This window comes from Xanthomonas hortorum pv. cynarae (genome assembly GCF_002939985.1).
In the GTDB taxonomy this organism is placed as follows: domain Bacteria; phylum Pseudomonadota; class Gammaproteobacteria; order Xanthomonadales; family Xanthomonadaceae; genus Xanthomonas; species Xanthomonas hortorum_D.
Genome location: NZ_MDFM01000023.1, coordinates 1 through 85,638, shown reverse-complemented (window position 1 = coordinate 85,638; position 85,638 = coordinate 1). Strand labels below are relative to the sequence as shown.

Sequence of the window (85,638 nt, the reverse complement as noted above, 5' to 3'; positions counted from 1 at the left end):
ACTCCACTTGGCGGTGAAGTCGCTCAAGTCAGGTCGCCTGGGCCACTTCACAACCGTTGGTGTTGCGAATCGGAGTTGAAGCCGCCCGGCCTTTCCGGAAGTGATACTGCCACTGGCCGCACGCGAGCTCGGCGGCGATGAGGTGGTGACGCTGCTGGCGCTGCAGGAACAATTACTGACGCACTACGGATGGCGGCTTACGCTCTCGGATCTTGGGCTGCTGTGTGTCTGCCCGCTGTTGCTCGAGCGCACGCCCGATGCCGTGGCCACCGCGCTGGAGCGCGGGCAAGTGGTCGCCCGTGTGGTGCTGGACGCGCTGGTGACGCAGGCCGGCAGCCCGGCGGAGGTGGCCTCATGAAGCTCACCAGCGACATTGGGGCCTATTCCAAAGCCCGCGCAACCTCGCCTGCCCCCACACAGCCAACGCAGGCCGAGGAGGCCGCTGCAGCACCGCAGACGCGACCTCCAACCGGGCCGCTTGCGGGCTTACGTTCTCCGGGCCCGATGTTGCGTGGTAGTCGCGCAGCGTTTCCACGTCGCGCGACGACCGACGCAAGTCATGCCGAGTCCTCGCATGGCGCATCCCATCGCTCTGAGTCCTCGCAGTCGTCGCATTCTTCGGAGCTGACGGATGCAGCGTTTTACACTCCGCCGCTAAGCCCCGGGTCCTTGGTCAGCGATGTGTCGGACGCGCCTGCCGCGCCTGCCGTTGCAGCGACCTATGCGCAGCGCAGTGCGTCGACAGCCGCTGACTTGAAGGGGCAGATACGCGCACGCCTGGACAGACTGCCATTTGCAGCGCCGTCGGAGGAGCAGGAGGCGCTGCAGGCCGCGTATCTGGAATGGGCGGACGCGCGCGTGGATGAGCGCATCACTGCGTTCGGGCCGGATGCCGGATACCAGGTCGTCGGCGATATGAAGACGGCTGGCGCAAAGGCAGCGTGGCCGATCGCCTACGAGTGCCTCAACGCCTTCCTCATCACGGCGATGCGGAACCCGTTCGGTATAGCAGCGAGCGCCGCCTACGAAAGAACGCGCCCGCGCGGATCGGAGGCCGTGAGCACGGCGGCGCTTTTCGGTGCGGTGTCGGGATTGGCCTCGTATACCTGCCAGACCATGTTGATCCCGGCGATGGATCGGCGCGCGCGTGTCGCCAACTTGCCGCGGTTCAAGGCCATCGACCCCAAAATCCTGTTGCCCGATTCGCCGCCGGTATTATTGGAGATCACCGGCCAATGCAAGCGATTCACGCGCCCCGGCGAGGGCAACGCACCGACGCTCGCGGAGCTCAAGGCGCAGGCCTACGATCTGCGTGCAGGCATCGCCCACTGGCAATCGACATTGGACGACAAGTCCCTGGACACCTTGTTGCTCAAGCCGACAATCAATGCAGGATTCAATGCGGCGCGGCGAACCTCCGACGATCCGGATACGCTCACGCCAGCGGGCCAGCTGGGGTTGAGCGCACTCGCCATCGGCGGGGCAGGGGTCGTGCAGAAAGCCTTGCTTGAAACCGGCAAGGCAGTTGCGCGCACCGGCCAGATGAGCGTTCCCGATCTGCTGGGCGGACAACAGAGGTTGAATCTGTTTTCGCTGGCGTTGCCGGACAAGGCGCGTCGACCTGCGCAGTGGTCCGATGCCGTGCGATTCCCCCCGACCTATTTGCTGGAGACCGGTGAGGAAGCACTGGCTTTGGCCAGGCAGGCCTTCAAGACGACCAATGCAATGACAACTGCGGTGCGGGATGTGTTGGGCCGCCACGTGCTCGGCAATGTGTTGGCCAGTTTCGCTTCGCTCGGCGCCGGTCGCTTGATTGCTGCGCCGTTGCGTGGCGGTAACGCAAGCGGAGCCGTTGCGGGCGAAGCCGGCAACTCCACCGCCACGGTCGTGCAGCAGGCGGTGCAGACCCTGTTCAACGATACGGTCTGGAATGCGCTGAAGGCCAAGAACGGCGCCAACACCACCCAGGCGACGCGACTTGATCAGGAACGTGCCGTCACCGCAGCCAATCATCAACGCACCATCGCACGCACGCTTCAGGCGCTGGCCGAGCCCATCGACGAGGCGATCGCGCTGTTTTCGGCGCCGACACCGGCGCAGATTGCGCGCGCCCTGGAAGAGGGGGAGCGGCTTGCGCCTGCGCCGGGACCACAGGCGGGGAGGTTGCGCGAAGCCCTGGAAACATTGCGCGCGGAAATCGGCACGCAGTCCCCCTCGATTGCGACCATCGACACGGTGCGCGATGCGCTGCACGCCGGGCAGAAGGCGATGTTCAGCGGAGTGCCACGCAACGACCTGACCGCGACACTGGAAACCGGGTTAACGACGCTCAGGGACGCGTTGCACGAGAGCGAGAAACTGCGCCAGTGGGAAAGCGGCCGGCCGTGAGCGATCGATCGCGCGGGTGATCCGCTCGCGGATTCCACGCTGCAAGGACAGACGCAGTCGCCGTTGCGTCTGTCGCTTGCTGGTGCTCCCGGTGCCGGCCTAGCGCGTGGCTTACCTGCGAGCAGCGGGAGTGGGCGCTGCGGCGCGCGGCACCGCTTCGTACGCCGGCCATTGACCGACCGTGCGCATGGCCTCGGCGATGCGGTTGCGCTGGCGCTTGACGATGAAATCCACGCCACGCTCTTCGGTCAGTTTCGCCTTCTCGCGGACCAGCAGCAAGGTCGGCTCCCACACGTCGGGCTGCTGCAGCAACGCATCGAAGGCCGTGCGCTCGGCGAGTGCACGCGCGTGGTCACCCGCGTCCTGCGCCACCAGCGCAAGTGCCCGGTGTGCGTCCAGCAACGGCGCAGCGGCGCTGCGTAACGCCTCGTCGGCAAACAGTGCGGCCAGCGCGTTGCCATCGGCAAAACGCCTGGCCTGCTGCATGAAATGCTCCAGTTGCAGCTCTGCCAGCACCGGTTGCAAGGTCTGGTCGACATCGTTGCCCAGCTTGACCAGGCCGTAGTCGGCCCAGCGCTCCCACTGGGTGCGGACCAGGCGTTCGAACGCGGCGAATTGCGTGAAGTCGGTTGCGCGGTCGCTGCGGACCGGATCGATTTCGCCGCCGAACTGGAACAGCGTGCAGAACGCGGTGGCCACGACCGCGCTCACCTCGGCGACATAGCCGGCTTCGATTGCCGAGACCGTGGTGCTGGCAGCAGGCGTCGCCGATGTACCTTCGCGGCGCTGCTGGGCAACTGCCAGTTGTACGCCGGCCGTCAGGCGTGCGGCCGCTTCCACCCGGCGTGCGGCGGTGGCGTCGCAATACTGCGTAGTCATGTAGCCGGCTACGGTCGTCGACGTCCAGCCGAGGTCCTGGCGCGCTTTGACGCCGAGCCCGAGCGAGCCGCCCGCGCGGCGGCCGTGCGTATCGCCTGCGCGCAGGCCGGCGCTGACGCTGGCGCTGCATTCGGTTCCCTGGCTGACGCGTGCGGCTTGGTCGATCAGCCCGACGCTGGCCTCCGGATGCTCGGCCAGCAACGCATGCATCCAGTCCGCGCCGTGTGGCTGCTCTGGATGATCGGGTGATGCGCGGCGCACCAGATGCTCCAGCATGCGCAAAAACGCCTGCAACAGCGCCGGTTCGCGGCCCTTGCCCAGTCGGGGGATACGGATCTGCAGGCCATCTTCCACACCGACCTCGCGCCGATAGCGCCAGTCCACGGCGGCCGACACGCCGGCTGCCGCGTAGGCACCGTCCACAGCGATGCCATAGCCGGCAGTCAGGCCCGCACCGAGCTGGCGCTGCGTCGTGGATTGGCGACTGATCTGCAGGTATAGACCGGTACGTCCCATGTAGAACTCCAGCGAGGCATCGCGATTGCACTGCATGCTGGCGATCAGTCGCGCGCCCAGGCCGAACGCAGATCCTGCAACGGCAGCTGCCGCCGAAAGCGGTGCGAGATTGGCGCCCCAGGTCCGTTGGCAGGTCATCCGCCAGCGGTCGCGCCATTCCAGGTGCGAGAGCATGTCGCGCAGCAGGTCCAGCAATGCCTCGGGATGGGCCAGGGCCCCGGCACCGGTCTGCTTCGCCAACTGCAAGGTCTTGTCGATGGCGGTGTCGAAATGCGCCAGGCAGTCATCCGCATGTGCGAGCCACACTGCGGCCTGTGGCGAGGCCTCGCTCGGTTGCAGCTCGGCCGCTTGCTCTGCGTGCTCCGCCCGCACGGTAGACAGGCAGGTGCGCAACAGATCGAACGCGGCTGGCGCGGTGCAGCGGCCGCTTCGCACCTGCTCCCAGGCACGCCGCAATCCTTCCGGTGGCGCTGCCTGCACCGCTGCACCGCCCGGCATGCTGGATGCCTGTGCCTGATGGTGGTCGTGCAGCATCGCCGCACGTTCGGCGATGCGCGCCAGGGTGGCGGCATCGAAGACCATGCCGCTGCGGTCCACGTCCTCACCGACCCATTGCAGCAACTCGGCAGCCGCCTGCCAGTGCAACTCGGCCTGCGATGGCACACAGCCCTGCGGCCGGGCGGCGTGCAATGCGCCCAGGTAGCCGATCAAGGCAGCGCAGGCGTGTTCCAGGGTCAGGTTGGCGCGTCGACGCGGTGTCGGCAGTGCGGTAGCCGATGCGACCTCCAGCCCCTCCGACAAGGCATGCAGCGGATTGGGAGCGCTCGCGTGTGCGCCCCCAGGATGGGGCGAGGTGGCCGTGCGCACCGCCTCGCCGAATGCCTGCAGGTGGGCGTTTGCGCGCGCATACGCCGAGTCGGGAGCACGCGACTCGTAGCCGTTGCGCAGCGCATGGTAGGCCGCGCGTTCGTCGCTGCTGCAGGTCTGCAGCGCCTGCGCCGGGTCGGCCGCGTGCAGGGCACTCCCTGCCGCGCGCCGTGCACCGCTCAGCCAGCACCGCGTGGCGGCATCGTCCAGGGGCGTGGCGCGCAGCAGCGCATCGGCCCGTAATGCGATGCGCGCGATGTCCTGGCGGCCCGGGTCGGCGGCACGCTCGTGGCGTGCCTGGATCAACTGGCCAAGCACCTGGCGGCCGCGCGGCACGCGCGCCAGGGTCTCCAGCCAGCGCGTCGTCGCCGCCTCGATCGCTGCGCGAGGAATCCCGGCGTGCTCGCCCATCGTCGCGCCCTGTCGGGCATCGTGCTGTTGCGGATCGGCAGGGATCAGCGCGCTCCAGCTGCTGTTATGGACATGGTCGAAGGTGGCAAGCAGCAGCGCCGCCGCGTCAGCGCGGTTGTCGCCGAGCACACCGGCCACTGCCGAGCGCAGCGCGCCAAGCGCGATGGCCACGATGCCCGCTGCAGGCACCGCCTGGTCTCCGAAACGCGTTGTGGAGAGCCCGCTCGCCCATGTCGACAAGCGCTTGCGCAATGCGGTGGCCGCAGCGGCCTCGGTTGCGCTGGATGCGGTTTGCGCGATCTGCGCGGTAATCAGCGCGTCCGATGCGGTTCGAAGCGCCTGGCTGGCGCGCAGATCGTCGGCCGCTGCGGTGTCGACCTCCTGCGCGAGCGAGTGCGTCAGACCCGCCAGCGCCGGCAGCAGTGCACGCAGCTCGTCGGCGTGCGCAGCGGTCTCGAACAGGTCGCCAGCCACGATGTGCGCAGACTGCAGCGCCTGCGCCAGGGTGGTGTCGAGGCTGGCGGCACGCACTTGCAGGCACTGCAGCGAGGCCTGCTGTTTCTCGCGCAGGGCAGACAGATGGCGCGCGTGCTCGTGCAGCTTGCGGATGCGATCCAGCTCGGCTTCGTGCTTGAGCATGTCGCGCAGGCGCGGTCGACGATCGCTTGCCGCAGGCGCGGGCATGGCCGTCAGTTGGTCCAGTTGCTGCTGCAGCTGTTGCTCGGTGTGCGCCAGGCGCTCGCTGCAATCGGCGATGTGTTTGCGTAGTAGCGCGTTCCAGGTGGCCAGCACCTGTTGGCGTTTGCGGGTGTCGTTGGCACGGTCGGCCAGGCGCGGTGCGCGTCTGGCATGCAAGCCGGTGTCCTGCTCCAGGCGATCGAGATGCAGCTGCACCAGGCGCTGCAGCGCTGCGGCCTTGCGCACGGCGATCTGGGCATCGCTCAGCCGTTGCGAGGCGGAGAATGCCGCTGTCTGCAAGGGAGCCAGTGCGTGCCAGTCGCCCGGTTCCGATCGAGCGGGTGGTGCAGGCTGCGCAGACGTGCCCTGGTAGCGCAGCAGGCGCGTGTGGTCGGGAGTGGCCTGCCGGGCGATGCCCACCGCCGTGCCGGCGAGCCGGGCGAGCTTCTGCAACGACTTGCGCACGCCGCGCAGCCTGCCTGTCTCGCGCGGCGCAGGCGTGCCCTGTCCGGTGTCGGCAGCAGCTGCGGTGTAACGATGTACCCGTGCGGCCACATCCATTTCTGCAGCGCGTGCCTCGGACTCGGCCGCGGGCCCATCCAGTTGATGCAGTCGGTGATGGGCCTGCTTGTGCGGCGCCGGCGTGCCGGCATGCGCCTCGCCATGGCTGTTGCCAGGCAGCCCGAGTGTCACGGTGGCGGAGCGGATACGGGTCAAGGTCGATCTCTCGCGTGTGGCGGTTCGCGTCCGACTGTGCTCGCTGCTGCTGTAAAGCCGCACTGGGCGAGCGGCCCGTTTGCACATGGCAGCAGTGTCTGCTTACCGCGACGCAGTGCGTGCCGCGCAGGCGTCGCAGCGATGATGGTCGGTCTGCGGTCATCGCCTACGACGGCGGGCACTGACGCCCGGCAGATGCGGCAACCATGCATCTGCCGGGCGCGATCGACGCGCTGCGACGGTGCAGCGCGCGCGATCAGCCGCTGTAGGGCTTGTGGCCGATACGTGTCGCACCTATCGCCTGGGAAGCGTCCAGCACAATCGCCTCGTTGGGCGCATCGGTCTTCAGGTTTGCCAGCGTCACCGTCGCGCCGGGCGCGTCGGTCCGGAACACCGCTTCCTTGACCTGGTTGAACTCGCAATTCTCGACCTGAAGGTGCGAGTCGATATCGGCATGCCCACCGTTGGTGCGGAAGACCTTGCTGGCACCCTCGACGGTGTCGCCCGACATCACCACGTCGGCAGCGCCGTTGTCCTGCACGACCTTGTCTGCGGCGTTCTTGAACGTGCAATTGATGATCTCGACCTTCGGCCGGCCGACGACCTCGGGGCTGCAACCGGCAATCCCCGCATCGTGCTCACGGTTGCCCTGCCCATCGATGGTGACGGCATCCTCGCTGACATCCTCGTTGACGCAGTTGACCATCTTGCCGCTGGCCATGAAATGCACACCGTCGCCGCCGCCAGTCATGTGGACATTGCAGAGACTGCCGCCGTCCTCGACGATGAACAGCGGCTGCTGGTGCTCGTCCTGATCGCCTTTGCCCAGGCAAGGGCCGCCGACGTATAGCTGGTTCTTGCCGTCGAACACCTCGCCCTTGTGCACCACGATGGTCTTGTTCTGGATGCCGGCTGGCGCGGTGACGACCTTGCCGGGAGGCAGTGGCGCCTGCGTGCCGGTCGGGCCTGGCGTGCCGTGAGCACCGTCGGTGGGCGTGGGTGTGGGTGTCGCCGAGTGACCCGGGTTGGTGGGCGATGCGTCGTTGCCGGTTCCCGTTCCCGTTCCGGATGTGTTGCTGCCGTTGCCACCGTTGTTGCCATTGCCATTGCCATTGCCGGCACCACTGCCGCTGCCGTGTTGCCCGCCGGGGTTGGTGGAACACGGCGGGTTCGATGGCGGCATAGAGGGTGTCGGATTGAAGTTGGTCGGTTGCTGACCGTCACTGGATGGCTGATCCTGTGGCTGCATCATGTCGCTGAGCAGGCGTTGCATGCAGTACGCCAGCATGCTCATGATCACCGCGGTGAGGGCTTGCTGCTCCGAAGGGGAGAATGAGGACGGCTGTAAGCTCGCAGTGCTATGTGAGGGAATGGCGAGATTCATTGGCGAGTGTCCTTGCAAGAGATGAATGGCGGACGAAATCCTGCGGTGGGGAAATAACTGCGCGACAGCGCAGCGATGCGATACAGCGCAGCGGATGCGCAAGGCGCCGGCAGCGTGCTGCGCAGTCGTGCATGTCTGGCTAACACCATCGGCATGCAGGCAACGCCAAGCACCTCACGCGCGTAGCCACAGATAGTTTCCCGTTGCGATTCCTTCGAACATTTCGTCGTGTGCAATGAAGATGTTGTTGTTCCAGTAACGGCCATGCTCGGCGTAATGGGCGAGCAGATCGCAGATCCAGGCGCCGTCGACGTCGTCGTCCAGCGGAACGCGCACGACCAGCACGATTACGCCGGCATCGTTCAATCCGAGTTGCGCCTGGTCCTGCGCATATACCGACAGGTTGGCTTCCAGCAGCAGCCGGAAGACCGTCAGGGTGCGTCCCGCAGGAGCAAGGCCGTAGGAGATGCGTAGGTAAAGCGCTTCTTCTTCAGGCGCTTGCTGTGCGTCATCGTCGGTCTGGGCTGCAGGCATGTGCAGATAGACTTCAAACCCTTCCACCCAGAGCACGCGACTGCTAAGCACCGCCTGCACATCCGGCAGGTCCAGTGCTTCGCACATCTGCTGAACGATCGCTTCGAATCGGGCGCTGCTCATCTGTCTTACGACATGCGCAGGGCCATGCACCGGCCCTGCGTCATGTCATGGCCTATTACTGGCCAACCAGCTGCTTCGCGTTGTCGCCTGCCTTGCCGATGAATTTGTTGAGCGCCACGTTGAAGTCAAGTTCGTTCTTCTTCGCGGTCAGGTAGTTGTTCATGCGCTCCTGTTCTGCGGCATTTTTGCCAATGCCACCCATCAGACTATCAATCTGATTTTCCGAGGTCTGAGTGCTAGTGTGATTGTCAAATCTGCTTGAAAAGTCTGATCCAAGCAGATCCCCGCCCTGGCCGAATCGCGGCCCTATCGATTGTAAATCTGACATATAAATACTCCTTAGCTAAAGAGAAGTAACGTGGAGCGCTTGTCGGCGCGTTTTGCTTGACCAACGTGGCCAAGAAACTCGATGATCAAGGCATGCTGGCGATGTGCGCGACGATGTCGCGCGCAGCGTTGATGCCGTCGTGCAAGGCAGTGAAATCGTTGCGCGCAGCCTGATCGCTTGCGGCGGACCAGTGCACACGGAGTTGTTGCGCTGTCGCGTGCAGCGCTGCCTCAATGTTGCGCAGTCGCTCGCCGGAGACATCCAGCGCCTTGGTCTGCAAGATCTTGCTCATATCCTGGGTGACCGTGTCGGTCATGGCATCGAACATGGTGCGGTTCTCATGGCGCCGCTTGCTGCGGCAGGGAAGTCAGGTGCTTGGTGCCGTCCGGCGTCTCCACATAGTGCAGACCTTCGACCAACAGGGCGGCGTCGTAGTTGGCGGGCGTTTTCACAGAAGGGTCCTGCTGGGCGATGTCCACGTGCAGCTTGCGGATTTCCGGGCCCAGATCGCTGCGCAGATCGGCGATACGCCGGATCGCGCGCTCTGCGTTGTCGCTGCTGCCGGCAATGGAGAAAACGCCCTGGCCGTCGTAACGCACGCTCAGGTCGCGGTCGGCCAGGGTATCGCGCAGGGTTGCCAGTACCTCATCCACCACCACCACATCGACCGTGACCGCATGCTGATACCGATGCAGTTGCGCGCGCAGGCGTGCCGCATCCGCGCTGCTTGTCACCAGGCCCTCGACCCGCACGCGCGAGCCGACCTGCTCCACGCGCGCTTCGCGCAAGCCCAGCTGTTTGAGCACGAATCGCACCTGATTGAGCTGGTTGTCCTGGCTGCGCGGGGGAGCCGCATCGGAGAGGAAGGCCGGGAGCAGGGAGGGCAGCAGTGCCGCGGCGGCCAGCGCTAGCATGGCGCCCACCACTGCACGCAGTGCGTTGCGCCTGGACCTGCGTGGCGAAGGCGCTGCCGGCGTCGCGGCGGGCGACAGTAGCTGCTCCAGCAGCGCAACATCGTCCGGCCAATCGGCCGCAGCATCGCCGATGCAGAGCACCAACGGACCAAAGCGCACCGGATGCAGCGCAACAAACGCTGTCGTCGGCAACGCGTCGCTGCGATAACGCACTTGACCATCTGCATCCACCTCGATGATGAGCGAACAATCAGGCCAATCTTCAATCCGGATTTCGGCTTGGGGATCGGCGCCTAACGTATAGCTGCCTGGCTGCAAATCTAATCTTGCGCCGGCATGGATTCCCGTCAGCACGCGAAGTTGCATGATCATGCGCGAATCTCCTGAGCGGTCCCATCGTGGTGTTCAATCAATAGCGTGTTCAAACGCGTGATGGCACGCGCGCGATCCAGGCGTTTACGCGGTTTTTCTGCGTTGAGCAGCATCAACGGCAGCAGCAGATGGAAACTGCGCAGTGCAGGCGATGCATCCGGTTGCGCCGGCACCAGATCCAGCAGGCGCTTGCGCAAGGCCTGCAGGGTTTCGGCAGCTGCGCCTGCGCTGCCCGAGCGCAGATGCTCGCGCATCACCCTCCAGACCATGGTCGTCAACTGTGCTGCGGCAGGATGGGCGACACCGATCGCACGCAACTCAACCAGCGCAACGGCAAGCGCGTGTCGCCGGATCGTCTGGTCGGCGGCAGGGGTTGCCGCGTAGCGGTCGAGCACGTCCTGGACGCTGGCACGGACGCTGTCGTCTACCTGCGATGGCGCGGCGATCGGCCACGTACCGGCCTGCGGATCGCTGGCCTGTGCGTTGCCGCCCTCGCCGTGCTGATCATCCTGGCGTTGCCCCTGGCCCTGTGGCTGAGCGACTGCGATGCTGACCCGGCCGCGCAGCGCCGCGACGCGTGCCGCTTCGGCTTCTTCCAGTGCGGTGGCGTCGAGTTCGTCGTCCATGCCATCCAGCGAGCGCATGCCGCGTCGCCGCTTGCGCGGCGGGGCGGGGCGCAGACGGGGTGCATGATGTGCCGTGTCCTCCAGCGCCTGCACGCCAGCCTGCGGCGCATCGGCATGGTGGTGCGACGCGCCGGGCGTGCTCGGCAGCGATGGCGGCACAGCGCCTGGCGAAATGCGCCGGATCATGGAAAGGCCGCCTGCATCAGCGCCTGACCGAACTGCATGATTGCCGAGGCGCCCCAGGGCGCAGTGACCGCGATGGCAGCCACCACCACCACCAGCTTGAGCGCGAACGAGATCGAGGCATCCTGCAGCGACATCACTGCCTGGATGAAGGCGATCAGCAGCCCGGCCACTGCGGCCACGCCGACCACCGGCAACGACACCTTGAGGCACAGCAACAAGGCTTCGGAAGTGAATCGCACCAGATCGTCATGGTCCATGGCGTCACCGGTAACTCAGGACCAGGCCGTGGATCAGCATGGACCAGCCATCCAGCGCCACGAACAACAGCAGTTTGAACGGAATGGCCACGTTGGTCGGCGTCACCTGCGAAAGGCCCATCGCCATCAACGCATTGGCCACCACCAGATCGATCACGATGAAGACCAGATACAGCAGGAATCCGATGCGGAACGCCTCGGTCAGCTCGCTCAGCGTGAATGCCGGTGCCAGCACAAGAAGGTCGTCCGGCTTGAGCGTATCGGCCTTGTCCTTGGGCCAGATCTGCTGCGCCGAGCGAATGAAAAAGGCTTTCTCGCGCTCGCGGGTGTGCTTGAGCAGGAACTGCCGAAACGGTTCGCGGCAGGCATCGAGCAATACCACCACACGGCTGTTGTCGGCACCGGGACTGTAATTCTGCGCGGCCTTGAACGCTTCCATGCCCACCGGCGCCATCACAAAGCACGACACCAGCAACGCGACGCCGTTGAGCACCATGTTCGGCGGCACCTGCTGTACGCCGATGGCATTGCGCAGCAAGCCGAGCACGACCACGATCTTGGTGTAGGAGGTGACCACCATCGCTGCGAAGGGCAGCAGCCCCAGCATGATGACCACCAGCAGTAGCGAGCCGACATCAGGCATCTGCATGAGGGATCTCCGACATGCTTAGGATCTGCACGCCGAGATGTTCGCCTACCGCCAGCAGCCTACCGACGCCGATGGTCTGCCCGTAGACGACCAGGCGGATGTCGGCCTGATCCACCGGCACCGACAGTTCGAGGATCTGGCCGGGCTGCAGGCCCGACAGCACGGACAGAGACAGCGCAAGCTGGTCCACCTCCAGCTGTACGGGCAGTTCCAGTGCCGCCACATCGGTGGCGGGCGATGAGGAGTCGGACGCGGGCATATCGTGCTGCATGGTGGGGGCAGTCTCCAGAATCATCTGTTGCAGGGTCAGGCGTACCGGAGCGCGCAACACCGCACCCCCAGGGATGCCCCAGAGCAGCTCGCCGCTGCGCACGGGAGCCGTGGCGAGCGCGTGCAACAGGACATCGCCCGGGCGCAGCGATTGCAGCAACGCCGCCGCCGCCGTGCGCTGGCCGATACGCAGGCGCGTGGTCACCCGCAGTGCGCTCATCCAGGCCGGCAGTGGCGATGGCTGAGCCAGCGCAGCGCTTGCCGTTTGCAGCGCGGCAAGCAGCAGCGGGCTGGCGGTCTCTGCGATCGCGTCGATGCCGCCCAGCGTGATGCCGATATCGAGGCGATCGACTGCATCCGCACAGCGCTCGAAGGCGACCACCTCGGCAGCGCCTAGTCCGAGTGGTTCCAGGGCGTGCAGATCATCGCTCAACAGCACACCGGCGATCGCCACGCGCAGGGCGTCATCGGCTTCGTTCAACAGCAGCGCCAGGCCGTCGCGTGCCGCGATCCGCAGCTCCAGGCTGCCGCTGTCGAACTGCAGCTGCAGGCGCGCGGCGTCCGCAGCCCGGATGCCGCAGCGTTGCGCGGTGTAGCCGCAACGCTGTGCGGCACGCGGATCGCAAAGCACTCTGCCCAGCTGCGCGCGCACGGCGGGCACGTGGGTCAGCGCCTGCGACAAGTCGCGTGCCGGCGACGTCAGGCTCGGCTCTGTTGACAACACGGCGTCCCTCGCTGTGGCTGGTCTGCTGCACATGCAGCGCTAGACGACCTCGATGCTGATCTGAAGCGTGTCGCTGAGCGCAGCCTTCAATGCGGTATCCAAACGTTTTCTTCCATTCAAAAGTACCTCGCGCGTCTCCGGCGAGCCGCTGTCGAAGCGAAGCGATAGCTGGTCTGGCGAAAGCCGCAAGAACAGCGTGGTCTGCGGCAGGATGTCGTGGTTGATCTCCAGCCACGCTTCCCAGATACCTGCGCCGCGTACCGGCGTGGCGTTGCAAAACTCGGCCACCCGCAGCGCGATGTGATTGATGGCCAGCTGCGCGCGTTGGGTGCGGATCCACTCGGTGGCGATCTGCCGACCCAGTGCGTCGCCGTCATCGCCTCGGGCGATCTGTCGACGATTGCCGTCATCCAGGCAGGGCGTTGCGCTTGGCAGCGCTGCGGGGCCGTGATCGTCGCTGGCAGCATCCACCACGTCCGGCAGCGTCGGATCGTCGTCGCGGTCCTCCGGCAATACCGTGTCCGGCAATCCGGCCAGCACGCTGCTCAGGCGTCGGCGCAGTTGCAGGAAGCTGACACGTTGCGTGGCACGCGCAGGTGCTGGCGCTGCGTGCGCCTGCAGCGGTGCGCCGGCAATCGGCAGGATGCGCACGTGGCGGACCGGTGGCTTGCGCATCAGGCCACCACTCTGCCGATCGGCTGCAGCTGCACCTCTGCGCCCAGTTCCTGGAACGAATACACCTCCAGCCAGTCCAGGCGTGCCTCGATCATGCGGCGCACATAACGCCGCACGTCCATCGATGCGACCACTGCCAGTGGATGCCGCGCCTGATCTTCGACGATGCGTTCCACCTGCTCGACCAGCTGATTGGCCTGCTCCGGTGGCAGCGCCAGAAAATTGCCGGCCGGTGTGGCGCGAATCGACTGCCGGATCAACTGTTCCACCGCGTGGTCGAGCATCACCGCAGGCAGCTGCCCGGTGCCTGCGGTCGCGGTGTGCGCAAGATAGCGGCCGAGATCGCAGCGCACATACTCGGTCAGCATCAGCAGATCCTTTTCCTTCGGTCCCCACACCACCAGGCTCTCCAGGATGCTCTTGATGTTGCGCACCGGGATGCGTTCTTCCAGCAGCCGCCGCAACACATCGGCGATGCGCTGGGCGGGCATGGCCTTGTTGACCTCTGCAACCAGCCCGGGATAGTCCGCGCCCACCTGTTCCAGCATCCACTGCGTCTCCTGGATGCCGACGAACAGATGCGCGCGTGCATGCAGCGGCGCGATGGCCTGTTGGGCCAGCGCTTTTTGCATGTCAGCCGTATCGCTCAATACGCTGCGGGTTTCCGGCACATCGTGGATCAACACTTCGTATTGCATGTCCTGCAGTGATTCGCTCTGCCAGATCGCGATCCCCGGAAACGGCAGGCCCAATAGCTCCACCAATTGCCGGCGCTCACTTTCGATCGCCTGATCCAGCAGCGCCGGGTCGAGCCGCGCAGCCAGTTGCGGCGACAGCCGCATCGACAGGGGCGAGGCGAAATCCGGCGCGCTCTTGCGGATATGCGGCGCATCGCCCTTGGCGCCCTTGCGGCTGGTCGATGGCAGCGTGGGCTGATCGGTACCGCTGACATCGCGCTGCTTGCGCCAGATCGTATAGCCGCCTGCGCCCACTGCCGCCGCCAGCAGCAGGAACAGCAGCGCGGGAAACCCCGGAACGAATGCGAAGCAGGCCAGCAGGACGCTGGCTGCCAGCAACGCGCGGGCATTGCTGGTGAGCTGGCGGCCGATGTCGAGCCCGAGCGAGCTGATCTTGGCCTCGTTCTCGTTGGCCACGCGGGTGATCATGACGCCGGCCGCCACCGAGATCAGCAGCGAGGCGATCTGCGACACCATCGCATCGCCGACCGACAGGATCGCAAAGCGGTTGGCCGCCTCGCCTGCGCTCATGCCGTGGTAGGTCACGCCCACCACGATGCCGGCCAGGATGTTCACCATGGTGATCACCAGGCCGGCGATGGCGTCGCCCTTGACGAATTTCATGGCCCCATCCATGCCGCCGTGCAGTTGACTCTCGATGGCCAGCCGCGCGCGTTTGCTGCGCGCTTCGTCCGCGGTCAGGTTGCCGCCGCGCAGGTCGGCATCGATGCTCATCTGCTTGCCGGGCATCGCATCCAGGGTGAAGCGCGCCCCGACCTCCGCAACGCGCTCGGAACCCTTGGCGATGACAATGAACTGGACCGTGGTGATGATCAGAAACACCACCAGGCCCACCACCAGGTTGCCGCCAACCACCAGCTCGCCGAAGCTCTCGATGATGTGGCCAGCCTCGGCATGCAGCAGGATCGATTTTGTCGATGCGATGTTCAACGACAGCCGCAGCAGTGTGGTGAACAGCAGCAACGAGGGAAACGACGACAGCGAGACCGAGTCGGGTACATACATCGTGACCATCAGCAACACCACGCTCAGGGTGATGTTGATGCCCAGCAGCGTATCGATGAGTGGGGTTGGAAGCGGCAGGATCATCAAGCCGATGACCGCCACCACCAAGGCGGCGATCGCCACTTCACCGGTGTATGCAAAATAACGGGTCACTCGCATGCCATCTCCTAGCAGGGCAGCGGGCCGCTGCGTTCATCGTTGTCGCGGCCCAGGTCTTCGACCCAGCGCAGTACGACCGCAACTGTTTCGAATAGCGACTCAGGAACTGCGTCACCTAGATCGACCTCATGCAGAGCACGTGCCAGCGGTGGGTTCGCGACGATCGGAATGCCCTGGTTTTGCGCATATGCACGCAGTTCCAGCGCACCGTCGTCCACGCCCTTGGCAACCACCTGCGGCAGACCGAAGCCGTCCGGTTCGTAGGCGAGCGCGACTGCGTAATGGGTCGGGTTGACCACCATCACCTTGGCCTTGGCAACGCGCTCGCGCGGGTCGCCGAAGACCAGTTCCTTGGCGAATTCCTTGCGTTTTCCCTTCAGTTCCGGGTCGCCTTCGCTCTCCTTGTGTTCGCGCTTCTGCTCGTCCTTGCTCATGCGCTTGTCACGAATGAACAGCCAATGCTGCACGCTCCAATCTGCCGCGCCGACCAGCACGAACACCAGGACCGCCAGGGCGCACAGAATGCCCAGCGCACGCCAGCAGATCTGGGCGATGTAGGGCGTCGGCTCGTAGACGAGCCCGATGATCGTCGGCATCAGTGCGCGAAGGCCGTACCACAGCACCACGCCGATCACGGCTGCCTTGATGCCCAGCTTCATCAGGTCGATGAAATTCTTCAACGAAAAAATTTTCTTGAAGCCGTTCACGGGGTTGAGCGAATCGAACTTGGGCGTGACCGGTTTGAGCGAGGCATTGAGCCCGGTCTGCAGAAAGGTGCCGATCAATCCCGCGGCCAGGCAGGCCGCCACGAAGGGCAGCGTCAGCAGCACTGCCTGGATGCCGATGCGACCGAGCGCACGCTGCAAGGCGGTGGCATCGCGCGTATTGGTAGTGAAATCGAAACCGATCGACATCAATGCACGCAGGTGTTCGACAAAATAGCTGCCTGCCAGCTTCATCACCAACAGCGCAGCCAGCAGCACCGCGGCGGCAGTGACATCCGGGCTGATCGGGACTTCCCCATCCCTGCGCGCATCCTGCAGTTTCTTTTCGGTCGGCTTCTCGGTCTTCTCATCCGACATTGGCGATCTCCGGCCGCTGTTGCTGCACGCCCATAATGGGCGTGCAGCCGCCAGACGGTCCGCTTCCAAGGCGAACGTGTGCATGGGGGCGCGAAGCAGGATCTGTTTGTTCGCGATGGCATTCCGATGTTCGCTTCTGAAAAGTCTTCCTTGGCGCGGACGCGTAGCGTTATGCACGCATGCTGTCCACAGCCATTGAATGACGAGGTGCGGTATGGAAAAGATTGAGTGTCCCGGTTCGGTCGTGAGCGGGCTGATCGAACTGATCACGGTCGGGCTGACCCACGAAAAACTCGAAGAGGCCGCAGTGGTGCTGGCCGCCGTGAGGGTACTGCGGCCAGAGCTGAAGGCGCTGGATACCTTCGATGCCTGGATTGCGATCAAGCGCGGCAGTTATCTGGAGGGCGCGCGCCTGCTGCGTGATCTTGAGGCCGATGCGGGCTCCAAGCCGTTGTGCAAGGCGCTGTACGCGTGTTGCTTGTTTGCGGTGGGCGACGCGTCCTGGCATGGCATTGCAGACGGTCTGATTGAAGAGGACGCCGATGCCGACGCCGTTGGCCTGGTCAAGGCGCTGTCAGGACGCTATACCCCGGCACCCGCGCCGCTGGAAGCGGGGGCCGAATCTGCCGCGCCGATGGAAGTTCCCAACGCCCAGTATCTGCGCGCCTGAGCCAGACTCCCCCCAGCCTGCGGAACACGTCATGACGCTCATTCCTCCTGTCCCAGCAATCACAGCCAGTACCGGCCTGTCCACGCCGGCGGTGTCGCCGACAGCGGCGCCGAACCAGGCGCTCGTCAACCGCTTCCAGGCGCTGATGCAGTCCTCCAGCCCGTTGCCGCCAGCCATGCAGCGTGTGGGCGAGCCGAGCATGATGAGCCGCATGGTCGACGTGCAGAACGATGGCGTGAGGACCATCACCGAGCATATCGATGCCTTCAGCATGCAGGCGCCGACCATGGGTCTGCAGGAAATGGCTTCGCAACAAATGAAGTTGATGCACGAGCTGACGATGGTTGGCTTCAACCTCAATGTCAGCGTCGGCGTGGCACAGTCGGGCAAGAACGCCGTGCAGACGCTGTTCAAGAACCAATAGCATGCGAAAGCTCAGATACCTGCTGGTGTTGCTGCTGGCACTGCTGCTGTCTGGCTGCGACCAGCAGCTCTATTCCGGGCTGACCGAGAACGACGCCAACGACATGCTGGCCGTGCTGCTGACGGCTGGTGTGGATGCAGAAAAGCTCACGCCCGACGACGGCAAGACCTGGGCAGTCAACGCGCCGCACGATCAGGTCGCGTACGCATTGAACGTGCTGCGCACGCATGGCATGCCGCATGAGCGACACGCCAATCTCGGCGAGATGTTCAAGAAGGACGGCCTGATCTCCACACCCACCGAAGAACGCGTGCGCTTCATCTACGGCGTGTCGCAGCAGCTGTCGCAGACCTTGTCGAATATCGACGGCGTGATCGCGGCCGATGTGCAGATCGTGCTTCCCAACAACGACCCGCTGTCCACCTCGGTCAAACCCTCCAGCGCTGCGGTGTTCATCAAGTTTCGCGTCGGTAGCGATCTGACCAGCCTGGTACCCAGCATCAAGACGCTGGTGATGCACAGCGTGGAAGGACTGACCTACGAAAACGTCAGCGTCACGCTGGTGCCGGGCGGGGCGGAGAGCGATGCGCAGCTCTCTGTGGCGGCGCCTGCGCGCGCATGGCCGTGGCCGTGGCTGGCCGGATGCGCGCTGGCGCTGTGCGTGGCGATTGCTGCGGCAGCGCTGTACTGGTGGCCGAGCGCCGATGCACGCCGCTGGGGCGGCTGGCAGCGCCTGCGCGCGTTGTCCAGAAAACATGCTGGGTGAGGCCGGCGGATGGACAAGGCACGCATCGACAACGCGGCACTGTGGCTTCAGCGATGGACGGCGGCCGTGTCCATGCTGGCGCAATCGCTGGAGGCAGAGCGGGTGGCGCACTGGCTGGGTCCGGTCGCTGCGTTGGGCTGGGAACGGGCACCGGAGCAGCGCCGTGTGCGCGTGATCCAGGCCTGGTCGGGATGCTCGCGCATGCAGGTTTCGGCGCTGGATCCGCTGGCCAATCGGTTGGTCGTGCTCGCGCCGGATCTGCTCGCCAAGGTGTTGATGAGCCGCGCAGTGTTTTCGCGCGCACTGGCGCTGCGCCGCTGTATCGAACGCGAGCGCCTGACCTGGTTCGAGCAGTGGGTGGGGCCGGCGGTGCTTGAGCATGTGCGCCATCGCGCAGTCACCGGCATGACAGTGCCGCTGTTGCCGCGCGATGCCGAGCACGCGGCATGGATCGGCGATGGCTGGCGTCGAATGGAGGCCGATGGTGCCTGGCCAGACCCCTGCATCGCCAAGGTGTTGGCGCTGTCCTTGCCGTTGGGCGCTGCCAAGGTGGCGCCCATCGCGGCAGATGGCGCGAGCGCTGCGTTTCTGCAGGCGCTGCCTATCTTGTTGCCGGAGCTGCCATGCGTCTTTGGCTAAGGTCCACACCGGAGGCAGTCGGCCTGGACTGCGAGGTCATCCCACGCGAGGCATTGGCCTGTGTGCTGGAACTGGACGCAGCGACTGCACAGGTGCACGCGCGGTGCGCGCAGACGCTGGCGGACGCCCAGGCGCATGCGCAGGCGCTGATCGACGACGCCCAACAACAGGCCGAGACGATCCTCCAGGATGCCCAGGACAAGGCCGAGCGCAGTGCACGCCTGGGCTATGCAGCCGGGCTGCGCCGTCAGCTCGACGCGTGGAACGAGCGCGGCGTGCGGCATGCCTTCGCGGCCGAGGACGCCGCGCAGCGCGCCCGCGCGCGTCTGGCCGAGATCGTCGCACACGCTTGCGAACAGGTCCTCCACGGGCACGACCCCGCTGCGCTGTACGCGCGCGCCGCACAGGCGCTGGATGGCGCCCTGGACGAGGCGAAAGCCCTGCGGGTGAGCGTGCATCCCGATGCGCTGGACGACGCACGGCGCGCCTTCGATGCGGCCGCCGCGGCCGCAGGCTGGGCCATGCCGGTGGAACTGTGCGGCGATGCGACGCTGGCCTTGGGTGCCTGCGTGTGCGAATGGGATACCGGCGTGTTCGAGACCGATCTGCGCGATCAGCTGCGCAGCCTCCAGCGGGTCATCCGCCGCGTGCTGGCCGCGCCACAGGCGGTGCCGGATGTCTGCTGAGATGCCGGTGCTGGAGGCAACGCTCGAGCGCGAACTGGCCGCGCTGGCCTTCGGCCGTCGCTACGGCAAGGTGGTCGAGGTGATCGGCACCATGCTCAAGGTCGCCGGGGTGCAGGTCAGCCTGGGCGAGGTATGCGAGTTGCGCCAGCGTGACGGCACGCTGTTGCAACGTGCCGAGGTGGTGGGCTTCAGCCGCCATCTCGCCTTGCTGGCGCCGTTTGGCGAGCTGGTGGGCTTGTCGCGCGAGACGCGCGTGATCGGATCGGGGCGCCCCTTGGCGGTGCCGGTCGGGGAGGCGCTGCTGGGGCGCGTACTCGATGGCCTGGGTGAGCCGGCGGACGGCCAGGGGCCGGTCGCCGGCGACGGCTGGGTGCAGATCCAGGCACAGGCGCCGGATCCGATGCGCCGGCGCCTGATCGAACAGCCGCTACCGACCGGTGTGCGCATCGTCGATGGCCTGATGACGCTGGGCGAAGGCCAGCGCATGGGCATTTTCGCCGCAGCCGGCGTCGGCAAGAGCACCTTGATGGGGATGTTCGCGCGCGGTACGCAGTGCGACGTCAACGTGATCGTGCTGATCGGCGAGCGCGGGCGCGAAGTGCGTGAATTCATCGAGATGATTCTTGGCCCAGACGGTCTGGCGCGCAGCGTGGTGGTGTGCGCCACCTCCGATCGCTCCTCGATCGAGCGCGCCAAGGCCGCCTATGTCGGCACCGCCATCGCCGAATATTTTCGCGATCAGGGCATGCGCGTTCTGCTGATGATGGACTCGCTGACACGCTTTGCCCGCGCGCAACGCGAGATCGGTCTGGCCGCCGGCGAGCCCCCCACACGGCGCGGCTTCCCGCCGTCGGTGTTCGCCGAGTTGCCACGCCTGCTCGAACGTGCCGGCATGGGCGAGACGGGCTCGATCACCGCGTTTTACACCGTGCTGGCCGAAGACGACACCGGCAGCGATCCGATCGCCGAGGAGGTGCGCGGCATCCTGGATGGCCATCTGATTCTGTCGCGTGAGATCGCCGCCAAGAACCAGTATCCGGCCATCGATGTGCTGGGAAGCCTGAGCCGGGTGATGAGCCAGATCGTGTCTGCCGAGCAACGCCAGTACGCCGGCCAGCTGCGGCGCCTGCTGGCCAAGTACAACGAGGTGGAGACCTTGCTGCAGGTCGGCGAGTACCGCCAGGGCAGCGATGCGGTCGCCGACGAGGCGATCGCCAGGATCGATGCGATTCGCGACTTCCTCAGCCAGTCCACCGATCAGCTCAGCGACTATGACGCCACCCTGGAGCAGCTTGCCGGCGTGATCGACGATGCGTGAGCGTGCCGGCACCTGGGCCACGTTGCAGCAGTTGAAGACGCGCCGTTACCAGCGGATGCAGGAGCGCCTGAGCGACTGCAGGCGGGCGCTCGAGCAGTGCGACCGCGAGCGCGCCAGTTGCAGTCAGGAGGCCAACGCCTGCACCACGCGCCTGGAGGCGTTCGATACCACGCTGGCCGACAAGGCCGGCGCGGGTGAGCCGATCGGCATCGAGGCGATCCTGCAGCACCAGCGCTTCCGCACGGTGCTGGAAGACCGCTGCCGCGCCGCAGAGCAGGCGCTGGTCGCAGCGACGCAGGCGTTGCAGAGCGCACGCGATGAGGCCGCAACGGTGCAACAGGCAGTGAGCAAGCTGCAGGCGCAGGCGGATGTGTACGCAGAAAACGCCGCCCGCGCGCAGCGTGCCTGGCAAGCCCAACGCGAAGCGGCCGAAGAGGAAGACGCGATCGACGCCTTGCTCGGGCTGCGGTTGCATCGTGCCGCGCGCGGAGTGGGGCAATGAACGACACCGCCACCGCACTGCTGGCATTGTCATCCCAGGGCGTGTCGCTGCTGACCCTGCTGGCGCTATGCGGGGTGCGGGTGTTCGTGATGTTTTTCGTGCTGCCGGCAACGGCGCAGGACAGCCTTCCCGGAATGGCGCGCAACGGTGTGGTGTATGTGCTCAGTTCGTTCATCGCCTACGGACAACCGGCCGATGCGCTGGCCAGAATCGAAGCGACCGGCCTGGTCGGGCTGGTATTCAAGGAAGCCTTCCTCGGCCTGCTGATCGGGTTTGCCGCATCCACGGTGTTCTGGGTTGCCGAGAGTGTGGGCCTGCTCATCGACGATGTGTCCGGCTACAACAACGTGCAGATGACCAACCCGCTGAGCGGTGAGCAGAGTACGCCGGTCTCCACGGTGTTGATGCAGTTGGCAATCGTGTCCTTCTACGCGCTGGGCGGCATGCTGATGCTGCTGGGTGCGCTGTTCGAATCGTTTCGCTGGTGGCCGCTGAGCCAGCTCACGCCGGACATGGGCGCGGTCGCCGAGTCCTTCGTCATCCAGCAGACCGACGGCATGATGACCGCAATCGTCAAGCTGGCCGCACCGTTGATGCTGGTACTGGTGCTGGTGGATCTGGCCATCGGCTTTGTGGCGCGCGCCGCCGACAAGCTGGAACCCTCGAATCTGAGTCAACCGATCCGTGGGATATTGGCGCTGCTGCTGCTGGCATTGCTGACCAGCGTGTTCATCGCGCAATCCGGTGACGCTCTCGGCTTCCTCCATTTCCAGCAGCAGTTGCACGATGCCGCGAACGCCGGCGGCAAGGGGGGCGCAGCGAATTGATCATTGTTGAGACATCGCCTGCCGTGCGCTGCCTACACTGAGTCGCACGCGCCCTCGATGTGCTGCTCGACGCTGCAGTACGCAGCACGGCGCTGCATCCGGCACGCAATCCCCGGCCGACGCCTGCCCGCCAGGCGCCGCCCTATCGACTTCTTTCACTTGCCTCGCAGAGGGAACGCCATGGCATACGCCTGTCCTCCAGTTCACCGCCATCGACGTGCGCCATTGGCCGCCGCGTTGCTATTGAGCCTGCTGCCGCTGCTGCCGCCGCATGCCGATGCTGCGCAGGTGCCGTGGCATTCGCGCAGCTTCAAATACGTCGCCGACCACAAGGATCTCAAGGAAGTGCTGCGCGACCTGTCCGCCAGCCAATCCATCACCACCTGGATTTCACCGGAAGTGACCGGCACGCTCAGTGGCAAGTTCGAGGCCAGCCCGCAGAAATTCCTCGACGATCTGTCTGCGACGTTCGGCTTCGTCTGGTATTACGACGGTGCCGTGCTCAGGATCTGGGGCGCCAACGAAACCAAGAATGCAACCTTGAATCTGGGCGCCGCGTCCACCAGTGCGCTGCGCGATGCGCTTGCGCGCATGCGGCTGGACGATCCGCGTTTTCCGGTCCGTTACGACGAGGCGGCGCACGTGGCGGTGGTGTCCGGCCCGCCGGGTTATGTGGATACCGTCACCGCAATCGCCAAGCAGGTCGAGCAGGGCGCACGCCAACGCGACGCTACCGAAGTGCAGGTATTTCAGCTGCATTACGCGCAGGCGGCCGATCACAGCACCCGCATCGGTGGGCAGGACGTCCAGGTGCCGGGCATGGCGAGCCTGTTGCGCAGCATGTACGGCGTGCGTGGCGCGCCCACGGCGGCGCTGCCCGGGCCGGGCGCCAATTTCGGGCGGGTGCAACCGATCGGCGGTGGCTCGTCCAACACCTTCGGCAACAACGGTCAGGGTCAGAATGGCGGTGGCGGCAACACCGGTATCCTCGGATTGCCTGCGTCGTGGTTCGGCGGTGCCTCGCCGTCCGATCGCGTGCCGGTCAGCCCGCCGTTGCCGGGCAGTGGCGCCAATGCGCCGGCCAGCGTGTGGCCGGAGATGAGCCAGGCCCGCCGCGATGCGCCGCTGGCGGTGGACGCCGGCAGCGGCGGCGAGCTGGCCTCCGACGCGCCGGTGATCGAAGCCGACCCGCGCACCAACGCCATTCTCATTCGCGACCGCCCCGAGCGCATGGCCGCCTATGGCACGTTGATCCAGCAGCTCGACAACCGCCCCAAGCTGCTGCAGATCGATGCCACCATCATCGAGATCCGCGACGGTGCCATGCAGGATCTCGGCGTGGACTGGCGGTTCCACAGCCGGCGTGTGGATGTGCAGACCGGCGACGGGCGTGGTGGCCAGCTTGGCTACGATGGCAGCTTGAGCGGTGCAGCAGCAGCGGGTGCAACCGCGCCGTTGGGCGGGACGTTGACCGCTGTCCTTGGCGATGCAGGGCGTTACCTGATGACGCGCGTCTCGGCGCTCGAGCAGACCGACAAGGCCAAGATCGTGTCCACCCCGCAGGTGGCGACGCTGGACAACGTGGAAGCGGTGATGGATCACAAGCAACAGGCATTCGTGCGTGTCAGCGGTTACGCAGCCGCAGACCTCTACAACCTGTCCGCAGGTGTGTCGCTACGCGTATTGCCGAGTGTGGTGCCGGGCTCGCCAAACGGACAGATGCGGCTGGATGTGCGTATCGAAGACGGGCAGTTGGGCGCCAATACCGTCGATGGCATTCCCGTCATCACCTCCAGCGAGATCACCACGCAGGCATTCGTGAACGAGGGCCAGAGTCTGCTGATCGCCGGGTATGCCCAGGATACCGATCAGACCGATCTGAACAAGGTCCCCGGGCTGTCCAAGATTCCCCTGGTGGGCAACCTGTTCAAGCATCGCCAAAAGAGCGGCTCGCGGCTGCAGCGGTTGTTCTTGCTGACCCCGCATATCGTCTCGCCCTGAGCAACGCTTCGGGGTGTAGCCGATGCTGTGAGAACGTGCAGGCTGCCGCGTGGCGCTGCAGCCTGCACGCATCGGCAATCAGGCCCGGCCGATGAAGCTCGACAGGTTGGCGTTGAAACCACCCAAGCTGTTGCCGCCCAGACTGCTGTTAACCGAATCGCCCACCGCCCATGCCGGCGCCGCCCTGGTTCGGCATCAGCTGCATCACGATCTGCATCAACATCTGCGTCAACGGACTCAGGCCTCCCTGTTGATCGTTCTGCGGTTGGTCGCTGCCACACCCATTGGCATCGCTGCCCTGGCTCTGTTGCAGCATCATCATGATGAACATGGCGAGCAACTGATCCAGCTGCTGCTCGGAGCCAGCCGAAGGCGAGGGCTGACCGGAGTTGCCGTGTTCCTGAGGCCCGATGCCCATCGTCTGCAGGTTGCTGATACTCGAAAAGTTGTTTCCGATAGAGTCCATGGTGATTCCCGTCTCATGTGGTTGAACTGGATACATCGCGGATTGCCGGAAGCTGAAACGGCAAGATCGCAACGGGGACGCTGCGCTGCCCCGAGCGCAAAGTAGAAGAGGCAACGGCGGTGCATCTGCCAGGACGCGAAGGTGCGCTTTTGCTTGCGAACGTGACTGCGGAAAACGCAGGGAAACCCCTGGAGAACAGCTGTGTTGCAACGCTGCGTGTTGTGATTTCGTTTACGTCATAGACGCTTCGTCCAGCGTGTGCATGCGGATGCACAGCACCGTTATGGTGTCGCGATCGAGCGGAGCGTCGGACCAACCGGGGGTGTGCGTCCACTCCGCTACGTTGCTGGAATGAACGACGATCAGGTGAAAGACATGAAAGAGACCGATACGCCGACCACGTGTGCGTCTGTGCACGGCACGGATGTCTGGCGTCAACTGTGTTGTGCCACGCTCTCGAGAAACATGCGCGTAGGCGCGCGATGGTGCGCGCTCCAGCCCCGGCATGCTGCCGCTCCTTGGCGACGCGTGTTGATTGCGGCGGCGTTGCTGTGCGCCGCGCCGCTCGCACGCGCAGACTGTTTTGAAGAAGCCGCCGGCTATCAACATGTCAATCCATGGGTGCTGCGTGCCATTGCATGGCAGGAATCACGCGGTCGTGCCGACGCGATCCATCGCAACAACAACGGCACGATCGATTATGGAAAGATGCAGATCAATTCGATCCATCTGCGGCGCCTTTCCAGTTATGGCATCTCCAGGGACGCGTTGATGCAGCCGTGCGTCAGCGTGTATGTCGCCGCCTGGCGGCTGCGCGAGATGACCAATAAATATGGAAATACCTGGGCCGCCGTGGGCGCCTATCATTCCGAAACTCCCGCCGAGCGCGATAAATATGCGCATGCCATCCACGCGATTCTGACCAAGCGCGGCGTGGTTGCCGAGTAACGCTGCTGTGATCGCGGGAGCGCGTGTGGTGTAGCACATGGCATCAAGCCAGCCGCGCCCGCCTGGTGGCGAGCGCGGTGGTTTTGATCGCTGTGCTTACTCAACCTGCGAGCGATGCGCCTCGGCCTCGCGAACGGCCGCCTCGGCTTGCCAGGTGGCGCCGATGATCTTGTACTGCATGCCGGCGACAACCCCGGACACCGTATTGGAGAGCAACGCGCTGGGTGCTGGCGACAACCCAACCCACGCGCCGATCATATTGACGGCGGTACCGAGTGCGATATTGGAGTTGATCGCAGCGGTGCGCGTGATCGACTGGTCCATGACCCGCTCGTAGTCATGGCGCTTGCCCTTGAATGCCGGGTCCAGGAATTGCTGTGTCCCGGCTTCGTCGGCCTCGTGCTGGGTCACGTTGAGCCAATCCAGCGTTTCCAGGCAGACATTCAATGCAGCGGACACTGCCGATTGACGCACGATGATATCGGTCGCCTGACCCTTTTTGAAAGGCGAGTTCAGGCCGGCCCAGCGTTGCTGGGCAGTTGCAAAATCTGGCGATGCCACTTCGTTGCTGGCCAGATTGGTCAGGACGTTGGCCATGCCGTAGAACCTCCCGGCAGCGGTGAAATGCGCACCGCTGATCCCGCCATTGGTGGGGCCACCCATTCCCACCATGCGAAATGTCGCCTGGATGGTGTCGCGCGCCGCGGCATAGGCGGCGATCTTCAGATCGCTGGCCAGCAGCCTGGCCGCCACCTCCGGTTGGCCGGATGCCTTGCCGGCCGCACCCACGGCGATGTTGCTCACGATGCCGCCCAGCGCGAGCCGGGTGACCAGATCCGAATAATGTCGCTGCTCGGCTTTCTTGTGAGTGCGTTCGGCGTCGGACAGTGCATCCCACTGTTCGAGACTGAGATTGTGGAAGCCTCGCGCAGCCGCGTCTGGATTGCGGTTCTCGCGGTTGCTTCGCAGCGTATGCAGTGCCATCTGCAGCGTGCCGGAGACGGCCTGCATGGCGACCACCGCTTCTGGCGGAAGCTGACGTAGAGCGGCAAACAATCCCTGGCCCAGCAACTCGCGCGCGAACGTGGTCGGTCCTACCGAAGTGGCCTGGTGCACTAGGTGCCCCAGCGCAGCACCCAGGTATTGTCCATCGAATTTGATCTCGGGTATGCCGCGCGCTGCGGCCAACACCGCAGAGGCGGTCGGTCCCAATACGGTGCTTGCGCCACGCACTGCACCGGTTCCGATCGATGCGGCCAACGCACCCAGACGCTCGGTGCGTGTGGGTGCGGCGGTGGCTGTGGCTGCAGCTGCAGCTGCAGCGGGGTGCACCGGCGGATCGCGTGGTGCAGGTTGTTCTGGGGCAATAGAAGACGTGTCCGATGATGTAATGGAGTCTTAGGCGTCGAAGAAGTGCTCGCTGGTGCTCTCTTCGTCGTGCAGGATCGACGCGTCCGCGGCATGCAGCGGCGGGCTCTCACCGGGGTGCTGGTTTCTGTCGGCAGCGCTGCCAGATCCTGTGTTGCGTTCCGGGTTGTCGCGTCCTCGGGACGGTCTGGGAGCCAAACGCGACAGTGCAGGGTTTGCCGCAGGTGTGGGCGTCTGGTTGGGTTGCTGTAGCGGCGGCATTTCGATCACAAACTCTGCATTCGTCGATCGCGCTGGCTGGGAAGCACTGGCTGAAGGGATCTTCGTCACGGCATGTCCTCGCTGTGGTGGGAAAGGCGGCATGCTGCCGACCGGGCTTGCAGGGCTGCTGACGTGCGGCGTTGACGGCCGGCACATCGTTCGACGGACGCATGGCGTTGCCAGCCTCGATTGCAGCGCCGGGGTCGCTGGTGGCCGGGCGACGCGTCGATCGACGCGACAACGCGCTCCACGTGGGCATGCAGACACGGTCTGGCGCACGTGCCGTCATCAACGGTCCGGGCAAATACAGTGCGAATTACTCAGCGTGCAATCGAAGTGCTCAGGCGTGCCCTGGCATTCATGGCCACCTTGTGTGGCATGCGTTGTCGTCGTCAGTGACTCGAAAATGCCATCAGGCCGCAGATCCGGGACGCTTCAATTGCGAAATGATCATTCCCCAACGGAATATGTCATTCGTTGTGCGGATGAAATGTGTCTGCTGTTGGGCGTGTCTGCGTCTACCCGAAGACAGCGTCGTGCGCGCAGCGACGACCACACTTGAGACGCGGCCTGGTTCGGGCAAGCAGCCCAGCCAGCTCAAGCAGCGATGTGGGGATGAGGTCGTGAAGCTGGTCGGTCGAGGTCCAATCGATGCACACGGCATAACGCCCGGCCCTTCGGCCGGGCATTTTCCTTTCAGCTCAGCCAGCTGCTGCACCCGCTGGTGTTCTTGCCGTCGCAACTGGCCAGCATTTTCTGCTGCAGCCGCGCCAGCACCGCGCTGCCTTCCCGATGATGCTGCGTGCTCCAAGTCTTGAGCGAAGTACCAAGCGCCTTGAGGTTTTGAAGGTTACGTCGACCGTATCGATCCGGCTGGCCTGCCAACTCGCCGATCACCTGTGCAGTGGCAGATTCGATGGCAGCGGTGTCCTGGGGGCTGAGCCGGATCACCCCATTGGCATACCGCAGCGCCGACTCCACGCGCAGGACGGGGCCTTGGGAACCTTCGTAGGACTTTTTCAACCACGTCAGCGCTGTCTTGGGGTCGCTGCGTTCTTCGGCCAGATCGGCGAGGAACTGCATGTAGTGGTTAGGGGTCTTGCTACGCGTCAGCTCGCCCAGCAGCAGTTGTTCTGCACCGGCGGTATCACCTGTATCGTCCAGTAGTCCCGCGGCTCCGGTGATGACGGACTGTCGTTCTTCATCGGTCTTGGCCGTCTGCACGGCCCATTGCACGCGCTGGCGAACGGTGTCGAGCACCGCTGCCGGCAGCGGTGGTTGCGGCTTCTTTGGCTCGCTACCTTGGGTTTGACCCTGTGCCAGGCGAGCGAGATCGATCTGCGTGGAGGCGGTGATCATCCGGTCCACGATCGGCAGGGTGGCGTCGGCATAAACCTTGTCCAGCGCCTGATTCAGTGCCAAGGACAGCGCCGCCCGCTCGCCTGGGTCGCTGGTGGACGCCATCACCAGGCGTGGGGCAAAACGACTCAGCTCGGTGCGGTTTGCGCGCACCTCCGACGGATCGGCCAGAACCGCCTTCAGCAACGCCAGGTGCGCCGGGCTGGCAACCGGTGGAGTTGTTGCGATGGACAGCGCCAGCAGCGCGAACCTGCGCTGCAGCGCAGGCTGCGGTGCCGAGGCGGCCAACTGCGCAAGCACATCGCTTGCACTGCGCGTGTTCGACGGCTCGCGCGCCATGCCCCACCACTCGTAGCCGGCCAGCAAGGTCCAGTCGTCTGCGCGCAATTCCTTCGGGGTCTTCAACGCCCGGTCGAGCAACTGCTCCGAGGTCATGGTCTGCGTGGCAGCCACCTGCAACGCGTCGGCCAGGCGGGCATTGTCGCTGTAGCCGGCCAGGCGCGTGATCAGGCTGCGATCCGGGCGCAGCACGATGATGGTTGGATACCCCTTGACGTTAAATTGATCGCCCCACTTCTGGGCATCTGCAAGGTCCACGTCCAGATGCACCGCCACGAATTTGCGCGTCAATTCAATAAAGGCGGGATCCTTGAACAAGGTGGCCTGAAGCTGGTTGCACGGTGGGCACCAGACGGCGCCCCAATACAGCATGAGCGGCTTGCCGCTTGCCTTGGCCTCGGCGAAGGCGCCATCAACGTCGCCCTCGCGCCAGGCAATGCCGGCGCTGGCAGGAGTGGCTGCCGATTTGGTCTGTGCAGGCGGCGCTGGTGTGTCCGGCTTGCCGCAGCCGGTCAGGGTTGCCAGCACGGCCAACAGCGCGATCGAGGACGACGCAGGGCGTTGGAACGACAGCTTCATGGGAATCACCGGACAAGAGCAGAGGAAGATCGAATGACCGAACGCGCGGCGTTGCGCCGACGGCGGATGACGTCACGGTCTTTGTAGCCCTGCCGCCAACTTGGCAGCATCGTTGGATGCGAAATGGTGTTGGCGCCAGCGCAGCGGCACGAATCAACGTCTCGATGTCGCCGATGAGCGGCAGCGCAAGGTCCGATTGCTTCAACGCATTCCACGGCCAAGACGGACGTTGTATCTCGTGGGTAAGGCTTCTCCATGGAACGGCCCACGCAATCTTTCGCCGATGGCGTGACAGCGACGCGCTACACGGAAGGTGGTGGTTACCTGAACGGCACAGCAGCCGCATCGCCCTTACCTAATTCTGGCCTCAAGAAATGCCGATCACTGCCGTTAGCGCCAGTTCCTAACCAAACGGCAGAGGTCGCCATGTTTTTCTCCGACGGTCACAAGGTCGAGGCATTGACCAAGGCGATTGAAGCCACGTTGCAGGGGGGCACCGCGCAGTGGCCGAGCAACGGTCCCGCCCTGCTTCTCAAGAAGATGGCAGAGCGCTTGTGTGCCGCCCAACAGGAGCGTGACCTGGCGAAAGTCCAGGCGGCTGATGCGGCGGCTGCACTGCGTCAACTGGAAGGACGCTTTGAACTGGTTGCCAACAGCACCACAGACGGCCTTTGGGATATCGGCGTCATCGATGGAGACCCCACGCATCCTGACAGCCCGGTGTGGTGGTCGCCCCAGATGCGCGCTCTGTTGGGCTTCTCCTCCGAGCAGGAGTTCCCCAATGTGCTGGACAGCTGGGTTGCTTGCCTGCACCCGGATGACAAGCAGCCGACGCTTGACGCCTTCGCGGCGCATCTTGCGGACAGCAGTGGCCGGACCCCCTATGACGTCGAGAACCGCCTGCGTCTGAAGTCGGGCCACTACCGCTGGTTCCGCGCATTCGGCACCACCGAGCGCGACGCGCAAGGCTTGCCGCTTCGGGTGGCGGGTGCGCTCACCGACATCACCGAGCGCCGTGACCGAGAGCAGTTTCTCGACATCACACTGACGCGCTTTGAGCTCGGCTCGCAGATGCTGAGCGATGGCTTGTGGGACATGAGTGTCATCGCCGGTGACCCGATCAATCCCAGCAACGAGTTCTGGTGGTCACAGCAGTTCCGTCACTTGCTGGGCTTTGAGTCAGAGCAAGAGTTTCCCAATGTGCTGGACAGCTGGGCGTCACGGCTTCATCCGGAAGACAAGACGCGGTCGTTGAACGCCTTCGCGGCGCATTTGAACGACCGCAGTGGCCGCACCAACTTCGATATCGAGTACCGCCTGCAGCTCAAGAACGGCCAGTATCGATGGTTCCGGGCACGCGGCCTGACCAAACGTGCGGCAGACGGCACGCCGCTGCGCGCGGTGGGCGCGTTGATGGATGTGGAGGCCGGACGTCAGCTGGGCGAAGTGGCAAACACACTCAGCAACGCGGCAGGAGACATCGTGCGCAGCAACGATGACCTGTCGCGGCGCACCGAGCAGCAGGCAGCCGCGCTCGAGGAGACCGCAAGCTCCATGGAAGAAATGACCAGCATCGTGCGCAAGAATGCTGACGGCGCGCGCCAGGCCAATGCGCTTGCCAGTAGCGCCGCAGAGACGGCCCTGCGTGGTGGGCAATTGGTCAATGGTGTCGTCAGCACGATGTCAGCGATCCAGACGTCGTCGCGGAAGATTGGGGAAATCATCACCGTCATCGACGGCATCGCGTTCCAGACCAATATCCTCGCCTTGAATGCAGCCGTGGAAGCGGCGCGTGCGGGAGAGCAGGGGCGTGGGTTTGCGGTGGTGGCCTCCGAAGTGCGCAGCCTCGCTCAGCGCTGCACTACCGCCGCAAAGGAAATTCGCGATCTGATCGCCGATTCCGGCGCGAAGGTGGGGCAGGGTGCAGAGCAGGTCAACGTGGCGGGCAAAGCCATGGAGGAGCTGCTGGCGTCGGTAAAGCAAGTCAACGACATCATGGGTGAGATCGCGGCGGCCAGCCACGAGCAAAGTGCCGGGATCGAGCAGATCAATCAAACCATTGCCCAGATGGACGCAGCGACGCAGCAGAATTCAGTGCTGGTTGACACCATGGCATCGTCCGCCCGTGCACTCGAAGATCAAGCAACCGCATTGGTGGAGAGTGTTGAGAGCAGCTCACGCAGCATCAATGGAAAACCAGCGCTCGCATTGGTGGCCTGACGCCTTGTGTCGCCCCAGCGCTGCCCTGCGACGTGATGGTTTCACGAAGCAGGGCGGTGCATTGGGAGGCGGGCGTCAGACGGCGCTTGAGTGACGATCTGGTCTGCATCGGCGTATCAAGGCCGACTGCCCGCCGCGCTGGGCGCGTGGCGGGAACTCACCTTATTAGCGGGGAAGCGAATCGCCCGGGAACGCAGCAGCGAGCACGTGCGAAGATATGCTTTGGTGTTGCTCGCTCCCCAGTCGCTTGGGTATCACACAGGTTCGAGGGTGTCAGGGCGGGTATCAATGGACGGTTTCGGGCGGTGTCCCGTTTAAAAACAAGAAGATAGGCCTGAAAATGTTACTGATGCTCGATAACTACGACAGCTTCACCTACAACCTCGTGCAGTACCTGCAGGCTCTAGGTGCGGAGGTGACGGTGGTGCGCAACGATGCGATGAGCGTCGATCAGATCGCCGCGCTCAAGCCGGAGCGTATCGTGATCTCGCCCGGTCCGCGCACGCCCAACGAGGCCGGTGTCTCGCTGCAGCTGATCGAGCAGCTGGGCCAGACCACGCCGATCCTGGGCGTCTGTCTGGGCCACCAGAGCATCGGTCAGGTCTATGGCGGCGATGTGATCCGCGCCGGCAACATCATGCATGGCAAGACCTCGCCGATCCGCCACCATGGCAAGGGCGTGTTCGCCGGCCTGCCGGACAGCTACGAAGCCACGCGCTACCACTCGCTGGTGGTGGACAAGACCACCTTGCCCGAGGCGCTGGAAGTCACCGCCTGGACCGAGAATCCGGATGGCTCGATGGAAGAGATCATGGGCCTGCGCCATCGCCAGTTTCCGGTCGAAGGCGTGCAGTTCCATCCCGAATCGATCCTGACCCAGCACGGTCATACCTTGCTGAAAAACTTCCTGGAGCGCTGAGCGAAATGCGCACCGCGCACGTCGCCGGCGTCTATACAGCAGTTGTCGATGCAGTCTTCAGCAACGTCGATGCACCAGCTGCGCATGCGTGCGATGCCCGCAATCATCTGTCCTGCATGGCAGAGATGGTTCGCCGTTTCGTTTCTTCAACGCCCGCATCCGGATCACGATGAGCACCACTGGCGACAACGTCCACTTCTACGAACCAAGCCAGGGCCACGGGCTACCGCACGATCCGTTCAATGCCATCGTCGGCCCACGGCCGATCGGCTGGATCGGTTCGCGCAGCGCCGAGGGCATCGCCAATCTGGCGCCTTACAGCTTCTTCAACGCCTTTAACTACGTGCCGCCGATCGTCGGCTTTGCAAGCATCGGTCGCAAGGACAGCCTGCGCAACATCGAAGCCACCGGCGAATTCACCTGGAACCTGGCCACGCGTCCGTTGGCCGAGGCCATGAATGCCAGCGCGGCGATGGTGCCCTCGGAGGTGGACGAGTTCGCACTGGCCGGCTTGCAGATGGCAGCTTCGCGCCTGATTGATGCGCCGCGTGTGGCGGCAAGCCCGGTGAGTTTCGAATGTCGGCTCAGCCAGTTGCTGCCGCTGCAGAGCGCAAGCGGGCAGGCCATCGACACCTGGCTGGTACTGGGTGAAGTAGTGGGTGTGCATCTGGCGCACGCGGCGCTGCAGGACGGCATCTACGATCCCGCTGCCGTGCAGACAATCCTGCGCGCCGGCGGTGCCGCCGATTATTTCGAAGTGCAGGCGCAGGCGCGTTTCCGCATGCGGCGTCCCGGTTAATGAGCGTCGCCTGCAACGTCGCTGCATGGCAGTGCACCGACGCTGGCATGTCTCTCCACGCCTGATCGATCCACAGTCCTCTCGTACTTCTCCCACGTTTTTCCACGGTCCTCTCGCCCATGCCGATCACCCCGCAAGAAGCCCTGCAACGCACCATCGAACACCGCGAAATCTTTCACGACGAGATGGTCGAGTTGATGCGGCAGATCATGCGCGGCGAGGTCTCCGACATGATGGTCGCGGCCATCCTCACCGGGCTGCGGGTCAAGAAGGAGACCATCGGCGAAATCGCCGGTGCGGCCACGGTGATGCGCGAGTTCTCGCGCCGCGTGGAAGTGAGCGACCGCCAGCACATGGTCGACATCGTCGGCACCGGCGGCGATGGCTCGCACACTTTCAACATCTCCACCTGCGCGATGTTCGTGGCTGCCGCCGGTGGTGCCAAGGTTGCCAAGCACGGCAACCGTAGCGTCTCGTCCAAGTCCGGCAGTGCCGACGCGCTGGAAGCGTTGGGCGCAGTGATCGAACTGCAGCCCGAACAGGTCGCCGCCTCGTTGGCGCAGACCGGCATCGGCTTCATGTACGCGCCGGTGCATCACCCGGCGATGAAAATGGTGGCGCCGGTACGTCGCGAAATGGGCGTGCGCACCATCTTCAATATCCTCGGCCCGCTCACCAACCCGGCGGGTTCGCCGAACATCCTGATGGGCGTGTTCCATCCGGATCTGGTCGGCATCCAGGCGCGCGTGCTGCAGGAGCTCGGCGCCGAGCGCGCGCTGGTGGTGTGGGGGCGCGATGGCATGGACGAACTCTCGCTCGGTGCCGGCACCTTGGTCGGCGAGCTGCGCGATGGCCAGGTGCGCGAATACGAAGTGCATCCGGAGGATTTCGGCATCGCCATGTCGGCCAGCCGCAACCTCAAGGTGGCCGATGCCGCGCAATCGCGCACGATGCTGTTGCGCGTGCTGGACAATGTGCCCGGCCCGGCGCTGGACATCGTGGCGCTCAACGCCGGCGCGGCCCTGTATGTGGCCGGCGTGACCGACAGCATCGCCGCCGGCGTGGTGCGTGCGCGTGCGGTGCTGGCCGATGGCTCGGCGCGCGCCAAACTGGATGCCTATGTCGCCTTCACCCGTCAGGCTGCTGCGCAGTCCTGATCCATGCAGTGTCCGCACTCCGCACGTCAGCGATGTCACCGCGCCGGTGTGCCTGCCCCGAGAAACCGGCAATCGCTTGGCCGGCATCGTCACGGTGCCGCTGGCATGCTGTGCACTAGCGTGCGGCCACCTCAGTTGCGGCCGTGTTGACCGATAATGCCCGCCCGCCAGGACCCGATACGATGAGCGATATCCTCAACACCATCCTTGCCCGCAAGGCCGAAGAAATCGCCGAGCGCAGTGCACGCGTGCCGCTGGCCGAGCTGATCGCGCGCTGCGCCGACCTGCCGCTCACACGCGGTTTTGCTGCCGCCATGCAGGCCAGCATCGCCGCCGGTGACCCGGCCGTGATCGCCGAAGTGAAGAAGGCCAGCCCGTCCAAAGGCGTGATCCGGCCCGATTTTCATCCGGCCGATATCGCCGTCAGTTACGAGTTCGGTGGCGCCAGTTGCCTGTCGGTACTCACCGATGTGGATTTCTTCCAGGGCGCCGATGCGTATCTTCAGCAAGCGCGCGAGGCCTGCACGCTGCCGGTGCTGCGCAAGGATTTCACTGTCGACCCCTATCAGGTCTACGAAGCGCGCGTGCTCGGTGCCGACTGCATCCTGCTGATCGTCTCGGCGCTGGAAGATGCGCAACTGGCCGATCTGTCCGGCCTGGCCATGCAACTCGGTCTGGACGTGCTGGTAGAAGTGCACGACATCGACGAGCTCGAGCGCGCCGTGCAGGTGCCGGTGCCGCTGGTGGGCATCAACAACCGCAACCTGCGCACCTTCGAGGTCTCGCTGCAGACCACGCTGGACATGCGCGCCGCGGTGCCGCGCGATCGCATTCTGGTCACCGAGAGCGGCATCGTCACTCCGGCAGATGTGCAGTTGATGCGCAGCCACGATGTGAACGCGTTTCTGGTCGGCGAGACCTTCATGCGCGCGCCCGAACCCGGCGAGTCGCTGCGTCAGCTATTCTTTGCGCATGACTGAGTCGTATCCCGCACCGCGCGACGACGCCCCGCTGGTGGTCTTCGATTTCGACCACACGCTGTACGACGGCGATTCCGGCAGCCATCTGTTTGCCTGGCTGATCAAACGCAACCCGTTGCGTCTGCTGGTGGCCTTGTTGGCTTCGCCAATTCTCGGCCCGATGGTGGCGATGCTGCCGACCCGCAGGCGCGGTGTCTCCGGCTATGTGTGGATCGCCACCTTCGGCCTGCATCGCACGCGCGAATTCAATCGCTTCATCGATGCGTACGTGCTCAAGCATGAAGCGCAGATCCGGCAGCGCTTGTTGCCGCATGCGTTGAAGGTGTTCACCGACCATCGCGCCGCAGGCGATCGGGTTGTGGTCGCCACCGGCGCACCGCCGGAACTGGCGCGCGCGATTCTCGGCTTCGTCGCGCATCAGGACGTGCCGGTGATCGGCAGCCTGGTCGGCCCACGCCTGGGTGCGGTCACCGCGCGGCGCCACTGCCACAACGAAGAAAAGATGCGCATGCTGCGCGAGCGCGGCTATGCCGACATCGCCATCGCCTATTCGGACAGCACGGCCGATCTGCCGTTGTTGAAGGCCGCACGCGCACCGGTGGTGGTCAATCCCAAAGCCAATCGCGAAGCGCTGTTTCGTGAGGTGCTGCCTGCGGGCACACCGATCCTCAACTGGGGCTGTCGCGACCGCGGTGGCAAGGCGCTGTAGCGCTTGTTGTCAGAGACATATGCGCCTCAGGCAGCGCGTGCGGGAAGTGCGTCGTCAGGTGCGCAGTCCGGACAAGAAAAGTGCTTCACCCAGTGAGCGCAATCCCGCAAACGCATTGGCGGACTGATGCTCAAATACCGATCAGCAAGCGATGGCTTGAGGCCGATGAAGGAGTGGGTGCAATGCACGCAGTCGGCTGCAGGGAAATGGTGGACGATGCGCAGCACACGCCCGGCAATCGATAGCGGAGAGCGCCTGACTGCATCAGTCCGCATGCCTTGCGACATGCGGCTCAAACGGCGGTCGGTGCGATGTTGCACCAACCGCGACCACAACCGCTTAGCGCGCGCTTAGCGCGTGCCGTACAGCACGACGGTCTTGCCGCGTGCATGCAACAGACCATCGGCTTGCAGTTTCTTGAGCACGCGCCCGGCCATTTCGCGCGAGCAACCGACAAGGCGTGCCAACTCCTGCCGCGAAACGCGCAGCTGGGTGCCTTGCGGATGGCTCATCGCTTCAGGCTCCTTGGACAGATCGTGCAGCGTACGCACGATGCGATCGGTCACGTCCAGGAACGCCAGGCGACTGGCTTTCCTCGTGGTATCGAGCAATCGCTTGGAGAGCTGAACACCAATCGCGTACAGGATGCGGGGCGCATCCGGTGACAGACTGGTCTGGAACAGTTGCTGCAGCCGCTCGTAGCTGATTTCGGCCAGTTCGCATTGGGTGCGGGTGCGCAAGATCACCTCGCGCGTATCGGATTCGATGAACAACCCCATCTCGCCGACGAACTCGCCACTGCCGAAGTAACCCAGCACCAACTCGCGATCGTCATCTTCCTCGGCGATGATGCTGACCGAGCCACTGACAACGTAGTAGAGGGTGCCGGCCGGGTCTCCTGGCCGGAACACATCGGTCCTGGTCGGATAGCGCCTGCGGTGGCTGTGCGCCAAAAAACGCTCAATCGTGCCAGCGTCCAGTGCCAGATAAGGGGTAGCGTTACGTACCGTCGTGGTGACAACCGTCGTGTTTCCTGGGTTCATGGTAGTTCCGCGTGTAATTCCTGAAGCTTAACGGCATGAGTCATGCAAGGTAAACCATTCTCAACGTCGGCATTTCGTTGCTGGGATCTTTGGCTCATAATTGACTCCTTTCCCGCCTTCCATAAGGACAGACCGACGTGGTCAAGCCGTTGCCTCGCCTGAGGCTACAGGGGTTCAACAACCTCACCAAGGCGTTGAGCTTCAACATCTACGACGTCTGTTACGCGCGTACCGAAGAGGAGCGTCAGCGCTACATCGAGTACATCGATGAGCAATACGACGCGGACCGTCTGACGCAGATCCTGACCGACGTGGCCGAGATCATTGGCGCCAACATCCTCAATATCGCACGTCAGGACTACGATCCGCAGGGCGCGTCGGTGACGATCCTCATCTCGGAAGAGCCCGTCATCGACAAAAAGCAGGCCGGCAAGGAGTTGATTCCTGAAGCCGTGGTTGCTCATATGGACAAGAGTCATATCACTGTCCATACATATCCCGAGACGCATCCGCAGGAAGGCATCGCGACATTCCGCGCCGATATCGACGTCGCCACGTGCGGTGTGATCTCGCCGTTGAAGGCGCTGAACTACCTGATCGAGAGTCTGGAATCGGACATCGTGATCATGGACTACCGTGTCCGTGGCTTTACCCGCGATGTAAAGGGCAAGAAGCACTACATCGACCACAAGATCAACTCGATCCAGCACTTCATGGCCAAGAACGTGAAGTCGCGTTACGAGATGTTCGACGTCAATGTGTATCAGGAAAATATCTTCCACACGAAGATGCACCTGAAGGATTTCGATCTCGATCAGTACCTGTTCGAAGAGCGCGCCAAGAACCTCTCGTTCAAGGAGCGCATGAAGATCGAAACGCTGTTGAAGCGCGAAATCGAAGAGCTGTTTCACGGGCGTAACCTGAGCGAATAAGCGCAGGATTCGACCTGTTGCGTGCTTGTTTGCAAGCGCGCGCAAGATGCAAGGCGGGACGGCCCGCCACGCGATGACCTCGCGTTCCACAGCCGACGGCGGCCCAGTGTGCAAACACTGGGTCGCTTTTTTTTTGTGCGTTTTTCAAGTGAGGAGTGATGCGATGCCCTGGATCTATCTGTTGTTGGCCGGCCTGTTCGAAATCGGCTTTGCCATGGGCCTGAAGTACAGCGACGGTTTTACGCGCCTGTGGCCGACCGTACTGACGGTCGGCCTGGCAGCCATCAGCCTATGGTTGTTGACGCAGGCACTGAAGACCATCCCGGTGGGAACCGGTTACGCGATCTGGACCGGCATTGGCGCAGTGGGCGTCACCATCGCTGGCATCGCGTTGTTCGGCGATAGCGCGTCGTGGGCGCGACTGGCGTGCATCGGCCTGATCGTTGCCGGTGTGATTGGCTTGAAGCTCGCCTAAAACGAACCGCCTAAAAGCGATAGGCGATGGTCTTCATCAGCTTGGAGGCCAGGGACATGGCGCTGGGAATCGGCGGCGGCAGGATGCGGGCGCCGGCCTGTTCGGCCTGATCGGCGTGGCGTGCTTCGTCGATCTTCATCACGCGCAGGATGGCGCGACTGCGCTGGTCGATCTCGGGCAGGGTTTCCAGGTGCTCGTCCAGATGGGCTTCGACCTGGCGCTCGGTCTCGACCACGAAGCCCAGGCTCCAGTCGTCGCCGCGCAATCCGGCCAGTGCGCCGAGGGCGTAGCTGCCGGCGTACCAGAGCGGGTTGAACAGGCTGGGGCGGCTGTCCAGTTCGTGCAGACGGTCGGCGCACCAGGCCAGGTGGTCGGTTTCTTCCTGCGCCGCTTCCAGCAAGTGTTGCTGGGTGTGGGCATCGCGGGCGACCGCGGCCTGGCCGAAATACAGGCCTTGCGCGCAGACCTCGCCGACATGGTTGATGCGCATCAGCCCGGCGGCATGCCGGCGTTGGTCTGGTTCCAGCGCGATGTCGGGCGTGTCGGCGGCTGGATTGGGTCGCTCGGCAGGCGGATTGCCGAATACCGTGTCCAGCGCGCGCTGGGCTTCGACCAGGAGCCGGTCGAGCGGGCTATGCAGTCGGAATGAGGAGGTCTGGGTCATCCGGCGATTCTGGCCCCCGGCTGGCGCGCTGCCAACCGCCCAGCGCCGGCCGGTGGGGCGACTTGCGCCGCCGCGGGGCGTCCCGTACAATCCCGCCTCTTCTGTTTCGCCTTCACAACGCGTGGCAAAGTTCCAGCGGTCATTACCGCTGCAATCCGCCCGACTACTCAAGAGCTTCCTCATGACTACGTTCACCGCCAAGTCCGAGACCGTCCAGCGCGACTGGTATCTCGTTGACGCCGCCGGCAAGACGCTTGGCCGTCTCTGCACCGAACTGGCTAGCCGCCTGCGCGGTAAGCACAAGCCGATCTATACCCCTCACGTCGATACTGGCGATTACCTCGTGGTGATCAATGCCGAAAAGATCGTGGTCACGGGCAACAAGCTGAAAGACAAGAAGTATCACCGCTTCACCGGCTACATCGGTAACTTGAAGACCGAGAGCCTGGAGCAGGCGCTGCAGCGCCACCCGGAGCGCGTGATCGAAATCGCCGTCAAGGGCATGCTGCCGAAGGGTCCCCTGGGCCGCACCATGTACCGCAAGCTCAAGGTCTATTCGGGTGCCGAGCATCCGCACGCCGCTCAGCAGCCGCAAGTTCTGGATATCTAATCATGGCTATCACGCAAAACTACGGCACCGGTCGCCGCAAGTCCTCCACCGCTCGCGTGTTCCTGCGCAAGGGTACCGGCAACATCTCGGTCAACGGCCTGCCGTTGGACAAGTTCTTCGGTCGCGAAACTGCCCGCATGATCGTGCGTCAGCCGCTTGAGCTGACCAAGAACACCGAAAGCTTCGACATCCTGGTCACCGCTTCTGGCGGCGGCACCACCGGCCAGGCCGGTGCGATCCGTCTGGGCATCGCCCGTGCGCTGGTCGAATACGACGAAACCCTGAAGTCCGAGCTGCGCAAGGCTGGCTTCATGACCCGTGACGCCCGCGAAGTCGAGCGTAAGAAGGTCGGTCTGCACAAGGCCCGTCGCGCTACCCAGTTCTCCAAGCGCTGATCCATCGCGTTTGCTGCGTCCCGGTTCGCCGGGGCGCCTGTTTCAAAAGCCCGGCCATGCCGGGCTTTTGTCGTTTTGGGGTGTGTAAATTGCGCTTGCCTGAAAGCGTTCGGGCAACAAAAAAGGCCCGATCTTTCGATCGGACCTTCTGTGTATGGCTGCCCCGGATGGATTCGAACCACCGATGCCTGAGTCAGAGTCAGGTGCCTTACCGCTTGGCGACGGGGCAATAAAACGTGTTGGGCCAAGATTATCGCATGCCCGTGTGCGCATGAATACCTTGGTGGCTATGGGTGGACTCGAACCACCGACCCCAGCATTATGAGTGCTGTGCTCTAACCGGCTGAGCTACATAGCCTAGGGAGCCGGCAATTCTTACCAAGCGTCCGTGTGTTGTCAAGCATTTCGTTTTCAGCTTGTGAGCTGGCCGTCGCCGTGGCAGAGTCGGTGACAGTAGATTTTCAGGAGTCCGCATCGTGATCGATCCGGACGGCTTCCGGCCAAACGTTGGCATCGTGCTGATGCGGCAAGACGGTCAGGTGTTCTGGGCACGACGTGTGCGCAGGGACGGCTGGCAGTTTCCGCAAGGTGGCATGAATACCGACGAGACACCCGTCGAAGCCATGTACCGCGAGTTGCGCGAAGAAACCGGGTTGTTGCCCGAGCATGTGTCCGTGCTCGGCGCCACCCCTGGATGGCTACGCTATCGCCTGCCCAGCCGGGCGGTGCGCCGCAACGAACGCCAGGTGTGTATCGGCCAGAAGCAGGTCTGGTTCCTGCTGCAATTCACTGGCGAAGAATCCCATCTCAAGCTCGACCATACCGATACTCCGGAGTTCGACCACTGGCGCTGGGTGGATTTCTGGTATCCGGTCGAGCATGTGGTGATGTTCAAACGCGGCGTCTACGCGCGCGCGCTGCGCCATCTGGCGCCACTGGCGCAGAACCTGGCGGGGCCGGCCGCTGTCGGTGTGATGCCCGAGCGTGCGCTGGAGGCGTGGTTGCCAGGCAGCAGCGCAGCGGGGCACGACAGCCCGCGTAAGCGTCCGCGTAAGCGCAGCGGGGCTCGCACGGTGCGGATTAATAATGATTAACGTTTGGAATTGACACCTATTCTCGTTTGCGGTGCAATCAGTCCCGGTCCTCTCCGGATCGCCAGCACCCGACCGATACCGTGTACGTCTGCATCTGTAATGGGGTCACCGACCACCAGATCCGCGAAGCGGCCCAGAGTGGCTGCGCCAGCCTGGCCGAGCTGACCATGCGCACCGGCTGTGGTTCCAACTGCGGTTCTTGCCTGGAGATGGCCAGCGACCTGCTGAGCCAGGCGCACGCGACCCGCGCGCTGCCGTTGCCCATGCTGGGCCTGGCGAGCGCAGCCTGAGGCGTGCGACGTCGCGCGCCGTGACGTCCGGTAGATCCGACCAGCGTCTCTCGAACCTCTTTCCAGGATTGCGCCGTCCACGGTTTTCCTTCGAGATCGAGCGCGGGGTCGTCGCAGCCTAAGGGCAGTACACAGCGGTCGACCCACGCGTCCCGCAACTGATCACGATTCGCGTTCCTTCATGCGTCGCGCCAACGCGTTAGAGTGCGGCCGGCTCACTGTCTCGGAGACATCGCATGAAAGGCGATACCAAAGTCATCGAGTACCTCAACAAGGTGCTCTACAACGAACTCACTGCGATCAACCAGTACTTCTTGCACGCCAAGATGCTGAAGAACTGGGGCCTGAAAGAACTGGCCGAGCATGAGTACAAGGAATCCATCGACGAGATGAAGCATGCGGACAAGCTGTCCGACCGCATCCTGTTTCTCGAAGGGCTTCCCAATTTTCAGGCGCTGGGCAAGCTGCGTATCGGTGAGAACCCGACCGAGATGTTCCGTTGCGATCTGGCGCTGGAGCGCGAAGCGGTGGCGGTGCTGCGCGAGGCGGTGGCGTATGCGGAGACCGTCAACGACTACGTGAGCCGTCAGCTGCTGGTGGACATCCTGGAGTCTGAGGAAGAGCACATCGACTGGCTGGAAACCCAGCTGGATCTGGTGGCGCGGATTGGCGAGCCGAATTATTTGCTGACCAAGCTGGATGATTGAGGTCTGCTGAGGGAGCTGTCGGGTTGTTCTTGGGCGGCGCGTTTTGTTGGCTACCTGGTATGACTCGGCCTAGGCTCCTGATCGCTCAGCCGGCGGCGTGGGTCTTGGCTTGCAGGCGGGCGACCTGGCCGAGCAGTGCCAGGCGGGCGCGGGCGTATTCGGCGATGACCAGCGCCACCATGACCGACGGGCGTTCGACGGTGCCGGTGCGTGCGGCCAGTTCGATGCGGCGTGCTGCGTTGGAGACCGCCTGGGCGCCGACGTTGGCGCTGGACGACTTGAGCGTGTGGGCCAAATCGCGCAGCTGCATGCTGTCGCGATTGGCTGCTGCGGTTTCCAGTCGTTCGATGATGCCTGGCGCGTCTTCCAGGAACAGCTGCAGGATGGTGATGGTGTCTGCGCCCGCCACCTCGTACAGCTCGTCGATGACGCTGTTGTCCAGGATCGGCAGCGCACGCGCCTGAGCGGCGTTGCTGGCGCTTTCGGACTCCACACTGGCTGCGCCACCACTGGTCGGACCGGGCAGCGCCGGCTGGCGTGGCAGCCAGCGCTGCAGGCAGGCATCCAGTTGTTCGCGCGCGACCGGCTTGGACAGATAGTCATCCATGCCGGCGGCCAGGCAGCGTTCGCGATCGCCGGCCATGGCGTTGGCAGTCATCGCCACGATCGGGATCGGGCGGCCGCCACTTTCGGTTTCCATCGCGCGCCAGCGCCGGGTGGCGGCATAGCCGTCCAGTACCGGCATCTGGCAATCCATGAAGACCATGTCGTAGCGGGTGGAGTCCATGCTGCTCAGCGCGGCTTCGCCATCGGTGGCGGTGTCGGCGTCGAAGCCGAGCACCGCCAGCAGCTTCTGCGCGACCAGCAGGTTCACCGGGTTGTCTTCCACCAGCAGGATGCGCACCTCGCGTGCGTTGGCCAGCGGTGGCGCCAACGGCTCGGGGATCATCGCCGAGGCCAGCGTGAGTGATTGGACCGGCTTCGGATCGGGCGGCAGCACCAGCGAGCGCAGCGTCTCGTCCGGACTCTGGCGCGGCACCAGGGTGGCGTGGTCCTGCAGTTCGGACGGCACCGGTTCGTCGCCGTAGAGCCAGATCAGGCGCGAGCCGCCGAGGTCTGCGGGCTGGGCCAATGCGCGATGCACGGCGCGGGCGCTGTAGCGCAGTGTGTCGTGGTCGGCGATGACGCAGCGGAAACCTTCGGTGTCGCTGTGGCGGCGCACGCGCTCCAGCGCTTCCTGGGTGGTTTCCATCAGCACACTCGACACGCCCCAGCTGTCGAGCAGGCGCTTGAGGCGCTGCGACAGGCGCGTGTCGGAACTGATCACCATGACGCGTGCGGCGTCGGCGCCGGTGTTCTGCTGCAGGTCGCCGATGACCTTGAGCAGCGGGATCTCGAACCAGAAGGTGGCGCCGCGCCCGGGCTCGGATTCCACCCCGATGCGGCCGCCCATCAGGTCGATGATGCGCTTGCAGATCGCCAACCCCAGCCCGGTGCCGCCGTACAGGCGGGTGGTGGAGGCGTCGGCCTGGGCGAAGGAGCGGAACAGACGCGCCTGCTGGTCCTGCGCAATGCCGATCCCGGTGTCGCGGATCTGGAAGCGCAGCAGATGCTGAGCGCGGGTTTCGCCAAGACGACGCAGCTGGATATCCACGCTGCCACGTTCGGTGAACTTGATTGCGTTGCCGATCAGGTTGCCCAGCACCTGGCGCAGGCGGATCGGGTCGCCGCGCACCAGCAGGCGCACCGATGGCTCGATCTCCAGACCGATGCGCAACTGGCGGCCTTCGGCGGTGCGCTGCAACAGCTGCACGACGCCGTCGAGCAGTTCGCGCAGGTTGAAGGTGGTGATCTCCAGTTCGAGCTTGTTGGCTTCGAGTTTGGAGTAGTCGAGGATGTCGTCGACGATGCGCAGCAGCTGCAGCGAACTGCCGGTGGCGGTCTGCAGCATGTCGCGCTGGTCCAGGCTGAGCTGGCCGCTGGAGATCAGTTCCAGCATCGGAATGATGCCGTTGAGCGGGGTGCGGATCTCATGGCTCATGGTGGCCAGGAATTCGCCCTTGGCCAGCGTGGCGGCCTCGGCGGCCTGTTTGGCGCGCAGCAGTTCCTGCTCGAGTTCGCCCTGGCGTTGCAGCTCCTGCTGCAGGCGCTCGCGGGCGACCTCGGCTTCTTCCAGGCGTTGCGCCAACGCATGCTGCGCGCGTGCACTGCGATACGCGGCGATGGCAGCGCACACGCCCAATACCACCGCGAGTGCTGCAGATGTTGCCGTCAACGCCAGCCAGGGACCATCGATGGCAGACCACTGCAGGCCTGCCCCTAGCGCTGCGGTAAGGGCGGCCAGCGTGGCCAGGCTGCTCCAGGCGCGAAGGCCTCCTGCCCGCGCTGTCACTTCACAGCACCGCGTTCGTGAAGTCGAAGTCCAGTTCCTTGCCGACCGTCTGCACCAGGTTGCCCTGGATGAAGTCCACGCCGCTCATCCACATCGCCGCGGCCGCCTGCGGATCTTCGATGCGCTGGCCGATGATCAGCAAACCGCGCTGATGGGCGATATCGATCACGCTGCGCAGTTGATCGCGCACTGTGGCATTGCCGTGGGCGTCGGCAAAGCGGTTGGCCATGCGCACGAAACTCAGCGGCAATTGGCTCAGCAGCGCGTTGGCTTCGTCGCCGGGCTCGAACTGGCTGAGGCAGAACTGCACGCCAGCCGGCATCAGCTTGGCGCAGAACTGCTGCACGGTGACCGCGTGGATCAAGGCATCGTCCAGGCGCAGATCCACGATCAGCGATTGCCCGGCCACGCCGCGTTCGACCAGCGCCGTGAGCAGCCAGTCGGCGAAGGCATCGCGCGCCAGTGTGCGCGGGGATTGCGAGACGAACAGGCGCAGCGGCGGATGGGCATGCTGGTACAGATGCAGCAGGCCGAGCGCGTGGTCCATGACCTGCTGGTCCAGATCGGCGATGCGTCCGGCGGCTTCGGCGGCGGGAATCACCTGGCCGGCCGACAGCAGCGTGCCATCGGCCTGGCGCAGCCGCAGCAGCACCTGGTACTGCGCGGTGTCGCCGCCGGCCACCGCCACGATCGGCTGGTAGGCCAGTTCGAGCTGGCCTTCGACCAGGCGCAGTTGCTCCTGTTGCTCGGCCTGGCTGGGGGCCAGGTAGACCTGCACGCCGTCGCTGCGCAGGCGTGCCTGCAAGGCGGTGCGTTCGACCGCTTCCAGCGCGCTGCCGGTGTCGTCGAAGCCAAGTCCCAGCGGTGCGACGCCAATGGCGCAGCGCACGTGCACGGATTCTTCTTCGCGCACCGAGAAGGCATTGGCTGACAGCCGCTGGCGGATCTCCAGCGCGTGCTGTTCCAGGCTGTTTTCGGGCATGTCCACGCCCAGCAGCAGGAAGCTGTTGTCGTTCAAACGCGCCAGTGGATACGGGTGCGCAGCGCTGGCCAGGCGATGGCCGGCCTGGGTCATCAGGCGCTCGTAGGCGGCATAACCGTAGCGCTCACGCAGGCCGAGCGCACTGGCGATTTCGATGAAGAACAAGCCGCCGGACTGCTTGCGCGCCAGCGCCTCGGCGAGCAGTCCCATCACATGGTTGCGCGTCGGCAAGCCGGTTTCCGGATTGCTGCGCACGCTGACCTGTTCGCCGGTCTGTTGCAGCGCCTGTTGGCGCGCGCGGCGAATGCGGTTGGACACTGCGGCGATCAAGTGGCGCGGGCGGATCGGCTTGGTCAGGAAATCGTCGGCGCCGCTGTCGAGCACTTCGAACTGGCGCTCCGGATCCGGGTCGCCGGTCAGGAACACGATCGGCAGCAACTGCTGGCCGGGTTGTTGGCGGATCAAGGTGGTCAGGCGGATGCCGTCCAGCTCGGGCATGTGCAGATCCATCAGGATCAGATCCGGGTGGTAGTCCTGGATCGCCTGCGGCACGCTGGCGGCGGTCATTTCCACCTGCGCATGCATGCCGGCACCGTGCAACACGCTTTGTGCGAACAAGGCTTGCGAGCGGTCGTCCTCGACGATCAGTACGCGATATGGCGCATCTGCCGCCACGCTGCCGTCGCCTTCGCGGGTTGCCGCCTGTGTGGTGGATGGCGGTGCTGCCGGCGTGGCGCGCGCGGCGCTGATCGAGGTCACCGTTTGCGCCTGAGCTCCCGGCGCGGCCGGGCCGGGCGCAGCCACGCCCGCAGGTGCGGGAATGATTGCCGCACTCACCTGCGCGGCGCTGTCGGAGGCAGCAGCGGCCTCGTCGGCCCAACGGCGCCAGTAGTCGGCCGGCGGCGTTTCCGCGCGCAGCAGACGATTGCGCGTGGCGGTGTCGTCACGGGTGAAAGGAACCGGATCTCGGGCGGCCATCGATACTCCCTGCAGTCGCGATGATTATGCGATGAACTTCACGATAGTGGGGACCTGCGTGCCGCCGGCGTGGTGGCTGCACGCGTGGGTGCGACCAGCCGACGCATGCCCCGCCACAGCAGGCGCCATACCCACCACACCACCAGCGCGGCGAGCACGCTGGAGCCCACTGCAACACTCAGTGCCAGCCACGGATGCGCCAGTGCCAGCGCCAGTGCGGTGGTGGCGACGGCGTCTTCGGTGAGCGATGCGATCCAGTTGCTGGCCGGCTCCGGCGAGGTGTTGAGCAAGGCGCGGGTGCCGGCCTTGAGCGTGTGACTGGTCAGCGCCACGCCTGCGCCGGCCGCCAGGGCGCCCGTGCCCAGATCGCCATCGGGCGAGAGCGTGGCGGCAGCCAGAAACGCACCGGCCGGCACGCGGGCGAGCGTCTGCAGCAGGTCCCAGCCCGAATCCACGCCGGGGATCTTGTCGGCGAAGAATTCGGCCACCGCCAGTGCGCCCGAGGTGCCGAGCACCCACCAGGACTGTGCCGGGTGCAGGGCGGGCGGCAGTTCGATCCAGCCGAGCAGGCCGGCCAGGCCGACGCCGAACACGGTGAGATAGACACGGATGCCGGCCAGCCAGGCCAGCAGGATGCCGATCACGAACAGGTGGGCTTCGCTCATGGCGTCGTCAGTCTCTGCAAACAATTGCAGAACTATCGCAGAATTTTGGCAGAACTTTGGGATAACCGCCGGTCCAGCGCCAGCACGACGGGCGGTGGCGCTCTGGCACACTACGCCGCCCATGACTGCGCCGGCCTGTCCGGATCCGATGCCCATGCGACCAGCCGCACGCGTTCAGATCGTCCAACGTGACTCGGGTGGTGGCCGTTCCAGCGGCCGCTGGCTGTGGTTGGTGATCGCCCTGGTGTGGCTGGCATCGCTGGGCGGGGTGTGGTGGATGGCCAGCCGCACCGCCGCGCCGCGTCTGGTCGAGGCCGAGGCGGCGTTGCAGCAGGCGCAGCGTAGTCAGGCCCAGCAACGACGGCTGATCGAGCAACTACAGCAGCGCCAGGTCAATCTGGCGATGTCCGACAAGATCAGCCGCGCCGCCAATACCGAGGTGCAGGCCTCGCTGGCAGAGCGCGACGAACAGATCGCCGCACTACGCGCCGATGTGGCGTTCTACGAGCGGCTGGTGGGCTCCACCGCGCAGCGCAAGGGGCTCAACGCGCATTCGGTGCAGTTCACCGCCGAGGCCGGCGGCACCTGGAATTACAGTGTGGTGCTGACCCAGAACCTCAACCGCGGTGCGATCAGCCAGGGCCAGCTGCGCTTTGCGGTGGAAGGTGTGCGCGCCGGCAAGCTGGTGACGGTGAGCTGGAACGAGCTGCACCAGAAACCCGACGCCGCCGGGCAGCCGTATTCGTTCCGCTATTTTCAGCAATTGGACGGCAGCGTGATCCTGCCGAAGGATTTCACTCCGCAACGTGTCAAAATCTCCCTGAGCGGCGATGGGGCGCCGGTCAATCAGACATTCGACTGGAAAGTCGCCGGCAATGGCGCGGGGGAGTAGCTCTATGTTCGGAAACAAGTCCAACCGTGGTGCGCAGACCGTGGTCGACACCTTGATCGGGCCGCAAGTGATCATTCGCGGCGACCTGATGTTCAGCGGCGGGCTGTATGTGGAAGGCCGCATCCTGGGCAAGGTCATTGCCGAAGACGGCGCCAGCGCCATCCTGACGGTGGCCGAGCAGGGCAGCATCGAGGGTGAAGTGCGCGCGCCGGTGGTGATCATCAACGGCCAGCTGACCGGCGATGTGCATGCCGCCGAGCGGGTCGAACTGGCCGCCAACGCGCGCGTGGAGGGCAATGTGCATTACCAGGTGGTGGAGATGAGCGCCGGTGCGCAGCTCACCGGACGGTTGATCCACGCCGCCAGTGCAGGCGCAACTGCCGCGTTGCCGGCGCCGGACGCCAGCCGCGCCGAGCCTTTCAAAACCCTGCAAGCCGAAACCGCCGACGCCTGAATGCCTTGTGCGCGGCTGAAGCGCGGTACGGGGTTCGGCAGCCACCGCTTGAAGTGGGGCCGCCTGGCCCCCATGCTGACGCCATGAGCACGCTCGTTTCGCTTCCCACCGCCGCTCCGGCACCGGACTATCAGTCCATCGACCGGCCACTGAACTTTTCCGTGGCCGCCGCCGCCAAGGTGCGCGAGCTGATCCAGGAAGAAGGCAATGCCGAGCTGGCATTGCGTGTGTACATCCAGGGCGGCGGCTGTTCCGGCTTCCAGTACGGCTTCGAGTTCGATGAAAACCGCGCCGAAGACGATCTGTCCGTGGCCACCGATGGCGTGACGCTGTTGGTCGACCCGCTGAGCCTGCAGTACCTGATGGGTGCCGAAGTGGACTACACCGAAAGCCTGACCGGTGCGCAATTCGTGATCCGCAATCCCAATGCCAAGACCACCTGCGGGTGCGGTAGCAGCTTCAGCGTCTAAACCAGGCGCGGTTGCTTGAGCTTGCGCGTGTCGTTGATGCGGTGGTCGATTTTTTAAGCGCCGGGTGATGGGATCTACGCACTGCGCGGATGATCGCCAAGGTGTCGGTGGTGCGCGATGCGCTACCAGAGCGCATGTCTAACGCGTTGCAAACATTTCCGTGCTGCGGGTTTCGCCGGGCGCGCGCAAGCTTCGTGCGCGCGAGGTGTCGCGCGCGTGGCGGCGGCCATACTGCCCGCATGCTCAATGCCGGTGCTACGACATGCTCGCCTTACTCCCTGCATCGTGTCTCGACCTGACGCGCGCTGGCGGCACTCGCCATTGCGCCCAGCGAGCGTGCCGCACACAGCACCCATCCCACGCCATGGCGTCGCGACCACATTGCCAGCTCCCGCGCGTTGATCGGACAGCTAGATGCCGATCCTGCGTGCCGTAGATCACTGTTACCCGTTCCGTTCCTTCACCAGAGAACATCTCATCATGTTGCAACTCACATCCCGATCGGCGTTCGGCCTGTTGACCATGCTTGGCATCGCCGGCGCGGTGCTTGCGCCCAGCGCCCAGGCATCGCCTGCACGTGGCACCTTGCTCAACAGCAATTTTCTGACCAGCTACACCCGGGATGCGATTGCCGCATCGCTTGCCTCCGAGCCAGCGGCCGAACAGCCCAAATGCAACGTGCGCGTGGCCGAGTTCACCTATGCAACGATCGGCGTCAATGGCGAACCGGCCACCGCATCGGGCGTGGTGCTGATTCCAGGTGGCGAGCGCTGCAGCGGGCCCTATCCGCTGCTGGGCTGGGGCCGGTCGACCGCGACCATTCGCAATGAGGAGCAGGCCAAGGACATCCGTGACGCCAAGGGTGACGACCCGCTGGTCACGCGTCTGGCCAGCCAAGGCTATGTCGTGGTCAGCAGTGATTATCTGGGGCTGGGGAAATCCAGCTACGGCTTCCATCCTTACCTGCATAGCGCGTCCGAGGCGAGTGCGACGGTCGATGCACTACGCGCGGCGCGCAGCGTTCTGCAGCGGTTGAATACGCCGCTGTCCGGCAAGGTCATGCTGTCGGGGTATTCGCAAGGCGGCCATGCCGCACTGGCCACCCAGCGTGAGATCGAGGCGCATCTGTCCAAGGAGTTTCAGTTGGTTGCCAGCGCGCCGATTTCCGGGCCTTACGCGCTGGAGCAGACCTTTGTGGACAGCTGGAGCGGAAGCAACGCGGTAGGTGAAAGCAGCTTCGGCATCATTTTGGGCAGCTATGCCATCGTCGCGATGCAGCACACGTATCGCAATATCTATCTGGCCGCGGGGCAGGTGTTTCAGGATCCGTGGGCGGCCAGGGTCGAGGCGCTGTTCCCCGGCAAGCTGGGCCTGACCGATCTGGTCCTTGGCGATACGCTGCCAGGGATAGACCAGCTCAAGGCGTATTTCCAGCCCGGGTTCTACCGTGATGTTGCCAGCAACCCCAACAACCCGTTCCGCAAGGATCTGGCGCGCAACGATCTGCTGGACTGGGCGCCGCAGACGCCGACGCTGCTGTGCGGTTCGTCCAACGACGCGACCATCCCGCTCAAGAACGCGGTGACCGCGATCGCCGGCTTCAAACGTCGTGGCAGCACCCAGGTCGCGCTGGTCGACATCGGCAGTGGCGACCCCAACGACAACTCGGCATTCGTCCATCTGACGACCAATGAACCGTGCATCGTCGCGGTGCGGCATCAGTTGCTGGACAAGCAGCGCTGACGCGACGCTCATCGGTTCGATTCGATCTGCCGGATGCGGATGATCTGCAGGTCAGGGATCTGTCGAAAGCCGGCCCAGTGACGCCGCCGCTCAGATGCTAGCGGCGAGGCGGAGGATGACGGCGGAGTCGGACATCGTTGCCTGAGTGCTGTGACAACTGCGCGCTGCCTCGCGATCCGGGCAGCGCGCACCTTGTGCTGTCACCACGCAGCAATCAACCGGCCTGCGCTGCTGGCATCCACGTCTGAACACGCGCCGGTAGTGAGGGCGTCAGAGTGTGTGCGACGGTTGCAGGCGATGCCGATTATCGGCAGGCTTGCGCCGATGTCCGAGTCTCTCTTTTCAACCTCCGAATGTGCCTTCACTCACGCGCCGCTCGATCGTGGCGATCTGTTGCGTGACGATCCCGATGCATTGGCGCGTCTGTGGCCGCAGGGCCGCGTCTTGTTGCTCGATGCCAAGGGCGCTGCGCTCGCCGACGCGCAGGGCCAGCCCTTGCTGATGGAGGGCGCGGCGCTTGGCGACGGGCCGGAGGCGGCGATTTTTCTGGGCCTGCGCGATGACGTCGGCTGGTTTTGCTTGCCGGCCGATCAGAGCGGCGTGCAGGCGCCGCAAAGCATCGATCTGCGGCAGGCCGCTGCCGATTGGCCGGCCGACATCGCCACAGCCTTCGCCTATGCGCGCGCGATGTTGCATTGGCAGTCGCGCACGCGTTTTTGCGGCGTGTGTGGCGGGGCGATCGCCTTCCGGCGTGCCGGCTTCATCGCGCATTGCACGCGGTGTCAGACCGAGCATTACCCGCGCGTGGATCCGGCCATCATCGTGGCGGTCAGCGATGGCGAGCGCGTGTTGTTGGGGCGGCAGGCAAGTTGGGCGCCGGGGCGGTATTCGGTGATTGCCGGCTTCGTCGAACCTGGCGAATCGCTGGAGCAGACGGTGGCGCGTGAAGTCTTCGAAGAAACCCGCGTGGTGGTGCAGGACTGCCGCTATCTGGGCGCGCAACCGTGGCCCTTCCCGGGTGCGTTGATGCTGGGTTTTACCGCGCGTGCTGCAGCCACCGAGGTGCCGCAGGTGACCGGCGAGCTGGAAGACGCGCGTTGGGTCACGCATGCCGAGGTCACCGCTGCCTTGGCGGGCGAGGGCAGCATCGGCTTGCCGCCACGTATTTCCATCGCGCGCGCGCTGATCGAGCACTGGCACCGCACGCATGGTTGAGCCTGGCCGATCACTGCAACGCGGGCAGATCAGGTGCGCTGGCATCGGCTCGGCTAGACTCGGCTGAGGAGGCCCACCCATGTTCACCACCCTGGTTGCTGTCGTCGTCGCACTTGCACTGGGGCACCTGGTGCCTGCTCACGTGGTGCGGCTGCGACGTTTTGAATGGTTCGCCCACTGGTTGCGCCGGCTGGACAGTCATGCGGCCGGGCGCGGTGCGTGGCAGGGGCGCTATGGCGTGCTGCTGGCGCTGTTGCCGGCCTTGCTGGTTGTCCTGCTGCTGCAATGGCTGCTGGACGATGTGTGGCGCGGGTTTTTGGCCTTGCTGTTCGGTGTGGCGGTGCTGGCCTGGACCTGGGGGCCGCGCGACCTGGATCGCGATGTGGAAGCGGTGATCGATGCCGACGAGCCCGGCGCGCGTCGCGATGCGATTGCGCAGTTGCAGGCAGCCGGCGGCAGCGTGCATGAAGATGCGCCGTCGCTGGTGGAAGCGGTGGTGGTCAACGGCCTGCGGCGCTGGTTCGCAGTGTTGTGGTGGTTTTTGCTGCTGGGGCCGTTCGGGGCTGTGCTGTACCGGCTCACGGCGTTGGCGGTGGAAAGCCCGCTGTCGGTACTGCTGCCGCCACGCAATCTGGCCGGCGCGCGTTGGCTGCTGGCCGCGCTGGAATGGCCGGTGGCGCAGTTGATCACCGTCTCGATGGCGCTGGTGGGCAATTTCGACACGGTGTTCCGCGCCTGGCGGCAAGCGCACGGCAATCGCTGGTCGTTGGAGCCGCACTTCTTGGGTGCGGTGGCGCGTGCCAGCGTCAGTGCCGAGCTACGCGAAGAAGCGCACGACTACACCGATTCGGGGCTGGTGCCGGTATGGCGCCGCCTGCCGGAAGTGCGCGATGCGATGAGCCTGGTCTGGCGCGTGCTGCTGCTGTGGATGGTGGTGCTGGCGTTGCTGGTGATTGCCGGGTGGGTGCGGTAGCCGCGCAGCCTTCATTTCGATCGAGCGGCTGTTCGCGACCTGCTAACCCGGTGCCAGCAAGGTAAACGGGTACCACGGCAAATTCCTGGCAACCCAATACGTCGGCAACGCCCATAACCAGAACTTCGGCTCGGACATCACTGCCACGACGGGTGCGAACCAGCGCGCACGCCAGCCGGCTTTCCAGGCGATCAGGCCGGGCAGGGTGAACAGGCCGAGGACGGCGGCGGGGTTCATGGCGAAGGCGCCGGGCAGATCGAAGTGCACCAGCGCGTACAGCGCGCGGGTCATGCCGCAACCGGGGCAATAGCAGCCGGTCACGGCACGGAACACGCAAGGCGGGAACGGGCTGTTGCTCGCGTTCGGATCGAAGCGATACAACAAGCTCACGCCAAAGGCGGCCACGCTGGTGGCCGCCCCGAGTCCAAGCCAATGGCGTGGACGCAATTCCATTACTGCATGTGCTGCAACTGCTGCATGTAGTCCATGTAGCCCTGCATGCCGCCGGTGGCGACCATGCCGATGTTGATCAGCAGGCCGATGACGGCCAGCACGCTGGTCACGATGCACCAGGTCTTGGCAGTGTTGGAGGCGCGCCGTGCGCCGTCGATATCGCCCTGGTTGAGCAGGCCGTTGACCTTGCTGGAGAACACGATCGCCACGATGCCGCTGATCAGGGCCGGGCAGCACAGGCAGAAGCCGAGCACGGTGGAGACGATCGCCCAGATCAGGTGGTTCGGGACCGGGCCGGGTGCGGCGCTGGACGAGGGATGGATCGGCGGTGGGATGGCACTCATGGTGAAGCTCCTTGGGTGGTAAACGACTGCGAACTGATGGGTGAGTGGGGAGGGTTATCGGGTGCGTGCCGCGGCAATGGCGACGGTCGTAGGCACAGGTACACAACGGCCGCACATGGCTACCGGCGCGATCGCCGGCCGCTGCAATGAGCAGCAGCGGCCGATCGCGGCAGACGCCTCAGGCGCGATGATGTTGAGCACGACGACTTCCCCCGGTACGACCTGTCGCGTTCGCCAGGCGAGCGCGGCGGCAAAACGTGTGATGGCGCACAGGCTACTCGCGGCGCGCGACGGACGCAAAGCCCGCGCTCGCCGCACTTATGGCTGATCCTGACGCAGCGCCCGCACCTGCTGTTCGAGCAGCGCGGCGGTCGCCTCGTTGCCGGGAACCGCTGCCGCGGCGGCCACTTCGATATGCGCGCGCATCCTGCGCGGTACGCGCATGCGGCCCAGGCGGGTGTCGCGGTGGCTCCACATGCTCGACCACATGCCGCGCAATGCCATCGGAATCACCGGCACCTGGCGGCGCTCGAGGATCTTTTCCACACCCGATTTGAACGGCGCAATCTCGCCATCCTTGGTCAATGCACCCTCGGGGAAGATGCACACCAGCTCGCCATCGGCGAGCGCGGCATCGATGCGGTCGAAGGCCTGTTGCATCAGCGCGGGATCTTCGCGCGCGCCGGTGATCGGGATGGCCTTGGCGGTGCGGAAGATCCAGCGCATCACCGGGATGCGGAAGATCTTGTAGTACATGACAAAACGCACCGGGCGCGGGATCACCGCCGACAGGATCAGCGCGTCCATGTAGCTGACATGGTTGCACACCAGCAGCGCGGCGCCTTCGTCGGGCACGTGGCGCTCGATGCCGTGCAGGCGCGGCCGATACAGCGCGCTCACCAGCACCCAGCTGAGAAATCGCATCAAGAACTCGGGCACCAGCGTAAAGATCCATAGCGCCACCAGCGTATTGGCCAGCGCCAACGCGAGGAACACCTGCGGAATGCTCAGGCCCGGCAGCGGAATGCGCACGCCGAACAGCACCAGCTGCGGCAGCTGCAGCGCGATGCCGATGATGGCCGCAGTGACGATGAACAACGAGTTCTGGATATTGAGCCCGGCAATCACCCGCGAGAGTTCGGCCTTGGGCGTGCGGCTCTGGATCAGCGCGAACAACGGCACCACGAACAAACCGGTGAACAGGCCGATGCCGACCAAGTCCACGATCAGGCGCACGCTGCCGGGCTGCTGCACAAACTGGCCGATCGACAGATCGGTGGTAGGCGCGACGCCGGGACGCGCGAAATAAAGATCCAGCAAAAACGCGCTGATGCCGAACGCGCCAAGCGGCACCAATCCGATTTCCACAGTGCGCCCGGACAGCCGTTCGCACAGCAGCGAACCCACGCCGGTGCCGATCGAAAACAGCGCCAGCGCGAAGACGTACAGATCCTGCTGGCCGCCAAGATTGACCTGTGCGTATGTGGGCAACTGTGCGGTCAGCACGGTGCCGACGAACCAGAACCACGACACCCCGAGCACCGCGTTGCGCACCGCCGGCGTGCGCCGGGTCAGGCGCATGATGGCGCGCGACTCGGGGATCGGGTTCCAGTTGATCTTTAGCTCGGGCGCGCCGGCATCGACCTTGGGCACCAGCCGCGCCACCAGATTGCCGGTGACGGCGATGGCAATGACTGCGGTGGCCGCGGCCTCCGGGCCATGGCTGCCGGCGATCTGGAAGATCAGCCCGCCGAAGATCATGCCGCACAGGATCGAGATCGAGGTGCCCATCTCGACCAGGCCATTGCCGCCGGTGAGTTCCTCGGGTTTGAGCACCGAGGGCAGGATCGAATATTTCACCGGCCCGAACAGCGTGGACTGCAGGCCGGTGCAGAACAACGCGATCAGCAGGATCGGCATGTTCTCGGTGAGAAAGCCCACCGCCGCTAGCGACATGATCGCGATCTCCATCGTGGTGGTGATCACGATGAGTTTCTGCTTTTCCAGCTTCTCGGCGATCTGCCCGGCCAATGCGGAGAACAGGAAGTACGGCAGGATGAACAATGCCGGCGCCAGATTGGTGTAGAGCGTGCGCTGCGCCGCATCGATGCCCAGGTAGAACAACAGGCCGATGATGGCCTGCCGATAGACATTGTCGTTGAACGCCCCCAACGCCTGCACGGCGAAGAACGGCAAGAAGCGGCGCTGCCTGAGCAGGGCGAACTGACTGTGACCGGACATGCAGTTTCCTTTGCGAACGCGCGCAGCCTAGCAGGCTTCCACGGCGGGCTGGTGCATGGTGCGATGCGCGCTTGGAAGATGCCGCGTCACCGCCCACACTGCGCGCCTCTCCTTACCAGACTCCTGTCATGACCGTGCAATCCGCTACGCATCCACCATTGCCGCGCCGGCTGGTGCTGCTGATGGCCGCCGCCACCGGGCTGGCGGTGGCGAGCAACTACTACGCGCAGCCGTTGCTGGAGACGTTGGCGCAGGCATTCGGGATCCAGGTGCGTAGTGCCGGGGCGGTGGTGACTGCCGCGCAGCTGGCCTATGCGGTGGGGCTGCTGTTGCTGGTGCCGCTGGGCGACCGGCTGGAGCGGCGCGGGCTGATCGTCGGGCTGTTCGTGCTCAGCGCGCTCGGCCTGCTGGTGAGCGCGGCCTCGCACAGTTTCGGCATGTTGCTGGCGGGCACCATCGTGACCGGTGCCAGCTCGGTGGCGGCGCAGATTCTGGTGCCGTTTGCGGCGACCCTGGCCGCGCCCAAGGAGCGCGGGCGGGTGATCGGCACGGTGATGAGCGGGTTGTTGCTGGGCATCCTGCTGGCGCGTACGGCCGCCGGGGTGCTGGCCGGTGTTGGCGGCTGGCATACGGTGTACTGGATTGCATCAGGTTTACTGCTGGTCACGGCCTGGCTGTTGTGGCGCGGCTTGCCGCGGCATCCGGGCAATGCGCAGTTGTCGTATCCGCAGCTGGTGGGCTCGGTGCTGACGCTGTTGCGCGACGATGCGGTGCTGCGTTCGCGTGCGGTGCTGGGCGGGCTGATCTTTGCCGGCTTCAGCATGTTCTGGACCACGCTGGCGTTTTTGCTGTCCGGGCCACGTTATGGCTATGGCACGGCGGTGATCGGGCTGTTCGGTTTGATCGGTGCGGCTGGTGCGCTGGCCGCCAATCGCTCCGGGCATTGGTCCGATCACGGGCATGGCGATCGGGTCAGTTGGGGCGGGCTGGTGATGTTGCTGCTGTCGTGGGGATTGCTGGCGTTTGCGCCGCAATCGATCGGCTTGCTGATCGTCGGCGTGCTGCTGCTGGATATCGCGGTGCAAGGCGTACATATCGCCAACCAGAGCGTGATCTATCAGCGCAATCCCAATGCGCGCAATCGCATTACCTCGGCCTACATCACCTGCTACTTCATCGGCGGCGCGGTGGGTTCGACCTTGGGCACGGCGGCGTATGCGCAGGCCGGCTGGAACGGCGTGGTGATCGGTGGCGCGGTGCTGGCGGTGGCGGCGTTGGGGTGGGTGTGGCTGAGCGTGGCGCGCAAGCAGTGGAAGTAAATGCGGCTGACAGAGCGACGACGCGGCCATCGGATGAAGGTGGCCTGTGCTTGCATCGCATTGCCCGTGATCCGGCTGTCCACATGGATGCTGCATTGGTTGCGCGGCATCCTTGTCCACAGGCTAAGGACGCGTTAGGCCTTGTTGATCGCCAACCGGGTGGTGCTGTCTGCCGGTGCAGTGGTGACCGCCATCGCCGCAGCACGCAGCTTGGGCAACAAGCGCAGGGTCAGTGCCAACTGGTCGCGCACCAGGCGCTGCTTGGGCGGCAGTTGCACGGCATGTTGTTCCAGCGCTTCGGCGGTGGCCACTTCTTCGGTTTCGTCGTGCACGGGCAGCGGTTGGCGTTCGCGCAAGGCGGTGGCGATTTCGCCCAGCGCGCGCTGCAGATACTCGCCGGCCTGCGCGATGCTGGGGTCGTGTTCGCCATCGAGTGCGGCGCGATGTGCACCCAGTGCAGACAGATAGCCGAGCAAGGTGTTGGACAGTGCCAGGAAGCGGAAGCCCGCGTCCAGATTGCGCCGATAGCGGCCCGGTTCGCGCAGCATGTTGGACAAGGCCACCGACAAGGCGGCATCGGCGTTATGCATGTCGCGGCGCGCGATGCGGTACGGCAGGTCGTCGCGCATGCCGCTGGCGTATTGCTCCAGCACCTGGGTGAGATAGCGCGCGCAGCTGGCCAGCACCGTGGCCATCACCTGGTTGAGGCGGCGGCCCTGCCAGTCCGGCAGGATCAGGAACGAGGCGGCCGCGGCAATCGCGCAACCGATCAGCGTGTCGATCAGGCGCGGCCAGATCAGCACGAAGCCATCGCCGAGCAGGTTGAAGCAGAACAGCGCCATCACCGTGATGCCGGCGGTGGCCAGCATGTAGCGATCGGTGCGGGTGATGAAGAAGATCAGTGCGGCGGCCAGTGCCAGCAGCAGCTGCACTTCGGTGCCGGGGAACAGCTGCATCAGCGCCCAGGTGGCGACCAGGCCGATCAAGGTGCCGGCGATGCGCTGCACCAGCCGCAGGCGGGTGGCGCCGTAGTTGGGCCGGCACACGAAGGCAGTGGTGAGCAGGATCCAGTAGCCGTTGTCGGCATGGATGGATTGCATGATGGCGTAGCCGACCACCAGCGCGATGGCCATGCGCAGGCCATGGCGGAACAGCACCGAGCCGGGCGTGAGTTGCTGGCCCAGGCGTGCGGCCATTTCGCGCAAGGTGTGCGGCGAGGAGTCGCGCAGACGGGTGTCGAGATTGTCGCTGGTGGAATCGGATTGCGCCGCCTCCGACAGCTTGCGTTCGATGCTTTGCAGGTTGGTCACCAGCAGTTCCAGCGCGCCGAGCAAACGTGCGAGTGCCGGGTCGGCACGCGCGTGCAGGTAGTCCAGCGATTGGCGCAGGTCTTCGGTGGCCAGGCGGCTGTTGTCGCCGTAATCGAACGGGTGGCGTAGGCGAATCGCCTCGCCCAACGCCGCGCAGGCCTTGCCCTGCAACGCGAGCAGGCGCTGGCAGCGATACAGCACATCGCTGTGGAAGAACGCATCGGTCAGCGCTTCGTAGGGATAGTGCGAGGAACTGGCGCGCTCGTGGAATTCCTGCGCCATGTAATACAGCCGGAAATACAGGCCCGATTGCACGCCCGGCCGCCCCGAGCGGCCGAAGCGGCTCATGATCGCGGTCTTGGCGGCGTTGAGCGCGCCGACCACCTTGGCGTTCTGCTCGGCCAGCGCCAGCCGGCGTGCATGCAGGTCGCTCTGCCGCACCGGTTCGAACAGATCGGCCTTGAGCTTGAGATAGCGGCCCAGCTCGAAGAACAGCCGCGACAGCCGCTCGCGTACCGGGCGGTTGGCGAACAACAGGGTCCACAGGATCGACAGCACGCCATACCAGGTGGCGCCGATCAGCAGCAGCGCCGCGCCGTGCCAGGCGATCAGCGGATCGTGGCTGCCGTGCTGGTCCATGCCGATCATGGCGTAGATCGACAAGGCCACGGTGGCCTGCGCGATCGAGGCGTAGCGCTCGCCCAGTGCGCCGAGCAGGGTCAGCGAAAACGTCGCCACCGCCATGCCGATCACGAATGCCAGCGGATACGGAAACAGCAGCACCACCGACGCCGCAGCGGCGGCGAAACACAGCAGCGAGAGCAGCACCGATTTGATGCGGCCCAGCCAGTTGTCGTCGGTTTCGGCAATGGCGCTGGCGATCGCGCCCAGGAACAGCGCCGGCACCGCGGTGAGCTGCTGCCAGTGCCAGCACACGCCCATCGCCACTGCCAGCGCGATGAACACGCGCAGGCCATAGCTGGCCTTTTCATGGGCCCACAAGCGGCTCAGGCGGGTTTCGAAGGAAGAAGTGGCCACAGTCTCTGCAAGGCAAGGTGCCCGGGCATTATTGCCGCAGGCACGCGCCATCGGTGTGGAGGGCGGCTAATTCTTTGTCAGTAGGGCGGCGTTTGTGCGGATTGGAGCCGATTGCGCGACGACGGTGCCTGCGCCGCAGCCAAGTCGCACGTGCCTTGCGCGCAGCTGCATGCTGCGCGTCCGGCCAACTGCACGGGCATGTATCGCGCTTGACGACCTTGCAAGGTGTGGTTGCGAGTGCTCAGCCCTGTGCGTCGCGCTCGCGGGCGATCGCGCGCCAGCCGATATCGCTGCGCTGGAAGGCGTTGGGCCAGTGGATCGGCTGCAGGCCGGCATACGCGGCGCGCTGTGCGTCCTGCACGCTGTCGCCCAGGGCGGCCACGCACAGCACGCGGCCACCGGCGCTGATCACCTGCCCGTCGGTATTCAACGCGGTGCCGGCATGGAAGACCTTGGCGTTGGCCGGCACTGCGTCCAGGCCGGTGATGACCTCGCCGGTGATCGGGGATTCGGGATAGGGCTTGGCCGCGATGACCACGCCCAGCGAGGGGCGCGGGTCCCACTGCGCTTGCGCGCTATCGAGCTTGCCGTCGATGGCCGCTTCGAGCAGATCGACCAGATCCGATTGCAGCCGCAGCATCACCGGCTGGGTCTCCGGGTCGCCGAAGCGCACGTTGAATTCGATCACCTTGGGCGCGCCCTGCGCATCGATCATCAGCCCGGCGTACAGGAACCCGGTGAACGGTACGCCGTCGGCGATCATGCCTTGCACGGTCGGCTCGACCACCTCGCGCATCACCCGCGCGTGCACCTCGGGCGTGACCACCGGTGCCGGCGAGTACGCGCCCATGCCGCCGGTATTGGGGCCGGTGTCGCCATCGCCGACGCGCTTGTGGTCCTGGCTGGTGGCCATCGGCAAGGCGTGTTTGCCGTCGACCATCGAAATGAAGCTGGCTTCTTCGCCGTCGAGGAACTCCTCGATCACCACGCGCGCGCCGGCATCGCCGAACGCATTGCCCGAGAGCATGTCGCGCACCGCGTCTTCGGCCTCATTCAACGTCATCGCCACGATCACGCCCTTGCCGGCGGCCAGGCCATCGGCCTTGACCACGATCGGTGCGCCTTTCTCGCGCACATAGGCAAGTGCTGCGTCCACTTCCGTGTGCACCGCGTAATACGCGGTCGGGATGCCGTGACGCGCGAGAAAATCTTTCGCGAACGCCTTGCTGCCTTCCAGCTGCGCCGCCTTGGCGGTGGGCCCGAAGATGCGCAGGCCAGCGGCATGGAAGCGGTCGACCACGCCCAGCACCAGCGGCACTTCCGGGCCGACCACGGTCAGCGCGACGTCTTCGCGCTGTGCCAGCGCGAGCAAGCCATCCAGATCATCGACCTTGATCGCCACATTGCGGCACTTGGGTTCGGTCGCGGTGCCGGCATTGCCGGGTGCCACCAGCACCTCGCTCACTTGCGCGGACTGCGCGATCTTCCAGGCCAGGGCATGTTCACGGCCGCCGGAGCCGATGACGAGGATTTTCATGTGAGTGCCGAGATTGGGGAGTCGTGATTGGGGATTGGTTGAAGCAAGGCGGAGACCGGAAACAGGAGAGACCAGAGCGATGTTGCCACTCCCGAATCCCCACTCCCGAATCCCGGCACTTCAGTGCCTGAAATGCCGCACGCCGGTAAACACCATCGCGATACCGTGCTCGTCGGCGGCGGCGATCACTTCGCCGTCGCGCATCGAGCCGCCGGGCTGGATCACCGCCTTGATGCCGGCAGCGGCGGCGGCATCGATGCCGTCGCGGAACGGGAAGAATGCATCGGAGGCCATCACCGAGCCGGCCACCGTGAGCTTGGCTTCTTCGGCCTTGAGCGCGGCGATCTTGGCGCTGACCACGCGGCTCATCTGCCCGGCACCCACACCGATGGTGCGGTGGTCCTTGGCGTAGACAATCGCGTTGGATTTGACGTACTTGGCCACGCGCCAGGCGAACAGCAGATCGCCCAGTTCGGCCTCGCTGGGCGCGCGCTGGGTGACCACGCTCAGTTCGCCCAGCGACATGCCGCGGTTGTCGGATGACTGCATCAGCAGGCCCGAGCCGATGCGCTTGGTGTCGTAATTGTTGAGGCCGTTGCCGTGCGGGATCTTGAGCACGCGCACATTGGCTTTTTTGGTCGCGTACTCGAGCGCGCCGGGCGCGTAGTCCGGGGCGATCAGCACCTCGACGAACTGGCGATCCAGGATGGCTTTCGCCGTCGCTGCATCGAGGGTCTTGTTGAAGGCCAGGATGCCGCCGAAGGCGCTGGTCGGGTCGGTCGCATAGGCCAGCTCGTAGGCATCGCCGCAGGCCGCGCCCACCGCCACGCCGCAGGGGTTGGCGTGTTTGACAATCACGCAGGCCGGTGCATCGAACTGGCGCACGCATTCCCATGCCGCGTCGGCGTCGGCCAGGTTGTTGTAGCTCAGCTCCTTGCCCTGCAACTGCTGGAAGGTGGCCAAGGTGCCCGGCACCGGATACAGGTCGCGGTAGAACGCGCCGGACTGGTGCGGGTTTTCGCCGTAGCGCAGGTCCATCACCTTGATGAAATTGGAATTGATCTGCGCCGGGAACGGGCTACGCGTGGGCACACTTTCGGCGCAATCGGCCACTGCCGAGAGATAGTTGCTGATCGCCGCGTCGTACTGCGCCACGCGGTTGAACGCAGCCACCGACAACGCAAAGCGCTTGGCCGCCGACAATTGACCGTCGTTGGCATCGAGTTCGGCCAGCAACTCGGCGTACTGCGCCGGGTCGGTGGCCACCGCCACGCGGGCGAAGTTCTTCGCCGCCGAGCGCAGCATTGCCGGGCCGCCGATGTCGATGTTTTCCACCGCATCGGCCAGTGTGCAATCGGCCTTGGCGGTCACCGACTCGAACGGATACAGGTTCAGCACCAGCAGGTCGATCGGCACGATGCCGTGTTCGGCCATCACCGCTTCATCGATGCCGGCGCGGCCGAGCAGGCCGCCGTGCACCAGCGGGTGCAGGGTCTTGACGCGGCCGTCCATCATTTCCGGGAAACCGGTCAGCTCGGCGACGTCGGTGACCGGCAAACCGGCCTCGCGAATCGCCTTGGCGGTGCCGCCGGTGGACAGCAGCTCGACGTGACGCGCCACCAGCGCGCGGGCCAGATCGATCAGGCCGGTCTTGTCGGAAACGGAGAGCAGGGCCCGGCGCACGGGCAGGAAATCAGAGGCCATCGGTGGTGGATGTCATTGCGGGGCAGCCGATATTGTAGGCCGCGACAGCGCGCGATGGGCTCAACGCCTTCGCGATGGCCTTGATCGGTGTGCTGGCGGGAAGCTTCCAGGCGCTGCTACGGACGCAGGGTTGGTGGGCGCTGGAGCGCAACGGCATCGGGCGACAGCAGGTGACGACCACGTGCCGCTCGGTCGAGTTGTTCGGTCGCCAGACATGATCACGCAGGCGTCGGCGAAGCGATCGCCACCCAAGGCTGTCTGGCACTCGGCGAGATACCGGCAATCGAACGGCCGCCTGCGGTGGTGTCGTGTGCTGGCGTGCAGCTGATGTCAGTCATGGCAGCGCGCTGACGGCTTGCCGTAAATGCAGCCGCCGCCGCGCATGACCGACCCGGCAGAGAAGAAGAGCGCGCTGATGCAGTCAGATAAAGTCGCGTCACAAACGCCAAATGACGAAGCGCACATCCGAGAAGCGACATTCGACCATCGGGTTTAAATTGATTTAGTGAGCCAATTCACCAATAAATCAGGAGTCAATCACGAAAATATGTCGCTGTAAAAAAATCAGTGGGCTGCCGGGTTACTCGAAAGCGAGCGATTCGCCGAATGACATAATCAAGACCCGTTCGCATATTTAGAAAAAAAGTCGGAAATCTCGGCGCAATGTGCGTTTCGCGCTTCGGTATCGGAAACATGTTTTCTGCTGCGGCGACATCTGCCACGTGCTGCTGAATCACGATCTGGACTCGGTGATCTGTTGAGTTCCCTAACGTTCAAAGGCAATGACGCTGTCGGCGAGGCGTCTACCGAAATTTGCTGCAAGGGCTGCCGCGCAGGAGCCAGCCTTGCCCTTACCCCTAGCTGCGTCTTGCCGTCACGGCGATCCATGACCCTGCGATTCAAGCAAGACACCCCAGCGCACTTCGCGCCCTAGGGCGTTCCCGAAGGACCACCATTGCCGTTCCGACGCAGTCCTTGCCAGCGGGAGGATGCGTTTCGCCCGCATGGGCGACGCTCCCATCTTTCTATCGGCGATGGCATGAACCTGACTTGCGCGGCTGTTTTAGAAAATTCAGATGAGATTATCTTATGAATCGTGAAAAAGTTTTGGCATTACGCACATGCACAAACAACATGTCCGATCATTGCGGATTGATCTGGCCGAAAAGCGGTCCGGTCGAATGCAGGCATTGGCAGCCTAGCGTCAAACAGGAAAATGGCTTGACCGGCTTGTTGTGGGGGCAGGGAACCAATGCGCATCTGAACATGCATGCCGATGCGCACTGGGTGGTGTGCATGGTGGAGACCGCCGATATCATCTGGTTGGGCGAAGAGGGAATGATCAAGTTCCCCAAGGCCGACGTGGTCTACGCCGGTAACCGTGCGGGCGCGATGAGCTGCATCGCCGCCGGCATCGAGCAACACGCGCCACCCAAACCCGACTTGCCTGTCGACACCGTCATGGCTGCGGAATTCACCCCCAAGGCACCGCACGCGCAGTTCACCGCGCCGGCTGTTGAAAGCGGTCCGCATTCCACCGCGCCACTTCCATCACCGCCTAACGGCATCGACCCACAAGCCGCGCAGCCGTCAAATGCGATCCTGCGCACCCGCGAAATCGCCACCTATGGCAGCACGCTCACCGGCGCCGATCAGAGTCAGCTGATCGCAGGCTATGGAAGCACCGAGACCGCGGGTAACGGCAGCGAGTTGATCGCCGGCTATGGCAGCACTGGCGTGGCCGGATCCGACAGCACCATCGTGGCCGGCTATGGCAGTTCCCAGACCGCAGGCGGGGGAAGCACGCTCACTGCAGGCTATGGCAGCACCCAGACCGCGCGCCAGGGCAGCGAGCTGACGGCAGGTTACGGCAGTACCGAAACCGCCGGTGCAGACAGCTCGCTGATCGCCGGCTATGGCAGCACGCAAACCTCCGGCGGCGACAGCTCGTTGACTGCCGGCTACGGCAGCACCCAAACCGCACAGAACGGCAGCGACCTCACCGCAGGCTACGGCAGCACCAGCACGGCGGGCACCGATAGCTCGCTGATCGCCGGCTACGGCAGCACCCAGACCTCGGGCGGAGAAAGCTCGCTCACTGCCGGCTATGGCAGCACGCAAACAGCGCAGGATGGCAGTGACCTCACCGCCGGCTATGGCAGCACGGGCACCGCCGGTGCCGATAGCTCATTGATCGCCGGTTATGGCAGTACGCAGACATCGGGCAACGACAGCTCGCTGACGGCAGGCTACGGCAGCACCCAGACCGCCCGCACCGGCAGCGACCTCACTGCGGGTTACGGCAGCACCTCCACCGCCGGTGCCGACAGCACGCTGATCGCCGGCTATGGCAGCACCCAGACCTCGGGCGGGGACAGTTCGCTCACCGCCGGCTACGGCAGCACGCAGACCGCACGCAAAGGCAGCGATCTGACCGCCGGCTACGGCAGTACCTCGACTGCCGGTGGTGACAGCACCTTGATCGCCGGTTACGGCAGCACGCAAACCTCTGGTGGCGATAGTTCGCTGACCGCCGGCTACGGCAGCACGCAGACCGCGCGCAGCGGCAGCGACCTGACAACCGGCTATGGCAGTACCTCCACGGCCGGTGCCGACAGCACCTTGATTGCAGGGTACGGAAGTACCCAGACCTCCGGCGGGGAAAGTTCGCTCACTGCAGGCTATGGCAGCACGCAAACCGCGCGCAAAGGCAGCGACCTCACCACCGGCTATGGCAGCACGTCGACCGCCGGTGCCGACAGCACGCTGATCGCCGGTTATGGCAGCACCCAGACCTCCGGGGGCGACAGCTCGCTCACTGCCGGCTACGGCAGCACGCAAACCGCACGTAAGGGCAGCGACCTCACCACCGGCTATGGCAGCACGTCGACCGCCGGTGCCGACAGCACGCTGATCGCCGGCTATGGCAGCACCCAGACCTCCGGGGGCGACAGCTCGCTCACTGCCGGCTATGGCAGTACGCAAACTGCACGTAAGGGCAGTGACCTCACCGCCGGTTACGGGAGCACTTCAACTGCGGGTTCTGACAGTTCGCTGATCGCCGGCTATGGCAGCACGCAGACGGCCGGCTTCAAGAGCATCCTGACCACGGGTTACGGCAGCACCCAGACCGCGCAAGAAGGCAGCATGCTCACTGCCGGCTATGGCAGTTCGTCCACCGCCGGCTCCGACAGTTCGCTGATCGCCGGCTACGGCAGCACCCAGACGGCGGGTTTCAAAAGCATCCTCACCGCCGGCTACGGCAGCACCCAGACCGCGCAGGAGCGCAGCACGCTCACCACCGGTTACGGCAGTACATCGACCGCCGGCCACGACAGTACGCTGATTGCCGGCTATGGCAGTACCCAGACCGCCGGTTACAAGAGCATTCTCACCACCGGCTATGGCAGTACCCAGACCGCGCAGGAAAGCAGTTCGCTGATCGCCGGCTACGGCAGTTCCTCCATGGCCGGCCCGGACAGCTCGCTGATCGCGGGTTATGGCAGTACCCAGACTGCCGGTTACGACAGCTTCCTGACGGCCGGTTACGGCAGTACCCAGACCGCGCAGAGCAGCAGCTGGCTGATCACCGGCTACGGCAGTACGTCCACCGCCAGCTTCCAGAGTTCGTTGATTGCCGGCTATGGCAGCACGCAGACGGCCGGCTACGAAAGTACCTTGACCGCCGGCTACGGCAGCACCCAGACGGCGCAGGAAATCAGTTGGCTCACCACCGGCTACGGCAGCACGCAAACGGCCGGCCATGGCAGCATTCTGACCGCCGGTTACGGCAGCAATTCCACCGCCGGTTACGAAAGCACCCTGATCGCGGGGTATGGCAGCACCCAGACCGCCGGTTACGAAAGCACCTTGACCGCCGGTTACGGCAGCACCCTGACCGCGCTGGAAAACAGCTCGCTGACCGCCGGCTACGGCAGTACCGAAATCGCCGGTTTCTCCAGCACGCTGATCGCCGGCTACGGCAGCAGCCAGACCGCCGGTGGCGACAGCACGCTGACCGCAGGCTACGGCAGCACCCTGATGGCGCTGGACAACAGCACGCTGACGGCAGGCTACGGCAGCACCGAGACCGCAGGACAGGACAGCTCGCTGATCGCCGGTTATGGCAGCACCTTGACCAGTGGCGTGCGCAGCTATCTGACCGCTGGCTATGGCAGCAACCAGATCGCAAGCTACGGAAGCTCGTTGATCGCAGGACACGAAAGTACCCAGATTGCCGGTCATCGCAGCATGTTGATCGCCGGCAAGCTGAGTTCGCAGACGGCCGGTTCGCGCAGCACGCTGATCGCCGGCAGGGGCAGCATCCAGACCGCAGGCGACCGCAGCAAGCTGATCGCCGGCGCCGACAGCACCCAGATCGCCGGCGATCGCAGCAAGTTGCTGGCCGGCAGCAACAGCTTCCTCACCGCCGGGGACCGCAGCAAACTCACCGCAGGCGACGATTGCACGCTGATGGCAGGCGACCGCAGCAAGTTGACCGCCGGCAAGAACAGCATCCTGACTGCGGGCGCCAACAGCCGGTTGATCGGTAGCCTGGGCTCCACCCTCACCGGTGGCGAAGACTCGGTGCTGATCTTCCGATGCTGGGACGGCAAGCGCTATACCAACATCATTGCCAAGACCGGCGAGGAGGGCGTCGAGGCCGACACCGCCTATCAGGTCGACGACGACAAGAACGTGGTCGAAAAATTCGACGATCCTTTCGACACGATCGACACCATCGTGCTCGAGCATGGCGGCGGGCTGGCGTCTGCAGCCGATCACGCGCCTGACGCGCATGCACCCCACTGAGCAAGCAACGCACGCAGGCGATCGGTGGCGTTGATCAGCGGTTGCGGCCAACTGCCCGATGAGCGGCAGTTGGCCTGATCTGCTCAAACACGCATTGCGGTGACCCCGATGACTGCCGCCCGCCCAGCGTTGCCAGTCCCTGAAGCGGGTCACCAAGAGTGAAACGCGCATGTCAGCGCCGGATCTGCATCGGCAGAGCGAGACATCCAGAAGCCGCTCACGCATCAGCGCTCAGAGCGGCTTGGCTCCGTCAACCACGGCAGTGGAGCGCACTGAACAGCCAGCGACCCCGCACCGCGCTTACGATTCCCTAATCCCTAATCCCTAATCCCTGCATTAGGTCAGCCCGTACTCTTTCAGCTTCTTGCGCAACGTCGCCCGATGGATGCCCAGCATCGCCGCGGCGCGGCTCTGGTTGCCTTCGCAGTGGTTGAGCACTTCGACGAACAACGGGATCTCCATCTCGCGCAGCACGATTTCATACACATCATCGGCGTCGCTGCCGTCCAGGTCGCGCAGATAACGGCGGACGGACTGGGCCACGTGTTCGCGCAGCGGCGACTTCGGGGCGCCACGACTGGTGTCAGGACGAGCGGGGGCTGCGTTCAAAGGAGGTTTCCCAGTGTCACGAAGCCGGGATGCGTGGCCGGCGAGGGGGAGTGAGTCTAGCGCGTGACCTCATCGCTCGCCACGCCCGTGTGGCCATCGGCGGCCGGTCGCGTCCGTTCAACGGAAATCGAAACTGAAGGCGGCGGTGCTGGCGGCCGGTTCGCGCACGCGAAACGCCACCTGCACCGCCTGGCCTGGCGCGAGCGTGTCCTGCGCGCCCGGGTGTTGGCCCAGATACTCCTGCGGTGCCAGCACGCGCGTGCCGATCACCCGGCCGTCGGCATCCGACAGCGACAGCTGCAGCCACGGCCAGGCCTGCGCCCAGCGCGCGTCGTTGCGGAAGCTGGCCTGGATCTGCAGCACGCCGGGGTTGGCCGGCAGCGGCCGCACATCGCGGTTGAGCAGGGTCAGCGCGGCCGGTTCGCGCCAGGCCGGTAGCGTGCACCGCAGCACCTCGCAGGCCGCGCCGACCAGCGGCCGCCAGCGCGCGTCGGCGGCCAGGCGCGCGCGGTCGGCGATGACGATCTGCAGCGCTAACAAACCGACCAAGCCGATCAACAGCGCCCATTGCCGCCCACTGGCGCGCAGACGCGGCCGGGTGAAGCCGCGGCGTGCGAAGGCGGGCGCGGGCTGGGCTGCGGCTGGGAGTGGCTGGAAGTGTGCGGCGGCGGCGGTGCCGGCGTGGCCCGCATCGCTGAGGGTTGCTTTGGTGGTTAGTTGCGGAGCGGTCTCGGATGCCGGGGTGGCGGTGGTGTCGGGTGTGGGGTCGCGATCGACATCGAAATTGAGATGTTGCTCGGCATCTGCATCTGCATCTGCATCTGCATCGAGATCGGTCTCCTGGCCTGCGTCCGCGATGCTGCCGACAGCCGCGCCAGTCGAATGCGTGCCGGTGTAGCGGGAAGCCGGATCGCGGTTGTCATCAGCGCCGAGCGTTGTGTCTTCCTCGGTATCGCCGGGTACGTCGCGCGTGCTGGAGGTGTTCCACCCCAATCGATCCGGATTGGCGTCGCCTGCTGCAGTTTGGCGGTCATCGCTGCGTGGGGTGGTGGTGGCCGCGCGTGCCGTGTCGATGCGCGGCGCTGTCACCAGCGGCGCCACCGGCGGCGGAACGACCGCGGCCTGCGGCGCGGCGGCCGGCTCTGCCAATGGCGCGGGCGGCAACTGGCGCGTCGGTACCGGCAGCGGCTGCTCGGGCGGCTCGGCAGGTGGCACCGCCGGCGTGGGAATCAGCGATGGGGCAGCCGGCGTCGCACGCAGGAACGTGGCCAGGGGGCGGCGCGGTGGCGGAGTCTCGGACATCGGCAGGCGTGCAGCGGGAAGACCCCTATTCAACCACGCGCACGCCAATGGGCGAACCGGAGTGCTTCAGCAGGTGTGCCTTGCATGAAGCGCCCGCGGCAGTGGCGTTGACTGCATTTTCGCAACACCTCTGGCTGCGGCGGACACGCGCCAAGGCGCGGCAGCCAACAGACCAGGCGGGCTCAGAGCGAGCTCCCAATGCGAATCTCGAATCGCAGCATCAACACTCAGCGGTCCTTGTCGGCATGGCTTGCCTGGTCAAACGCAGACAAGCAAGCTCTTCCCGATTCCCGATTCCCGATTCCCGATTCCCGATTCACCGCCGCCGACGCGTTTTGGTCTCGGCCAGCAACAGATCGAGCAGGCCACTGCGCTGACGCGGTGCCAGCGTATCGAAGCGCGACAGCAGCACGCGCTGCTGGTCGTCCAGGCGACGGTATTGGGCGGGTTCTTCGGCGATCGCCGAGACCGGCGGGCCGAATGTCCGCTCGCCGCGCCCGGTGGCCAGGTATTCGAACGCCATGCCGCTGCGCTTGGCCAGGCCGATCAGATTCTCCACCGAAGGCGCGGTGCCTTCGGCCATTTCCCATTGAGCGACGGCGCTGCGGGTGACCCCCAGTTCGCCGGCCAGGGCTTCCTGGGTCAGCTTGGTGAAGCTGCGGGCTTCGCGTACTCGCTCGTACAGCTTGCTCACACGGCACCGATGAATGGCAGACAGGGCCGGGAGATATAGCTCTAGCAGCGCCGGGAGATAGTTCGTATAACTTTCATATCGCAATATGTTTGCGATACTGTCTGTGTGTCGATGACGACGACATCACAGCGAACTCAAGGAAGGTGTTCATGGTCGAGCCAGCCGCTCCCAAATCCGATCCAGCGCGACGGGATTCAGCACCGTCGGCACCACCTGAGGTGGCGCCCTGGCCTGCGCATTCGCCATTGGATCCCGCTGTTGCGCACTTTCGCGGCGCGCCGTGTTACCAGATCTGGCAGCGCGGTGCGGACTGGACGGCAGTGCGCGAAGGCGTGCATTGGTCGGCCGGACTGGCGCCGCGCGCGTGGGCGCTGCGCTACCGGCAATGGCGGTTGCTGGCGCTGGGCCTGTTGATCGTGGGCCTGGCTGGCGGCCTGGCCATGATCGGTGCACAGGCATGGGTATCGTCCATTGCCTGGGCGGTGGTGTTGCTGGCCGATGCATTGCTCCGCGTGCGCGTGGCCAGACACGCCGGGCGCTGGCGCAACGAAGCGCTGCAGCGCGATGGTTGGCAGGCGGTGACCCGGTTGCGCGCGATCAGCGTTGCCGACGCGCTGACCACCGCGCAGATCCGCGCCGGCCGGCCCCCGCGGTAAACCCGGGATGCGTCAGGCGCGGCGTATGCCGTCGATGCGCATCCAGTCTTCGTCGCGTTCGCAGCGCAGTTGCTCGAACCACGGCGCGTAGCGTTGCAGCAGCTCGTCTTCCTGGCCGTGCAGGATGCCCGACAGTGCAATCCGTCCGCCGGGTGCCACACGTGCGGCCAGGGTCTCGGCCAGGGTATCCAGCGCCGAGGCCAGGATATTTGCCACCACCACCGGATACGTCTGCACCGGCTCGTCCTGTGGCAGATACACCGCCAGCTGCGCTTGCACGGCGTTGCGCGCGGCATTGTCAGCGGTGGCCAATACCGCTTGCGGGTCGTAGTCCACGCCCACCGCGCTGGCGGCACCCAGCTTCAGCGCGGCGACGGCGAGAATGCCCGAGCCGCAGCCGAAATCGAGCACGCTGCGGCCCTGCAGTTCGCCGCTGCCGGCCAGGCTGTCCAGCCAGCGCAGACACAGCGCGGTGGTCTGGTGCGTGCCCGAGCCGAAGGCCAGGCCCGGATCCAGCCGCACCACCGCAGCGTCGGGCGCTTGTGCGGCCTCGGGCAGATCGTGATTCCACGGCACGATGAAGGTGCGCGCGCCGAACTGCATCGGCTTGAACTGATCCATCCAGGCGCGTTCCCAATCGGTGTCTTCGACCGTGCGGAATCCGACCTGGCTCCAGTCCAGCCCGGGATCGAACGCTTCCAGTGCAGCGAGCAGCACCAGCGCATCGCTGTCGCCGTCGAACAGCGCGTTCAGCACAATCGTGTTCCACATCGGCGTTTCGCCAACGCCGGGTTCGAGAATGGCGCGCTCGTTGCTGGTATCGGCATTGGCGTCGAGCAGCGTCACCGCCAGCGCGCCGATATCGTCCAGCGCATTCTGGTAACGGGGCTGGGTGGCATCGGAGCAGGGCAGGGTCAGTTCAAGAAACGGCATCGTGGCAGTTGGGCAATTCGAAAGCGTGCATCGTAGACCATTCGTGCAGGCGGGCTCTTGCGCGAAGTCGCGCGAGGGGGGCGGTCTGGGCAATGGATGCGCAATGACGATGTTGATGTTGAAGATCGATGTCGAAGGGTGGCACCGGCATCGACGAGGCAGCGCATCGAGCGCCGGTGGTGCGGTGCTCGGCGTTTCAGTGCATTCGGCGGCGCGTGTCCCGCTGCAGGGCGTGCCGCACGCTTGCGTCTCGGCAACCAAATCACCACAGCGCGTCACTCACTTCAAACTCGCGCGCAGACCATCACTCCATGCATTGCCCTTCCCGCAGTTTGCGCAGGCAGCGCCCGCTTGCGCACCGCGGCGGGCGAGAGGCGGGTGCTAGACTCCGCGCCGTCGCTGCGGGCTTTCCCGCGCCAGGGTCGCTGCTGTTCATGCCGCTTGCTCGTGCCCGCCATCTTTGGTTGTTGCTCGCTCCTGCTGCGCTGGCAGCGGCAGCGTGGTGGCATGTGCGAGCGCAACCGACCGAGTCGCCCGCTGCAGCGATAACGGCCCCGGCAAGCAGCACGCAGGCAAGCTTGTTTGCGCCAGCGCTACACGCGCCTGCCGAACGCAGCACCGCCTTGCAGTTGTCCTACCGCGATACCGTGGATGCGCAACCGGATCTGTATCGCTACGCGCAGCAATTGCAACAGCAGGTGCGTGGCGGCGATGCGCAAGCCGGTTGGCGTTTGAGCCGGGTCTACGACTACTGCGCGCCGTACGCGGCCAGCCCGGCCGGCTACGCTGCCGACAGCGAATGGATCGCCGCGCAACACACCCCCGGCGTGGTGGCGATGCACGCGGCGCGCGAGCGCGTGGCGCAGCGTTGCGCAGGCTTTGCGCCCAGCGATGGCGTGAGCCCGCAGCTGGTTGCGCAGCAACGTCAGGCCGCCGCGCGCGCCGGGAATCTTGCTGCCGAGGCGGCATTGCTTGCGCTGGGCGAGCCCTTGCAGACATCGCCGACCTACAAGCGCGCGCTGGTGCAGCGCGTGCTGGCCTCGCGCGACCCGGAAGCCTATCTGGCGCTTGCCCCGGCCATGGGTGCGCGTGCCAGCGGCGACGACAGTCTGCAGGGCTATGTGGCCGGCGATCAGTTCGCCGAACTGGCCTGGCAGGTCGCTGCATGCCGGCTGGGCCTGGATTGCAGCGCCGAGAGCACCTTGGTTACCAGTTATTGCGCCAACGCGGGCATCTGCTCGCGCGATAGCGCACAGGATTTTGTGTCATTCGTATTCGACGCCGCGGTGCCGCGGCAGGGAGCAGACAGGGTGGATGAGATGGTCGATACACTGGTATCCGAGCCGGGAGCGCAGTCATGAATTACCGTCGGTTGGCGCATGGCGCCAAGTTCTGGTTCTGGGTCGCGTTGTTCGTGGCGTATTCGGCAGCGGCCGTTGGCATCGTGATGATCGATACCGCCGATCACCGATACCAGCCGCTGTCGGTCAAGTCGACCACGGTCACTGCCGACGAACAGCAGCGGCGGCACGGCGCCAGCCAGGTGGCGGCGGTGTATCGCGCCAGCAGTGCGATGCCGTTTTCGGCATTGCCGGCCGGGGCGACCTTCCAGGTGGTGTGGCCGGATGGGTCCACCGAAACCATGACCGTGGTCGACCCGTCCTCGTCCAGCGGCATCGTGCCGGTGCCGGGTAGCCAGCAGCCGGCGGCGCCGCGGCGCGAGTGATGCGCGGTGTCTGTGCGTCAACAGCGTGAACTACGAAAAAGCCCGGTTTCCCGGGCTTTTTCGTTATCTGCCTGCGTCGATCAAACCAGCGCGATCGACTTGTTCTTGCGCTCGGCCAGGCGCTTTTCCAGATAGTGGATGTTCTGCCCACCGGCCTGGAAGCCCTTGTCGCGCATGATGCGCTGCTGCAGCGGGATGTTGGTCTTGATGCCGTCCACCACCATCTCGCTCAACGCCACGCGCATGCGCGCGATCGCGGTTTCGCGATCCGGCCCGTGCACGATCAGCTTGCCGATCATCGAGTCGTAATTGGGCGGCACCTTGTAGCCGGCGTAGATGTGCGTATCCACACGCACACCCGGGCCACCGGGCGGATGGAACGCGGTGATCAGGCCCGGGTTGGGCATGAAGGTTTCCGGGTCCTCGGCATTGATGCGGCACTCGATCGCATGCCCGCGCAACACGATGTCGCTCTGCTTGATGGTGAGCTTCTGCCCGGCGGCAATGCGCAACTGCTCGCAGACCAGATCGATGCCGGTGATGCGCTCGGTGACCGGATGCTCCACCTGGATACGCGTGTTCATTTCGATGAAGTAAAAACGCCCGTCTTCGAACAGGAATTCGAAGGTGCCGGCGCCGCGGTAGCCGATGCGGATGCAGGCATCCACGCAGACCTTGCCGATCTCGTTGCGCAGTTCTTCGGTGATGCCCGGTGCCGGCGCTTCTTCCACCACTTTCTGGTGGCGGCGCTGCATCGAGCAATCGCGCTCGCCCAGATGGATCGCACCGCCCTGGCCATCGGCAAGCACCTGGATTTCCACATGACGCGGATTCTCCAGGAACTTCTCCATGTAGACCTGATCGTTGCTGAAAGCGGCCTTGGCTTCGGACTTGGTGGTTTCGATGGCCGCCTTCAACGCGGCCTCCGAATGCACCACGCGCATGCCGCGCCCGCCGCCGCCGCCGGCGGCCTTGATGATCACCGGGTAGCCGATTTCGCGCGCCACCTTGGTGTTGGCGACGATGTCATCGCCCAGCGGGCCGCCCGAACCGGGCACGCACGGCACACCGGCGGCTTTCATCGCGCGGATCGCTTCCACCTTGTCGCCCATCAGGCGGATGGTGTCGGCCCTGGGGCCGATGAAGATGAAGCCGGATTCTTCCACGCGCTCGGCAAAGTCGGCGTTTTCCGACAGGAAGCCGTAGCCGGGATGGATGGCCTGCGCATCGGTGACCTCGGCCGCGGCGATCAACGCCGGGATATTGAGGTAACTGTCGCTGGAGGCCGCCGGGCCGATACACACCGACTCGTCGGCCATGGCCACGTGCTTGAGATTGCGGTCGACCGTGGAATGCACCGCGACCGTGCGGATGCCGAGCGTGTGGCACGCGCGCAAGATGCGCAGCGCGATTTCACCTCGGTTGGCGATGACGATTTTATCGAGCATGGGATTCGGGATTCGATAGAGGGGATTCGTAGAGGGCGCCGGGCTCGCGCAGATGTCGCGATTCGTCCAGCGTGCGGATCAATGCATTGAGCCTGGCAAACGTGCGATTCAAGAGATCCAGAGTTGCCGTATCGGGCGAACCGAACTGCAGCCGTATTGCGATCTGCAGCTGCGTATCCAGTTCCGCCAGCGAACCCCGCGCTATCGACAGATAACGCAGGTAGTCGGCGGTAGAGCGCCGCGCGGCACCTTCGGCGATGTTGGAAGGCACGCTGATCGCCGCGCGCCGCATCTGTGCCGTCAGTCCGAAGCGTTCGGAATCAGGAAAGTCGTGGCTCAGACGGTAGATCGCTTCGACAAGCGACATCGCATCGCGCCATACCATCAGGCGCTCATGCGGTCGCTCTTGCGAATCCCGAATCACGACTCTCCAATCCCCGCCGTTCAGCCGATCACAAACAACGGCTGATCGAATTCCACTGGCTGGCCGGTCTCGCCGAGGATGGCCACGATGGTGCCGGAGACGTCGGCCTCGATCGGGTTGAACATCTTCATCGCCTCGATGATCGCCAGCGTTTCGCCGGCCTTGACCTGCTGGCCGACGGTGACGAAGGCCGGCTTGTCCGGGGCCGGCGAGATGTAGAACGTGCCGACCATTGGCGCGCGCAGCACGTGGCCTTCCGGCAAGGCGGGGCCCTGCTTGGCACCGCCGGTGGAGGCTTCAGTGGGCGACTGCATCGGCATGGCGGCTGCGGCCGGGGCCTGCGCGAGCGGGGCGGGTGCGTACTGCTGCACCGGCGCGCTGACCACGGTCGTGCCCTTGGGCACGCGCGCCAGACGCACGCTTTCTTCGCCTTCCTTGATCTCGATTTCGGCGAGATTGGATTCTTCGAGCAGGTCGATCAGTTTCTTGATTTTGCGGAGATCCATACGGGCCTCATGAGGTGAATCGGTGGGGAGTGCCGGCGGTTGCCGGCGGAATGGGGTCAGCGCGTCGGCGCGGGCGCCGGCGGCGGCAATGCGGGTGTCATGCGTCGCGCTCCAGCCGCGCGATCACAGCTTCCAGTGCCAGCCGGTAACTGTCGGCGCCGAAGCCGCTGATGACGCCGTCGGCCTTGTCGCTGAGATAGCTGTGGTGCCGGAATGGCTCGCGCGCATGCGGATTGGACAGATGGATTTCCACGAACGGCAAGCCCACGCCCAGCAGCGCATCGCGCAGCGCCACCGAGGTGTGGGTGAAGGCGGCCGGGTTGATCAGGATGTAGGCGGTGCCGTCTTCGCGCGCGGCGTGGATGCGCTCCACCAGCACGTGCTCGGCGTTGGACTGCAGGCAGGCCAGCGTGTGCCCGGCGGCCTGCGCGCGGTCCACCAGGGCCGCATCGATCTGCGCCAGTGTGGTGCGCCCGTAGACCTCCGGCTCGCGGGTGCCGAGCAGGTTGAGGTTGGGGCCATGCAACAGCAGCAGGTGGGCCATGACATCCGGGAGAGCGGAAAGGTCGGAAGTCTGCGCGATGTGGCCGATGCTGTCCAGATAGCAGAAGTTATGGCTGTTTTAAACGATTGATTGAAATCTCGGTGCCATCTTCGCTGGGTGAGCACACGGAGCCTTGTGTGCGGCTCAGCATAGGTGGTGGGAATATGACGCGCGCTCACCATAGTTAGTGGAGATAGGGCTGCTAGTGGCCGACGGCGGACGTGCCGGCCCATAGAACGTCACCAGTAAAGCTAGCGTCCGCTCTCGACCCTAAGCGGACATCCAAGGGAAGAGGCTCGTTGGTCGAAGAAGGCCATGTTCAGGGCATGCATATGGGCCGCACCTATGAGGGTCAAGCGAAGGAACGCCCCCTAGCCTAGGTCCCTGTGGATCCCGTTATACGTCGGCTTGTTAGCCGGACCGAGCGGCCCTAAGATCGAGTCGTATCAAGGGAATAACCCACCATACGGTGCGCTGTGGATAAGTCGTATAAACGGCCCCTTGGATCCGGCTATTAGGTCATTAGGCGTCACACAGTGGAGTTCAAGTTGAATCTACATCCTGAAAAGCTGCTAAAGGCAGCATCTGACGAGGTCTATGAGACTGATCAGACCATTGGGAAGTTGCAGACTCTCAGCTTTAACCTGAATCGAGATAACGACTATTTCGATGAAGAGCACGAAATGACAGGGCACGAACTCGAGTGGAGACTTGAGCGTTCTTATATCTGTCTATCTCTTCTGATAGAGCAACTAGGGCTCACAGAATTCCTAAAACAGTTCGAAACTGGATTCAAAAGATTCGAAGGAAAGTTGCAAGAAGTAGAAATGGTTCCCTACGTCGGCGACTTTTACAGCGAGGCACACTCTTATCTTAGGAAGTACCTGTTCTCATTGTCAGCGCTTCTTGGCGCGAACCTCGAGGAGCAGCAACAAAAAGAGCAAATGGCAACTCTTGAAGGAATTCTTATCAATACGCCCAAGATCATATTTGATCGGGGTATTGAACCGAAGAATGAAGCTGAAGTTCGAAAGAGCGTCTTTGACCTATTGATTCATGTATTTCCGGACACCGTCCGAGAAGCTTCAATTATTCAGAACACCAAGACCTACAAGCCAGATATTGGCGTCAAATCTCTTTCAACCGCCATCGAATACAAATTTGCGGAATCCCAAGCAGAGGTAAAAAAGGCCGTCGGTGGCCTGTATGAAGACATGCGAGGATACGCGGGTAGCAAAGATTGGACGCGCTTCTATGCAGTCATTTACATGACCGATGCGTTCTTCACACAGCGGCAGATCATGTCTGAGTTCAAGCACACATCGGCAGACGACAATTGGAAGCCCTTGCTCGTCATTGGAAAAGGCGCGAGGACGAAACGCGGTGACGCCTAACAATTCATTCAAGCCGACGGCGCTTCATGGCACAGCTTACTTCAGAGGTTAGCACCCATGACAATCCGCGACGCTATTCGTAACCTTGTACTAACGAAAGATGAACAGGATGCTTTAGCATTTCATGCGGCGTACGTAAATCCGGCAAGATTCTTCTTCGAGACGGGCGGAAAACGTTGGGATCCTCGAAATCTTTCCTTCACTATTTTGGGGGACAAGGCTGCTGAGAACATCTCTTGGGGCCTTTCCACCAAATACGGATGGGTACAGAACATAACGATCGCTGCGCAAGGTGGAACGGCGACAATAGGACACTTTGGAATCGCTAAAGATTTCCTGCGCATGGGCTTGGCTACCCGACTCATTCATAGTGTTGGTCGCCAACTAAAACTCAGCAATAAAGTTTCTGTTCTACAGTTCCAGAACAACAGCCCTGCTTACACTGCATTCTTCACCTCACTTGGAGCTAGCCAGTCATCACCGCCTAGTGGCAATAGCTACTCGTGGGTCATTCCATGAGTGCTAACAATCCATTCAAGCCGACTTTGCTTCCAAGCCGATCTTGCTTCGCAAGGGACTAAGTTCAGGCGTTGAACGGCCGCTTCTGGCCGATAGCGTACACCCAGTGCGGATGGTGGCTGTCTATTGCATCCCGGGCGATTCAGGCGGAGCATGGCACTGCCCAAGGGGGGGCGACAGTCGGCGATACTCAGCGCTGGCCTCCAACACTGTGTAGCTTCACTTTCCGATTCTTGGCATGTCGCGCCTGCCGGGGGGCGACAACCGACATCCGTCGTCGAAGCAATCGGGTGAGCATTCCTAGTCCAGCGTCAGCGTTTGGCGTCGACGCGGGTAGTGCCAGTCCACTTTGCGAAGATTATGGCCGAATCTCGCTCATAAAGCGCCGAGGATGGATGGGTACCGGGGTTGCCACCGCCGGAAGCAGCGGCTTGTGGCTTGGAGCGCCCCCCTCTGCAGTCGTGACCCTCCTGCGTCCGAGAGCGCGCATCATCAGTTAAGGGAGAGGCCGCCCCGAGCTTCAGGNGGCCACCGCTCTGCCAAAGCGAGCATTGCGCAAGGCCGGGGCGACCTGCAGGAAAGCTAATTCGGCGCCAGTGGAGTTGGCCGGTAGCGGATTGGCATCCACTGCCTGTGCTCCTTGCGTCCGGGTGCCTTAAGATTGATGCTCCCGCCCACACACGCAAAGCACATGCTCATGGACATGTCCAGCACGACTGATCGTTCCGTAGCCGAATCTCGGCTCATGACGATGCTTAAGCTTCAGGACGATATCAACTCAAAAATCAATGTGGCGTGGGTTACAGCGCAGAACGCTTGGTACCGTGCTATCTGGACGGAGTGCGCGGAGATGATGGATCACGTTGGTTGGAAGTGGTGGAAGAAAAAGGAACCAGCTCTTGGACAGGTTCACTTGGAGCTCGTCGACATCTTCCATTTTGGGCTCAGCGAGCTAATCGTCGCCGCTGGCTCTGTCGATGATGCCTGGCATGCCAGCCATGCTGCCTATCAACGCATTGAGGCTGCGCCGCAAGGTAGTAAGGCCGAGCCGATGCAGGTGCTTAAACTCGTTGAGGATTTTGCCTCTTCAACATTGACTACGAAATCTTTCGCATTGGACTCTTTCGCGGAACTGTGTGCGGCCGTCGGCCTAGTTGGTGACCAGCTGTACAGAACATACATTGGCAAGAATGTCCTGAATGCTTTTCGGCAAGATCACGGATACAAGGACGGAGGCTACCTGAAGCTGTGGGGTGGGAGAGAAGATAATGAGTGGCTCGCGGAGATCGAGTTAACGATAAATTCTACCTCGGAAACCTTTCCTCAGGAGCTTTATGGCGCCCTGGAGCAAGCGTATCGGGCACACAGTGGCGTACAAGCTAGGTGAACGAAGAGCTCTGGAAATACTTCGTCAGGGTTCGTCTCTGGCCGAGGCAGACGAGGTTTGACCCGAGGGGTTGGATGTCGAACTTCCAGGAGTCGGAAAGGCCGTTCGCCTCTCGCCTACTGGCAGGAGTGACGTTCTTCTCGAATGAACTAGTGATTGCGATGTTTCGAGCGGTCTTCAAGAACCTGTCGCAATCGGTTCTTCGAAGTCGATCAAACTACTTGGCTGCTGTGAACGAGTGGGCATCATTCGTAGACTCCGTCATTATCGTTCGAGTCGCGAGTCAGGCGTCAAGCGAGGCGGATAGCGGCTATATCTTCACGCGACTTGCACGGGATGTGATTGGAATTCCGGAAGAGAGGCTGATGTCGCCGCAAGCTGCACTTGAGTGCATTCATCGCGAGCCTCAGCAAAATATCGTTTTCGTAGACGATTTCGTCGGAACAGGTGAACAGTTTGTCGATATGTGGAAGCAAATTCATGAGCTTTCCGATGCTTTTGTATCGTTCGAATCACTCGCTCTCACTTCGGGTGCTGGACGCGTCGGCTTCTACTACATCCCCTTGGTCTGTGCGGAAAGAGGCCGTATCTATATTGCCGAGAACTGCCCACAGGTAAAGCTTCTTCCGGCTCACGTGCTGATGCCGTCCTACAGTGCCTTAGCGACCGATTCCGTCATTTGGCGGGATGATATGGCGATCACTGGCCCACGGTTCATTGAGGATGTAAGCGCACGCGCGGGTTTACGAGATCTAGACGGCGATTCCGGATGTTGGCGCGGTTACCGGAAGCTTGGCTTGACTCTAGCGTTCGAACATGGAGTCCCTGACGCGACTCTCCCAATTTTTACTGTGGCCAACGACCATTGGAAGCCGCTCATTAGATCAGCGTCATTATGAACGAACGAGACGAGACTGTTACAAAAATCAGCAGCGTTCTTGGCCTGTACAAGGCTGAGTGGCTAAACGCAGATCTCTTCAAGCTCTTCACCGAGCCCGGCTATTTTTCTGAGCTAAAGACGCCCAGGCCCTGCGTGCTCATCGGTGGTCGAGGCACCGGCAAGACAACTGTGCTACGTGGGCTGTCCTACCAGGGGCAGTTCGCCTTTGGTGAGAGCAAGAAGGAAGCCATCAAAAGCTGGCCGTTCTTCGGGCTTTACATTCGCGTCAACACCAATCGAGTCACCGCATTTCGTGGTCCAGAGTTAAGCATGGAGCGCTGGCAAGCTTATTTTGCCCACTACATGAACCTGCTCTTCTGCTCTCAGATGCTTGAATTCGTAAGTTGGTACGAACTGCACACCGGGGAAGGCGTTGTCGTCTCCGAGCACGCTCTGAAGCTGTTTAGGGCAACTTTGAACCTACCCGATCTGGGCGGACTGGCAAAGCTGTCGAATCAGATCCAGATTGCGTTCGTTGACTTCGAGGCATCCATTAATACAGTGGCGGATATGTCCGCGCCGTCATTGTCAATGCAGGGGGCCCCCCTAGATGCGTTGGCAAAAGCGCTTCTCTCCAGCCCGCAGCTTGCAGGCAAACAATTTTTCTTCCTCATCGACGAGTTCGAAAACTTCGAGGACTACCAGCAACGAGTTCTCAATACAATCATCAAGCACGCCACTTCCGACTATACGTTCAAGGTTGGTGTCCGTGAGCTAGGCTGGCGGGAACGCTCAACGTTGAACTCTAATGAGCAACTAACGTCGCCAGCCGACTATGCACGTATTTCAATCTCAGAAGTGCTCGATAGCTCGCGCTTCAAAAATTTCGCTGAGAAAGTCCTGCTGGCGCGCCTGGGAGGGAACGTTTCAGGTGGCGTCGAGTTGCTTCCGCCGGCTGAGATGTTCCCTGGCTACTCCAGCCTTGACGAGGCCGGCCAACTTTTGGACGGAGCTGAGAAGAGCAGACTGCAACTCCTGCTAAAAGCAAGGCTGCCTTCTGAGACGCTCGAGGCGGCCCTCGCCTTGCCACCAGGTATTCATTACTTTCTCGAATATACTGCCAAGGCACGACAGGAGCCTATAGAAGAGCTGGTTCGGCTCTGGCTTGCTAATGACGCTACACTCAGGAACAACTTCAACAACCACTTCCATGCCTCGCTCTATGCCATTCGCACAGGCAAGCGAGGAATAAGGAAGTACTATTGCGGCTGGGACGAGTTCCTGGCGCTCTGCGAAGGTAACATTCGCTACCTGCTGGAGTTGGTGCATGCTGCTTTCAGAGGGCATATCGAGTCCGGTGGCTTGCCTGAACAGCCGATTTCTCAGAAACTGCAAACGGAGGCTGCCCAGGCGGTGGGCCGTAAGAACCTCTCAGAACTTGAGGGGTTGAGTGTGGATGGCGCCCGATTGACAAAGCTTTTGCTGAGCCTGGGGCGTGTGTTCCAAGTGTTGGCGGAGTTCCCGGCGGGTCATACGCCTGAAGCCAACCAGTTCCACCTTCGGGAGGAGGCTGCGGCAGATGGCGTAGACGACAAGGCCAGCGAGCTTTTGAAGCAGGCGGTCATGCACTTGGCGCTCGTTCGCTTCTCCGGCAGCAAGCCACTTGACGAGCGCGATACTCGTGCTTACGACTACATGATTCATCCTATATTCGCGCCATTCTTTGTCTTCAGTCACCGCAAAAAGAGAAAGGTTCAACTTACTAGTACGCAACTTCTGGGTCTGATTGACAGGCCGCGAGACGCAATCAAAGAAACGCTTGAAAAGAACAATCGAACGGAGTTGGAAGCACTGCCTGACCAACTTCGGTTGTTCGGTGACTACTATGCCTGACATCAGACTTGAGCCGGTTCTGACGGAGACGCACGATTCGGCGGAGCTCTTTCGGCCTGCTTCGGGCAGTACTTACATCTATGGCCTCAGTCACGAGGACCGTAGTTGACACATCTCCGCCTGGCGTGATTTGACTACTGACGTGAATTGCATTGAGATATCGCAAGAGAGTCAGGCGTCATTCCGTGCGTCAGGGATTGATGTGGAGCTCTTCCTGCGAAGCACTCGAGGGCTGTCGAGGCTCTTTGAGGGGTGCGCTCAGGGAGAACGAATATATGTCGACATCACCGGGCTCACCCATCCAGTGTGGGCTGCCATCCTGCGTGCAGCGCTTATGGCTAGATTCGACGTGCTGGCGGTCTATGTGGAGCCTAGCCAGTATGCGCGTAGCTTGGCGCCCGTTGATGGGCAGATCTACGATCTAAGTATGCGCATAGCAGGCATTGCGCCGATACCGGGGTTTACTTGGATTTCTACGAGTCCGAGTGATTTCGTATTTGTGCCTTTGCTTGGCTTAGAGGGTACTCGACTTCGGCACGTCATTGAGCAGGTGCAGCCAAGTGCAGGTAGCGTCGTGCCAGTCATCGGGGTGCCAGGGTTTAAGCCATGGTATGTCTTTGAAACCTATGCGGGAAACCGGGCAGCGCTCGAGGAGGAAGATGCCTGGGAAGCTGCCGAGTACGTTCCGGCAAACTGCCCGTTTAGTTGCTACTACATGCTGCAGCAGATTGCGCAGCGGAATCCTTTGGTAGTTCTGAAGGTTGCCATGATTGGTACCAAACCCCATGCGCTTGGTGCTGTCCTGTTTGCCATCACCAACCCTCAGAAGATCGAACTTATCTACGATCATCCGATTCGTAAGCCGGGCCGCACAGGAGGCGCCGATCGGTTGTACGTTCATCACATTAGCGCGATTGCAGGTGGCGTTAGTCCGCCTCAGCCAACTCAGATTTCGGCATGATTGATCAATTTTATACCCCTCCTGAACTTGCTAAGTCATTGGTGGGATATCTGCCGGCTTCATTTCGTCCGAAGGTAATTGCCGATTTCGCCGCGGGCGAGGGGAGCCTGTTGTGTGCCGGCTCGATCCTGTGGCAAGGCGCCCAAGCGCTGGCCAACGACCTCTCGCCTGCCACCGCCCGATGGCTAAAGGTTGCGTACCCAGAATGGGTAGTCGCCAATGCCGATTTTCTGCATGACCGGTCTGTTCGCTCCTCATCGCTCAAGGGGTGGATAGGGCGTGTAGATTTGGTGCTGCTGAATCCTCCGTTTTCCCAGCGAAAGCGCGCTCCGTTGGCGGTCGAGTATCGAGGCGAAATGTTCGGCGTTAGTTTGGCCATGGCGTTCGTGGTACGTAGCCTCGCCTTTGCACATCGGGGCACCTACGTCCTCGCTGTCCTGCCGGATGGGTGCCTTGTAAGTAAGCGCGACGAGCAAATATGGGCTCGTCTTAGGCAGGATTTTTATATTGAAGTACTAAGGGATAACTCGAATTCAATATTCGGCGGAGTTCGGGCACGAACTTCTATTGTGAGGTTTTCTCGGATTCAGCAATCGGCTCGCAAGACTCCTTCGCTTCGAGACCGCGGCTTTGAATTGGATACATCGTATGAGGTGAGGCGGGGGCAGCTGCAGATGCACTCCATAATGCCTTCAGAAGCGCGCAGCGCAGTGCCGCTGGTGCACACTTGCCATCTGATAGATGGCCGAGTGGTGAAGTCTGGCGCGAAGGTTCTTGCCAAGAGGCAGGTGTGTGGACCGGCTATCCTGCTGCCTCGGGTAGGCCGTGTAACGCCGGATAAGATTTGTGTCCTCGAGGCAGGCGAGACCGTGGCGGTCTCCGACTGTATTATTTCGATAGAGCAGCTCCCTCTTAGAGAATTGCTTGAGTTCCGCCAAGACATTCTTGGAAACTGGGCAATCCTGGCTGGGTCGTACCGAGGAACGGGCGCACCGCACATAACTTTGGAGCGAGCATGTTCGGCCCTCGGTCGGATACGTGTGCTGGGCGCGCGCGCTCGCGCCAACAATCTCAGGTCTTTGATGACGAATCTAAGGGCTGTCTCTCCTGTGTCTGATCATAAAAACACTCTAGAGCGTGGCTTGACCTATCCGGCAAAGATTTTCGGAGAGCACGAAGTGCTCGATTGATACTCGTCAATGTGAGGTCGCCGCATCTAGAAGGAACTTACCCGCGCAGCCCGACGCTCATGGGCGGGCCCTTCCCATGTCCCCACAGCACCAATTCGCCATCCCTGAGGCCGTCGGCAACCAGCGAGAAGGGCAGCATCGCAGCACCGATGTCTGCCTGTGCGGCATCGTTGCAGCTGTGTAAATCTGTGTGCTGAACCGCCCGGCGATGCTACGGCTGCCCCGAGCAGAACCTGCGCCAGTTCACGCCGGCTTGGATGGCCGGCGACATGCGGCAGACGGCCGAGCGCCTCATCAGTGTGATACGCCCAGGGTTCAAGACCCTCGTTGCGCGTAGCGCCGTTCAAACTCTACAGGGGACAGGTCGCCAGTTGAACCGTGGCGACGGTTGGGGTTGTAGA

At 63.9% G+C, this 85,638-nt stretch carries 80 protein-coding genes and 2 tRNA genes; 44 read left to right on the top strand and 38 right to left on the bottom strand.

Features of this window, described 5'->3' with window-relative positions; all coding sequences use genetic code 11:
* Positions 1-100 precede the first annotated feature (100 nt).
* Together XcyCFBP4188_RS15900 and xopF1 are read left to right on the top strand one after the other, a co-directional pair.
* A complete protein-coding gene (locus XcyCFBP4188_RS15900) occupies positions 101-358 on the top strand; it encodes a hypothetical protein (protein WP_006451048.1) in 258 nt (85 codons plus the stop codon).
* A complete protein-coding gene (gene xopF1, locus XcyCFBP4188_RS15895; protein WP_104592420.1) occupies positions 355-2,388 on the top strand; it encodes a type III secretion system effector XopF1 in 2,034 nt (677 codons plus the stop codon). Before XcyCFBP4188_RS15900 ends, xopF1 begins: the two co-directional genes overlap by 4 nt.
* Before the next feature lie 111 nt (positions 2,389-2,499).
* Here the strand turns inward: xopF1 and xopZ are convergent, their stop codons facing one another.
* From xopZ to sctU, 13 genes are all read right to left on the bottom strand, one after another.
* Positions 2,500-6,456: a XopZ family type III secretion system effector gene (gene xopZ / locus XcyCFBP4188_RS15890; protein WP_104592419.1), complete on the bottom strand. Its 3,957-nt coding sequence runs from the start codon at positions 6,454-6,456 to the stop codon at positions 2,500-2,502.
* A gap of 256 nt (positions 6,457-6,712) precedes the next feature.
* Positions 6,713-7,744 (bottom strand): pectate lyase, encoded by a 1,032-nt coding sequence (locus XcyCFBP4188_RS15885; protein ID WP_104592426.1) that lies wholly within the window; start codon positions 7,742-7,744, stop codon positions 6,713-6,715.
* A gap of 270 nt (positions 7,745-8,014) precedes the next feature.
* A complete protein-coding gene (locus XcyCFBP4188_RS15880; protein WP_006451043.1) occupies positions 8,015-8,497 on the bottom strand; it encodes a CesT family type III secretion system chaperone in 483 nt (160 codons plus the stop codon).
* Between the two features lie 55 nt (positions 8,498-8,552).
* Positions 8,553-8,825 (bottom strand): HrpE family protein, encoded by a 273-nt coding sequence (gene hrpE / locus XcyCFBP4188_RS15875; RefSeq protein WP_104592418.1) that lies wholly within the window; start codon positions 8,823-8,825, stop codon positions 8,553-8,555.
* Between the two features lie 85 nt (positions 8,826-8,910).
* Positions 8,911-9,153, bottom strand: coding sequence for an Hrp regulator HrpD6 (gene hrpD6 / locus XcyCFBP4188_RS15870; RefSeq protein WP_006451041.1), 243 nt, complete (start codon positions 9,151-9,153; stop codon positions 8,911-8,913).
* A gap of 10 nt (positions 9,154-9,163) precedes the next feature.
* Positions 9,164-10,111 carry an HrpD5 family protein gene (hrpD5, locus tag XcyCFBP4188_RS15865; protein WP_104592417.1) on the bottom strand — a complete coding sequence of 316 codons (948 nt, stop codon included), beginning with the start codon at positions 10,109-10,111 and terminating at the stop codon, positions 9,164-9,166.
* The gene (locus XcyCFBP4188_RS15860; protein ID WP_104592416.1) at positions 10,108-10,923 is read right to left on the bottom strand and encodes a 4-hydroxyphenylacetate catabolism regulator HpaA; all 816 of its coding nucleotides are present in this window, start codon (positions 10,921-10,923) and stop codon (positions 10,108-10,110) included. Before XcyCFBP4188_RS15860 ends, hrpD5 begins: the two co-directional genes overlap by 4 nt.
* Positions 10,920-11,180, bottom strand: coding sequence for a type III secretion system export apparatus subunit SctS (sctS, locus tag XcyCFBP4188_RS15855; protein ID WP_005994479.1), 261 nt, complete (start codon positions 11,178-11,180; stop codon positions 10,920-10,922). The genes XcyCFBP4188_RS15860 and sctS overlap by 4 nt, the downstream gene beginning before the upstream one ends.
* 4 nt (positions 11,181-11,184) lie before the next feature.
* A complete protein-coding gene (sctR, locus tag XcyCFBP4188_RS15850) occupies positions 11,185-11,829 on the bottom strand; it encodes a type III secretion system export apparatus subunit SctR (protein WP_006451038.1) in 645 nt (214 codons plus the stop codon).
* Positions 11,816-12,769, bottom strand: coding sequence for a type III secretion system cytoplasmic ring protein SctQ (gene sctQ, locus XcyCFBP4188_RS15845; RefSeq protein WP_174705852.1), 954 nt, complete (start codon positions 12,767-12,769; stop codon positions 11,816-11,818). Before sctQ ends, sctR begins: the two co-directional genes overlap by 14 nt.
* Positions 12,770-12,862: 93 nt before the next feature.
* Complete coding sequence (gene sctP, locus XcyCFBP4188_RS15840) at positions 12,863-13,498, bottom strand: type III secretion system protein SctP (protein WP_006451036.1); 636 nt, start codon at positions 13,496-13,498, stop codon at positions 12,863-12,865.
* Entirely contained in the window at positions 13,498-15,420 is a 1,923-nt protein-coding gene (locus XcyCFBP4188_RS15835; RefSeq protein WP_074058413.1) for an FHIPEP family type III secretion protein, read from the bottom strand. The genes sctP and XcyCFBP4188_RS15835 overlap by 1 nt, the downstream gene beginning before the upstream one ends.
* 8 nt (positions 15,421-15,428) lie before the next feature.
* Complete coding sequence (gene sctU / locus XcyCFBP4188_RS15830) at positions 15,429-16,502, bottom strand: type III secretion system export apparatus subunit SctU (protein ID WP_006451034.1); 1,074 nt, start codon at positions 16,500-16,502, stop codon at positions 15,429-15,431.
* Positions 16,503-16,716: 214 nt separating this feature from the next.
* On the opposite strand from sctU, the gene XcyCFBP4188_RS15825 reads away from it, so the two are divergent.
* The 9 genes from XcyCFBP4188_RS15825 to sctC all read left to right on the top strand — a co-directional run bounded on the left by XcyCFBP4188_RS15825 (position 16,717) and on the right by sctC (position 24,335).
* Positions 16,717-17,172, top strand: coding sequence for an HrpB1 family type III secretion system apparatus protein (locus tag XcyCFBP4188_RS15825; RefSeq protein ID WP_006451033.1), 456 nt, complete (start codon positions 16,717-16,719; stop codon positions 17,170-17,172).
* A gap of 31 nt (positions 17,173-17,203) precedes the next feature.
* The gene (locus tag XcyCFBP4188_RS15820; RefSeq protein ID WP_006451032.1) at positions 17,204-17,596 is read left to right on the top strand and encodes a type III secretion protein HrpB2; all 393 of its coding nucleotides are present in this window, start codon (positions 17,204-17,206) and stop codon (positions 17,594-17,596) included.
* Position 17,597: 1 nt separating this feature from the next.
* Positions 17,598-18,362 carry a type III secretion system inner membrane ring lipoprotein SctJ gene (gene sctJ, locus XcyCFBP4188_RS15815; protein ID WP_006451031.1) on the top strand — a complete coding sequence of 255 codons (765 nt, stop codon included), beginning with the start codon at positions 17,598-17,600 and terminating at the stop codon, positions 18,360-18,362.
* Positions 18,363-18,371: 9 nt separating this feature from the next.
* The gene (locus XcyCFBP4188_RS15810; protein ID WP_006451030.1) at positions 18,372-19,001 is read left to right on the top strand and encodes a type III secretion protein HrpB4; all 630 of its coding nucleotides are present in this window, start codon (positions 18,372-18,374) and stop codon (positions 18,999-19,001) included.
* The gene (gene sctL, locus XcyCFBP4188_RS15805) at positions 18,986-19,687 is read left to right on the top strand and encodes a type III secretion system stator protein SctL (RefSeq protein WP_043909229.1); all 702 of its coding nucleotides are present in this window, start codon (positions 18,986-18,988) and stop codon (positions 19,685-19,687) included. The genes XcyCFBP4188_RS15810 and sctL overlap by 16 nt, the downstream gene beginning before the upstream one ends.
* The gene (sctN, locus tag XcyCFBP4188_RS15800) at positions 19,677-21,005 is read left to right on the top strand and encodes a type III secretion system ATPase SctN (protein WP_043909227.1); all 1,329 of its coding nucleotides are present in this window, start codon (positions 19,677-19,679) and stop codon (positions 21,003-21,005) included. The genes sctL and sctN overlap by 11 nt, the downstream gene beginning before the upstream one ends.
* Positions 20,998-21,507, top strand: coding sequence for a type III secretion protein HrpB7 (locus XcyCFBP4188_RS15795; RefSeq protein ID WP_006451027.1), 510 nt, complete (start codon positions 20,998-21,000; stop codon positions 21,505-21,507). Before sctN ends, XcyCFBP4188_RS15795 begins: the two co-directional genes overlap by 8 nt.
* The gene (gene sctT, locus XcyCFBP4188_RS15790; protein ID WP_006451026.1) at positions 21,504-22,334 is read left to right on the top strand and encodes a type III secretion system export apparatus subunit SctT; all 831 of its coding nucleotides are present in this window, start codon (positions 21,504-21,506) and stop codon (positions 22,332-22,334) included. Before XcyCFBP4188_RS15795 ends, sctT begins: the two co-directional genes overlap by 4 nt.
* Positions 22,335-22,514: 180 nt before the next feature.
* On the top strand, positions 22,515-24,335 hold the full coding sequence (sctC, locus tag XcyCFBP4188_RS15785; protein WP_006451025.1) for a type III secretion system outer membrane ring subunit SctC: 1,821 nt from the start codon (positions 22,515-22,517) through the stop codon (positions 24,333-24,335).
* 148 nt (positions 24,336-24,483) lie between these two features.
* On the opposite strand, the gene xopA is transcribed toward sctC, so the two are convergent.
* On the bottom strand, positions 24,484-24,801 hold the full coding sequence (gene xopA, locus XcyCFBP4188_RS15780) for a XopA/Hpa1 family type III secretion system protein (RefSeq protein ID WP_006451024.1): 318 nt from the start codon (positions 24,799-24,801) through the stop codon (positions 24,484-24,486).
* 465 nt (positions 24,802-25,266) lie between these two features.
* On the opposite strand from xopA, the gene XcyCFBP4188_RS15775 reads away from it, so the two are divergent.
* Entirely contained in the window at positions 25,267-25,749 is a 483-nt protein-coding gene (locus XcyCFBP4188_RS15775; protein WP_228996212.1) for a lytic transglycosylase domain-containing protein, read from the top strand.
* 96 nt (positions 25,750-25,845) lie between these two features.
* On the opposite strand, the gene XcyCFBP4188_RS15770 is transcribed toward XcyCFBP4188_RS15775, so the two are convergent.
* From XcyCFBP4188_RS15770 to XcyCFBP4188_RS15765, 3 genes are all read right to left on the bottom strand, one after another.
* Positions 25,846-27,081 carry a hypothetical protein gene (locus tag XcyCFBP4188_RS15770; protein ID WP_006451022.1) on the bottom strand — a complete coding sequence of 412 codons (1,236 nt, stop codon included), beginning with the start codon at positions 27,079-27,081 and terminating at the stop codon, positions 25,846-25,848.
* 66 nt (positions 27,082-27,147) lie between these two features.
* Complete coding sequence (locus XcyCFBP4188_RS22655) at positions 27,148-27,447, bottom strand: hypothetical protein (RefSeq protein WP_146094062.1); 300 nt, start codon at positions 27,445-27,447, stop codon at positions 27,148-27,150.
* Between the two features lie 627 nt (positions 27,448-28,074).
* Positions 28,075-29,655: a thioredoxin family protein gene (locus XcyCFBP4188_RS15765; RefSeq protein WP_104592415.1), complete on the bottom strand. Its 1,581-nt coding sequence runs from the start codon at positions 29,653-29,655 to the stop codon at positions 28,075-28,077.
* Between the two features lie 426 nt (positions 29,656-30,081).
* Between XcyCFBP4188_RS15765 and XcyCFBP4188_RS15760 the strand changes: the two genes are divergently transcribed.
* The 6 genes from XcyCFBP4188_RS15760 to XcyCFBP4188_RS15735 all read left to right on the top strand — a co-directional run bounded on the left by XcyCFBP4188_RS15760 (position 30,082) and on the right by XcyCFBP4188_RS15735 (position 36,439).
* Entirely contained in the window at positions 30,082-31,875 is a 1,794-nt protein-coding gene (locus XcyCFBP4188_RS15760) for a methyl-accepting chemotaxis protein (protein ID WP_104592414.1), read from the top strand.
* A 340-nt stretch (positions 31,876-32,215) separates the two neighbouring features.
* Positions 32,216-32,794: an anthranilate synthase component II gene (locus XcyCFBP4188_RS15755; protein WP_006451018.1), complete on the top strand. Its 579-nt coding sequence runs from the start codon at positions 32,216-32,218 to the stop codon at positions 32,792-32,794.
* A 169-nt stretch (positions 32,795-32,963) separates the two neighbouring features.
* The gene (locus tag XcyCFBP4188_RS15750; RefSeq protein WP_006451017.1) at positions 32,964-33,593 is read left to right on the top strand and encodes a flavin reductase family protein; all 630 of its coding nucleotides are present in this window, start codon (positions 32,964-32,966) and stop codon (positions 33,591-33,593) included.
* A 119-nt stretch (positions 33,594-33,712) separates the two neighbouring features.
* Positions 33,713-34,750 (top strand): anthranilate phosphoribosyltransferase, encoded by a 1,038-nt coding sequence (gene trpD / locus XcyCFBP4188_RS15745; RefSeq protein ID WP_104592413.1) that lies wholly within the window; start codon positions 33,713-33,715, stop codon positions 34,748-34,750.
* 182 nt (positions 34,751-34,932) lie between these two features.
* Positions 34,933-35,730 carry an indole-3-glycerol phosphate synthase TrpC gene (trpC, locus tag XcyCFBP4188_RS15740; RefSeq protein ID WP_023902392.1) on the top strand — a complete coding sequence of 266 codons (798 nt, stop codon included), beginning with the start codon at positions 34,933-34,935 and terminating at the stop codon, positions 35,728-35,730.
* The gene (locus XcyCFBP4188_RS15735; RefSeq protein ID WP_006451014.1) at positions 35,723-36,439 is read left to right on the top strand and encodes a haloacid dehalogenase-like hydrolase; all 717 of its coding nucleotides are present in this window, start codon (positions 35,723-35,725) and stop codon (positions 36,437-36,439) included. The genes trpC and XcyCFBP4188_RS15735 overlap by 8 nt, the downstream gene beginning before the upstream one ends.
* A gap of 350 nt (positions 36,440-36,789) precedes the next feature.
* Here XcyCFBP4188_RS15735 and crp read toward each other — a convergent pair whose 3' ends face one another.
* The gene (gene crp / locus XcyCFBP4188_RS15730) at positions 36,790-37,482 is read right to left on the bottom strand and encodes a cAMP-activated global transcriptional regulator CRP (protein WP_023902393.1); all 693 of its coding nucleotides are present in this window, start codon (positions 37,480-37,482) and stop codon (positions 36,790-36,792) included.
* A 137-nt stretch (positions 37,483-37,619) separates the two neighbouring features.
* Here crp and speD point away from each other — a divergent pair, with 137 nt between their 5' ends.
* Together speD and XcyCFBP4188_RS15720 are read left to right on the top strand one after the other, a co-directional pair.
* Positions 37,620-38,414, top strand: a complete 795-nt coding sequence (speD, locus tag XcyCFBP4188_RS15725; protein WP_006451012.1) for an adenosylmethionine decarboxylase — start codon at positions 37,620-37,622, stop codon at positions 38,412-38,414.
* A gap of 163 nt (positions 38,415-38,577) precedes the next feature.
* Positions 38,578-38,889, top strand: coding sequence for a DMT family transporter (locus XcyCFBP4188_RS15720; protein WP_006451011.1), 312 nt, complete (start codon positions 38,578-38,580; stop codon positions 38,887-38,889).
* 10 nt (positions 38,890-38,899) lie between these two features.
* Here the strand turns inward: XcyCFBP4188_RS15720 and coq7 are convergent, their stop codons facing one another.
* Positions 38,900-39,553: a 2-polyprenyl-3-methyl-6-methoxy-1,4-benzoquinone monooxygenase gene (coq7, locus tag XcyCFBP4188_RS15715; RefSeq protein WP_006451010.1), complete on the bottom strand. Its 654-nt coding sequence runs from the start codon at positions 39,551-39,553 to the stop codon at positions 38,900-38,902.
* 181 nt (positions 39,554-39,734) lie between these two features.
* Between coq7 and rplM the strand changes: the two genes are divergently transcribed.
* Together rplM and rpsI are read left to right on the top strand one after the other, a co-directional pair.
* Positions 39,735-40,163, top strand: coding sequence for a 50S ribosomal protein L13 (gene rplM, locus XcyCFBP4188_RS15710; protein ID WP_006451009.1), 429 nt, complete (start codon positions 39,735-39,737; stop codon positions 40,161-40,163).
* A gap of 2 nt (positions 40,164-40,165) precedes the next feature.
* Complete coding sequence (rpsI, locus tag XcyCFBP4188_RS15705; protein WP_006451008.1) at positions 40,166-40,558, top strand: 30S ribosomal protein S9; 393 nt, start codon at positions 40,166-40,168, stop codon at positions 40,556-40,558.
* Between the two features lie 155 nt (positions 40,559-40,713).
* Here the strand turns inward: rpsI and XcyCFBP4188_RS15700 are convergent.
* Together XcyCFBP4188_RS15700 and XcyCFBP4188_RS15695 are read right to left on the bottom strand one after the other, a co-directional pair.
* Positions 40,714-40,787, bottom strand: a tRNA-Gln gene (locus XcyCFBP4188_RS15700).
* Between the two features lie 52 nt (positions 40,788-40,839).
* A tRNA-Met gene (locus tag XcyCFBP4188_RS15695) sits at positions 40,840-40,916 on the bottom strand.
* 118 nt (positions 40,917-41,034) lie between these two features.
* Here XcyCFBP4188_RS15695 and XcyCFBP4188_RS15690 point away from each other — a divergent pair.
* The 3 genes from XcyCFBP4188_RS15690 (at position 41,035) to bfr (ending at position 42,649) form a co-directional block, all read left to right on the top strand.
* The gene (locus XcyCFBP4188_RS15690; protein ID WP_006451007.1) at positions 41,035-41,652 is read left to right on the top strand and encodes an RNA pyrophosphohydrolase; all 618 of its coding nucleotides are present in this window, start codon (positions 41,035-41,037) and stop codon (positions 41,650-41,652) included.
* An 80-nt stretch (positions 41,653-41,732) separates the two neighbouring features.
* Positions 41,733-41,942, top strand: a complete 210-nt coding sequence (locus XcyCFBP4188_RS15685; RefSeq protein WP_006451006.1) for a (2Fe-2S)-binding protein — start codon at positions 41,733-41,735, stop codon at positions 41,940-41,942.
* 236 nt (positions 41,943-42,178) lie between these two features.
* Positions 42,179-42,649, top strand: a complete 471-nt coding sequence (gene bfr / locus XcyCFBP4188_RS15680) for a bacterioferritin (RefSeq protein ID WP_005990707.1) — start codon at positions 42,179-42,181, stop codon at positions 42,647-42,649.
* 85 nt (positions 42,650-42,734) lie between these two features.
* Here bfr and XcyCFBP4188_RS15675 read toward each other — a convergent pair whose 3' ends face one another.
* Genes XcyCFBP4188_RS15675 through XcyCFBP4188_RS15665 form a run of 3 tightly spaced genes read right to left on the bottom strand, consistent with a single transcriptional unit; the run spans position 42,735 to position 47,666 of the window.
* Positions 42,735-45,002, bottom strand: coding sequence for an ATP-binding protein (locus tag XcyCFBP4188_RS15675; RefSeq protein WP_046931858.1), 2,268 nt, complete (start codon positions 45,000-45,002; stop codon positions 42,735-42,737).
* Positions 45,003-45,042: 40 nt separating this feature from the next.
* Positions 45,043-47,001 (bottom strand): EAL domain-containing protein, encoded by a 1,959-nt coding sequence (locus tag XcyCFBP4188_RS15670; RefSeq protein ID WP_006451004.1) that lies wholly within the window; start codon positions 46,999-47,001, stop codon positions 45,043-45,045.
* Positions 47,002-47,039: 38 nt separating this feature from the next.
* Positions 47,040-47,666: a DUF4126 domain-containing protein gene (locus XcyCFBP4188_RS15665; protein ID WP_043888886.1), complete on the bottom strand. Its 627-nt coding sequence runs from the start codon at positions 47,664-47,666 to the stop codon at positions 47,040-47,042.
* Positions 47,667-47,820: 154 nt separating this feature from the next.
* Here XcyCFBP4188_RS15665 and XcyCFBP4188_RS15660 point away from each other — a divergent pair, with 154 nt between their 5' ends.
* The 6 genes from XcyCFBP4188_RS15660 (at position 47,821) to XcyCFBP4188_RS15635 (ending at position 53,413) form a co-directional block, all read left to right on the top strand.
* Positions 47,821-48,558 (top strand): DUF6776 family protein, encoded by a 738-nt coding sequence (locus XcyCFBP4188_RS15660; protein ID WP_104592422.1) that lies wholly within the window; start codon positions 47,821-47,823, stop codon positions 48,556-48,558.
* A gap of 4 nt (positions 48,559-48,562) precedes the next feature.
* On the top strand, positions 48,563-49,012 hold the full coding sequence (locus XcyCFBP4188_RS15655; protein ID WP_006451001.1) for a bactofilin family protein: 450 nt from the start codon (positions 48,563-48,565) through the stop codon (positions 49,010-49,012).
* An 83-nt stretch (positions 49,013-49,095) separates the two neighbouring features.
* Positions 49,096-49,482, top strand: a complete 387-nt coding sequence (gene erpA, locus XcyCFBP4188_RS15650) for an iron-sulfur cluster insertion protein ErpA (protein ID WP_006451000.1) — start codon at positions 49,096-49,098, stop codon at positions 49,480-49,482.
* A 480-nt stretch (positions 49,483-49,962) separates the two neighbouring features.
* Positions 49,963-51,225, top strand: coding sequence for a lipase family protein (locus XcyCFBP4188_RS15645; protein ID WP_043909235.1), 1,263 nt, complete (start codon positions 49,963-49,965; stop codon positions 51,223-51,225).
* A gap of 324 nt (positions 51,226-51,549) precedes the next feature.
* Positions 51,550-52,440: an NAD(+) diphosphatase gene (gene nudC / locus XcyCFBP4188_RS15640; RefSeq protein WP_043909217.1), complete on the top strand. Its 891-nt coding sequence runs from the start codon at positions 51,550-51,552 to the stop codon at positions 52,438-52,440.
* A gap of 79 nt (positions 52,441-52,519) precedes the next feature.
* Positions 52,520-53,413 (top strand): membrane protein, encoded by an 894-nt coding sequence (locus tag XcyCFBP4188_RS15635; RefSeq protein WP_006450997.1) that lies wholly within the window; start codon positions 52,520-52,522, stop codon positions 53,411-53,413.
* Between the two features lie 42 nt (positions 53,414-53,455).
* On the opposite strand, the gene XcyCFBP4188_RS15630 is transcribed toward XcyCFBP4188_RS15635, so the two are convergent.
* The 3 genes from XcyCFBP4188_RS15630 to XcyCFBP4188_RS15615 all read right to left on the bottom strand — a co-directional run bounded on the left by XcyCFBP4188_RS15630 (position 53,456) and on the right by XcyCFBP4188_RS15615 (position 56,451).
* On the bottom strand, positions 53,456-53,866 hold the full coding sequence (locus XcyCFBP4188_RS15630) for a DUF2752 domain-containing protein (protein ID WP_006450996.1): 411 nt from the start codon (positions 53,864-53,866) through the stop codon (positions 53,456-53,458).
* On the bottom strand, positions 53,866-54,210 hold the full coding sequence (locus XcyCFBP4188_RS15625; protein ID WP_006450995.1) for a CD225/dispanin family protein: 345 nt from the start codon (positions 54,208-54,210) through the stop codon (positions 53,866-53,868). Before XcyCFBP4188_RS15625 ends, XcyCFBP4188_RS15630 begins: the two co-directional genes overlap by 1 nt.
* Before the next feature lie 318 nt (positions 54,211-54,528).
* Positions 54,529-56,451: an MFS transporter gene (locus tag XcyCFBP4188_RS15615; RefSeq protein WP_006450994.1), complete on the bottom strand. Its 1,923-nt coding sequence runs from the start codon at positions 56,449-56,451 to the stop codon at positions 54,529-54,531.
* 128 nt (positions 56,452-56,579) lie between these two features.
* Between XcyCFBP4188_RS15615 and XcyCFBP4188_RS15610 the strand changes: the two genes are divergently transcribed.
* Positions 56,580-57,770 (top strand): MFS transporter, encoded by a 1,191-nt coding sequence (locus XcyCFBP4188_RS15610; protein ID WP_006450993.1) that lies wholly within the window; start codon positions 56,580-56,582, stop codon positions 57,768-57,770.
* Between the two features lie 134 nt (positions 57,771-57,904).
* Here XcyCFBP4188_RS15610 and yccS read toward each other — a convergent pair whose 3' ends face one another.
* The 3 genes from yccS to purH form a co-directional block, all read right to left on the bottom strand.
* Positions 57,905-60,118: a YccS family putative transporter gene (gene yccS, locus XcyCFBP4188_RS15605; protein ID WP_043909214.1), complete on the bottom strand. Its 2,214-nt coding sequence runs from the start codon at positions 60,116-60,118 to the stop codon at positions 57,905-57,907.
* Between the two features lie 241 nt (positions 60,119-60,359).
* Entirely contained in the window at positions 60,360-61,655 is a 1,296-nt protein-coding gene (purD, locus tag XcyCFBP4188_RS15600; RefSeq protein WP_006450990.1) for a phosphoribosylamine--glycine ligase, read from the bottom strand.
* Between the two features lie 120 nt (positions 61,656-61,775).
* A complete protein-coding gene (purH, locus tag XcyCFBP4188_RS15595) occupies positions 61,776-63,359 on the bottom strand; it encodes a bifunctional phosphoribosylaminoimidazolecarboxamide formyltransferase/IMP cyclohydrolase (protein ID WP_006450989.1) in 1,584 nt (527 codons plus the stop codon).
* Positions 63,360-63,433: 74 nt separating this feature from the next.
* Here purH and XcyCFBP4188_RS22885 point away from each other — a divergent pair, with 74 nt between their 5' ends.
* Both XcyCFBP4188_RS22885 and XcyCFBP4188_RS23785 read left to right on the top strand, forming a co-directional pair.
* Positions 63,434-63,577 carry a hypothetical protein gene (locus XcyCFBP4188_RS22885; protein ID WP_006450988.1) on the top strand — a complete coding sequence of 48 codons (144 nt, stop codon included), beginning with the start codon at positions 63,434-63,436 and terminating at the stop codon, positions 63,575-63,577.
* Positions 63,578-64,448: 871 nt separating this feature from the next.
* Positions 64,449-68,171, top strand: coding sequence for an Ice nucleation protein (locus tag XcyCFBP4188_RS23785; protein ID WP_104592411.1), 3,723 nt, complete (start codon positions 64,449-64,451; stop codon positions 68,169-68,171).
* A gap of 336 nt (positions 68,172-68,507) precedes the next feature.
* On the opposite strand, the gene fis is transcribed toward XcyCFBP4188_RS23785, so the two are convergent.
* The 3 genes from fis to XcyCFBP4188_RS15575 form a co-directional block, all read right to left on the bottom strand.
* Complete coding sequence (gene fis, locus XcyCFBP4188_RS15585; RefSeq protein WP_043908547.1) at positions 68,508-68,780, bottom strand: DNA-binding transcriptional regulator Fis; 273 nt, start codon at positions 68,778-68,780, stop codon at positions 68,508-68,510.
* Between the two features lie 117 nt (positions 68,781-68,897).
* Positions 68,898-70,082: a DUF3426 domain-containing protein gene (locus tag XcyCFBP4188_RS15580; protein ID WP_104592410.1), complete on the bottom strand. Its 1,185-nt coding sequence runs from the start codon at positions 70,080-70,082 to the stop codon at positions 68,898-68,900.
* 316 nt (positions 70,083-70,398) lie between these two features.
* Complete coding sequence (locus tag XcyCFBP4188_RS15575) at positions 70,399-70,776, bottom strand: helix-turn-helix domain-containing protein (protein ID WP_006451532.1); 378 nt, start codon at positions 70,774-70,776, stop codon at positions 70,399-70,401.
* A gap of 143 nt (positions 70,777-70,919) precedes the next feature.
* Between XcyCFBP4188_RS15575 and XcyCFBP4188_RS15570 the strand changes: the two genes are divergently transcribed.
* Positions 70,920-71,432: a hypothetical protein gene (locus XcyCFBP4188_RS15570; protein WP_043909617.1), complete on the top strand. Its 513-nt coding sequence runs from the start codon at positions 70,920-70,922 to the stop codon at positions 71,430-71,432.
* A 12-nt stretch (positions 71,433-71,444) separates the two neighbouring features.
* On the opposite strand, the gene prmA is transcribed toward XcyCFBP4188_RS15570, so the two are convergent.
* Positions 71,445-72,365, bottom strand: a complete 921-nt coding sequence (gene prmA / locus XcyCFBP4188_RS15565; protein ID WP_006451534.1) for a 50S ribosomal protein L11 methyltransferase — start codon at positions 72,363-72,365, stop codon at positions 71,445-71,447.
* A gap of 434 nt (positions 72,366-72,799) precedes the next feature.
* Between prmA and XcyCFBP4188_RS15560 the strand changes: the two genes are divergently transcribed.
* Positions 72,800-73,726, top strand: a complete 927-nt coding sequence (locus tag XcyCFBP4188_RS15560) for a hypothetical protein (protein ID WP_104592409.1) — start codon at positions 72,800-72,802, stop codon at positions 73,724-73,726.
* Positions 73,723-74,091 (top strand): hypothetical protein, encoded by a 369-nt coding sequence (locus tag XcyCFBP4188_RS15555; protein ID WP_006451536.1) that lies wholly within the window; start codon positions 73,723-73,725, stop codon positions 74,089-74,091. Before XcyCFBP4188_RS15560 ends, XcyCFBP4188_RS15555 begins: the two co-directional genes overlap by 4 nt.
* A gap of 80 nt (positions 74,092-74,171) precedes the next feature.
* Here the strand turns inward: XcyCFBP4188_RS15555 and accC are convergent, their stop codons facing one another.
* The 4 genes from accC to aroQ all read right to left on the bottom strand — a co-directional run bounded on the left by accC (position 74,172) and on the right by aroQ (position 77,013).
* Positions 74,172-75,539, bottom strand: a complete 1,368-nt coding sequence (accC, locus tag XcyCFBP4188_RS15550) for an acetyl-CoA carboxylase biotin carboxylase subunit (RefSeq protein WP_006451537.1) — start codon at positions 75,537-75,539, stop codon at positions 74,172-74,174.
* Positions 75,529-75,924: a four helix bundle protein gene (locus tag XcyCFBP4188_RS15545; protein ID WP_174705849.1), complete on the bottom strand. Its 396-nt coding sequence runs from the start codon at positions 75,922-75,924 to the stop codon at positions 75,529-75,531. Before XcyCFBP4188_RS15545 ends, accC begins: the two co-directional genes overlap by 11 nt.
* 59 nt (positions 75,925-75,983) lie before the next feature.
* Positions 75,984-76,469: an acetyl-CoA carboxylase biotin carboxyl carrier protein gene (gene accB, locus XcyCFBP4188_RS15540; protein ID WP_006451539.1), complete on the bottom strand. Its 486-nt coding sequence runs from the start codon at positions 76,467-76,469 to the stop codon at positions 75,984-75,986.
* A gap of 97 nt (positions 76,470-76,566) precedes the next feature.
* Positions 76,567-77,013 carry a type II 3-dehydroquinate dehydratase gene (aroQ, locus tag XcyCFBP4188_RS15535; protein ID WP_104592407.1) on the bottom strand — a complete coding sequence of 149 codons (447 nt, stop codon included), beginning with the start codon at positions 77,011-77,013 and terminating at the stop codon, positions 76,567-76,569.
* Positions 77,014-77,561: 548 nt separating this feature from the next.
* On the opposite strand from aroQ, the gene XcyCFBP4188_RS15530 reads away from it, so the two are divergent.
* The 7 genes from XcyCFBP4188_RS15530 (at position 77,562) to XcyCFBP4188_RS15505 (ending at position 85,237) form a co-directional block, all read left to right on the top strand.
* Entirely contained in the window at positions 77,562-78,407 is an 846-nt protein-coding gene (locus tag XcyCFBP4188_RS15530; protein ID WP_146094061.1) for a PD-(D/E)XK nuclease domain-containing protein, read from the top strand.
* Between the two features lie 57 nt (positions 78,408-78,464).
* Entirely contained in the window at positions 78,465-78,926 is a 462-nt protein-coding gene (locus XcyCFBP4188_RS22650; RefSeq protein WP_146094060.1) for a hypothetical protein, read from the top strand.
* Between the two features lie 745 nt (positions 78,927-79,671).
* Positions 79,672-80,313, top strand: coding sequence for a dUTP diphosphatase (locus tag XcyCFBP4188_RS15525; RefSeq protein WP_218972688.1), 642 nt, complete (start codon positions 79,672-79,674; stop codon positions 80,311-80,313).
* A gap of 74 nt (positions 80,314-80,387) precedes the next feature.
* Positions 80,388-81,212 carry a phosphoribosyltransferase-like protein gene (locus XcyCFBP4188_RS15520; RefSeq protein WP_146094059.1) on the top strand — a complete coding sequence of 275 codons (825 nt, stop codon included), beginning with the start codon at positions 80,388-80,390 and terminating at the stop codon, positions 81,210-81,212.
* Positions 81,209-83,086, top strand: coding sequence for an ORC-CDC6 family AAA ATPase (locus XcyCFBP4188_RS15515; RefSeq protein ID WP_104592404.1), 1,878 nt, complete (start codon positions 81,209-81,211; stop codon positions 83,084-83,086). The genes XcyCFBP4188_RS15520 and XcyCFBP4188_RS15515 overlap by 4 nt, the downstream gene beginning before the upstream one ends.
* Before the next feature lie 334 nt (positions 83,087-83,420).
* Complete coding sequence (locus XcyCFBP4188_RS15510) at positions 83,421-84,047, top strand: hypothetical protein (RefSeq protein WP_146094058.1); 627 nt, start codon at positions 83,421-83,423, stop codon at positions 84,045-84,047.
* Positions 84,044-85,237: a DNA methyltransferase family protein gene (locus tag XcyCFBP4188_RS15505; protein ID WP_104592402.1), complete on the top strand. Its 1,194-nt coding sequence runs from the start codon at positions 84,044-84,046 to the stop codon at positions 85,235-85,237. The genes XcyCFBP4188_RS15510 and XcyCFBP4188_RS15505 overlap by 4 nt, the downstream gene beginning before the upstream one ends.
* Positions 85,238-85,638: the final 401 nt, after the last annotated feature.

Excerpts from the sequence above, each read along its gene's own strand:
- xopF1 (WP_104592420.1), top strand. The coding sequence starts at position 355 with ATGAAGCTCACCAGCGACATTGGGGCCTATTCCAAAGCCCGCGCAACC.
- XcyCFBP4188_RS15885 (WP_104592426.1), bottom strand. The coding sequence starts at position 7,744 with ATGCTGGCGTACTGCATGCAACGCCTGCTCAGCGACATGATGCAGCCA.
- XcyCFBP4188_RS15880 (WP_006451043.1), bottom strand. The coding sequence starts at position 8,497 with ATGAGCAGCGCCCGATTCGAAGCGATCGTTCAGCAGATGTGCGAAGCA.
- hrpE (WP_104592418.1), bottom strand. The coding sequence starts at position 8,825 with ATGTCAGATTTACAATCGATAGGGCCGCGATTCGGCCAGGGCGGGGAT.
- hrpD6 (WP_006451041.1), bottom strand. The coding sequence starts at position 9,153 with ATGTTCGATGCCATGACCGACACGGTCACCCAGGATATGAGCAAGATC.
- hrpD5 (WP_104592417.1), bottom strand. The coding sequence starts at position 10,111 with ATGATCATGCAACTTCGCGTGCTGACGGGAATCCATGCCGGCGCAAGA.
- XcyCFBP4188_RS15860 (WP_104592416.1), bottom strand. The coding sequence starts at position 10,923 with ATGATCCGGCGCATTTCGCCAGGCGCTGTGCCGCCATCGCTGCCGAGC.
- sctS (WP_005994479.1), bottom strand. The coding sequence starts at position 11,180 with ATGGACCATGACGATCTGGTGCGATTCACTTCCGAAGCCTTGTTGCTG.
- sctR (WP_006451038.1), bottom strand. The coding sequence starts at position 11,829 with ATGCAGATGCCTGATGTCGGCTCGCTACTGCTGGTGGTCATCATGCTG.
- sctP (WP_006451036.1), bottom strand. The coding sequence starts at position 13,498 with ATGCGCAAGCCACCGGTCCGCCACGTGCGCATCCTGCCGATTGCCGGC.
- XcyCFBP4188_RS15835 (WP_074058413.1), bottom strand. The coding sequence starts at position 15,420 with ATGCGAGTGACCCGTTATTTTGCATACACCGGTGAAGTGGCGATCGCC.
- sctU (WP_006451034.1), bottom strand. The coding sequence starts at position 16,502 with ATGTCGGATGAGAAGACCGAGAAGCCGACCGAAAAGAAACTGCAGGAT.
- XcyCFBP4188_RS15825 (WP_006451033.1), top strand. The coding sequence starts at position 16,717 with ATGGAAAAGATTGAGTGTCCCGGTTCGGTCGTGAGCGGGCTGATCGAA.
- XcyCFBP4188_RS15820 (WP_006451032.1), top strand. The coding sequence starts at position 17,204 with ATGACGCTCATTCCTCCTGTCCCAGCAATCACAGCCAGTACCGGCCTG.
- sctJ (WP_006451031.1), top strand. The coding sequence starts at position 17,598 with ATGCGAAAGCTCAGATACCTGCTGGTGTTGCTGCTGGCACTGCTGCTG.
- XcyCFBP4188_RS15810 (WP_006451030.1), top strand. The coding sequence starts at position 18,372 with ATGGACAAGGCACGCATCGACAACGCGGCACTGTGGCTTCAGCGATGG.
- sctL (WP_043909229.1), top strand. The coding sequence starts at position 18,986 with ATGCGTCTTTGGCTAAGGTCCACACCGGAGGCAGTCGGCCTGGACTGC.
- sctN (WP_043909227.1), top strand. The coding sequence starts at position 19,677 with ATGTCTGCTGAGATGCCGGTGCTGGAGGCAACGCTCGAGCGCGAACTG.
- XcyCFBP4188_RS15795 (WP_006451027.1), top strand. The coding sequence starts at position 20,998 with ATGCGTGAGCGTGCCGGCACCTGGGCCACGTTGCAGCAGTTGAAGACG.
- sctT (WP_006451026.1), top strand. The coding sequence starts at position 21,504 with ATGAACGACACCGCCACCGCACTGCTGGCATTGTCATCCCAGGGCGTG.
- sctC (WP_006451025.1), top strand. The coding sequence starts at position 22,515 with ATGGCATACGCCTGTCCTCCAGTTCACCGCCATCGACGTGCGCCATTG.
- xopA (WP_006451024.1), bottom strand. The coding sequence starts at position 24,801 with ATGGACTCTATCGGAAACAACTTTTCGAGTATCAGCAACCTGCAGACG.
- XcyCFBP4188_RS15775 (WP_228996212.1), top strand. The coding sequence starts at position 25,267 with ATGCGCGTAGGCGCGCGATGGTGCGCGCTCCAGCCCCGGCATGCTGCC.
- XcyCFBP4188_RS15765 (WP_104592415.1), bottom strand. The coding sequence starts at position 29,655 with ATGAAGCTGTCGTTCCAACGCCCTGCGTCGTCCTCGATCGCGCTGTTG.
- XcyCFBP4188_RS15760 (WP_104592414.1), top strand. The coding sequence starts at position 30,082 with ATGTTTTTCTCCGACGGTCACAAGGTCGAGGCATTGACCAAGGCGATT.
- XcyCFBP4188_RS15755 (WP_006451018.1), top strand. The coding sequence starts at position 32,216 with ATGTTACTGATGCTCGATAACTACGACAGCTTCACCTACAACCTCGTG.
- XcyCFBP4188_RS15750 (WP_006451017.1), top strand. The coding sequence starts at position 32,964 with ATGAGCACCACTGGCGACAACGTCCACTTCTACGAACCAAGCCAGGGC.
- trpD (WP_104592413.1), top strand. The coding sequence starts at position 33,713 with ATGCCGATCACCCCGCAAGAAGCCCTGCAACGCACCATCGAACACCGC.
- trpC (WP_023902392.1), top strand. The coding sequence starts at position 34,933 with ATGAGCGATATCCTCAACACCATCCTTGCCCGCAAGGCCGAAGAAATC.
- XcyCFBP4188_RS15735 (WP_006451014.1), top strand. The coding sequence starts at position 35,723 with ATGACTGAGTCGTATCCCGCACCGCGCGACGACGCCCCGCTGGTGGTC.
- crp (WP_023902393.1), bottom strand. The coding sequence starts at position 37,482 with ATGAACCCAGGAAACACGACGGTTGTCACCACGACGGTACGTAACGCT.
- XcyCFBP4188_RS15720 (WP_006451011.1), top strand. The coding sequence starts at position 38,578 with ATGCCCTGGATCTATCTGTTGTTGGCCGGCCTGTTCGAAATCGGCTTT.
- coq7 (WP_006451010.1), bottom strand. The coding sequence starts at position 39,553 with ATGACCCAGACCTCCTCATTCCGACTGCATAGCCCGCTCGACCGGCTC.
- rplM (WP_006451009.1), top strand. The coding sequence starts at position 39,735 with ATGACTACGTTCACCGCCAAGTCCGAGACCGTCCAGCGCGACTGGTAT.
- rpsI (WP_006451008.1), top strand. The coding sequence starts at position 40,166 with ATGGCTATCACGCAAAACTACGGCACCGGTCGCCGCAAGTCCTCCACC.
- bfr (WP_005990707.1), top strand. The coding sequence starts at position 42,179 with ATGAAAGGCGATACCAAAGTCATCGAGTACCTCAACAAGGTGCTCTAC.
- XcyCFBP4188_RS15670 (WP_006451004.1), bottom strand. The coding sequence starts at position 47,001 with ATGGCCGCCCGAGATCCGGTTCCTTTCACCCGTGACGACACCGCCACG.
- XcyCFBP4188_RS15665 (WP_043888886.1), bottom strand. The coding sequence starts at position 47,666 with ATGAGCGAAGCCCACCTGTTCGTGATCGGCATCCTGCTGGCCTGGCTG.
- XcyCFBP4188_RS15660 (WP_104592422.1), top strand. The coding sequence starts at position 47,821 with ATGCGACCAGCCGCACGCGTTCAGATCGTCCAACGTGACTCGGGTGGT.
- XcyCFBP4188_RS15655 (WP_006451001.1), top strand. The coding sequence starts at position 48,563 with ATGTTCGGAAACAAGTCCAACCGTGGTGCGCAGACCGTGGTCGACACC.
- erpA (WP_006451000.1), top strand. The coding sequence starts at position 49,096 with ATGAGCACGCTCGTTTCGCTTCCCACCGCCGCTCCGGCACCGGACTAT.
- XcyCFBP4188_RS15645 (WP_043909235.1), top strand. The coding sequence starts at position 49,963 with ATGTTGCAACTCACATCCCGATCGGCGTTCGGCCTGTTGACCATGCTT.
- nudC (WP_043909217.1), top strand. The coding sequence starts at position 51,550 with ATGTCCGAGTCTCTCTTTTCAACCTCCGAATGTGCCTTCACTCACGCG.
- XcyCFBP4188_RS15635 (WP_006450997.1), top strand. The coding sequence starts at position 52,520 with ATGTTCACCACCCTGGTTGCTGTCGTCGTCGCACTTGCACTGGGGCAC.
- XcyCFBP4188_RS15630 (WP_006450996.1), bottom strand. The coding sequence starts at position 53,866 with ATGGAATTGCGTCCACGCCATTGGCTTGGACTCGGGGCGGCCACCAGC.
- XcyCFBP4188_RS15625 (WP_006450995.1), bottom strand. The coding sequence starts at position 54,210 with ATGAGTGCCATCCCACCGCCGATCCATCCCTCGTCCAGCGCCGCACCC.
- XcyCFBP4188_RS15615 (WP_006450994.1), bottom strand. The coding sequence starts at position 56,451 with ATGTCCGGTCACAGTCAGTTCGCCCTGCTCAGGCAGCGCCGCTTCTTG.
- XcyCFBP4188_RS15610 (WP_006450993.1), top strand. The coding sequence starts at position 56,580 with ATGACCGTGCAATCCGCTACGCATCCACCATTGCCGCGCCGGCTGGTG.
- purD (WP_006450990.1), bottom strand. The coding sequence starts at position 61,655 with ATGAAAATCCTCGTCATCGGCTCCGGCGGCCGTGAACATGCCCTGGCC.
- purH (WP_006450989.1), bottom strand. The coding sequence starts at position 63,359 with ATGGCCTCTGATTTCCTGCCCGTGCGCCGGGCCCTGCTCTCCGTTTCC.
- XcyCFBP4188_RS22885 (WP_006450988.1), top strand. The coding sequence starts at position 63,434 with ATGGCCTTGATCGGTGTGCTGGCGGGAAGCTTCCAGGCGCTGCTACGG.
- XcyCFBP4188_RS23785 (WP_104592411.1), top strand. The coding sequence starts at position 64,449 with ATGAATCGTGAAAAAGTTTTGGCATTACGCACATGCACAAACAACATG.
- XcyCFBP4188_RS15580 (WP_104592410.1), bottom strand. The coding sequence starts at position 70,082 with ATGTCCGAGACTCCGCCACCGCGCCGCCCCCTGGCCACGTTCCTGCGT.
- prmA (WP_006451534.1), bottom strand. The coding sequence starts at position 72,365 with ATGCCGTTTCTTGAACTGACCCTGCCCTGCTCCGATGCCACCCAGCCC.
- XcyCFBP4188_RS15560 (WP_104592409.1), top strand. The coding sequence starts at position 72,800 with ATGCCGCTTGCTCGTGCCCGCCATCTTTGGTTGTTGCTCGCTCCTGCT.
- XcyCFBP4188_RS15555 (WP_006451536.1), top strand. The coding sequence starts at position 73,723 with ATGAATTACCGTCGGTTGGCGCATGGCGCCAAGTTCTGGTTCTGGGTC.
- accC (WP_006451537.1), bottom strand. The coding sequence starts at position 75,539 with ATGCTCGATAAAATCGTCATCGCCAACCGAGGTGAAATCGCGCTGCGC.
- XcyCFBP4188_RS15545 (WP_174705849.1), bottom strand. The coding sequence starts at position 75,924 with ATGGTATGGCGCGATGCGATGTCGCTTGTCGAAGCGATCTACCGTCTG.
- accB (WP_006451539.1), bottom strand. The coding sequence starts at position 76,469 with ATGGATCTCCGCAAAATCAAGAAACTGATCGACCTGCTCGAAGAATCC.
- aroQ (WP_104592407.1), bottom strand. The coding sequence starts at position 77,013 with ATGGCCCACCTGCTGCTGTTGCATGGCCCCAACCTCAACCTGCTCGGC.
- XcyCFBP4188_RS22650 (WP_146094060.1), top strand. The coding sequence starts at position 78,465 with ATGACAATCCGCGACGCTATTCGTAACCTTGTACTAACGAAAGATGAA.
- XcyCFBP4188_RS15525 (WP_218972688.1), top strand. The coding sequence starts at position 79,672 with ATGACGATGCTTAAGCTTCAGGACGATATCAACTCAAAAATCAATGTG.
- XcyCFBP4188_RS15520 (WP_146094059.1), top strand. The coding sequence starts at position 80,388 with ATGTCGAACTTCCAGGAGTCGGAAAGGCCGTTCGCCTCTCGCCTACTG.
- XcyCFBP4188_RS15515 (WP_104592404.1), top strand. The coding sequence starts at position 81,209 with ATGAACGAACGAGACGAGACTGTTACAAAAATCAGCAGCGTTCTTGGC.
- XcyCFBP4188_RS15510 (WP_146094058.1), top strand. The coding sequence starts at position 83,421 with ATGGCTAGATTCGACGTGCTGGCGGTCTATGTGGAGCCTAGCCAGTAT.
- XcyCFBP4188_RS15505 (WP_104592402.1), top strand. The coding sequence starts at position 84,044 with ATGATTGATCAATTTTATACCCCTCCTGAACTTGCTAAGTCATTGGTG.